Here is an 89,042-nt window from a genome sequence, read left to right on the forward strand (position 1 = left end):
GCGTTCGTCCTGAGCCAGGATCAAACTCTCCATTATAGAGTAGTGTTGATTGCTCAATACTGCTGGCGCATCGCCGTCCGAAGACGCACGATTCGCTTTGATCTGCATGATGCTGATCAGTAGTTAAGCCACGAACACTTGGGGTTGAAAAGCTTTGCTCCGATTGCCTTGCGGCAATCCTCGCAAAAGCCGTTCGCGCGCCAAAGCGCTCGTGACGTCTTTCGTTGACGTTTTGCTGTTCAGTTTTCAAGGTTCATGTTATGTCCGTCCTATAAAAGCGACTTCTCTAATTTATCATCGACGTCCAGAAGAGTCAAGCGTTTTTTGCATTTTTTATTATTGCGAAAAACTGTTTCTCTCTTAGCGACGTGTATTATCATAATACGATTCCTATCGCTGTGTCAACGATAAATGCAAAGATATTGTGATTTTATTAAAAGAGAAAGCTATTCGCGGATTCTCAAGCAGCCATTCACTCCGCTTTGACAGATAGGAGCCGGCCCTTCATGGCGAAGGCCGGCTCCTATCTGGGTTGTTCCGATTCAATTCTCTACATAATAATAGCGATGGAAGATGCCCTCGCTTTTAGTATTAACGCTTTCGACAGAAATCAAATCCTTGTCGATGAGATATTCAATGAATACCTCGAGGTTCGAAGAATAATTCCGAAGCTCTTCCTGCTCGTGAAGCTCCTGGATTGTCCAACGCTGTTTTTGTTCCATCACTTCACGGATGTGGCGCGCTCCATCCTTCGTCCGTGAATGAATGAGAAATTCGCTTGCGAGAAATAAAAGCTCCAGCCTTTTTTCCAGCGGCTCATCGCTCATCACCAATTCTTCATAAAGTTTGTAGATTGCCGGTTCCATCTGTTTTACTTGCGCCCAGACTGTCACTTCTGGCGGCAAACCGTTTTCCAGCACTGCAAGCCTTGCCAAATGATGAAGGGATTCTACTATATGATGATATGCATCCAAATAGTTTTTGCCTTCGAAAAAGACTTTCCCTTCTTGATAACGGCGGATCAGCTTCGCGAACTCCATTCCCATCTTTATCTTGCGCCCGTAAAAAGGATAGTCCTTCAGCTCGGTTTTCAGCTTTCCCATAAATTCATTGCGGTCGTAGATAATGCGCCCGTGGAAAAGCCAATCGACAATTTTCCGATTGGTTCCAAGCAACAGCCATTTTTTCAGCTGCTTTTCCGTTACGATGTGCATCGCCGCTTTTTTATCCAAATACGTATAATGCTTTGTATAAACGGACATCTCATTTTCCTTGGTGACGATGAGCAGGATCGAATCGAATGTATCGGTGATCGGACTCACCTTTTCCCGCTTTTCAACAAGCACGACGCCAAGTGTACTTTCCTGGCTGGCCCTCTCCTGATAAATCGGTCTTAGAATTTGTTCCATCTGTTTCCACTCCTTGCATATCTATCTGCTTTTTCTCTATTTCGACATATTTATTCCCTATTCCTGCAACAATGAACCATTATCACTTTTTACCTTCCATTATGATATAGTATGATTGATGCAAGGAGGAAAGAATTTATGAAACCTTATAAAAATAAAATCAACCGAATCCGGACTTTTGCCTTGGCACTTATCTTCATCGGAATCGTTATCATGTATGCCGGTATTTACTTCAAAGACTATCCAGTCGTTATGGTCATTTTCATGTTGCTCGGATTGCTCGCTATCATCGGAAGTACAGCCACCTATGCTTGGATTGGCCTACTGTCCATGAAGACCGTTCCCGTGCAATGTCCGAATTGCGGCCGCCATACGAAAATGCTTGGGCGCGTGGACATGTGCATGCATTGCCGTGAACCGCTGACAATGGATCCGGAACTTGAAGGCAAAGAATTCGACGTCGATTACAATAAAAAGAATAGCTGAATTTGATTTCAGCAAATAAAATCCGCCGCAGATAAATTCTGCGGCGGATTTTTAATTGGCTATAAATAATAAAAAATATAAAAAACGAGCATAAATTTCCTGCTCGTTTTTTATTGGGCTTGCGCGGACTTCCCGCTGCATTGCTGGCACGTCCCATAAATTTCAAGGCGATGGTAATCGACTTGGAATCCGGTAACGTGGGAAGCAAGCTGTTCCACTTCATCCAGGCCAGGATAATGGAAATCGACAATCTTTCCGCAATCATTGCAGATTACGTGATAATGGTCGTTGGTCACAAAATCAAACCGGCTGGAAGAATCGCCGTATGTCAGCTCTTTAACAAGTCCCGCGCTTTTAAAAACGCGCAAATTATTATATACAGTTGCTACACTCATATTTGGGAACGTTTTTTCAAGCGCTCGATAAATATCATCCGCTGTCGGGTGCGCCGTAGAATGAATCATAAACTCTAGGATTGCATGCCGTTGCGGAGTGATTCGGACACCTGTAGACTTCAATGTCTCTAGCGCGTCTTTTAAATGGACTTCAGACATCGCTGTGCACCTCACTTCTTAGATTCTTACATTATAATCGTTATAATTAGTGTACCTAAGCAGAAGGGCGAATGTCAAGAAATCACTATATTAGTAGGCTTTGAAGGCAATAGCTAATGTTAAGATTGGTGAAGATCCTTCTCTTTTCGGCCCAAACGCATATTGACCAGCCGGGCAGCCACAAATAGAAAATCAGACAAGCGGTTCAAATAAGCCAATACGTTCGGGGGAACTTCTTCTCCGATTGAAATCGCTGACCGCTCTGCACGCCTCGCAACCGTACGGGCTACGTGAAGGCCGGCTCCGGCGGGATGTCCACCGGGAAGGATAAAATTGGACAGCGGCGGCACTTCTTCATCAAAACGATCGATCCATCGCTCCAATTTTTCGATGTCTTCTTGGGTCAGCTTCCATTTCACTTCTTTCCCTTTAGGCGTCGCCAATTCAGCCCCTACATGAAACAAAGTCGTCTGGATTTCATGGAAAACGGCATCCAATTCGTCTTTCTCCTGAAAAAATTCCGTTGCCATGTGGCTGATAGCCAAACCGATGGCAGAATTCGCTTCGTCGCAAGATCCGTATGCTTCCACTAATGGATCATTTTTCGCTACCCGCGTCCCGTATACAAGCGAAGTTGTTCCTTTATCGCCCGTCTTTGTATAGATTTTCACCTCAATACCCCTTTTCCATGCTTACCAGATTTGTCGGTTCGTCGTCTTTTGCAAGCCACTTTTTCAAATTCGGCACAAAAACTTGGAGTGCCCGTTCCACATATTTGCCAGAATGGCTGGACGCATGTGGAGAAATGACAATATTCGGCATCCCCCAATAAGGGTGCTCCTGTGGCAGCGGCTCTTGGGCAAAGACATCAAGCACTGCCATCCCGATTTTTTTCGCTTCCAATGCCTCGATCAAAGTTTCGTCCGTGAATAAATCCCCTCGGCCGAAATTCATGAAAATGGCGTCATTTTTCATTGCCTCGAAATGCTCTTTCCTTAACATATTCCGGGTTTCCGCCGTACTTGGAAGCACAGAAATAACAATATCCGCTTTTGGCAACATGCCGAGGATTCCTTCAAATGCGACCATTTCCTCCATATAATCTGCAGCTTTGCCAGTACGGTTGCAGCCGATCGTTTGAACGCCGAATGCCTGCAGCAACCGCCCGATTTCTGAACCGATGGCCCCTGGGCCCAGAATCAGCGCAGTCGACCCACGCAATTCGGACGAACTGGTCTTACGGTTCCATTCGCCTTTATGCTGGCTGTCATAGATAAAAGGCAACGCACGCTTTAACGACAAGATATGTGCCAAGACCGACTCTGCCATCGGCGTTTTATGGATGCCTTTGACATTAGAGACGGTAATGCCGCGCGCAGCTATCGCTTCATGCGGCATTTTTTCAATGCCCGCACTGGCTACCATGATCCATTCCAGATTTCGCGCAGCTTCAATGTCTTCAGCACAGATATCTTCCCCGTATGTCACCAGTACTTGCGCATCTGGCAGATGCGTTTTGTCTTTATAAGTAAAATGGAACTGGACTTCCGGAAATTCTTCCCGCAGCTGTTGCTGCTGATGTTCTTTAGGCAAAAATGTGAATAGGACTTCCATATTCGCTCTCCCCTTTTACTGATTCGTAACCGTCTTGATGGTTTCCAGCACTTCCTGAATGTGGCCTGGCACTTTCACTTTCCGCCATTCCTTAATGACGGTTCCAGTCGGATCGATCAAGAATGTCGAGCGTTCGATTCCCATGAATTCCTTGCCATACATTTTTTTCTCCACCCATACCCCATAGGCTTCTGAAATCTTATGGTCTTCATCGACCAGCAGCGAAAACGGCAAACCATGTTTTTCAATGAATTTCGTATGCTGCTTTTCAGAGTCAGCACTGACTCCTAAAATGACTGCGTTCAATTCGGAAAAGTCTTTTTCCGCATCACGGAAATCACATGCTTGCGTTGTGCAGCCCGGCGTCATATCTTTCGGATAAAAATACAGAACCACATATTTCTTGCCCGCAAAATCCGTTAATGATACAGTTTCCCCCGCTTCGTTTTTCAACGAGAAATCCGGTGCTACCATTCCTTCTGACACTATCATTTCCATCACTCCTTTTCCTACTTCTATCGTACCGGACCAGCGATGCAGTTTCAATTTCTTTGGCGTTTAACAGCGATATTGTCTACAATAAGTAAGAGATTAAACTGGGAGGCAAACATTTATGAATCATTCTACATCCGAAGAGCTTCATGCAGAAGCACTCCAGCACATCGTCGGCGGCGTCAACAGCCCATCACGATCGTATAAAGCGGTCGGCGGCGGTTCGCCTGTCGTCATGGAACGGGCGAAAGGCGCTTACTTCTGGGACGTCGACGGCAATAAATACATCGATTATCTGGCTGCGTACGGTCCGATCATCACTGGCCATGCCCACCCGCACATTACAAAAGCGATCAGCCATGCTGCTGAGACCGGCCTTCTATACGGAACGCCTACACGCCACGAAATCAAGTTCGCCAAAATGCTGAAAGAGGCGATGCCGAAAATGGACAAAGTCCGTTTCGTCAATAGCGGCACCGAAGCGGTGATGACGACTATCCGCGTATCGCGCGCCTATACCGGACGCACGAAAGTCATGAAATTCGCTGGCTGCTACCACGGCCATTCCGATTTGGTGCTGGTTGCTGCGGGTTCAGGCCCGGCGACATTAGGGATCCCGGATTCGGCCGGCGTTCCGAAGACTATTGCTGAAGAAGTCATTACCGTTCCTTTCAACGATCCTGCTGCATTTTCTGAAGCCATGGACCAATGGGGCGATGAGCTAGCTTGTATCCTGGTAGAGCCGATTGTCGGCAACTTCGGCATTGTCGAACCACTTCCTGGATATTTGAAAGAAGTACACCGCGTTGCTGCAGAAAAAGGCGCATTGATTGTCTATGACGAAGTCATCACGGCATTCCGCTTCCATTACGGCGGTGCGCAGGACTTGTCTGGATTGACCCCTGATTTGACTGCTCTTGGAAAAATCATCGGCGGCGGACTGCCGATCGGTGCATACGGCGGCAAGAAAAAAATTATGGATACAGTCGCACCGCTCGGTCCTGCTTATCAAGCTGGCACTATGGCCGGAAACCCGGCGTCCATCCAAGCGGGCATTGCGTGCCTCGAAGTTCTCCAAAAAGACGGAGTTTACGACAAAATGGATAGACTAGGCGCACAATTGGAAAGAGGGATCTTGGCCGCGGCTGAAGAATTTGGTGTTTCAATCACAATCAACCGCTTAAAAGGCGCTTTAACCATCTATTTTACCGATCAGCGAGTCCAAAATTACGAGCAAGCTGAAGCGACGGACGGAGAAATCTTTGCCCGATTTTTTAAATTGATGCTTGAACAAGGCATTAACCTTGCTCCGTCCAAATACGAAGCTTGGTTTTTGACCACTGAGCACACACAGCAAGACGTTGAAGCTTCTATTGCAGCGGTTCGCGAAGCGTTCCGCCAGCTTTAAAGGATTGAAAAAAATACAGAGGAAAGGAGACCAAAAGCTCATGAGACTAGGTGCACGTATATTTAAAACCGGAATCGCCATTTCGTTCGCCTTATTTTTAGCGAATTTACTGGATCTCCCTTCCCCTGTCTTTGCGGGAATTGCGGCGATTTTTGCGATCCAGCCTTCCATTTATCGTTCCTACCTGACTGTTCTCGACCAAGTTTATGGGAATTTGATCGGCGCCGCCATTGCGGTGATGTTCGTTTTGACCCTCGGTTCAAATTACTTGACCATCGGGCTAGCGGCGATGCTTGCGATTGTCATCATGCTGAAGCTGAAACTCCAGACCACCGTGCCCCTGACCTTGGTGACGATCATTGCGATTATGGAATCGCATGACCCAAACTTTTTGTCTTTTGCTTCGTTGCGGTTCGGAACCATCTTGCTTGGAATTTTGGCGTCATTCAGTGTCAACCTGATTTTCCTGCCGCCAAAATACGAAACGCGGCTCTTCACTTCTATCCATGAAGTGAGTGAAGAAGTTATCCGTTGGATTCGCGTTTCCATTCGCCATGCTTCCGCACATACAACATTGAAAGAAGATATTGAAAGCCTCAGCAATAAATTGGACAAGGTGGATCAATGGTATTCATTTTACAAAGATGAGCGGAGCTACACAAAAAAACAACAGTACACGAAAGCGCGGAAACTGGTGCTTTATCGCCAAATGATTGCCACTTCCAAGAAAAGCCTGGAAGTTCTGAAGCGGCTGCATCGTTTTGAAAACGAGTTGACCGACCTGCCGGAACATTTCCACGTGATGGTGCAGGACCGCCTGGAGAGCCTGGCGAGCTACCACGAGCAGCTTTACATGAAGTATGTCGGAAAATTGCGGCCTGAACATAGTGAAACTTCCGGAATCGACGCGTCAGAAAAAAGGCAGGAAATGATGGCGGTTTTTGTGAAGGAAATCAACATCGCCCACGAACAGGAAGGCAACGAATTTTCTATTTATCATCTCATGCACGTCTTATCGGCCATCATCGACTACGAAGAACAGCTGGAGCATTTGGACTTATTGATCATTGCTTACCACAACTACCATTCGGATGAAATTGCTTCAGAAATCGAAAAATCCATATAAAAAGTGCCGGACAAAAATTGTCCGGCACTTTTTATTATGACTTCATGCGTGGATCAAGTGCGTCCCGCAGGCCATCGCCCATCAAATTGAAGCCCAGTACTGTCAGCATAATGGCAATCCCCGGGAAAATCATGGTCCATGGCGCATTTGTCAGATAAGACCGTGAATCTGCCAACATTTTGCCCCATTCAGGTGAAGGCGCCTGCGCTCCAAGTCCAAGAAATCCGAGAGCGGCCGCTTCGATGATTGCTGTTGCAATCGCCAATGTACCCTGCACAATAACAGGTGCCATAGAATTCGGCAATATGTGGGAGAATAAAATTCGATTGTCTTTCATGCCGATTGCTTTCGCCGACATGATGTATTCATCTTCCTTGATGCTCAGTACTTTCGAACGGATCAAGCGACCGAAGTTCGGTACGTTAATGATGGCAATCGCGATTAATGCATTTCGGAGCGACGGCCCAAGAACCGCAACAACTGCAATCGCCAACAAGATACTCGGGAATGCGAGCATGATATCAAAAATTCGGGAAATGATCGTATCCACCCATTTGCCGTAATAGCCAGCCAAGATGCCCAAAATACTGCCGACAACTACTGAAGCGATTACCGCTAAAAAGCCGACCCATAACGAAATTCGGGCGCCGTATACAATCCGCGATAATATATCGCGACCGAAGTCATCCGTCCCCATCCAATTAGCAGCAGAAGGGGGCAAGAGGCGCTTCGACAGGTTTTGTTCGTTGATTCCTTGCGGCGTAAAGAGCGGTCCAAAAATCGCAAGCAAGATGAAAAAAATGACGATTCCCATGCCGACTACCGCAACTTTACTTTTTCGGAAACCGCGCCATGCTTCTTTCCAGGGACCAGCGACTTTTTCCATTTTGATTTCTTTATTATCTGTAACTGCATCAGCCATTTTTTGCTTCCCCCCTTCTAATCATATTTAATACGCGGATCGACCAAGCTGTAAACCAGGTCGACGAATAAGTTGATCATGACGAAGATGAACGCCACGATCAGAATGCCGGATTGGATGACCGGATAATCACGGAAACCGATTGCTTCATAGATATAGCGGCCAATTCCTGGCCATCCGAAAATCGTTTCCGTCAAAATGGCGCCGCCTAAAAGCAAACCCATTTGAAGTCCGATAATCGTCAAAACCGGGATAATCGCATTTTTCAATGCGTGCTTGTAGACAACCCAAAACATTTTCAATCCTTTAGCGCGTGCCGTCCGGACATAATCCGACCGCATCACTTCAAGCATGCTAGACCGCGTCATGCGGGCGATAATCGCCATCGGAATTGTGGCCAGCGCAGTTCCTGGAAGCACCAAATGCTTTAATACGGTCGACAGCTGGTCAAATTGACCGGTGATGATTGTATCTATTACATAAAAATTGGTGATAACCTCGACTGGGTCCCTGACATTCTCACGCCCTGTTGTCGGCAAAATGCCCAGTTCAATCGAAAAGATCCACTGGTTCATCAAACCAAGCCAGAAAATCGGCATCGATACCCCGATCAATGCAATTATCATCGCTAAATAATCGAACCATGAATTTTGAAACCACGCGGAGATGATGCCCGCGTTGATGCCGATGATTACGGCGATGATAATAGCAAAAACAGATAACTCAATTGTCGCAGCCAAGTACGGCCAGATTTCATCTGTTACAGGCGTCCGTGTGCGAAGGGATTGCCCTAAATCACCGGTGATCAGCCCTTTCAGGTAATCAAAATACTGGATATACCACGGATTATCCAACCCTAACGTAGTCCTCAGTGCTTTAATTGCTTCTTCCGAAGCCTGTTGGCCTAAGATAACTTGAGCCGGATCCCCAGGAATTGCGCGGATGATCAAAAATACAATAAATGTCATACCCAGCAATACCGGAATTAATTGCAACAGCCTTCTTCCAATATAGTGAAGCATTTTTCTTCACCTCTCCATCTCTTGCGTTATGTATCCATTAAGGAAAAAAAAGAGGAGAAATCATGATGACCTCTCCTCTTTGAATGCCTACTCTAAATCTACAGATGCCAGTTTATCAGAGCCAGTTGGATGGGCCTTGAAGTTCACGACGTTCTTGCCGCCAGCCAACAACGGTGTAGAGTGCGCAAGTGGAACCCAAGGAGCGTCTGCATGGATGAGTTCCTGTGCCTGTTTGTAAAGGTCGTTACGAACTGTTTCGTCAACCTCAGTCTGTGCTTTGATCAATAGATCATGCAATTCCTGGTTTTTGTAGTACGTGTAGTTGTTCGAACCGATATTGTCCTGATCGAGCAACACATAAAGGAAGTTGTCGGCATCGCCGTTATCGCCTGTCCATCCTAGCAAGAAAGCATCCGCTTCCCCGTTTGCAGCTTTTTCAAGGTATGTGGCCCATTCAAATGAAACGATTTTCGCTGTAACGCCGACATCAGCCAAGTTTTTCTGTATCGCTTCAGCTACTTTTTGGCCATCTGGCATATACGGGCGTGGTACAGGCATTGCATATAGCTCCATTTCGAAGCCATCTGGAAGTCCTGCTTCAGCCAATAATTGTTTTGCTTTTTCAGGATCATATTCATATCCTTCAATATCATCGTTATAGCCGTTGATTACTGGAGGCATCGGATTTTTCGCAACTTCTCCGCGTCCTTCGAAGAAAGCATCAACGATAGCTTGCTTGTCAATCGCGTGGTTCATTGCCTGACGCACTTTTGGATCATCGAAAGGCTCACGTGTAGTCGTCAATCCAAGGTAGCCGACGTTCATTGATGGTCTTTCGAATAACTGAAGATCCGCATTGCCTTCAATTGTTTTGCCGTCAGAAGGTGTAATTCCGTCAGCCAAGTCAATTTCACCAGACAATAATGCGTTCAAACGCGCTGAGTTATCTGGAATCGAACGGAAAATGACTTGATCCAATTTCGGTTCGCCTTCTACCCAGTAATCCGCGTTCTTTTCAATAGTAATAGAATCGTTGCGTTTCCATTCAACAAATTTGAATGGTCCCGTTCCGACTGGCTCATCGCCGAATTTATCGCCCGCAGCTTCAAAAGCAGTAGGTGAAGCGATACCGAAAGAACTCATTGCCAAGTTTTTCAAGAATGGCGCCTGCGGGCGTTTCAACTTGAATTCCACTTCGTAATCGCCAGTAGCTGTTACCGACTCGATTACATGGCCTTCGTCAGCAGCAAATCCGCCGAACATTGAACCATAGTATGGGAACGTATCAGCGTCTCCGCCTGCCCAACGCTCAAAGTTTGCTACAACTGCTTCAGCGTTGAAATCCGTATCATCGTGGAATTTAACGCCTTCTTCAAGTGTGAATGTATACGTCAAACCGTCTTCAGCGGCAACCCATTTAGTAGCTAGGCCAGGATTTATTTCTGTATCCTGCTCACCGAAGTTCACCAATGTATCAAAAATGTTCTTTGTTACCTTATACGATTCCCCGTCTGTTACGGCAATCGGATCCAGCGACACTGAGTCTCCTCCGCGCCCGAAGATCAATACTTTAGGATCCCCAGAATCCCCCGAGTCTCCGCTGTCCCCTTCGTTGTTATCCGAAGTCTCATTGGAACTGCAACCAAACAACGCTGTCGACACCAATAAAAGCATCAAAAATGCCAGTGATAAGAACTTTTTCTTCCCCAAATTTACCCCTCCATTTGTGTTATTTATTATCATTGCGGCCTGCTTTGCTCATAGAGGTGGCAGGCTACAGAATGACCTTTTTCAACTTCTGCAAAAATTGGCACGGTGGTTTCGCAAATATCCATCTTAAACGGACAACGCGTATGGAAACGGCAGCCACTCGGCGGGTTGGCCGGATTCGGCACATCGCCTTTGATGATGATTTCTTCGCGGACAAAATCCGGATCCGGCACCGGTACTGCTCCAAGCAATGCCTGTGTATACGGATGCAGCGGCTTTTCGTAAAGTGCTTCGCTGTCCGCCAGTTCCGCCATTTGCCCAAGGTACATGACGCCAACCCGGTCGCTGATATGGCGAACCACGCCGAGATCGTGGGCGATGAATATATAAGTCAATTTCAATTCCTTCTGCAGATCCTGCATCAAGTTCAATACCTGCGCCTGAATCGATACATCAAGAGCCGAAACGGGCTCGTCTGCGATAATCAATTTTGGATTCGTCATCAAAGCCCGTGCAATTCCGATGCGCTGGCGCTGTCCGCCGCTGAATTGGTGCGGATAGCGTTTCGCATGGTAGCTGCTGAGGCCGACGATTTCCAAGAACTCGTGAACTTTTCTTTTGCGCTCTTTCGGATCGCCGATGTTGTGGACATTCAGCGGCTCCATGAGAATCTTTTCAATCGTATGCCTTGGATTTAAGGACGCATAAGGGTCCTGAAAAACCATTTGGATATCGCGGCGCATTTTTCGCATATCAGCGTTCGAGATGCTGGTCAATTCTTTGCCGTCAAAAAACACTTTGCCTTCTGTCGGCTCCAGCAGGCGCATTAGCATGCGGCCAGTCGTAGACTTGCCGCAGCCCGATTCGCCTACGATTCCAAGAGTCTCCCCTTCATTGACCGTGAACGATACATCATCGACAGCTTTCACATAGTTTTTTACTTGGCCGAGAATACCTGATTTGATCGGGAAATATTTCTTCAACCCTTCAACTTTTAACAACGGTTCTGTCATGCGGCTGCACCTCCTTCGGATCGTATAGGAAGCAGCGGGTCTGATGGTCTTCCGCTGTCAAATAAAGCGGCGGGCTTTCGGAAATGCACCGATCGAACGCGAATTCGCAACGGGCTGCAAATCTGCAGCCCGTTTTGATCGTTCCCGGCTTCGGCACGTTTCCTGGAATCGAGTACAGACGTTCTTTCTTAAAGCGCATATCTGGAACCGATGCCAGTAATCCGCGCGTATACGGATGCTGCGGATCTTTAAAAATCGTGTGCACCGGACCTTCTTCCACCACTTTTCCAGCGTACATGACGATGACCCGTTCACAAGTTTCCGCTACGACACCCAGGTCATGCGTGATCAACAACACAGCAGTGTCCAGCCGCTCATTCAAGTTTTTAATGAGCTTCAGGATCTGCGCCTGAATTGTTACGTCCAGCGCGGTCGTCGGCTCATCCGCTATCAGTACTTTCGGGTCGCAGAGCAAGGCCATTGCAATCATTACCCGTTGGCGCATTCCGCCAGAAAGCTGATGGGGATAATCCTTCATCAGCCCTTCTGCGCGTGGCAGTCCGACCAGCTTCATCATTTCAACCGCACGGTCGTTGATCTTTTTCTTCGACCAATCCCGCTTGTGGATTTTTACTGCTTCGCGCAATTGGTCGCCGATTGTAAACAAAGGATTCAGCGACGTCATCGGCTCTTGGAAAATCATCGCGATGTCGTTGCCGCGGATTTCACGCATCTCTTTTTCTTTTAGATGGGTCAAATCCTTATTCTGAAATAAAATTTCACCGCCAACAATTTTTCCTGGAGGGCTTGGAACCAGACCCATGATCGATAGTGAAGTGACACTTTTTCCACAACCTGACTCACCGACTATCCCTAGCACTTCGCCTTCACGGATATAGAAATCTATGTCATCAACCGCAGGCACCTCACCGTCATCAGTGAAAAAAGAGGTTTTTAAGCCATTAACTTCCAATATTTTTTTACGGTCTTCCACAATGCCACCCCTTTGCCATCTTCTTTAAACTGAAAATTCTATGTGTTTATATTATACGTAACATTAGTATTATTGCAATAGCTTATCAAATATTACACAGTTTTTCCCATAAGTGCAAAAAAGCCCCCGAAGATTTTCGGGGGCTGAACTTGCTATTAAACAAATTGTTGGACTTGAAAAAGGCTGGCGTAAACGCCTTGTTGTTTCATTAACTCATCATGCGTACCTTTTTCGGCCAGCTTGCCGTGGTCGATGACGATAATCTGATCGGCATGCGTAATCGTCGATAGCCTGTGGGCAACGATTAACGTGGTACGGTCATGTGCGAGGCGCTCCAACGAATCCTGAATCAGTGATTCGCTTTCCAGATCAAGCGCAGATGTCGCTTCATCTAAAATGAGGATTGGCGGGTTCTTCAGAAATACCCGCGCAATGGCGATGCGCTGTTTTTGCCCGCCCGATAATTTGACGCCGCGCTCGCCGACTTTTGTATCATAGCCTTCAGGCAGCAATTCGATAAAGTCATGTGCGTTCGCTGCTTTCGCCGCGGCTTCCACTTCTGCATCAGTGGCATGTGGTTTCCCCATAAGAATATTGGATTTTACTGAATCGCTGAACAAAATCGAATCTTGCAGCACAAGCCCGATTTGGTCGCGCAGCGTGTGGATAGTAACATCCCGCAAATCGTGGTCATCCATATAAATACCACCGCTCGTAACGTCATAGAACCTCGGAATCAGCGAGACAATCGTCGACTTGCCGCCGCCACTCATGCCGACGAATGCTATAGTTTCGCCCGGCTTGACCGTGAAATTCAAATCAGACAAAACTTCAGTTCCGCCATTATTGTACTGGAATGTGACATCGCGGAATTCAAGTTTGCCGTCCACCACTTTCAAGTCTTTGGCGCCTTTGCGATCCGTTACTTCATATTCTTCATCGACCAATTCAAACACGCGGTCCATAGAAGCAATAGCTTGAGTCAATGTCGTCGAAGAGTTCACCAAGCGGCGAAGCGGATTATAAAGGCGTTCGATATAAGCGATGAACGCCACCATTGTCCCAAGCGTCAAGTTTCCTTGGATAACTTGATAGCCCGCAAATCCGATTACGAGCAGCGGTGCAATATCGGTGATCGTATTGACGACAGCAAAAGCTTTTGCGTTCCATTTCGTATGGGCGATCGCTTTATCCAGGAAGTCGTCATTCGTTTCATCAAATAATTTTTGTTCATGTTTTTCCAGCGCGAAACTTTTGATAATGCTCATGCCCTGAACACGTTCGTGCAGATAGCTTTGGACATTCGCCAATGCCTGCGAACGGTCGCGCGTTAAATCGCGCAGCCGCCCGAAGAAAAATTTGACGCTGAACGCGTAGAACGGGAATGCCAGAAGTGCGACAATCGTCAGCGGTACATCCATTGTCAGCATGATTGCGATGGCAATCAGGATTGTCGCGAGATCGAGCCAGAGATTCATAAGCCCGATCATGACAAAGTTTTTTGTCTGTTCAACATCATTGATGACGCGCGAAATGATTTCGCCTGCGCGCGTATTCGCATAATAGCGCAAGCTCAGCCGTTGCATATGCCCATAAAGGTGCTGTCGGATATCATAAAGGATTTTATTGCTGACTAGTTGAGCGTAATATTGCCGGAAATATTCGATCGGCGGCCGGAAGATGAAGAACAGGATAGCTGTTCCACCGAGCCACCAGTAAAGTTGCTCGAGTTTTTCATCGCTCGATAACCCATCCGCACCGATAATGTCATCGATAACGATTTTGATCAGCAATGGAATGAACAGCGGAATCGCAAATTTAAAAATACCGATGATGATCGTCAAAACAATTTGCCAGGTATAAGGCTTCACAAATTGCATATAGCGTTTCGTACTGCTGGGTTTCGTATTGCTCAATTCTTTCACTCCATTCTCTTCAAAACGAAAAACCTGTTGGCGAGCAACAGGTTTTCCATTTAATCACTAAGACGGCACTGCCGGTAAAAGTCATACCGGTTTGTCCATACGTCGATGAAGTCCGGGGCAAATGGCCCTCTCCGCTGTTTGATCCAGCCAATTAGCTTTTCCACATTGCGGTGGAGGATCTGGTCAATTACTTCCGGATAACCCATCTGCCTTTTATGGTCTTCATATTCGTCTTCGTCCAGCAAGGTATACGACATATCAGGAAACACTTTAACATCCAAATCATAATCGATGTACTTTAACGAGCCATTATTATAAACGAATGGAGAACTCACATTGCAATAATAATACACTCCATCTTCACGCAGCATGCAAATGATATTGAACCAATGTTCTGCATGGAAATAGCAAATTGACGGTTCTCGCGTCAACCATGTTCTGCCATCCGATTCAGTGACCATCGTCCGTTCATTCGCACCGATCACTATGTTATTAGTCCCTTTCAATACTGTAGTTTCCTGCCAGACACGGTGGATTCGGCCGTTGTGTTTGTAGCTGTGGATTTGTATTGTTTCTCCCTCCACGGGAATCGCCATGTCCATCCCACCTTTTCGCCTAACCGTATATATTTTCATTGTCCTGACAATTATATCAATCAATTCTGAAAACATACAGCGAAAAGGCACAAAGGCTTAAGTATAGAAGGATTACATGACGATCGAACGGCCGCCATCGACGATAATCGTCTGCCCACGGATCATATCCGCGTGGTCGGAAATCAGGAATAGCGCGGCTTTTACCATATCATCGATCTCGACCATCCGTCCTGCAGGCGTGTTGACGCGCGCATCATTCAATAATTCTTCGCGGTTAGGGAAATGCGTCAATGCCTCAGTATCGATCGCGCCGCCGGAAACCGTATTGACTGCAATTCCTTTCGGAGCCAATTCAACGGCCAAGTAACGTGTAAGTGACTCAACAGCAGCTTTGGAAACGCCTATAGTGGTATAATTTTCCAAATAACGAATAGAACCTAATGAACTGATGCCGATGATTTTTCCGCCGCTATCCATTAGTTTTGCCGCTTCCTGCGCACCGAATAACATCGCTTTCGCATTGATGTTCATTGTCCAGTCCCAATGTGATTCTTCCAATTCCATCACCGGGCGAAGTACGCCGGATGCCGCATTCGACACAAAGACGTCCAGACGGCCGAATTCTTCTTTGATCGTTTCGAACATGCCGCGCAATTTTTCCACGTCGCCGACATTCGCACGTACGAGCAGCGCTTTTTGCCCTCTAGCTTCGATTTCCTTTACCGTATCAAGCGCCGCCGTTTTGCTGCGGGCGTAATTGACTACGATGTCATACCCTTGTTCCGCGAGGGCAATCGCCAATGCTTTGCCTAACCCTCTGCTGCTTCCTGTCACCAATGCCACTTTTTGTGCCGCCATATTCAAACATCTCCTCTTTGTCGTAAAGCTTCTTTCATCTTTCGGACCGGCCCTGCGACCGGCAGCAATTCGAGCTCCTCCGCCGTCACCCATTTCATATGGGAAGGCACTGTGAGGCCATCGCCTTGCGCAATAAATCCATCCACATTCCATGTTAAATGAGAAAAGACATGTTTGAAAGAAGTAATTTGCTCTGTATTTTCCACCGTTCCTTTGAAATTTTCGGAAAGATGTTCATCTAGGCCTTCGGGAAGAACCGCTCCTCCCATTTCTACCATTGGGAATTGCCACATATTCGCCAACAGCCCTGATTCAGGCCTTTTTTCCATCAACACCGTTTCACCGCTGCGGATGGCCAGCATTGCATAGTATAGCTCTTTGCTCTTTTTCGCTTTCGTTTTCACCGGCAGCTCATGCTGCCGCCCTTCGTGAAACGCTCCGCATTGTTCACGCACAGGACAAAGCAGGCATTTAGGCGAAGTCGGCGTACAAATCAAAGCCCCCAGCTCCATCAACCCTTGATTGAAGAAAGACGGATTTTCATGGCTGATAATTTCCATCACTGCTTCTTCGAATATCTTGCGTGTTTTCGGCTTCGCGATATCTTCCTCTACAAGCAGAATCCGAGACAGCACACGCATGACATTGCCGTCTACGGCGTGCTCAGGAATTCCATAGGCAATGCTCAGCACTGCTCCTGCTGTATACGGCCCGACACCTTTCAGCGACGAGATGTCCTTTCGGGTCGAAGGCACGATGCCATTATACTTTTCAGCTACTTCTTTTACACCAGCCTGGAGGTTGCGTGCTCGGGAATAATACCCAAGGCCTTCCCATTGCTTAAGCAAAACTTCCTCTTCGGCATTCGCCAAATCATTCAAAGTAGGGAATTTCTCGACAAAGCGTTTATAATAAGGGATAACCGTATCAACGCGCGTTTGCTGCAGCATGATTTCCGATATCCAGATCTGATATGGATCTGCAGTTCGCCGCCACGGTAAATCGCGTTTTTCTTCGGCAAACCAGCTGATTAAATCTTCTTGGAATTGCTTGCTGTCAAATTCTATTGGTATTGCCTCCATTCGATTAGATTATACGTCTTGATTCCGGGGTATAGATTTTATACGGGAATACTATCATTTTATCAAAATTAATGCCCGACAACCAAATTTCGCCGCCTAGGAAAGGGGATGAGGCAATGGATACAGGTACACATATTGTTATGGGCATCGCCCTTGGCGGACTTGCAATGGCGGATCCGGTTGTAGCCAGCCACCCGGCGACAGCAACTGCTGTCATCGCCGGCACCATCATAGGCTCCCAGATCCCGGATATCGATACCGTCCTGAAACTTCGCAGCAATGCGATTTATATACGGCATCATCGCGGCGCGACGCATTCAATTCCCGCCGTGCTGTTATGGCCCATCCTGCTGACCGCCGCTATCGGATTCGCATTTCCGTCTGCCGATATGCTGCATCTATGGATGTGGACTTTCCTCGCCGTGTTCCTGCACGTCTTCGTCGATATTTTCAATTCTTACGGCACGCAGGCGCTGCGCCCATTCTCCAACCGCTGGGTCGCATTAGGCGTCATCAATACTTTTGACCCGATTATTTTCGGAATGCATCTAGTGACGTTGATGTTCTGGGCATTCGGCTCGAATCCGGTTTGGACGATGACAATCCTTTATGTCGTGCTGTTTTTCTATTATGTCTTGCGTTTCGCTGTGCAAGGCGCTGTCAAGCATGCCGTGCGCAATACAATCCCAGGCACGACGAACATCATCGTGGCACCGACCATACGATTTCTAGAATGGCGAGTAGCAGCCGATACGGAGCAGCATCATTACGTCGGCCGGGCTTATGGCCGTTCCATCAACATCTACGACAAATTCGAGAAACTTGCGTTGCCGGAATCCAATCATTTGTTCCAGACCGCATTGAAAGACAAGAACTTATCTGCTTTCGTGTCATTTTCCCCTCTTTACCGCTGGGAAATTAACGAATACGGCAAGATCTATGAAGTGCGGCTGATTGATCTGCGCTACCGCAGCAATGATTATTATCCCTTTGTAGCGGTTGCCCATCTCGACGAAAATTACAAAGTGGTCAATTCGTACACAGGCTGGATTTTCAGTGAAGATAAGCTCAGGAAGAAACTCGATTTCAGCCACAACTGAATACAATAAAAAACGCACACAGCCGTGTGCGTTTTTTTAATTCACCGAGTCATTTATAAGATGTGCGTATTTCGGATTGGTGCCGGCGAATTCGTGAATCTTGTCGCCGTAGCTCTCGATCCATTGGCGAATGACTTTCTCCACAACAGCCGTTCCTTGATAATCAAATCCTGCTTTAGCATATGAAGCTTCAAAATCCGACACAAGAAGCTCAATCCATGTGCGGGCTTTTTCGTCCGATAGATTCGGGTTCTTCTCTAATAATTCAGCAGTCAATTCTTCGATTGTCTCATTCATCCGTTTACTTCCCTTCTTTCAGCGGGCGCAGCATCGAAATCGGCAGCGCTTCTGTGTATTTTTCTCCACCGAGGCGATAGCCCCAAGCGAAACGCCCATTTAAATAATCAATCTGGAAATAGACGTTGGGGTCGCCTTCAATGCGGTAGACCTCGCCTTTTTTAAAATCCTCCGGATCCAGCAAATACGCAGCGGCCATGACAGCTTTTCGTTCAAGCACCGCAAATTCGTTGACGATGCCAAGTTGTTCCGCTTTTCGTGCCTTTTCTTTCAAACGCCCGATTTCCGCTCGCAATTCATGTTCATTCATATCGCTGTAACGTTTCTCTTCAATCATCTTCTTGCTCCTTTTTCTCTACGTACTCGCTGATAACTTCGCCCGGGAAGCCTTTTTGATAAAGCCCTTGCTTCACTTTCGATATTAAATCACGGCCCGAGAGCTTCTTGCTGTGCTTATTCCATAATTTATCGCCTTGCTCGGTGACGCTTTCCGTCCACTGGTCTTCATCTTTCTCCAAGTCCAGGTCAGCAATTGCCTGCTTGATGAGCGTGTATGAATAGCCTTTGCGCATCAGCGAATCGTTTATTTTTTGCTTGATTTGGCTTGGCGTCTTCGCACTTTCTTTTGCGGCGATTTTTTCCGCCAGCCCTTTGGCGACTTCTAATTGCTGTTCTTCAGAATAGGAATCCAAGACGTCTTTTTGCACTTGTTTATCAATCCCTCTCTTTTGCATATCCTGCTGGATGGCCTTTGGGCCTTTTTTGCTGGATTTCACTTGCGTCCGCATAAGCGCTTCTGAAAATGCGCGGTCATCCAAAAAATTAAATGTATATAGTTTTTTGACGGCCTCGTCGATAACGGCGTCGCCAAATTCTTTTTCTTTCAGTTTCTTGCGCACTTCGCCTTCGCTGCGCATCCGGAACCCCAGGTAATAAAGGGCTTTATTATACGCTTTGCGGACTTCGTCTTCGAAATTGATTTCTTCGAGCGTCCATTGGTCGACTTCTTTGCCTTTAGTCAGCTGATACCGGATCAGCACTGCTTCATCGACACTGAAAGCAAACTTTTCCTCCAGGTAGATATTGTATCTCTCCGGATTGTTCTTGCCCCGTGTTATTTTAGAAATAATCGGCATCTGCCGGCACCTCTCTTCCTTATTCATTATACTCTTTCAAGTGCTTAAATGCATCGATTCAGGGTACTATTAGAAGAAACGGAGGCGATGAGAATGAAGATTGCAATTACTGGCGGAACAGGCTTTTTAGGCAAGGAATTGACGCGTCTTTTCCACACAAACGGCCATATCGTATATATTTTGACAAGAAGCCCGAAAGAATCGACGCCCAATACCAAATATGTCCAATGGCTGAAAGAGGGAGCCACACCAGAACGGCAGCTCGAAGGCATTGATGCCATCGTCAACTTGGCGGGTTCTTCCATTAATGATGGCCGCTGGAGCGAACAGCAGAAACGGGAAATCTACAATAGCCGCATGGAAGCGACGGAAGAAGTGCTGCGGATCATCGGCAAGCTGATCCAGAAACCGCAGACATTGATCAATGCCAGCGCAATCGGCATTTACCCTGCTTCTGAAACGGCCACTTATACGGAAACTTCACCGGAAACCGGCACGGATTTCTTAGCGCGCACGGTTGTCGACTGGGAAAAACTCGCAGATCATGCGAAAGTCCACGGCGTGCGGGTCGCCTATGGCCGCTTCGGCATCCTGCTCGGAAAAAATGCAGGGGCGCTGCCGCTTATGGCGCTGCCTTATAAATTATTTGCTGGCGGCACTGTCGGTTCCGGGCAGCAATGGGTTTCTTGGGTCCATGTCACAGATGCTGCTCGGGCGATTCAATTCGCGCTGGAAACGAAAGAGCTTGAAGGAGCTTTTAACGTTACTGCGCCGCAGCCGCAGCGAATGAAAGAGTTTGGAAAAGAAATCGGCCATGCTTTGCACCGTCCGCATTTGATTCCGGTTCCTGGCATCGCTTTAAAACTTGCGCTCGGCGACAAAAGCCGCCTCGTGTTAACTGGCCAGCGCGCCCTGCCGACAGTGCTCGAACAGCATGGCTTCCAATTCAAATTTCCGGATTTGCCGTCAGCACTGGCTCATATCTATAAATAAGACTATAATGGACGGATGCATAATATGAAGGACGTGACCGAATGAACGAAACACCTATTATCGAAGAAGGGATGAAATTCCCTTTGACGATCAAACGGCTTGGTATCAACGGAGAAGGAATCGGCTATTACAAACGAAATGTCGTGTTTGTGCCTGGCGCATTGCCGGGGGAAGAGATCACCGCACAAATAACAACAGTCAAACGCAATTTCGCGGAAGCCCGCATTTTAAAAATGCGGACAGCTTCCCCCCATCGCCAGACGCCGCCTTGCCCGATTTACGACGCGTGCGGAGGCTGCCAATTGCAGCATTTGGAATACAGCCAGCAGCTGGTCGAAAAACGCGATCTGGTCATGCAGGCTTTAGAGCGTTACCTGAAAGGCGTCAACGTGAAAGTCGAAGAAACGATTGGCATGGAAGACCCATGGCGCTACCGCAACAAGAGCCAATTTCAGACCCGCTTAAAAGGTCAGAAAGTGATTGCCGGATTATTTGCTGAAGGGTCGCATCAATTGCTGGATATCGAGCAATGCATTGTGCAGCATCCGGATACCACTGTCATTACAAATGCGGTCAAACGCATCTTGGAAGAATTGAAAATGCCGATTTATGACGGCAAAACGATGAAAGGCATCATCCGTACCATCGTTGTGCGGACCGGCGTCCAAACTGGTGAAATCCAGTTGGTTCTTGTAACGACGCGCGCAAAATTGCCGCAAAAAGAGCTCCTGTTGGAAAAACTTCAAACAATTGATACCAATCTTGTATCAATTGTCCAAAACGTCAACAAAGAAAAAACGTCTTTGATATTCGGCGACGAAACCATCACGCTATACGGCAAGGATACAATCCACGAAGAATTGGGCGAGCTGGCATTCGACTTGTCGGCACGCGCGTTCTTCCAATTGAATCCGCGCCAGACAGTAAAGTTATACGATGAAATTAAACGCGCCGCGCAATTGACCGGCAACGAATCAATCGTCGACGCCTATTGCGGCGTCGGCACAATTGGTTTGTGGCTGGCAGACGGCGCTAAAGAAATCCGCGGCATGGACGTTATCCATGAAAGTGTGGTCGATGCAAAAGCCAACGCTAAAAAACAAGGCGTGACTGCGAAATACGTCACCGGCACCGCAGAAAAATGGCTCGAACTGTGGAGCAACGAAGGCTTTGTGCCTGATGTGCTGACAGTCGACCCCCCGCGTACCGGTTTGGATGATTCGTTATTGAAAACGATTTTGAAGGTCCAGCCGAAGCGTTTCGTTTACACTTCGTGCAACCCTTCGACATTGGCAAAGGATTTGCAGCAATTGTCAAAAGTCTATGACATAAAATACATCCAGCCTGTCGATATGTTCCCGCAAACTGCGCAAGTCGAAGCGGTTACCTTGCTGGAAAGAAAAAAATAAGCAGGTTTTAATTGTTCTAACGCAAAAAGGGCATGGACGCCATTCGGCTGTCCATGCCCTTTTATTTCATTTCCAGCGTCATTCTTGCAGAGTTGCTTGTTTTGCTTGTTCCGATTGGCGTCTGCCGCGTGTCAAGATGAGTAGAAACAACAATAGCAGCATCACCGATATCAGCAGAAGGAAGCTTAAGCCGCCTGCATGTTCGATGAACAGCCCGCCAAGAAATGGCCCCGATAAACTGCCGATGCTGAACGCAATGCCGCATAGCAGATTGCCCGTCGGCAGCAATTCTTTTGGCAGCAGATCTGCCATAAAGGAAATGCCGAGTGAAAACATCGATCCGACACACATGCCAGCGGCCGCAAAAAAGGCCACTGTCAGCCAGGCTTGCGTCTCAAAAAAGCTGGCTGCACCAAACGTCACAGCGCCGCCCATCAAACCGAACAACAGCACATTTTGCCGGCCGATCCGGTCGCTCAAGGCGCCGAGCGGCAATTGAGTCGCAATCGCGCCTAACGAGAAAGCCGCAAGCATGACCGAGACCATCCCCACTTCAATTGACTGGCGCAGTGCATAAACCGGGTAAATAGCATGGATGGAAGCTTCGAGAAAGCCGTAGCCGAGCGGCGGCAAAAATGCCACCCAGGCAAGCACCAAAGCCGCTTTAAAACGGCCGAGTGTCCCTTTCTTCGCCATTGCCCCGACCGAAACTTCCGGAAAATCATTGTCCAGGAAAAAAACCAGTGACCATGCCACCAGGCACAGCAAGCCGGAAATGATGAACGGCAATGCTTCAAAAACTTCAATCAGCGGCACAAACAGCGGCCCAGATCCGAACCCGATGCTGAAAGACATGCCATAAATCGCGATATTGCGCCCAAGCCGGTGCTGAGGAGAAAAACTGGTAATCCAGGTCTGCGTCGAAAAATGCAGCGCCTGATCGCCTACGCCGATAAGAATGCGCAAGACGAACCAGAAAAAGACGCTTTTCCACAGTGGAAACAGCAGCAGCGAAACGATTACCAGCCCCCCACCGACTAATAGCAAAGGCTTATAACCGAACCGGCGCAATTGGGGTTCCATGAATGGTGCAATAACCAATGTTCCGATATAAAGGCCCGTGGCACTAAGTCCATTCAATGCTGATGACACGCCATCTTGTTCAAAAATAACTGCAATCAATGGCAGCAGCATGCCTTGTGAAAATCCTGAAATGGAAACGATCGCCACCAAAATCCAAAACCGGCCCTGCCCGCTTTTCAATAAATCCTTCATATTTCCTCCTATAGCAAGCACGTTCTTTTGATTTTAAAAAGAATTCAGCTACAATTTTAACACAAGGAGGAGATTTTAGATGAAATTTACAATGACAGAAAATGGTTTTGCGGGAGATCTGCCGTTCGGTACATTGAACGTTTCCACAAATGAGGAATTTGGATTTCGTCCGTACCAATTGATGGTCGCTTCACTGGCGATCTGCAGCGCAGGAATTGTGCGGAAGGTATTGGAGAAAAAACGGATGCCGGCAGACGACATTCAAGTGGAAGTGAAAGAAGTCGTCCGGATCGACGAAGAAGCTGGGCGCATTGCGAAAGTCCATCTCCACTTTGTAATCAAAGGCGATGTCGACGATTCCAAAATGGAACACGTCCTGCAATTGACCCGGAAAAACTGCTCCATGGTACGCTCAGTAGAAGATTGCATTGAAGTGGTTGAAACCTACGAACTTATCCAATAAATAACAAATAAGGCCCAGTCCGTGTCTGAATTTCAGATCGCGGCTGAGCCTTTACGTTTCTTCAATATTCTCTTGGTTTTTCATAGCTCTTATTTCTTCGGCTAAGCTGCCGGCGAAATGTACGAACCCCCTCCTTATTGTTCTAACACGATTGGTTTCGTCGATTTCCCTTCGGCCTCCCCTCGCTGTTATTAGTCTAAATCTAACACAGAAATATAATTAAGTAAATATTCAAAACATTAAAAGAGGATAATTCACTCTTTTTACCTATATAAGTTGATTCAAAGAAGCAGCAGAATGAAAATCGCTCCGGTCACTTTGGTCAGTGCAAAGACGATTGCTTCTGCCTCTGTCTCTGTCCCTGCAACGCTTCGCTAGCTAAGGGACATGAAAAACCGTTGCATCGCTGCGCTAGCTTCGGGACATTAAAGAGCGTTGCAGCACTTCGTGCTTCGTCGCAAAGGTATTTCCCCAATCCTTGGGTCAATACCTTTGTAGCTGTTTTGCGGAATATCGCTTATTGATATTCATTAGTTCAACTTATATAGATTATATTGAAAAAAGGCGGTTTTTCCTCTATTATTAGGGATGGAAAGAGGTGTACCAAATGGGAAAATCCATCACGAATAAAGAACAGCAAGTTGATTATATGAAACAACGCTTGAATATCTTCCTGGAAGTATTGGATACCATCGAACCGGAAAACACGGAACTTGAAGACATCGACCGCCTGATTGCTATGGTTGACGACCTTGAAGACAAAATGCAGCAATTCAAATCCCGCCCAACTGAAGACCAATAATATGTAGACCAACCGTTGCCTTTGGGCAGCGGTTTTTTATTGCTATTAGGCAGTTCAAAAGATTAAAAGTTTAGATAACTATATGATGGTATGAAGAAAAAGTACTGACCACTGAGATAAGGGGGGCCGGAGGATTGTTCTAGTTTTAAAAAGAAGGCGCAAATATAGCTTTTATTCGTACCAATAGCGAATTGATTGCTGCTTTTGCAGCGGGCATTTTGATCCTCCTGGCTTACAATTTGGAAACGCAAGAACTCTCCGCCTACTACCCCGCCGTCTATCTACTGGCATTCGGTATCGGCGGCAATGTTAAAGCGCAATATGGCAGCAAAAAACCATTGATGGGTGAAGGCGCAGATGTAGCCCTCGAAACAGCGGATATCATCTTGATGAAAAACGATTTATCGCGCATCGCTTACTCGATCCGTCTGGTAAAGAAAATGCAGCGCATTGTCAAAAAGAACATCTTTTTTTCATTGGCGTCATCATTGTACTGATCATCTCTAATTTCTTTCAGGCCATTACGCTGCTGCTCGGCGTGCTCGGCTATGAAGGCAGCACCATCCTGGTCATCTTGAATGGCTTGCGGATGTTGAACCGGAATGTCTGAACACGCAAAAAACCCGCGAACCTTTTCAGGCTTCGCGGGTTTTTCGTATGGCTGAGAATTTATCGCGTCTGCCTTGCATGACAGCATTCATTTGGCCGCCGATCAAAAGCAACATCGCAGAAATATACAGCCACAGCATCATGAGGATGATACCCCCGATGCTGCCATATGTAGCTGAAAAATTCCCAAAATTATTGATATAAGTCGAAAACCCATAGGAAATGATGAGCCAACCGACTGTGGTAAAGACGGCGCCTCCCAATACACTCCGGACATCCAGTTTGACGCTCGGCGCAATCCAATAAATGACCGAACAGACAATGAAAATGATTAGGAACGGAATAGTGTATCGGATAATTCCCCATAATACCAGAAAGCCTGCTTCCAGTCCGAGGTAGCTGAAAATGAGAAGCCCTACTTGGCGCCCGAAAATCGGCAGCACAAGTGCAACAATCAAAATGAAAATCATCAGGATGGTCAATAAAATCGACATGCCTCGCGTTACCAGCAACGAGCGTTTTTCTTCCACTCCATAGGATTTGTTTAAGGATTTAATCAATGAATCCATACCAAGGCTAGCAGACCAGATCGTGGCGATAAGACCGAATGACAACAGACCACCATTTTGGTTGGTCAGTATCTCGTTGAGCGTCTCTTCAATCAAGAGATAGATTTCATCCGGTACAACCTGGATCAGGAATTGGTACACCTGATCTTTTTTCAGGTTTAAATATGGCAATAGCGTAATCAAAAAGATGAGTAACGGAAAAATGGATAACAGGAAAAAGAACGCTAACTGCGCTCCCAATCCTACAACATCCATATCTGCTACCCGTTTTTTCAGCTCTTTCATAAACCCTTTGCCCGTCGTAACATCGTACTTAACATCAAGGTTATTCAAGCGCTCTTTGGTTTCTTTAAATTCGTTGTCCATGTTTTTAGGCTCGATTTGACTTAAGCCTTTTTTGAAGAATTTGATGATGAGTTAAAGTTGTTTGAAGAATTTCCAGATCCTGCAGTGCTTGACGAGCTGTTATCGTCTCCGAGCTTAGTTGTCGGCGATGGGTTGTCTTCTTTAAAAGCAGAAGCCACATCATCTTTCGTATCCACAATTGCGTCTTTCGTTTCAACAAAAGCTTGCTTCGTTTCAAGCGCCATTTCTTTTACTTGTGGAGTAAGGCCTTTCAGTTCATTCACTTTTTCGCCTACGTAAGATGCATCTTCCGAAATGCGTGAGTATAAGTTTTGAACTTTTTCAGCTTGCTGTTTAGCATCAGAAACAAATTCTTCACGGTTTTGGGCATAATATTTCGCGTTGCTTGAAAGGCTCTTCGATTTGTTCATGACATCATTTCTCGTTTTGCGATCGAATAACGATACGATAACTCCTAGTGCTGCTCCTACTAATAATCCTTGCAATAATTTGTTTTGGCTCATTGTAATTTCCTCCTAGTGTAATTGTAGTACTTGCGTCTACTGTGGTTTTTTCCCTAATCATCTGAAAACTAAACTTGTCTGCAATTTTATTTTTCAGAAAAGGCTTGACTCTTCGTTTAATATTTCGGAATATTAACTCTAAGGGTGGTGAGCATTCGACTGTACGCGATACGACTTAACTACATAAGGGGGAAGATTCAATGGAGCAATTAGAATTATTTTTAGGTGAAGTCAGCGGTTTTGTGTGGGGTCCCCCGCTATTGATTTTATTGGTGGGAACCGGAATTTACTTGACTATCCGCCTTGGCCTACTACAAGTGCGCTTGCTGCCTTACGCTTTAAAACTTGTCTTCACTAAAAACCAGGACAAGGAATCCGTCGGCGACATTACGCATTTCCAGGCGCTCTCCACCGCATTAGCTGCAACTGTCGGAACCGGTAATATTGTCGGTGTTGCAACAGCAGTCGTACTTGGCGGACCGGGAGCAGTTTTCTGGATGTGGTTTTCAGCATTCTTCGGGATGGCCACTAAATATGGCGAAGCGGTTTTAGCTGTAAAATACCGCATTACTGACGCCAATGGCCAAATGGCCGGCGGACCGATGTATTATTTGGAGCACGGACTGAAACAAAAATGGCTCGGCGTGCTATTCGCCATTTTCGGCGCGATTGCTGCATTCGGCATCGGCAACGGCACACAATCGAACTCTGTAGCTGCCGTGGTACGCGACACATTCAGCGTACCGACTTGGATCACTGGACTTATTTTAACGGTCTTTGCCGGCGCAGTCATTTTAGGCGGCATTAAGACAATTGGTAAAGTCACTTCTTATTTTGTACCATTCATGGCACTTTTCTATATTATTGCAGGGATGGTCATCATGGTCATGAACCTTGAATTGATCGGTCCGGCATTTGCTACGATTTTCAGTGCTGCATTCACGGGTGAAGCAGCAGTCGGCGGAGCAATCGGCGCCGCTATCCGCTACGGTGTGGCACGAGGCGTCTTCTCTAACGAAGCCGGACTCGGTTCTGCTCCTATCGCCGCTGCAGCTGCGAAAACGGACATGCCTGGACGCCAAGCATTGGTATCGATGACGCAAGTATTCATTGATACGCTGATCATCTGTTCAATCACAGGTGTTACAATCGTCATGTCTGGCCTATACACGGACGACACCCTAGAAGGTTCTTCCCTGACAACGGCAGCTTTTGAACAATTTCTCGGGCCGATTGGGCCAATCATTGTGGCCATTGGACTAATTTTTTTCGCTTCGTCAACCATTATTGGTTGGTCGTATTACGGCGAGAAATGTTTCCAGTATCTATTTAAAAACCCATCGCTTCTTATTGTGTATCGCATTGCATTTATCGCAATGGTATTTGTCGGCGCTACCGTATCGCTTGATGTCATCTGGATGTTCTCGGACATCATGAATGGGCTCATGGCACTTCCTAACTTAATCGGATTGCTTGGTTTGTCCGGAGTCATCGCTTTGGAAACAAAACGCGTTGTCGCAAAAATCAAAGAAGAAAAAGCGGCGCAGCAATCTGGCAATTGACATTTATTTTGAACAGTGAAATGATGGGTTATACCATACCGAAAGGCAGGAACCCATCATGGATCTATCAAAACAGTCAAACGAAAATGTGTCATACATGATCGAAGAAATAAAAACGAAGTTGCGCATGGTCAACGTCGATGCTATGAAGCCTGAACATTTCAATGCCTCTCAGTACGAAGACTTGAAAGAATTATATGAAATGGTCGCGAGCCGTGAAAACATTACGCCTAACGAAATGCAGGCCATCGCAAAAGAACTTGGTTCTTTGCGCAAATAAAAAATCCCTTGTTATCCAAGAACTACTTGGAAAGCAAGGGATTTTTCATTTTGAATACTGGACAATGTACCAGCCGCCTTCTTTGATGACTGTGTGGATGCCAAGAAGCTTAAGGCCAGCTTCTTCTCCCCACTCTGCAAGCTCCTCCCGTGTAGGCAAGCGGTACAGGTTATCGAAAGACGAAAAAAAGCTGTTGAAGACGTTGGCAAACGGTGGATCGTCAACGCTGCCGGCGATTGGGGTTACAACCGAGAAAATCCCGCCTTCATGAAGCCAACTTGCCAATTCATTAAATAGCGCCTCGCGTTTTTCCAGATCGATGTAATGGATGACGTTATTCAGCATCACCATATCGTATTGCCGCTCCGGAAGATAATGCCATAGGTCTGCATTGACGATTTCGATATTGGCATCCTCTTGGGTCAGCTGCTCAGCTTTCTCTGCAACTGCCGGACTGATTTCGATTCCCGTGAAATGGGTGTTAGGAAAACGTTTGGCAAGTTTCTTGATATAGCCTGCTTCTCCGCAGCCGATATCCAGCACTTGTTTAAATTGATGGTCCCGAATCTTTTTGGACATTTTCGGCATTGCCAGGACTTCCAGCAGCCTGCTTGTTTCAGCGACTGTCGGTGCATGCTTTTCTTCGTCAAAATGGCTGCGCTTTTTCTCCCGCATCATCTCTGGGTACTGGAGCAGCGTTGGAATATGCAATTCCATCATTTCTTTCAGCAGCACGCCAGACGAGTTGTCGCCTTTCGGCTTAGGCAACTTCCAGGAATTCGCGATTTTGTAGCGGCCTCTCCCCGCTTCTTTTAGATGGCCAATCGACAAGCCGATCATGATCCATTGCTCTAGCAGATCTTCGTCAAGGTCCAGCGCATCCGCTACATCGAATTTGCTCATCGGCCGCCCAAAAGCTTTGAACAAATCCAGTTCGTAGCCGACATAGGCGTGCCAGCTCGATAAGAATGGCTCATTCCGTTTCATATACATTCTGGCTGTAAACATCTTCATCACATCTATCATTTAAGTCCCTCCACTTTCCACGGAAAATCATCATTCTTGGTGTAGTATTTCAATTCTTTCATATCGGGCTTCAAATCAGTGGTTCGGACTGGCATAATTCCACCTTGGATAAAACGATCGCGGAAATTCTCTTTCCACATCCCAAGGCCGGAAACATTCAGCATTTGCTTAAAGTGGAGTACAGAATCTTCTTCCATCCGCTCAAAAGTCTTTTGACGGAAATAGCTCACCGTCTTGAACGGAAATGAATAGGCAAGCGCAGCCAAGTGGCTTAGCTGGATCACATGTTCAGCCCGCCGGTACCTAACTTTTTCATACCAAGCCAAATTACTGTCGGCAGCTTCGCCGTGTTCAATCATATCGGCCAATAGCTCTCCGAGGACATCAGCATCTTGGATTGCCATATTCATGCCTTCCCCTGCCATCGGATGGACCGCGTGGGCGGCATCTCCGATAATCACTTTATTGCCTTTTACATACGAAGGCGCGTGGTACATTACCGGTATCATCAGCTGGATCTTCTTCCAGTCTTTCAACTGCTGGACGTAACCGTCCACGGCTGGCGCCAAGTCCGTATAAAGTTTATGAAAATGACTGATTGGCTTTTTTTTAAGTTCCTGGTAATCGCCTTCAGGTATCAGGTAAACGCTGCGCACTTGCTGATCAGGCAATGGAAACAGACCGAGAAATCGGTTGTACGTGGAGATGATCTTTCCATCCCTGAAGTTTTCCGCCCTTGGAAAAGTGACTGTCAGGAAATGATGGTTATAAAGCGTCTGCTTCACTTCTATGCCCATATCTTTGCGCGTTACCGATGTGCGTCCTTCCGCGCCGATGAAATAATCGGCTTCGACTTCAAACTTGTCATCACCTTTTTGCAAAATCGCTGCATTTTCCGTAAACCCCTTGCAGGCGGTGCCGCTGAAATAATGGAAACTTTTATATGCAGAAGCGGCATCTCGCAGAACTTTTTTCAACTCTTCATGGTGGATCATATAAGCCGAATCGTATTTGCCAGGCAACACGCTGTAATCCATATATGACTGGTCCCTTACTTTCAGGGAACTTGACAATTCCAGCATATCGAGCACTTTGATTTCATTGGCGCGTGAATGGATTGCGTCGAACAGGCCAAGGCGGTCGAAAATCTGCATGCTCTTCGGCTGCAATAATTCACCTTTATATACAGGGGTCTTATTGGTCAGCCGCTCAGCTACTACGACATCCACTCCCCGTTGGACCAGCTTCAGGGCAAGTGTTAAGCCTCCCACTCCGCCGCCACTGATAAATACATCTGTTTTCATGCATTTCAGCTCCTTGTTTTTCTGTACCCGTAATGCCAGTCCCTGAAAACACAAAAACGGCGGGATAACGCAAAAAGAAGCCCTCTTTTGGAGGGCTTCCCGTAAATCGCTTCCTATAGCCTATTTAGTTCTACAGCTAATTGCGCGCCGACTTGGGCGTTGTATTTCACCAATTCAATGTTCGCGACCAAGCTTGAGCCGCCCGTCAATTCCTTCACTTTGCCAAGCAGGAACGGCGTCACTTCTTTGCCTGCTACGCCTTGCGCCTTGGCTTCCGCCATTGCTTGTTCAATGATGCCGGTAATAAAAGACTCTTCCAGTGCATGTTCTTTTGGAATCGGATTGGCAATAACTGCTCCTCCTTCAAGCCCAAGGTCCCATTGCGCTTTAAGGACATTTGCCATCGTTGCCACATCGTCTGCGCGGAACGTCAAGTCAAATCCGCTGTCGCGTGTGTAGAAAGCGGGCATTTTAAGGGTTTGGTGTCCGATGACCGGAACACCTTTCGTTTCTAAATATTCGAGTGTCAGCCCGATATCCAAGATCGATTTCGCACCTGCGCAAACAACAGCTACGCTAGTCGAAGCCAATTCTTCAAGGTCCGCTGAAATATCCATTGTCGTTTCAGCACCACGGTGGACTCCGCCAATTCCGCCAGTCGCGAATACGCGGATGCCTGCCAGTTCTGCACAAATCATTGTTGCCGCTACTGTAGTAGCACCCAATTTTTTCGTAGCAATCAATTGCCCGATGTCGCGGCGCGATACTTTTGCTACATCCGGGCTATTTCCTAAAAGCTCCAATTCATCATCAGATAAACCGATTTTGATTTTTCCGTCCATGATAGCGATTGTTGCAGGCACTGCGCCGTTATCTCGGATAATCGCTTCTACGATGCGTGCTGTCTCAACGTTTTGAGGATACGGCATGCCGTGAGAAATAATCGTCGATTCGAGTGCCACCACCGCTTGCTTATTGTCCATTGCTTGTTTTACCTCAGTTGAATAAGAAATCATGTCTACTAATTTTGTCATGTTAGTTCCTCCAGTTCTCGCTGTAATTGTTCAGCGGATAAATCGCTGCGCACAGTCAATGCGCTTTGCAGGGTTTTTGCCGCATTGGCAAGCCCTGCTTCAATGTTGCTGTCAAATGGCTGGCCAGCCAGGTAACTGTGAATGATGCCGCTGGAAAATGCATCGCCAGCTCCCGTCACTTCTACAATATCGAGTACTGGGTGTGCTGCATAATGGCGAACGGTGCCGCCTGCCCCAGCAATGACGCCATCTTTGCCGCCAGTGATCACGACATGTTCAGCTCCTAGACGCATAAGCTCTTCAGCTGCTTGCCCCCATTGCTCTTTTGTTGTAAGATCACTGCCCAAAAAGCGGCCAGCTTCTCCGCGGTTCAAAATCAGCCACGTAACGCCAATCAAATCTTTGCCCATGCGGTTCATTTTCGGTTCTGATACCGGAATAACAGCAAAAGGGATTCTCTTTGACTTTGCCAGCTTATGGATTTCCTTAAGTGTTTCAGCCGGACAATTCAAATCCGCGACAATAAAACTAGCCGATAACAGGTCTGGTTCGCTGCGACGAATGTATTGGGGCGTCATGGCATCATAAATTGCCATGTCAGCCATGGCGAAAACCATTTCACCGCCGGGCTCCAGCACTGCCGTATAGGTGCCCGTCGACAAAGTGTCGTCCAATTTCGTCAATTCGGTGTTCATAAATGATTTGGATGCTTCTTCTATCATGTTCCATTCCGGATCATTTCCTGCGATTGACATGAGCTTCACTGAATGGCCGAGGCGCCCAAGGTTCTCAGCGATATTGCGCGCTACACCGCCAATGCTGCGGCTTACGCTAGCCGGGTTGGAAGTACCCATCTGCGCCGCATGCTCCAAGCGAAATTTACGGTCTACGTTCGCGCCCCCGATGCAGATTACTGTATCTTCTTCGGGCAGAATGTACGCACGTCCGGCGATCTTCCTTTGCTTGATCAATCCGGAAATCAGATTTGCCACTGTCGGCCTCGAAACTCTCAACTGCTCCGCCATTTCCTGTTGGGATAAATATGGGTTTTTCCGGATCAATTCCAGCACTTCGATTTCCTTCCTGTTCACAATTCCACCTCCTAATTAAACATTTGTTTATAATATAAACTTTTATAATTTATTTTGCAAGTTATTTATTTCGTCCTTTTATTGCCAAAACATTGCCAGGGCAATCTGAAAATTGCTAAAATGATAAGGATGAAGGGGGAGATCTAATTGACATCATTTGAACAGAAACTGACACGTTACGCAGAACTCGCAGTAAATGTAGGGGTTAACATCCAAAAAAATCAAGAATTATACATAGTTGCAGCATTGGACGCAGCTCCATTTGTCCGCGTAGTTACAAAAAAAGCATACGAAGCTGGTGCTAAACAAGTTTATGTCGACTGGCTTGACGATGAAATCACACGGGTACGCTTTGAATTGGCGCCGGAAGATTCATTTTCTGATTACCCTGCCTGGAAAGTGCAGGAGCGTGAAATTCTTGCGGAAAGAGGCGCTGCTTTCATGAGCATCGTTTCCCAAAGCCCGGACCTATTGAAAGGCATCGATTCAAAGCGCATCGCAGCTAACCAAAAAGCGACGGGTACGGCGTTGAACAAATACCGCCAATATGTACAATCAGATAAAATCAGCTGGACCGTTGTTGCCGCCCCTTCGAAAGCATGGGCTGCCAAGGTCTTTTCCGATTTGCCAGAAGAGCAGCAAGTCGATGCTTTATGGGATGCTATCTTTAAAGCAGTGCGAGCTGACCGCGACAATCCTGTGGAAGAATGGATCAAGCACGATGAATTGCTTCACACTAAAGTGGATTACTTGAACAGTAAAAAATACGCGAAATTGCATTATACTTCACCGAAAACCGACCTTGAAGTAGCACTTCCAAAAGGCCATCTATGGTGTGGGGCCGGCTCGATCAATGAAAAAGGCGATAAGTTCATGGCTAACATGCCGACCGAAGAAGTCTTTTCCGTTCCTGAAAAAACAGGCGTTAACGGCTTTGTGTCCAGCACAAAACCATTGAGCTATGGCGGCAATATCATCGACGATTTCAAAATCACATTCAAAGACGGCCGCATCGTTGAAGTCACAGCTGCCGAAGGCGAAGAAGTTTTGAAGGAATTAGTAGCAACCGATGAAGGTTCGCATCATTTAGGCGAAGTGGCACTTGTGCCCCACCATTCACCGATTTCCGATTCGAACATTTTGTTCTACAACACATTATTCGATGAAAATGCCTCCAATCATTTTGCCATCGGCAGCGCCTACGCATTCTGCCTTGAAGGCGGCAAAACAATGTCACCGGATGAATTAACGGCGCACGGCTTGAACCAAAGCATCACGCACGTCGACTTTATGGTCGGTTCTGAGGAAATGGACATCGACGGCATTCTTGAAGACGGCACGCGCGAGCCTGTTTTCCGCGGCGGCAACTGGGCTTTTTAAGTATCGCTAATTCGACACTTAATTTTTCTCCGCTTATCATGTATACTAAATATTGATAATGACAGTTTAGAGAGGAGTTATCACTATGTTATATGGCGTTACAGTAACCCTCGGGTTTATGGTTGTAATCTTCTTGTTCTTTTTCACTTTGATGTACTTTTTGCGCAAAGAGCTTCATACTCATGATGCAGAGCACGTTGACCCACTTCCAGAAAAAAAATATTAATAAAAAACACCGCTTTCTTACTTGGAAAGCGGTGTTTTTTATTTGAGCTACTAGTTGAAATTTATAAATGGTCGATATTCCGTAAAACAGCCCCGCTTTCCTGCGGGCTTGCGCCGAACTAACTCGTGCTGACGCCCGAGTGGATTTCGCCACTTCGCTATCCCGCGGGAGTCGGATCTGTTTTACTCCATATCTGGTGATATTAAACAAAGTGCAGATACTTCTCTCTTTTATTTTACCCCATCTAAGAAATGATTAGATATTAAGATTCACCTTGAATGAAGCGGAAGACGGCGACTCCAGCGGGATAGCGAGACAGGCGAGACCCTGCAGGAGCGAAGCGACGAAGCGGCTCGGCGCTCGCCCGCGGAAAGCGTCCGTCTGAAGCGAAATGAAAAGGGCTACTTCAATTCAAGTTTGTATAAAAACAACGAATTCTTCCTAAAAAAGCGATTTTTTTTATTGTTTTGATATAATTTATTTATTACATTTCGACATCAATTACTTTACATAAGCATTACATCGTATGCCTTTATACCCTATAAAATGGCTTCTTTTCCAACATAAGACCTTTCTTATGTATCATTTTCTGTTTCGTTCTTTTTACTGGATTTTTTACATGGTAAAATGCAAAATAGTACTTGTTTATTATTAGGAGGAGTTTAGGCATGTTTTCTTCAACAGATATTGGAATTGACTTAGGAACAGCGAATATTTTAGTATACACAAAATCAAAAGGTATAATTTTAAATGAACCTTCAGTGGTTGCTTTAGATACAAAGACTGGCCGCGTTATCGCAATTGGCGAAGATGCAAAAGCCATGATCGGTAAAACACCAGGTTCGATTCGTGTAGTACGCCCGTTGAAAGATGGCGTTATTGCAGATTTCGATGTCACTACTGAATTATTGAAAATGGTTATGCAAAAAGCGGCTAAACAAATGGGCACTTCTTTCCGCAAACCGAATGTAATGGTTTGTACGCCATGCGGCGCTACTTCGGTAGAACGCCGAGCTATACATGATGCAGTTAAACAAAGCGGCGCGAAAACCGTTCACTTGATTGAAGAACCGGTAGCAGCAGCAATCGGCGCTGACCTTCCAGTCAGCGAGCCAATTGCCAGCGTCATCGTCGATATCGGCGGCGGCACAACAGAAGTCGGCATCATTTCTTTCGGTGGTGTCGTATCTGCTAATACAGTAAAAGTTGCCGGCGATCGCATGGACGAAGACATTATCCAGTATGTCCGCAAGCATTATAACGTGTTGATCGGCGAACGCACTGCTGAGAATGTCAAAAAAGAAATCGGCTATGCCCTCGTTCCCCATAAATCAGAAACCATGGAAATCCGTGGACGTGATATTATGACTGGCCTTCCGAAAGTGGTTACGCTGACTTCAACTGAAATTCAGGAAACATTGAAAGAATCGCTTCTATCAATTCTTGAATGCATCCGTGCCACCCTTGAAAACTGCCCGGCTGAATTATCCGGCGATATCGTCGACCAAGGCGTCGTTATTTCAGGCGGCGGTGCATTGCTGAAAGGCATGCAGCAATGGCTGTCACAAGAAATTTCTGTTCCTGTCCACATTGCACCACAACCGCTTGAGTCTGTTGCAATCGGCACTGGCCGTTCGCTTGTTATGCTCAGCAAACTCGAAAAAATTTCACGTTAATCTAAACGCGGCCCGGAGGCTTTCAGCTTCCGGGTTTTTTATCTATTTCGATAATTTGAAAGTTCAGCATAACTTACTGTTTCAACTGGTATATTAAATTTTTAGCCTGATTTTTTTTACTTTTCCAGCATAGTTTCAGTCGTTTTTTATTGCCGTTTGTTCTAAACTAGAGAAAAGAGCTTTAAGGAGGAATATACCATGTCGATGCTTGAAAAGATTTTGGAATACAATCAAGAGTTCGTAGAGAAGAAAGAATATGAACAATACATCACCACAAAATTTCCTGATAAGAAAATCGTCATTTTGACTTGCATGGATACCCGGCTATTTGAAATGCTGCCGAAAGCCATGAACTTAAAAAATGGCGATGTGAAAATCGTAAAAAGTGCTGGAGCTGTTATCAACCACCCTTTCGGCGGAATTATGCGCAGCCTGTTTGTAGCAGTTTATGAATTGAATGCAGACGAAATCTATATTATCGGACATTACGATTGCGGTATGTCCGCAATCGATCCACAGTCGATTTTAAGCAAGATGAAAGCGCGGGGCATTGATGAAAAGACCATTGAAATGATGAAGTATTCCGGAGTGGACCTTGAAGAATGGTTCCAGGGCTTTGACGATGTGACAGAAAGCGTTCGCCACAGTGTCCAGATGGTTACGAACCATCCGTTAATGGATAGCGCTGTCCCGGTCCACGGTCTGGTGATCGACCCAACCACCGGCAAATTGGACTTGATTGTAGACGGCAATAAAAAATAAACTGCATTAGTTTTTCAAATCAAAAAACCGCTAAGGGAAGTTCCCTTAGCGGTTTTTTGCAGCCAGTTTATTTTTTAAAATAAATATAATCAAGTGGGATCCCACTGTGGCCGAACTGGCGCAGAAAGGAAGTCACTTGCCCGCGATGGTATGAAGCGTGATTAATGACCGTGAACAGCATCTCTTCCCGGGTATTGCTGAAATCCATACCGCGCATGTTCCGGAAGTCGAGCGTCTCTTGCCATTGTTCTTCATTGAGAGATGCAAAATACAAATCCATTTCAGCGTGCAGCAGGCTGAAAGCCTCAATGGCTTTTTCCACAGTTGAGACATCAAAATTCTCGAAAGCCGGCTTCGGAATCCCCATCATTCGCTGCAGCCAAAGTTTTTCGACGCCGATGACATGCTTTGTCGTCTCTTCTATCGAAGCGAATGAATTCGCCCCTGGCCGTGCATAAAGATCTTCCTCGAATGAATGAACATGCTTCAGGCATTCGGCGGTCGCCCATTGGTGATAGGCAAAAAGTTTGTTTCGATCCATGTCGAACCCTCCCTTTCGTATTGTCTATGGCCAGAACCAGCGGGCAAGTGCATTCCGCCACTTTTTATAGGCGGCCTTGCCCTTTCAAAACTCCCTTTCGAGCAAAGCATATTGGTAATGGTCTTCCCATTCGCCATTGATATACAAAAATTCTTTAAGCAGGCCTTCGCGCTGAAAACGTGATTTTTCAAGTACTCGCACCGATCCAGCATTCCGCGGCGAGACGTACGCCTCAATACGATGAAGCCGCAACTCTTCAAAGCCGAATGTCAGCACAAGCCCGACCGCTTCAGTAGCGATGCCTTTGCCCGTTGTGGCCTCGTCAATCGAGTATCCGACGAGGGCACTCAGGAACGGCAACCGCTTAATGCCGTAGATGGAAATGTGGCCAACCATTTTATTGGTCGACAATTCAAAAATACCAAAACTGTACTCCCGGTTTTCCCGTGACTGGTAAATGGATTCCCGGATTTTCTCACGCTGCGCCATGGCTGTGAAATAGCTGTCCGGATGGCGCGGTTCGTAAATTGCCCAGTATTCACGGTTGCGCAACAGCAACTGAACAATTTCATCCGCGTCTTCTACTGCCAAGGTCCGGATATAACAAGTGCGTCCCTCGAATGTCAGCTTCATATCAATCCACAGATGAAGTCAGAGCGTTGAAATCCTCAGCGTCCTTCACGCACAGGGCAATCCCTTTTTCCCAGAATGCCGGCTGCGTAATATCCTCGCCAAGGTGTTTCAACGCCAGGTCTTCAGCGGTCATAATTGCCGTATCCCGGAGCAATGCCATATATTTCTCTTCGAAATCCGCTCCTTCATCCAGCGCTTTTGCATAAATGCTCAACGAGAACAAATAGCCGAACGTGTACGGAAAGTTATAGAACGGCACATACGTAATATAGAAATGCAGCTTCGATGCCCAGAAATGCGGATGGGTCGATTTTAATCCGCCGGCAAACCCTTCTTTTTGCGCTTCTTCCATCAAGCTATTCAATCGGCTCGCAGGAACAACGCCTTTTTTGCGTTCTTCATAAAAGCGCGTTTCAAACAAGAATCTGGAATGGATGTTCATGAAAAACGCGACACTGCGCTGGACTTTATCTTCCAGCAAAGCGATTTTTTCTTCTTTTGACTGTGCATTTTTAACAGCCGCGTCCGCGACAATCATCTCAGCAAACGTTGAAGCCGTCTCAGCGACGTTCATTGCGTAAGAACGGTTCAACGGGTGCACTGGCCGGAGCGCGTGTGTATGGAAAGCGTGTCCCAGTTCATGGGCAAGCGTAGCCACGTTTGACATCGAACCGCTGTAGGTCATGAAGATTCGAGACTCTTCAGTCATTGGCAGTCCGGTACAAAATCCGCCTGGCCGTTTGTTCGGGCGGTCTTCCGCTTCGATCCACCCCTGTTCAAACGCTTTTAAAGCGAACTTTTGCAGTTCAGGACCGAAATTTCCAAAATGCTCTAGAATGAAATCTGCGCCTTCCTGATATGTGAATTGGTGCGTACTGGCCGTTACCGGCGCATCAACGTCGTACCAGTCAAGCCCATCTTTGCCGAGCAGTTCGGCTTTTCGGTCTAAATATTCGACGAATGGCTGCTTGTGATCTGCAATCGCTCCCCACATCGCATCCAGCGTCTCTTGCTTCATGCGGTTCATATGAAGCGGCTCTTGAAGGACATTGTCCCAGCCTCTCTTTTTATAAACTTCCAGACGGAAACCGGCAATTGAATTCAATGCTTTCGCAAAAAAGTCTTCTTTTCCCGTCCATTCCTGTTCGAGTTTGTCATACGATTCTTGGCGCACAGCCGGATTTTGGTGGGAACTCAGATTATTGGCTTGGCCAACCGACAAGATTTTCTCTTGTCCATCGACTGTCATCGTAATTTTGATGTCACCCACGAGCATGTCGTATAATTGGCTCCAGCCGTGGTAGCCGTCGATGCTCAGCGCCGTGATGAGGTTCTCCTCTTTTTCGGAAAGCAGCATATTCGCTTCTTCCAGCCACTCGTTCAAGACGAAGCTGAATTCATGAAGCTCTTCTGTTTCCAGCAGCTGCGTCCAGACGCTTGCTTCCGTTTTCGTCAATTCTTTTTGAATTTTCTGCAACGCGGATTGGAACTGCGCCGACAATGCCGCAGACTCACTCTGCAGGATGGCCGCTTTTTTATCTTCAGTATTCTGTGCCATCAGACAGCCGATAAAAGCGCCCGATTGGCGGAGCTGCTGCATGAGTGATTTCACATCATCTAATAGTGCAGCAATCCGCCCTGCCTCGGCTGCTGAAGAAGGCACTTCGAATTGCTGTGCCGTAGTTTCAAATCGCTTTAATTCCGCTTCTGCTTCGTTGATATGTGATCGCAATTCCGCTGAATCGCTGCCGTCCGGAAAAAGCACATCCAAATCCCAGACTTCTGGAAATTTCACCGTCATCATTTTTCCCCCTGGTAAACTAAATTTTCTAAAAACACTTATTAGTATACCATTATTATTCAGTTGGCAAAGGATCTGTTCAAGTAGAACCCACTGGAAATTTGCGCGAAAAAGTGTCCGAAGATTTCACAAAGCACTTGTTTTATTGATTTTTTTGGAAATTCCGTTTGTTGTACGAAACGCAGGCAGTTATACTTATGTGAGAGGAGGGATCTCTTATGGTTCGAATATTGCTGATGACACTGGCATTCTTAGCTGTCGTCATACTTAATGCCTTGGCGAATATTCTGCCGCTGAATGGACAGAACACCGGAGATATTTCCAATCGGCTGCCCGTCCTGTTTACGCCTGCCGGCTATGTATTTTCCATTTGGTCCGTTATTTACATCTTGCTGGCTGCCTGGATCATCGGTTTTTGGGTGCGCTGGAAAAAGGGCGAGCTGCCTTCATATAAAGTCACATTATTTTTCACATTAAGCGCCGCCTTTAACATCATTTGGCTGCTGCTCTGGCATTATGAGTTTTTCGCGTGGACGATTGTTGTAATGATCGGCTACCTGATTTCACTCATTGCTCTGTATCTGCAGTACAGCAACGAGGACCGGTCATGGACCGGGCGCCTGCCGATATCCATCAATTTGGGCTGGATCAGCGTCGCCACCATCGCCAACGTCAGCTACGTGCTCACTTACTATAATTGGGGCGGCTGGGGCCTCAGCGACCAGCTATGGGTTGTCATCATGCTGACAGTCGGAACCGCTCTCGCGCTCCATATACGCTTCCACCATTACGACATTCCTTATGCTTCGGTTTTCATCTGGGCATTCATCGGCATCGCTGTAAAACATGGCACCGATGAACTCCTAGTGACGACGGCTTCGCTGTTTCTGAGCGGCGTCATTTTCACAGGTATCTTATTGATCAAAAAACGGCCATTAACAAGGGCTTGATAAGAACAAGCATCACAAACCCGTATGGAATTTATTCCGTGCGGGTTTTGTTTTTGTGGATTCGATAGTTATTAAAAATTCTCTGACGCCTTTTCATTTCGCTTCAGCGCACTTTCATGTCTCGAAGCTAGCGAAGCGATGCAGAGACATGCGGACGCTTTCCGCGGGCACTACCTCAGCCGCTTTACTCACAGCGTTCGCTCCAGGGTCTTCGGCACGTGCTGAATCCGCAGGAAAGATATGACCGAAGGTAGTTCGGTCATATCTTTCCGACGAAGCTAGCGAAGCGATGCAGGAGCAGTATGTTTACCCTCGCCGCCTTCCGCTTCATTCAAAGGTATTTCTTAATAGAGAATCATTTCTTTTATCAAAAAACATGAAAGATATGCTCGCTGAAGTTTCCAGCAAATCTCAAGATATGGAGCAAAACACCTCCGACTCCCGCGGGGCTGTATTGCGGAATATCTTTCTTAGATTTATTTGAAACCCAGGATTTTTTACTTTTTAATCATAGAAAAACGCACCGGGATAAAATCCGGTGCGTTTTTGACTTTCAGTCTAATTTAGTGAGCAAAATCGGCTCGCCTTTTGTCACCAGTACAGTGTGTTCAATCTGCGCCACCAACGACTGGTCAGGCGTGATGAAAGTCCAGCCATCCCCTGATTCGATAATGTGTTCGGCTTTCTGTGAAATGAACGGCTCCACTGCCAGGATCATACCTTCTTTCAGGATGGTTTTTTCCCACGCGTCGTAATAATTCAAGATATGCTGAGGAGCCTCATGAAGCGATTTTCCTATGCCGTGCCCTGTCAGGTTCTTGATGACGAATAGGCCCTGCTGCTTCGCTTCGCGCTCGACCGCTTTGCCGATCTGGTTCAGCTTCGCGCCGGCCTTGACTTTCGTCATCGCAAAATCAAATGCGGACGCAGCCACTTCGCAGAGTTTCTCTTTTTCAGCGTGGCCTTCGCCCACCACAAAAGAGATGCCCGTGTCGGAAAAATAACCTTCTAAAGAACCCGATACGTCGATGTTGACCATATCGCCTTCTTTGATGACGCGGCTGCCAGGAATGCCGTGGGCAACTTCCTCGTTGACGCTGATACACGTGAACCCCGGGAAATCATATTCCGATTTCGGGCCGGACACGCCGCCTAGTTCGTCGAACAGGCGGCCGCCCAGTTCGTCGATTTCTTTCGTCGTCACTCCTGGTTTTGTCGCCGCCTTCATCGCCTCGCGTATTTCGGCTACCATACGGCCGGCTTTTTTCAGCATTTCTATATCTTGTTCAGTAGTAGCAATCATTGAATAACCCTTCTTTCAAATTGTCTATGAAAAATTATACCATAAGAAAAGAGGACTATCACAACAATAGTCCCCCCTTTTATTATTGATTTGCGTGTACCAGTTTCGGAGCGGCAGCGAACAGTGCCGAACAGACAAATGCTGCCAACAGGAATACTGGAATCATATAAGTCGCGTTATAGACTGCTGAATAGACAAGCACATTGCCTTCCGCAAACATGCCGAAGAACAAGATGCCTGTCACCACATGCATGGCATATCGCAATAACGAGCCGAGCAGCACTCCGGCTATGATAGCTGACACCATCTGTCCAGTGCGTTTTTTTTCAGCCGCTCTCAAATATCTTCCGCGCATAATTCCTGCCAAGCCAACGACGCCATAAGCCGCCAGGTAATCCAGGATGACCTGCAGCACGACATAGCCGAAAGACAGCGGCGTCACGGAGACCGTACCCGTCACTATTTGCAGCAGCCCGACCAGCACGCCCGTCAATACGCCAGCAAGGACGCCTCTGCGGAAAGCCATCAGGACGATTGGGATCATCACCAGGCTGACAGAGCCCCCTTGCGGCATTTTGAACGCGATAAAGTCGAGCACAAAGCCCAACGCACCGAAAATCGCGATTTCCATCATTAAAATCACTCGTAAATTTCTCATAGCTTCCTCCTTATGTGTTGTGCACATCACCAGAAGGGCCGCGAATCAAAACCATATAAAAGCGGCGCCAGGATAGATCCTGGCGCCGCGTAAGGGCAGGTTTCCATCCACATCCCTGCGCAAGTGTTAACTTACAGGTTCAAAGGGTAAGAACAGAACGTTCACTCTCAGCAAATAGCTCCCCTTGTGGTGTATACAATTATTATCTTACACTTGTATTGTACACAAGCGCATTCTTGAATGCAAACCTGTTTCAAGCAGCGTCAGCAGGGTAACAGGTATATAGCGAGAAATTCAAGAAAGGTGGTGGAGGCAGCAGGAACAACTGCTGCTGAAAATATTATGATCGAGCTTTTGAAAGAACTGATTAAGATCCAAAGCGATACGAAAGAAGGGGCAAATGAAGCGCTCGAATATTGTGCGGGATGGCTCGAGAAGAATGGCCAGGACGTAAAGGTCCACGATAACAACGGCTATAAGATGTTGACAGCCATCAAAGGCCAAGGCACGGAAACCCTCATCTGGAATGGCCACGTCGATGTTGTGCCGGGGCATCCGGAACAATATGTGCCTATTGAAAAAGCCGGACGCATTTACGGACGTGGGTCTGCGGACATGAAAGCGGGAGCCGCCGCCATGATGCAGGCATTCGTCGAATTGGACGCCTCTAAATTGAACCGGATCGTGCAGCTTCATATTGTTACAGATGAAGAAATCGGTGGGCGCAACACGTCGAAATGGCTCGTTGAACAAGGCTATACCGGAGACTTTGTCATTTGCGGCGAACCTACTGGATTGAAAATCGGGCTGCAGTCAAAAGGGATTCTGCGCATGGATCTGACGTTCAAAGGCAAACCAGCGCATGGCAGCCGTCCTTGGGAAGGCATCAATGCCATTGAATCCGCGATGAAATTCCATGCAGGAATGGCCGACCTGCCGTTCCGCAAAGAGGCGACGGAATATTACGAGCAGCCGTCAGTAAATCTCCCGATTATCAAAGCTGGCGACCGTTATAACGTTGTACCGGAAATCTGTGAAATGTCCTACGATATCCGTTTCATGCCGGGCCAGGACAAAGAGGAAATCGTCCGCCAAATGAAAGAATTGGCAGAGCGGCTCAATCTAGACATGGAATATAAAGCTAGTGGCTCGACGCCGGCATTGACGACCACAAAAGAAAACCGCTCCATCCAGTCCCTGGAAAAAGCGATTTCAGATACAACAGGCGAGACCCCTGTGTTGTTTGGGCAGCACGGCGCAGCTGACACCCGCTATTATGCGGAGGTCAATGGCGGCGAAGGGGCAATCGAGTTCGGTCCGACCGGAGATGACTGGCATGGCAACGCGGAATATGTAGAAGTCCAAAGCGTCCATCAGTACAAAGACATCTTGTTGGCCCTCGCCCTATCACCTGCCTATGTTTAAAGCAGACACCTTTTGGGAATACTAAACTAACTTACTCATGACAGGAGAGATTTAAATGGCATTAGGACGTTTATTGAAAACTGCGATAAAATTTGCACCCATCGCTTACCCGATTATCCGCAAAGCTATGAACAAAAAAAAAGCCAGCAACGCGGGCCAATATAAAACACCACAATCAAAACGATAAGATAAAAAGAGCTGCAGCGATTCTCGCTGCAGCTCTTTTTCCTCTTTAACTATAAGGGATGGCTTCTTTTAGCGCCAATAGTCCGGCGGCATTGTGCCGGGACGGATTCACGGCCGCTGAGCTTCCTTCCAATTCACCAGAAGACTCTTCATCTTGCTGAGCCTGGATTTCTTCAAAAGAAACCGGAGCCGCGGCAGGCACTTCCCAGTCTTCCACTGTCCACCCTTTTTGGTAGACATCGAAAAAGGCATTTGCCATTGTCTGGTAGCCGCTTAAATTCGGGTGTACATCCGCTGCGTTTGGAACTTGGTCGACTCCATCTTTGCCGAATCCATCAGCCACAGGGACAAACAGCGCTCCATTTTTTTGCGCGGTTGTTTCCAGGATTTCATTAAGCCGGTCGAGCTGCAAAGCAGTCCCCGCTTTCTGGGAGTCCCGGGCATGCGGATAGGCAAAATAATAGCCCATTACATAGACGTCCGCATCCGGAGCGCGCTGTTCGAGCTCTGCAAGGATTTTTTCCAAATTCGCTCGTGCGCCATTCAACGCAAAGTCCACTTGGATCTGCCCGAACGATAATGACCCTTCCGCAGGGTCAGCCGACACCAGCCTGAGCAGGTCATTTGCGCCTGCTGATACCGTAATGATGTTAGCATTCTTTAATACATCTTGGGCTTCTTCGGAAGTTACCCGGTCAAGAACATCATGAGTCGTAAAACCTGGAAAAGCTAATTCTTTCGTATAAAAAGCGACGGGTTGCTGCCGCGCCAATTCTTGTGCAATCATGTCTGAATAGCCTGCATCAATTGCAGAATTCGGAGTTTGGCCTGCTGCTAAGGAGTCGCCAATTGCTATATATTTTGCAGGGGTACGGACTGCCGCGTGTGAAGTTGCGGCGCCGCTCACCCATAGCATAAATACCAGCATTATCATCAAGCTCTTCTTCACATTTTCCACCTCTTAAAATGCCCAGTTTCCATTGCGGAAAACCGGTTCGCTCGTACCATCTTCAAAGAGTCCGTCAATATCCATATCAGCGCTGCCGATCATAAAGTCCTCATGGACGATTGACGTGTTCAACCCGATCGATTGGAGTTGGGTCCTTTCTAAGTCACGCGCCCCTTCGAAACATGTCGGGTAGGAATCGCCGATCGCCAAATGGTTCGAAGCATTTTCATCAAACAATGTATTAAAAAACAAGATGCCTGAATCAGAAATCGGTGAATGATGCGGCACCAAAGCCACTTCGCCAAGATATGCCGATCCCTCGTCCGAACGGATCATTTCGTCCAATAATTCCTGTCCTTGCTCCGCTGTCGCTTTGACAATTTTCCCTTTGGCGAATTCAAGCGTGAAACCGTCGATGATATTTCCTTGGTAAACCAGGGGTTTTGTATTCGTAACCACACCTTCGACTCCGTATTTCAACGGCACAGTATAAACTTCCTCCGTCGGCATATTGGCGATGAACGGATTGCCCTGCGGTGTTTTTGCAGCGCCCGTCATCCATATATGTTTGTCCGGCAACGCAATCGTCAAATCTGTGCCAGGTGCCCGGTAATGCAGCTTGCTGAACTTTTTGCTGTTCAATTGCGAAGCGCGCTCTTCAAGCAAACCGATATGCTGTTTCCATTGGTCCACAGCATCGCTTTCGCCAATCCGCACTGTTTTGAAAATCGCTTCCCATAAAGCCTCTTGTTGTCTTTCCTCATCAAGTTCCGGAAAAACTTTCTTCGCCCACCCTTTGGACGGGATGGCAACGATCGACCAGGCAATCTTATCCGTCCCCACCGCTTGGCGGTAGCGCTCTAATGCTTTGCCTGCGGATTTCTGTGAATCGGATAGCCGCTTGGCCGGAATGCCTGTCAGCAAATCCGGGTCTTCGGCATCTATCCACAAGAACGATCCCCCAGTATCGATAATTTCATCGCGCTGCATGACGGACCAGTGCGGATATTCATTGAATGCTTCGTCTGGAGCCATTTCGAAATGGATTCTTGTCTGAAGCGGATCTGTGTAATTAACATGGACGCGCTTCGCACCCGCTTCATATGCTTTCGCCACTACTAGCCGCGTGAATTCGACCGTATCAATCGTCGTATTGATCATGACGAGCTGGCCTTTTTGAACATTCAAGCCGACTTGGACAGTCAGTTCAGCATACTGCTCCAGATTTTGTTGGAAAGTCATCTTTTACTCCCCTTTTCAGAAATTGTTTTGCTGCTTCCTTCTATCAGACGGCCTCCGTGAAGGATCTTCTGGACCGGTTTTGACGGAAGCTCTTTGGTAAATTTTTTATAATGGCGTTCATCTGCATAAGCAAGCAGCGTGAGGACTTCCCCATCGGCTCCGGCGCGGCCGGTTCTGCCGGAACGGTGTTGGTATTGCTGGATCGTCTGCGGTACGTCAACGTGAATGACATGTGTCACTTGATCGATATCAAGGCCGCGTGCGGCCACCTCTGTTGCAATCAACACAGATACTTCACCCTTGCGGAACTGGTCAAGCGCATTTTTACGCTCATCTTTTTTCATTTCCGAATGCAGCGCCACGATTTTCGCATCGCGGTATTTCAATTTGTTTTCTTTCATAAGCAATTGGTCCAAGTTATTGACGAACGCCAACGCTTTGACGTTTTCAAGATTAGAAATCTTGCGCAGCATTTCGGTTTTTTCCCGTTCGTCCACTTTGATGAACGAATGCGTCACTTTGCCTTGCATCGGCATATCTTCGGCTTTCACCTTGAGGCGTGTCGGATGCTGCATCATACGGTCAGCTACGAGCTCCACTTCTTCAGTGATCGTTGCTGATACCAATACGAGCTGGCGGCCATGCTGTGTTTTTTCAATCAAGTCTTTCATGATATTGCGGTGTTCACGCGCCATCAGCTGATCGCCTTCATCAAGCACGAGCATGCGGATTTCATGCATTTTCAATTTCTTGTTTTTGACCAATTCGTTCAAACGCCCTGGCGTACCGACAACTATCGATGGCTTTTTCTTCAGTTTTTCCAGCTGGCGCTGCATATTTGCTCCGCCAATCAATTGAGTAACTGTAATATCCGTGCCTTCAGTCCATTCGCGCACCACATTGACGATTTGCATCGACAACTCCTGTGACGGGGCGATAATCATGGCTTGGATTGAGGGCTTTTCCGAGTTAATGCGTTGCAGGATCGGCAATAAATAAGCCAATGTTTTTCCTGTGCCTGTTGGAGATTCCGCGACGATGTCATTTCCTGCGAGCATTTCCGGAATCATCTGTTCCTGGATCGGCATCGCCGTTTCATATCCTGCTTTTTTCCATTTTTCTTGCCAAATCGGGCTTAACTGTTCTATAAAATTCATGTCCTATTCCACCTTCTCTTCGATGCCTCTAGTGTAACATATCCGGCGCCGCTACGCCTTTTTCAAACGAAAAAGCTGCCTCCAAAAAAAGAAGGCAGCCCAGGTATTTCATTGTGATTCCGCAACTTCTGTGCGCTTGTAAACTTCTTCTTTTTCCGCTTCTTCGACTGGGCGGACCGGTTTTTTGATAAACAGCGCCAATAATAATGCGGCTATTGCGATGAACGTCGATATTTCAAATGCGTAGTTGATCCCTTCAAGAAGCGCTGAATTCATAATGCCCTCAGGCGCTGCCCCGCTAGCCGCCAATTCCTGCGCCACCGATTCGGTCCGCATATTCATCAACGTGATAAGGAACGCGGATCCAATGGCACCTGATACCTGCTGCAATGTATTATTGATGGCAGTGCCGTGCGGATAGGACTTGATCGGCAGTGTATTGAGCCCGTTCGTCATAACGGGCATCATGACCATTGAAATTCCGAACATGCGAAACGTATAAATTGCCATGATTTGCAGAAAGCTTGTTTCCATCGATAATTGACTGAAAAGGAACGTTGTGATGACGACAATCGCCAGCCCAGGAACCGCTAATACTTTCGCGCCGAAGCGGTCGAATAGCCGTCCGGTGATCGGCGACATGATGCCCATCAGCAAAGCCCCTGGCAGCATCAGCAGGCCGGACTCAATTGGTGATATCCCTTTGATGGTCTGGACATAGATCGGCATCAAAATCATGCCGGAAAACATCGACATCGCCAGTGCAATTGATATAACGGAAGACAACGCGAACATTGGATATTTATAGATGCGGACTTGCAGCAAAGGTTTGTCCAGTTTCAGCTGGCGCCAGATAAAGATTGCCAGTGCCAACAGCCCTACTGAAATTGTTCCATAGACTGCCGGGGTTTGCCATCCCATCGAGCCGGCCGAACTGAAGCCGTATAAAACGCCGCCGAATCCGATGCTGGATAAAATCACAGATGCTTTATCCAGCGTGATTTCGCGGTCTTGGAATGTCAGGTTTTTCAGTTTCACTGTGCCGAGCGCTAGAGAAATCAAAGCAATCGGCAAGACGATCCAAAAAAGTACACGCCACGAATAATGTTCCACGATAAAGCCGGAAAGCGTCGGACCGATTGCCGGTGCCACAACCATGACCAATCCGAAGAATCCCATCGCTGACCCTCTTTTTTCAACTGGAAAAGCAGCTAGCATTACATTCATTAAAAGCGGCATCATTAAAGCCGATCCCGACGCCTGGATCATCCGGCCAGTAAGCAAAACGCCGAATGTTGGCGACAATGCCGCAATCAATGTTCCTATAGAAAACAAAGACATCGCTACGATGAATATAGCGCGGTTTGAATAGCGCTGGATGAAATATGCGCTAGCAGGTATCAAGATGCCGTTCACTAGCATATAACCGGTGACCAGCCATTGTACTGTAGATGCATCTTCAATATTCAAATCCACCATAATGGAAGGCAGGGCGACATTCAATAAGGTTTGGGTGAAGATAGCCACAAATGCTCCGGTAAAAAGGATGGCTATTATGCCATAAGGCGGTTTTTTCTGTTCTGTCATTCTACTAATTCCTCCGTAAATTTCAGCTTTATTTTAATTTTCCATTGCTTCATTCAACTATTTTATACCGATAGTCTAATTTTATCAACTAAAATAGACTAGCAGTCTAAAATATTGATTTGGAAAGGTTTTCAAGCTATGATAAAGCTGAAGTTAAGTTGAAGTAGTAGTTTATAATCTTCGATATTCCGCAAAACAGCTGCGAAGGTATTGATCCAAGAATTGGGAAAATACCTTTGCGACGAAGTGCGTAGCACTGCAATGCACTTTAATGTCTCGAAGCTAGCGCAGCGATGAAGAAGCAGAAAGTTCTTAGCAATGAGACGAGTGGTCTGCTCGGCTAATGGCGAGAGCCAAGGAGGTGCCAGTAACTTTCGGCAACTCCTTTGCGACGAGCTTGCACAGGAGCAATCTTCTTTGTTCTGCACAAAGCGGCCGAAGCGGTACATAAAAATTTACTTTTTTAGTTCAACTTATAGATAAAGAAAGTACAAAGGTGAATAAAAAATGAATCCAAAAAAACAGAACATCATCAACGCCGCTTACATCCTTTTTATCAATAAAGGCTATAACGCTTCGTCGATCCAGGATATCCTCGACGAAGCTGGCGTCTCAAAAGGCACATTTTATAATTACTTCACTTCCAAAACACAATGCCTCATCGCCATCATGGAATCAATCGGCAGCGAACTGAGCCAATTGCGGATGGCTGCGGCTGCCGGCCGGCCTGCAAACGATCCACAGGTCCTTGCTGATCAATTGAGCATCCGCATCAAATTGAATCAGGAAAAAAATCTCTTTTCACTCTATGAAAGCATTTTTTACTCACAGGATCAGGAACTAAAGGAATTTTCCAAGCTCACTTATTTGAAGGAGCTTGATTGGATTGCTTCCCGGATTGTCGACGTCTTCGGCAAGAGAGCGAAACCGTATGCACTTGACAATGCGGCAGCACTCCACGGTTCGATCCAGCAGCTTTTCCATCTATGGAAAGTGACATCGCACGAGGTGCTGCCGACTGATGAACTCGCTTCATTCGTCGTGCGGCGTTTAGAAGTAACCATGGCCCATCAAATCGCTTCAGGCGACCGCTTTATCCGGGAAACCGGGCTGTATCCGAAAAAACATGCTGAAAACCTGTCGCCAAATGAACTCGGAGCCCAGCTCGAAAGCTATAGCAAGTCAGCGGCTGATGATGATAATACGGCGCAGCTCGTGGCTTTCCTGGGCAGCGAATTGCAGTCGGACAAGCCACGCAAAGTGTTGATTGAAAGCGTTCTTGGCACTGTCGCCAACAAAAGCGGACATGAAGCTGAATTGCTGGCTATGCTTGAACAGGTATGGAAACAGCTCGCAAAGCTATAAACACAAAAAAGGACAGAACAAGAGCCATGAATTCGGCTTTTGCTCTGTCCTTTTCATTTATGGTTTTCTGCGCCCCTGAACGGCTTGCTCAAACGCATAGGCGTATTCGATCAGCTCAGGTTCGCTAAAAGCTTTGCCTGTAAATGTAATATTGAACGGTTCGTTTTCACGGCTGTAGCTGAACGGTACGGTAATGGACGGAAATCCTGCCGCAGCCCCGATGTTGCAGCCATAGTCTTTCGGCAAAACGAGGGCATCTGCTCCTGTTTTTTTTAACGTGGCGCTGATGCCTTGCTTGCCAGCCAAAAACCGGTTCCGCTCTAAGGTTTCCAAGTATTCACGCTCTGTTAATTTGCCGCTCGTGCCGGCGGCTTGTTCAAAAAGGTTTTGCCCGAATTTCAATGTTTCCGCTGCATGCGCGAGATTGAATGCGATGGCATCATCCAACGAACGGATTGGATTTTCACGGTCGGTCTTCGCTAAATAATGGTTGATGCCCGCTTTGAATTCATGCAGCAGCACCGCAAATCCGAGATCTTCCTGCGTGACCCCTAAATCGACATCGTCGATGATTTGTGCCCCGCATTGCCGCAGCCTATCAAGTGATGCATTGAACAACTCCAACTCTTCAGAGGACAGCTTGTCTAGAAAAAGATTTCTCGGCACACCCAGTTTGGTTCCCGCCAACCCATCTTTATTGAAATGCTTCTTCCAATCGTAAGATTCGAATGGTTCAGCGAATGCCGTTACGGCATCTTCAGGATCACGCCCGATCAATTGGGCGAAGACCGTAACTGCGTCCTCGACGGTGCGTGCAAGAGGTCCAGCAGTGTCCTGTGTCAATGATATCGGAATGATGCCGCTTCTGCTGATCATTCCGACCGTCGGTTTGATGCCAACCAAGCTATTCCGGGCAGCCGGATCAATAATGGACCCTGACGTTTCTGTGCCAATTGCTGCAGCGGCTAAATTGGCTGCGACCGCTGCCGCAGAACCAGAACTGGAACCGCCAACATCGAAAGCGCCATAAGGATTTTTCACTTGCCCACCGCGCGAACTAAAGCCGTTCTCCATTTTATCCGTCATGAAGTTCGCCCATTCCGTCATGTTCGTCTTGCCGATGATTATGGCGCCTGCACTGCGCAGCTTTTCGACAACTTTGGCATCGCACAGTGCGTAATGGTCTTTCAATGCCAGCGAACCTGCGCTTGTATGCATCATGTCGTCCGTGCCCATATTGTCCTTCAGCAAAACCGGGATGCCGTGCAGCGGTGAACGTACGCCTTTATGCAGGCGTTCAAAATCCAGCGCCTGCGCAATCTGCACAGCTTCGGGATTGAGTTCCAGCACGGCATTGATGCTTTCACCCGACAGTGAAATATTCTCTTTGTACATTAAAACAAGTTCTTCTGAAGTCAGCTTCCCTTCAGCCATTTCCTGCTGAAGGGAAGCAATCGTTTTGTCATCCAGTTGTTCCAGCCGGTATTGTTCCAATTTTTTGTGATGCATCAGGTTCCCTCCCACATACGGATGTACAGCTGATTCCATTCTCCAAATTCCCGTCATTGAAAAAAGCCGGGTTGGCCCGGCTTATATTTCCTCAGTATAGCTTTTCATCAATTCATACAGAGACAATTCGTATAGCTGTCTTCCCTCTATTTTAAATACATTCTGTTCAACTAAATGATCGATGATGATCGAACGTTTATCTTCGAATTTCGATTCTGGTATGTGTTCCATAATGGCCGTTCTCTCCTTAGCAATTTATTCTCTTTTCTTTACCTCGAACACACGGTCTTAAAACCTTTCGACTGCAGAAATAAACAAAAGTTTTCAGTCCGCCTTATTTGCTAGCCCTTGCCTTAAGAGGCCGATCGGAAAAGTCGCAAAATCGGTCGATCATGTCTTCAATTTTTGCCTGCCGCGTATTGCGGGACCAGTTGATGACGCCTGTCGCATAGACGTCAGCACCTTTCGATTCGCAGATTTTCTTCATCTGTCCAATGGAGCGGCTGCCCCCCATAAATGGAAACGGGAAAGATTGGGTAACGAAGAGAGCCACCATTTTGTCACCCAGATCAGGAAGCTGTTCCAAATACAGGCGCATCGTGGGGGATACCGCCATGCCGTAGACCGGTGCCCCGAATACGACTAGCTCGTAAGGCTCGACCGGCGGAATTTCCTTCAGCTGCCCGTTTTTTGCATTTTTCGGCTGTTCTTCCACCGGCACCACCTTTATCAATTCCACCGTATGCCCTTTGTCCATCAGCTTTTGGCTCAGTTCCTCCGCTACATTAAATGTATGTCCGGTCATGGAATGGATGATAATGCCGATTTTCATCATGCCCCGCCCCTTCCGCTTTTATTTCCTGTCTGTAAAGCCACGCTCAGGGTTCCATTCACAGGTTCCCCCAACTTCGTACATGCAATTGCAGCAATCATCTCCGTCCGCTAACGTCTTTTTGCGTGAAAAGCCGTTTTCCATAATATTGGCTGCCAGAAAGTCGATGCGGCATACGGCCGGAAACATGCCGAGCGCATCAAAGTCCTTGCTGAGTTTCATCATTGCGCATTCCGTTATATCAATCTCGAAATGGTCGTCATCCTGATCGGTGAAAACGATTTTCCAGTCATATGGGTGCAGCTTCCCTACCTTGCCCCGCTGCTCATGCAATGCAGCATCATCGCGGAATCCCGCCATATATCCTTTCATCGGCATCTTAAGCAACCGCTTCGGAATCAGCTCCAACAGGTCCTCCGACATTACCCACAGTTCTTCACCCGCTTCTTCACTTGAAAAGCCCATTGTCATCAATGATTTGTACCAGGCAATATAGGCTGGGCACATATCGTAGCTCGTTCGGAACACACTGTTGCCAATGTCTGGCACTCTCGGCAGAATTTCTTGCATCCAGCCATCGGCGTTCGCTTTGAATTCCTCCCAAAATCCATTCCCGAAGTCATTCAGCATCCGCTCTTTCGCACGCCGCATGCCTAAGCGGTATAGAAGTTTCGCCCTGTCCATCTTCTGTTCCTCCGTTCCCTTCAGAAACCTGGCAATGTTTTTAAAGCCTCACGCTAAATATATTGAAAATTCTAACATTTGTCCATCTTTTTAATGCTCTCGTTTTCCCTGCCTATATATAGCCAATAAAAAAATGCCGGGCTCACCGCCCGGCATCATCGTTCTTTATTTAACTAATCGTTCATTCAGCCAATTCGAGCCAAGCCACTGCTTCGCAATGGGTCGTCTGCGGGAACATATCGACTGGCTGCACTTCTTTCGTACGGTAGCCGCCGTCTTCAAGGATCCGCAAATCGCGCGCCAGCGTCGCCGGATTGCAAGATACATAGACGACGCGTCCTGGCCGCTGCTGCAGAATAGTCCGCAGCAATTGCTCGTCGCACCCTTTGCGCGGCGGGTCGACCACCAGCACATCCGCCTTCTTGCCTTCTTTATACCAGCGCGGAATCACTTGCTCCGCAGGTCCTGCTTCGAAAAGCGTATTCGTCAAGCCGTTGAGTTCGGCGTTGCGTTTCGCATCTTCAATCGCTTGCGGCACGATTTCCACACCCATGACGAATTTCGCTTGCTGCGCCAAGAACAGCGAGATCGTGCCGATGCCGCAATAAGCATCAATGACCGTTTCGCTGCCTGTCAATCCTGCATATTCAAGCGCCTGCCCGTAAAGCGTTTCAGTTTGAATCGGATTGATCTGGTAAAAAGAACGCGCGGAAATCTCGAATCGCACATCACCGATGCGGTCTTCGATGACTTCCTTGCCCCATAGCGCCGTTGTGTCATTGCCGAAAATGACGTTGGTCTTTTCTGGATTGACGTTTTGGACGATAGATACGGTGTCCGGCACAAGAGAGCGGATCAAAGCGATCGCCTGCTCTGCCTGAGGGAATTTCTTTTTCTTCGTCACGAGCACCACCATGATTTCGCCGGTCGCACGTGCTTTGCGGACAACTACATGCCGCAGCTGGCCGCGATGCGTTTGTTCTTCATACGGCTCGATGCCCATTTCGATCAAGCTCTTTTTCAAGCCAACCATGATGGCATCCGCTTCCAAGGTCTGGATCAGGCAGACGTCCGTATCCGCGATGTTATGCGAGCGGCTTTCATAAAATCCCGCTACCGTGCGGCCATTTTCAACGCCGAACGGAATCTGCGATTTGTTACGGTAGCGCCACGGATCTTCCATGCCTTTCACGGCATGCACCGGTACGTTCGGCAATTTCCCGATGCGGGTGATTGCATCGCGCACCATTTTCTGTTTGAACTCTTTCTGGCCTTCGTAAGATAGGTGCTGAATCTGGCAGCCGCCGCACGTATCGAATACCGGGCATGGTGCGTCCACCCGATTTGGTGAGGCTGTCTCTATTTCAAGCAATTTTGCAAAGCCGTAGGATTTCAAGGTTTTCATAACGTGCACGCGTACATCCTCACCCGGCAGCGCGCCTTGGATGAACAGCGGGTAGCCGTCCACTTTCGCAACGCCTGCGCCGTCGTGTGTCAAATCTTCCACATGGACAAGCAGCCTGTCATTTTTCTGTACTGGTTTCAAAGGGTTCACTCCATTTCACATTCCGTCATTATAACATAGGGCTAAGGCAATATTCACTAATGAATCCATATTTCCTGGTACCGCAGCCAAAGAAAAAACGCGGCAGGCGAAACGCCCGCACGCGCTTGTTACTTTTTATCGTTGGTGACAATCCCGTCTTTCAGGGAAATCCAGAAAGCGCCGATAATGGCACCGACCAGAACGATGAATGGCGCGTAGAATATTAGAAAATCCTGCATCTCTGCTTCCTCCTTTATGCGTGGTAATCTGATTTCCCTTTGACGTAATCTTTATCGAACAAGAACAATCGGAACAGCAGATACAGCGACGGCAGCAATAAGCCAAGCCCTGCAATGAATGCGATGATCAATGAAATTGCCATGGCTTCATTGGTGAAACTGTCGTAGATCGTCAGATACGGATAAAGCAGATACGGGTAATGGGAAACGCCGTAAGCGAAAAAGGCAGTGAAGAACTGGCCGACCAGCAAGATGAAAGCCCAACCGTAGTTGCGGCGTTTCCAAAGCAGGTAGACCGTTCCGAGAAACAGCAGGAACGACAAACCAAAAATCCACCAAAGATCGAGCAGCCGTGTGTAATGTTCTGTATTGTGGCTGCGCAGTTCAAAAATGATCCCAGTTGCGGTGATGATCGTCGGCCCGGCCCAAAGCAATGCGTATTTGCGCATTAAATGCGTCGCTTTCGCGTCGCCTGCTTTGCTGGCGTACCAAGTCAGGAAAACCGCCGAGATGTAAAGCACTGCCGCCAAGCTCAGTACAACGATGCTCCATGTCAATGGGCTGGTGAAGAGCGCCAGATAATCGAGGTACGGAGAATCGCCGTCCATTTTTATAAAGCCGCCTTCTGACATTGCCAGCACCGGCGATAGCGATGCTGGGAGCAATAGCCCGGACAAGCCGTACATATAAATATAGCCGCGGTGGTTGATCTTTGCGCCATAGGTCGCGAAGGCGTAATAAGAGCCACGGATTGCCAACAGGATTAACGCAATGCTAGCCGGCACAAGCAAGGTGGTGCCGTAATAAAATGCCGTCTGCGGGAAGAAACCGATGACGCCGACGAAGAAGAAGACGAAAAAGACATTCGTCACTTCCCACACCGGCGACAAGTAACGTTGGATGATGCCGGTCAGGATATGCTGTTTATTGGTGAAGGCGCTGTAAGCATTGAAAAAGCCTGCGCCGAAATCGATAGATGCGACGATGACATAAAGGAACAAGAACAGCCATAACACCGATATTCCGATAATCTCTAACGTCATTCTTGTCCACCGCCTTTTTTCGCTTCCCGGTCAGCCAGTTCCTTTTCAACCGGATTGCGTTTATACATGCGGGTCAGGACGACAATTGTCCCAATCCCGAGAATGATATACAAGCCCGCGAACAGGATAATCATCAGATCAACCTGGCCGCTCGTGGTTGCGGCATCTGCAGTCTTCATATACCCACGGAGAATCCAAGGCTGTCTGCCCACTTCCGTGAACCACCAACCCGCTTCAATAGCCACCAACGCGAGCGGACCCGTTGCCAACAGCAGCCAGCGGAACCATTTCGCACGGACAATCGCCCAGCCGCGCCAAGCGCCGACAACGTAGACCATCGAGAAGAACGCCAGCCACATGCCGATGCCGACCATGGTATCGAATAGGTAATGGATCCACAGCGGTGGCCGTTCATCTTCCGGGAATTCGTTGAGTCCTATCACTTCCGCACCTGGCGTACCGTGTGCCAAAATACTTAAGGCATACGGAATCTTGATGGCGTATTTCGGCTCTTCGCCATCAAGCACACCGAACATGATTAACCCGGCGTCACCTTCTGTTTCAAAATGCCATTCAGCAGCAGCCAATTTTTCAGGCTGGTATTCCGCCAGGTATTTTCCGGAGAAATCGCCGATAATAGCTGTTGAAATCGAGAAAATCAACCCAATTTTCATCGTCAAGAACAATGCTTTTTTATGGTAGACATGATCTGATCCGCCAATCATCCGCATCGCCGCTATCGAAGCCAGTACGAAAGCCGAGGTCATGAATGCCGTGGACATGACGTGCGCGACTTTCGTCGGCACTGCCGGATTGAAGATGGCGAGCAGCGGCTGCACATTGACGAACTCGCCGTTAAGGATTTCAAACCCTTGTGGCTGGTTCATGAAGGCATTGACAATGGTAATGAATAATGACGATGCCGCCGCACCAAGTGCAACGGGAATGAGTATTAATAAATGCTTGCGCTGATCTTCAAAACGGTCCCACGTGTACAAGTAGATGCCGAGGAAAATCGCTTCAAAGAAAAATGCGAATACTTCCATGAACAACGGCAGTGCGATGACGTTTCCTGCGAGCTGCATGAACTCAGGCCATAGCAGCGATAACTGAAGGCCAATTGCCGTCCCGGTCACAACTCCGACCGCTACGGTAATAACAAAGCCGCGTGCCCACCGGCGCGCCAACAGAATATAATGTTCATCATTTTTCTTGATCCCTACCCATTGCGCAATCATGATCATCAATGGAATCCCGACACCGACTGTCGCATAGAGAATATGGAAAGAAAGCGTCATTAACGTTAAAATCCGGCTTAATAAGGCCGTGTCTTCAAAACCCATCTCGTATTACCCCTCTCAAAATCCGAAAGATTGCCGTGCTTTTGCTATAACCCCATTGTACCTTATCTCTCCCTGCCGCTCGATTTCTAAACACCCTTGCAGCAGGATATTTTCACCAGCTTTGAATAACTTGTGACAAACAAAAAAATGAAATGATTGAAAAATTTCTAAATATTTAGTATTCTAATAACACAACAAATTAAAGGATGATTCAACATGAGAACAAAACGGAAAGTATTTGCCTACATTACACGAGGACCGCAAGAGAACAAAGAATTATTGGTTTTCACCCATAAAGGAGAACCGGAAGCAGGTCTGCAAGTTCCCGGCGGAACCATTGAAGAAGGGGAAATGCTCATTGACGCCCTGTACCGCGAAGTCCAGGAAGAAACAGGACTGCCCCGCGTAGTGCTGGAATTCGAAGGGAAAATCCATAAATACACGTATTATCCTGAACATCAGGACAAAGCTTACGAGCGGAATATCTTCCATTTCGAATATACCGGCGAACCGACTGAATCCTGGGAACATACAATTGTCAGTGACGGCCAGGACAACGGCCGCACTTTCCAGTTCCATTGGGAGCCGATCGACAACCTGCCAAAACTTGCGGCCGAACAGGATGCCGCAATCGAACTATTGTAAACACATAGAAAAAGCTGCACCAAAAGGTCATTTATAATGACGTTTTGGTGCAGCTTTTTTCGTATTGGCTCAAGAACCGAATAGACGCAGTTGCGCTTAGTTCTTATTTCCGGTCTTTTTCATTGATGGAATCGATCGGCACCATCACCTCAATGTGGCGGCCCAAGTTTTCGAATGTCGCCGGCAGTAAGCCGCCGTATTCGCCATCAAGGTTCAACAAGACCCGTTCATCGGATGATACCGAGATTTTGCTGGCTTTCGCGTAAATGACATGCGGGTCTGACAAATGATCTCCGCGCAAAGCCAGTGAAGCCACGCGAATAAATTCAGCCATATTCAATTCTTTCAAAATCAATAAGGTGAATTTGCCATCGTTAATGCTGGCATCAGGTGCCAATTTCTCAAAGCCGCCAACTGAATTCGTCAAGCCGATCAAGAACATCATCGCATGATCATCAAACACATGGCCGTCGTATTCAATGCGGACTTTCGAAGAACGGATGGAAGGCAGCATTTCAATGCCTTTCAAATAATACGCCATTTGCCCAAGCACGGTTTTCAGCTTGCTCGGCACTTCGTACGTCAATTCAGTTAACCTGCCGCCTCCAGCAATGTTGATGAAATGGCGATCGTTCATAAGCCCGACATCCACCGGGATGGAGTTGCCTTCAATAATGATATCGACCGCTTTATTGATATCCCGCGGGATATGGACAGCACGCGCAAAATCGTTAGTCGTCCCCATCGGGATTAATCCGATTTTCGGCCGCTCTTCAAACCCTGATACGCCTGATACCACTTCGTTCAAGGTTCCGTCGCCACCCACCGCGACAATCAAATCAAAATTCCGTTTTACTGCATCAGCAGCAGCGACTGTAGCATCGCCTTCCGCGGTTGTTGCGTGGCAAGACGTTTCATATCCCGCCTTTTCCATTTTCTCAAGCACTTCCGGCAAATGTTTGCGAAAAAGTTCCCGCCCGGAAGTTGGATTGTAAATGATTCGTGCACGTTTCATACCAGATTCAGCCTTTCTTAACGTTCTTTATACTCTATAGGATTCATTGCGTCCAAAAAAGTTCCAGCCAAGAAAAAAACCGACATTGAGCCGGCCTTCCCTTACTTCAAACTTTCCATGAACGCTTTCCGTAAATCATCATACACCATTTGCCAAAAATCGCTATTCCACGTAAAGCCATCCGAAATTTCCCCATAAATCGTTTTCGTGTGGATTTCGTATTGGGGATCGGTTTTTTCCGGGAGCTTCGCTTTTTGCTCATCCACGAAATCCTGGACTAGCGGTGCTCTTGGGCCCCACGTCCCCAGCACCTCGCCATCCGGCGATAGAATCAGGTATATCGGAATCGAGCGGCCGCCATTCGTCAAATAGCGATCCATCAATTCCAGGTTCTCATCTCTTGCGATGCAGCGGACCTTAATGCCGGAAGCTTCTGCCATTTTCCGCAGAATCGCGTTGTTCATCATCGCGTCGCCGCACCAGTCTTCTGTAATCACCAAAATATGCGGCTGCTTTTCTTTCAGCAAAGCCGTCAATTCCGGGTCTTCAGGCAAATTGAATTTCTCATAAATCGAATAGGACTTTTCTTGGTTGGATTCCATTTGGGCCATATAGCTTTCAATCGGAATGCCATTCTCGAAATACTGCTGCTCCGTTGTCATAAGCAAATCACTTCTCCTTCATCGCTTGAATCGATTATCAGATTCCCCGCGCATCTGCAGGCAGAACCCTTCTGTCTGTTTTGCGTGAAGTCCTTGTAAGCTATTCTTTACCCTTTTTTGAAGGTCAGCAAAACTAAGCGGCATACCTGCTTTGCAGTCAGGATTTGCCATCCCTCTTAGTTTACTGCCAGAATGCCAAAGCATCAACCCATATTGTTCTAACTTTTTTTGGGAATAAGAAATGGCCCGGCAAGTAAATCATTTAGATTGTTAATAAGGTTCTGTATTCCAAATTTATTTAGCAATTAATTAACCGATATTCCGCAAAACAGCTGCGAAGGCATGGACCCAAGAATTGGGGCGATGCCTTTGCGACGAAGCGCATAGCGCTGCAGGAGCAACGGTTTTCGCAGCGAGGGAAGCGGCTGAAGCCAGGCCCGCGGAACGCGTCCGCCTGGGAGCGCAATGAAAAAATACCAAGAAGTATAAAAAAAAATGGCCCGCTTGGCGGGCCATTTAGTTTACCTTTTCGCAATTTCCTCGAGAAGGATTTTATTGAGCATTGGCGGATTCGCCTGCCCTTTTGTCGCTTTCATGATTTGGCCGACTAAAAAGCCGATTGCGCGGTCCTTGCCGTTTTTGAAATCTTCGATCGATTGGGGATTGTTGTCCAGCGAGTTTGTGACCAGTCCGCGCAATGTTGCGTCGTCGGAAATCTGGACAAGCCCTTTGGCTTTGACGATATCGTTAGCGTCTCCGCCTTTTTCAAAGAGTTCGGTCAAGACTTTTTTGGCAATTTTCGTTGAAATCGTACCGTCGGAAATCAGTTTGATCATGCCTGCCAAACCTTCCGGCGTCAATGCCGTATCCGCCAATTCTTTCTGTTGGGCGTTCAGGTAAGCTGAAATTTCGCCCATCAGCCAGTTGGCAGTTAATTTTGCATCAGCTCCGGCTGCAACCGTCGCTTCAAAGAAATCGGAAATCGGTTTTGCGAGCGTTAAGATCATCGCATCGTATTCCGACAAGCCCATTTCTGCTACATAACGCACTTTCCGAGCGTCAGGCAACTCCGGGATTTCTGCGCGGACGCGCTCTAGCCAAGCATCGTCAATGACAATGTCGACAAGATCCGGTTCCGGGAAGTAACGGTAATCGTCTGAGCCTTCTTTGATGCGCATAAGCAATGTTTTGCCTGTTGATTCGTCGTAGCGGCGCGTTTCCTGCTGGATAATGCCGCCTGACAGCAATACTTCCTCTTGGCGGATTTGCTCGTGCTCGATCCCTTTGCGCACAAAGTTGAACGAGTTCAAGTTTTTCAATTCTGTTTTTGTACCGAATTGTTCCTGGCCATATGGACGCAATGAAATATTGGCGTCGCAGCGAAGTGAGCCTTCTTCCATCCGCACATCAGAAACACCTGTGTATTGGATGATTGCTTTGATTTTTTCCAAATAAGCATAGGCTTCTTCCGGCGTCCGGATATCCGGTTCAGAAACGATTTCAATCAACGGCGTGCCTTGGCGGTTCAAGTCGACCAATGAATGGCCGTTCCCTGTATGCGTCAGCTTCCCAGCGTCTTCTTCCATATGAAGGCGCGTGATGCCAATGCGTTTTTTCTCGCCTTTTACTTCGATTTCGATCCAGCCGTGTTCACCGATCGGCTCATCGAATTGTGAAATCTGATAAGCTTTCGGGTTGTCCGGATAAAAATAGTTTTTTCGGTCGAATTTCGTGTGGCGGTTGATTTCGCAGTTTAATGCTAATGCAGCTTTCATTGCCCAATCTACTGCGCGCTTATTGACTACTGGCAAGACGCCCGGATAGCCCAAGTCGATGACATTGGTATTTGTATTCGGTTCTGCACCGAAATGGGCAGGTGCAGGCGAAAACATTTTGGATTCTGTTTTCAGCTCGACGTGTACTTCGAGGCCGATAATCGTTTCAAAATTCATTTGGCTGCTCCCTCCCATACTTGAGGAGTTTTTTTATGGAAATCGGTTGCCTGTTCGAAAACATCCGCAACGCGGTAAACTGTTTCTTCGTCGAAATATTTTCCAATGATTTGCAAGCCGAGCGGCAAGCCATTGTCGAAACCGCACGGAATCGAAATGGCCGGAACTCCCGCAAGGTTGACTGGAATCGTCAAGATATCATTGGCATACATTGTTAACGGATCATCAATTTTTTCGCCGATTTTAAAAGCAGGCGTCGGAGTTGTTGGCCCAATGATAACATCGTACTTTTCAAACGCTTTGTCGAAATCCTGTTTGATAAGTGTGCGCACTTTTTGCGCTTTTTTATAGTAAGCGTCGTAATAGCCTGAACTCAACGCATAAGTTCCGAGCATGATGCGGCGCTTCACTTCATCGCCGAATCCTTCAGAACGGGTATTCATATAGAAATCAAGCAAATTGCCCGCTTTCTCTGTGCGGTAGCCATAGCGAATACCGTCAAAACGCGACAAATTCGATGAAGCTTCCGAAGAAGCGATCAAGTAATACGTAGCAAGTGCATATTTAGAATGCGGCAGAGAAATTTCTTCCCATGTCGCGCCTTTTTCTTCAAGAACTTTCAATGCATCGCGTACCGCTTGTTTTACGGCTTCTCCGACACCTTCTGCAAAATATTCTTTTGGCACGCCGATGCGCAGCCCGTTAATGTCGCCCGTTAAAGCAGCAGCAAAGTCCGGCACTTCAACGTTTGCGGAAGTCGAGTCTTTTTCGTCATGCCCCGAGATAACATTCAATAATAATGCATTGTCTTTAACAGTGCGCGTAATCGGACCGATTTGATCCAATGACGAAGCATAAGCGATTAAACCGAATCGTGAAACCCTTCCGTATGTTGGCTTCATGCCTACTACGCCGCAGAAAGCAGCCGGCTGGCGAATCGACCCGCCAGTGTCAGACCCTAATGTAAAAGGCACTTCTCCTGCAGCAACTGCCGCAGCTGATCCACCTGAAGAACCGCCTGGAACAGTTTCCAAGTTCCATGGGTTTTTCGTGTTTTTGTAATACGAGTTTTCGTTGGAAGAACCCATTGCAAATTCATCCATGTTTAATTTGCCGACAATGACCATGCCAGCCGCGTTCAATTTTTCGACGACAGATGCATTGTAGATCGGGTTGAAGCCCTCTAAAATGCGGCTTGATGCTGTCGTTTCAATGCCTTCAGTAACAATATTGTCTTTTACGCCGATCGGCAAACCGAATAATGGTCCTCGCTCGCTCATTGGCACTCCATCCAATTGCGCGGCTCTTTTCAAAGCGCCTTCTTTATCAAGCGCTAAAAAAGCGTCGACATCTGAATCCAATTCAGCAATGCGCCCAAATGCATTTTCAGCCATTTCAGCAATCGTCGTTTCTTTTGTATGTATCATTTCCTGCAGCTCCGCTGCGGTTTTATTTGCTAAGCCCATGTTTTTTCCCTCCTCACAATCAATCTAGTATAGTTGGAACTTTAATTTGACCGGCTTCGTGTTCTTTTACGTTTTTCAAAACCAGTTCGCGGTCTAATCCAGCTTCTGCTTTATCTTCACGCAATACGTTAACCATCGACAATACATGCGTTGTCGGCTCCACGTTATCCGTGTCTAATTCGTTGAGCAATTCCATCGCATTCGTGATGGCTTCCAATTGGTCAGCAAAATGTACCGCTTCATCATCAGTGATGGCCAAGCGCGCCAAATGCGCTACTTCGATCACTTCTTCTTTTGTTATTTTCGCCATTTCTCTACACCTCCGGATTCAGTAAACATACGCTATATCATACCATTTTTCTAAGAAAAGCGAAAGCGACCATCTAGGTTCGACGGGCATAAGATAGATCACTCTTTGCTACACAGCTGGGTTGGCTTATGACTCCAGGGAATTGTGCGCTTGTGTCTGGACAAAACATTGAATAGGGACAGCCGCATGGCTGTCCCTATTCCGGTGCAAATTAATCATAAATGTGGACAATCGGTTCGGTTTGTCCTGCTTTTCTAAGGACAAGCGCTTCCGGCCCGTTTGTTGACGTGACACTGACTTCCACTTCAATGTTCTCTGGGAAATGCTCCAGTACCAGCCCCGTTAAATATTGCGTGAAGCCGATCAGCTCAGCAGAGCCATAGAATTGTACAGGTATATCCACTTTCAGCCTGCGTAATTGGTCTTCCTGATAAAAGCCCGTTCCAATGACACTTGTGAAATTCGAGAAGTATTCTTCTACATCCATCTTGAAGTTCCGGAACGAAGTATCGACATCACGGTATTTGTCTTCTGAACCGGATGTCGGGAAAATAACATATTCCTCTTTGACCGGCGTCCAGTTTGCAACGTCGTTTTCGCCTCCCGGCGCGACACCGTATGCAAAATAAGTTCCCGGTGCAATTGCGCCACGGCTGCTTTGCTTGAATAGGCCCACCGTGATTGGAATGTCTTTCATGCCTTCTTTTTCACGCAGGCGCTTGATGATTTCTGCTGCCATGCGCTTGCCTTCTTTGTTCAGTTGGGCTTGCGAAATCGATTCTTCATAGGAAACTTCATCGACGGAATTATAATAGATCGAATTCAAAGCCAACCCGATTGAAACGCCGCCTAGCCGGATGGTTTCTTTATCGGTCTTTACCAAATAATTCTGTTCGACGATATGCGCCAGAATTTCAGCGGCTGGACGGTCGCCTGCTTTTTTCTGTTTAGCATCGCGCGAGTCGGCTGCATTCAGTCCAAGAGCGTTTTCCTTGCTCTTGCGGCTTAGCCAGGCACTGGCGTCTTCACGGGTGATTTTTTGGCCTTCCTGGAAATAATAATCGTCAGGCGAAAACTGGCGCTGTGACAAACGCAGCAAACCGTCTTCCGCTTCTTCAATATCATAGCGGGAATTCAGCCGGTTGATGATTGTTCCGCGCGTGGCACTTTGTTTATATGGCAGCAATGTCCGGTAATACCGGTCATCGAGCTGAATGCTCGGAATGATTGCTGTCTCTGCTTCTTCTTCTGTACTCAGCACTTCCGCTTCTTCTGATGCGGAAGGCACACAGCCTGCCAGCAATAGCATGCTGACCGGTATCCACCAAATGCGTTTCATTTTATAAATCTCCTCATTTACTCAATTCTTCCAAGAGGCGTACTTCGTCCCAGACATCCACTTTCAGCTCAAGCGCTTTTTCCAGCTTCGAACCGGCTTCTTCGCCTGCAATGACCAAATCGGTCTTTTTACTGACGCTGCCAGACACTTTGCCGCCAAGCGCTTCGATACGTTCTTGTGCTTCGCCGCGCGTCAATTGCTCGAGTTTGCCAGTCAGAACGATCTTCTTGCCGGCGAAAGCATTCGCTCCCGCTTCAACAATTACGCGAGTCCCGGTATACGTTAAATTGACGTTCGCTTCCGCTAAACGTTCCATTAATTGCTGAACTTCTTCTGCATCAAAATAAGCGACAATAGAATCGGCCATTTTCTCACCGATTTCATGGATTTCAACCAATTCTTCTTTTGTGGCTTCCATCAATTTTTGCATCGAACCAAAATGCTCGGACAAAATGCGTGCGCCCCGTTCCCCAACGTGTCGGATGCCAAGGCCGAACAGCAATCGTTCCATGGAATTTCTGCGGGAAGCATCAATGGCGGCGATCAGGTTCGCCGCTGACTTCTCGCCCATACGGTCCAGGTCTATAACTTGTTCTTTCGTCAATTTATAGAGGTCGGAAAAATCAGCGATCAAGCCTTCCCGATATAATTGTTCAATTACTTTTTCGCCCAGTCCTTCTATGTTCATGGCATTGCGCGACACGAAATGGATCAGCCCTTCCGTTATTTGCGCAGGGCATTGCGGGTTGACGCACCGCAGCGCCACTTCGCCTTCAATGCGCACCAGATCGCTGTCGCATGCCGGGCAATTGGTGGGCATTTCAAACGGCTCTTCCGTTCCTGTCCGTTGGTCCACAATTGCGGACACCACTTCCGGGATGATGTCGCCCGCTTTGCGGATGATCACTTTATCGCCGATGCGGATGTCTTTTTCTTTGATCAAATCTTCGTTATGCAGCGAAGCCCGCTGTACTGTGGTTCCTGCCACTGATACCGGATCGAGGATAGCAGTTGGAGTGACGACGCCCGTACGGCCGACACTAAGCTCAATATCCCTGACAGTAGTCATCACTTCTTCGGCCGGGAATTTGTAAGCAGTCGCCCATTTCGGGCTCTTCGCAGTAAAGCCTAAATCCTGTTGATGCAAGTAACGGTTCACTTTAATGACGATGCCGTCTATTTCATATGGCAACTCCGAGCGCTGCTCCTGCCAGTGTTCGATGAACGCCAGCACTTCTTCGACACTTTTGCAGACCCGGCGCTCATTATTCGTCTTAAAGCCGACCTTTTCAACGTATTTCAGCGATTCTTCATGTTCACTTAAACCGTACGATTCGCCTTCGCTGCCGATGCCATAAATGAATACGTCTAAATTGCGGCTTGCCGCAATCTTCGGATCCAGCTGGCGCAGCGATCCGGCTGCCGCGTTGCGCGGATTAGCGAACAATTCTTCACCGCGCTCGCCGCGTTCAGCATTCAAGCCATGAAACGATTTCTTCGGCATGAAGACTTCCCCGCGAACTTCAATCTCTACGGAATCATTCAGTTTCAATGGAATAGTCCTGACGGTCCGAAGGTTAACCGTGATGTCTTCGCCTATGCGTCCATCTCCCCGGGTCGCCCCGCGGACAAATTGGCCGTTTTCGTAATGAAGCGCCACTGCAAGGCCATCGATTTTCAGCTCGCAGACATATTCAATGTTGTCTCCGGCGCCGCTGCGCACGCGTTTATCAAATTCACGGATATCTTCTTCATTGAATACGTTCGATAAGCTGAGCATCGGACTTGAATGGTTCACTTTTTCGAAATTCGAAATCGGAGTGCCCCCGACGCGCTGTGTAGGAGAATCCGGGAAAATCAAATCGGGATACAAGTTTTCAAGTTCGATCAATTCGTTCAGCAATTGGTCATATACTGCATCAGGCACTTCCGGCTTGTCCAGCACATAATAGGCATGGCCGTAAGCCCTTAGCGTTTCGTTCAACTCAATCACTCGTTGTTCTGCTTGTATTCGGTCCATTGGACATCCTCCTGCTTATTCTTTTTCAATCGGTGCAAACTTCGCCAATAGCCGCTTGATGCCGACCGGGCTTGGGAAGGCGATATCGAGCTCGACCTGTTCGCCTTCACCTTTGACGTTGACAACAGTGCCAGTGCCCCATTTTTTATGCGTCGCACGGTCGCCCGCTTTCCAGCCGAGCTTGTCTCCGCCAGATTGTTTATAGGCAGGGCGTGTGACCGCTGCGCGCTTCGGCGACTGCCTGTAACTCGTAGCCGCGCCGGCACGGTGGTTCGCGAATGTCGGCTCAATCAATTCTTCTGAAATTTCGCTGATGAAACGCGAAGGCATATTGTAATTGCTTTTACCGAACAGCGTACGCGAAGTTGCGTGCGTCAAATACAGCCGTTTCTCTGCGCGGGTGATGCCCACATAAGCCAGGCGGCGCTCTTCTTCCAGCTCATCGTCGTCATTATTCGAACGCGAGTGCGGAAAAACGTTTTCTTCAAGCCCGATGATGAAGACGACTGGGAACTCCAGCCCTTTTGCAGCATGCATCGTCATCAAGATGATTGGTCCGTCTGCATCTTCATCGTCATCGAGTGAGTCGATATCGGAGATCAATGCGAGATCCGTCAAGAACGCAACCAGCGATTTGTCATCGCTTTGTTTTTCGAATGCCTGTGTAACGGACAGGAATTCGTTCAAGTTTTCCAACCGGCTTTCGCCTTCGATTGTTTTATCGTTTTGCAGCATTTGGCGGTAGCCTGATTTTTTCAGCACTTCCTCGACCAGCTCTGTGACCGACAAGTATTCCTGCATTTGTGTGAAGCCGTTGACCATTGTGTGGAATTCAAGTGCGGTCTGCGCAGTCTTCGGCGTCAGCCCCATGAAATCAACTTCCTGCAGCGAATCCATGATGGTGCGGTCTTGGTCAATCGCGAAACGGGCCATCTTCTCGAACGATGTCGCACCGATTCCCCGTTTTGGTTCATTGATGATGCGCGCTAGCGACAAGTCGTCGTCATTGTTTGCAATCAGCCGCAGATACGCCAGCAGATCCTTGATTTCTTTGCGGTCATAGAACTTCGTTCCGCCGACGATTGTATAGGACATATTCGACTTGACGAACATTTCTTCCAGTATCCGTGACTGTGCGTTTGTGCGGTAAAGGATTGCGAAATCGGACGTTTTATAGCCTTCTTCGTGCATGAGCTTTTGGATTTCCTGCACAACGTATTGCGCTTCCTGCCGCTCGTCCCCTGCTTTATGCAAGGTAATCGCCGGGCCATCTGCATTGTCTGTGCGCAGCTCTTTCGGGTAGCGGCTTGTATTTTTCTTGATGACATCATTCGCTGCCTGCAAGATCCGCTTTGTCGAACGGTAATTTTGTTCAAGCATGATGACTTTCGCGTTCGGATAATCTTTTTCAAAAGACAGGATATTCGTGATATCCGCCCCGCGCCAACGGTAAATAGACTGGTCAGAGTCGCCAACAACGCAAATATTCTTGAACTTGCTCGCCAGTTTCTGCACCAATTGGTATTGGGCATTGTTCGTATCCTGGTATTCATCGACGTGGATATAATGGAATTTATTCTGGTAATATTCCAGCACTTCCGGCACCTTGTTGAATAAAGTCAAAGTCGTCATGATCAAATCATCGAAATCGAGCGACTGGTTTTTCTGCAGCCGCTTCGCGTATGCCGCATAAACTTCCGACACGGTTTTTTCGTACGGATTATGGGCATTCATATTAGCCGCAAACTCTTCAGCTGTAATGCATTCATTTTTCGCAGAGGAAATCGCGTTCAGCATCGTCCGGGGCTCGAATTTCTTCGGATCGAGGTTCAGCTGTTTTAAAACATTTTTAATAACTGTCAATTGGTCGGTCGTATCCAAAATTGAAAAGTTTTTCGAAAAGCCGATGCGGTCGATATCGCGGCGCAAAATACGTACACACATCGAGTGAAACGTAGACGCCCACATGCGTTGGCCCGTACCATGGCCAAGCAATCCGTCAATCCGGTTGCGCATTTCACGCGCCGCTTTATTGGTAAAAGTGATCGCGAGGATATTGGACGGGTAAACTTGCTTTTCCAATACCAAATAAGCGATACGGTGTGTTAGCACACGCGTCTTGCCTGACCCTGCACCCGCCATTATCAATAATGGCCCTTCGGTTGCTTGTACGGCTTCTGCCTGTTCGGGATTCATCCCGTTCAATAAACTATTTGTAATCATTTCCACTGTGCACCACCTCGAACGTCTGTTCTTTTTATTATAGCGACTGCTTGTCCATTTCCGCAACCGCCTGAACGGTCGCAATCGCGTTTTCTATATTTTCATAAATGATATTTCCGACAACAATCGTATGCGCCGCACCGGCCATCTCAATCGCTTTTTCAGCGCCATCGATGCCGCCGCCGTAAAATAGCCGCGTTTTGGACAGGACTTCTTTCACTTCAGCCACCAATTTCGGATCGCCGTAAACTCCGCTGTATTCCAGATAAAAAATCGGCAGCCGGAAAAAATGTTCCGCCATCCTCGCGTAGGCAATAACATCTTCCGTCGTGAGCTCCGTGTCGGCCTGCGTCAGATTTGCAGCCTTGCAAGCGGGGTTCAAAATGCAATAGCCTTCGGGAATCAATTCATCCCAATCCATGATTTCCCCATATTCCCGTATTGCTTCATGATGCAGCCCTTTGACCCAACGCGGATCTTCGCTGTTCAGTACGGTCGGGATGAAATAATAATCGAATCCGGGCGCCACCGAATCGATCGTCGAAACTTCGAGCACAGCCGGTACATTATACCGGTGGACGCGCACCATTAAATCCAAGACATTGTCGAGTGTGACATTATCGCTTCCGCCAATCAAGATGGCATCAGTCCCAGATTCGCAAATTCGTTCCAACTGTCCATCCGAAATCGGCTTAGCCGGATCCAGTTTGAAGACATGCCGCCATGTATGGAAGTCCACATTCATCCACCTAACTATAAATCGTATTTCATCTCTCCATTATAACAAAAAAAAGGGGGCTATCCCATAAGTCTGATATTCGACTTATGGGATAGCCCCCTTTTCAAACGCTGCGCCTAGCAAGACGGCTGCACGATGCGGTCAGTCTGTTGGCAGCTGGAATGGTTTTTCTTCCGGATAAAGCCGGCCAAGCATCTCGTCGTACCCGTCGTTGCCGTAATTCAGGCAGCGGCGCACACGTGAAATCGTCGCCGTACTTGCACCGGTTTCGTTTTTTATTTTTTCGTAAGTTTTTTTCAAGCGCAGCATACGGGCGACTTCCAAACGCTGGGACAGCGATTGGATTTCACTGATGGTGCATAAATCATCGAAAAAACGATACGCTTCTTCTTTATCTTTTAACGCAAGGACTGCTTCTATTAATTGGTCTGTCTGATTTCCACGGATCTTATCAACCTGCATGCGGCATAACCATCCTTTCATTTCTGCCCTTTTTGTCAAGGGGTGTAGCGGACTGATTGTTCCATTCCGGGATCGGTGGGCACGATATGGATCCACGTCTTCCCCGGAACGAGTTCGACCGTCTCGTTGTTTGCGGCCGGAATGAGCATGCCGCCTTGTGAAATCCACTCTATTTCACGGACACCGCCGCTTTGGAAAAGCAACGCTTTCCCTCCGCTTTCAAGGTCGATCGACTGCCGCCCTTTAGCGTCAATCGTCTCGTGGTCCGCCTCGAACACCAGGACATTTGCAACTTCTGTCTGCTGCAGCGTCTCTTTATCGACCGTCGGAATCCCTCCCGAAGACCGCTTATAGCGCTGAACTGTTTCATCGTACGTAAAGGCGCTTGTAAAATTAGGGTCTTGCCCATACCTTACTTCAAGCGTTGATGCCTGTTCCGATATTTTACCATTTCCGGAGCCCTTAAAGAAAGCATAAGGCGCTTTAGTGCTGTAATCGGGTGAAGCGTCCGTCATTTCCATTCCGATTTTGATATTCTCATATGTGATATAGGAATTATGCGGCGCAATCCGGTCGGTCGAGCGCTGGAATAGCGACCCGTCGTAATCGATGCCGTTGATATGATCAACCATCCCCGACTCCAGCATTGTGTATGCTTCCGGACTATAGCCATGGGCAACGAAAAAAGCGTCATATGCAGCCGCCAGTCCAACAAAATATTCGCGGGCGCTGCGAATCGGCCCCATTTCTTCAGGGAATGTACTTTGGTATAAAGCCGATAAACGCGTGATGTTGTATTCCGCGATAAATTCAAAGACGATATCCGCTTCATTCAAGCCTGTATGCGGTCGCGCATCCGGATGGTTATTGATGACTGTCATCACCGGACGGCTCGTGAACGGACCGCCTTCCACTCTTCCCGTGAACGGCGCAAAGGCCTGCGCGCCCGGCTCTTCGCCAGGTTCCGCAGGCTCCTCCTGTCCATTTTCAGGTTCTTGTTCTTGATCTTGATCTTTTTGCATCATCCAGTAAACGCTGCCTGCCCCGATTGCCAGCAACAAAACAATGATTGCGATTGTCCACTTTTTCATGGCTACTGCCTCATGAATGCGGGAAACAGGATTTTTTTATTCATGACGTCATAAATACCTCTTTGCGTTATCCGCACATACGGCAAATGTGTAGCCTGCAAGAACAGCAGCGTGTAGATTGCGTCGCCGTGTTTATAGCCACGCTCTCTTAACGCCTGTTTCAATTCCTGTTCTTTCGGTATCAATTGTTCCATCGGCAAGTCGGACAGCGTCCCGCCGATTGGCAGTGGCAGCGAGCAGACCATTTCACCATCTTCCATGAGAACGATTCCACCCTTCATGCGCTTCACTTCTTCGAAAGCGGCCTTCATATCTTCCCGGTTTTTGCCGATCAAGATAATGTCACCTGTATTCGAGTAAGAAGATGCGAATCCGCTGACGCCAGAGGCAAAGCCTTTGATTAGCGTATTGACCCGCCATTTCCCGTGCTTGTCCAAAAGCATGAGAAAACTTTCCTCATGCTTTTTTGACAACTGGCCATCGTGTGTATCGACGCTCACCGAATAAGGCTTCGTGATGACATCGTTGACCATTTCAATACCGAATGGCATCGAAAACTGGAAATCGTCTTCTGTCAGGTCGAAATTCAAGTTTAAATCAGGCAGCACTGACCAATCCACTGCGGGAAGCGAATACACTTTCACGCCCTCCCTCTTCAGCCAAACGCCTTTTGAAATGACGCCCGATGGCACAGGATTGCTAGGAGTATCCAGGATATTGATGTTGGCATATCTGCCGGTCGCTATCAAGCCGTGCAGGCTCGTGACATTGTAATACCGCGCTACATTATAAGAAGCCATCATATATGCGTCGATTTCCGGTACTCCTGCCTCTAAAGCAATTTTAATGCACAGGTCCATTACGCCGTCCAAATGGAAAGCCGGCGTCGAGCCATCAGTCGTCATCATCAATTTGTCAAAAACGTTCAAGTCGCGTTCCACGATTTCCTTCAGCAATAGAGGCAGATCTGGACGAATTGAAGAATGGCGCAAGGTTACGCCGTAGCCATGCAATAAACGAGCTTCGACTTCATCAGCTGTCATCGATTCGTGGTCTCCGTCAGCTCCTAGCAATTTCATCTTCGCAAGCGTCTTCTCCGAAGCTCCTGGAAAATGCCCTTCTATCTTCTTCAGCCCTATTTTCGCTTTCTGAATCCAATACAGCATCTGATCGTCGCCAGCCATCAATTTTGGCCAGCCCGTCAATTCGCCGCCCAACAAAACATCCGGACGGTCGAGCCATTCCCCCACGGATTTGGAAGTGAACAATTTATCTTCATCGAGCAATTCCGTCTGTGAATCAAAACGCGTCCACCAATAGAATGTAAACGGCAGTTCCGCAATTTTATCCAGTAATGAAAACGCTTTCTCATTTTCCAATGACAAAAACAATGTCAGGTTGTCAGATAAGAACGACGTCGTCCCGCCTTGCGCCGCGTAATCGGCAAATGTCTGAGGGTTGTATAGCTGGAATGGGTGGACATGGGGTTCAATATAACCCGGCACGAGCCATTTCCCTGCCATGTCTTGGACTTCTGTGGAATTGCCGATCAAGGGCATGTCTTTGCCTGCATAAACGATGCGATCGCCTTTTATCCATATATTACCAGTAACCCATTTCTTGAAAATACCATGCAAATATGTAGCGTTTTTCAGCACAAGATCCGGCGAGGCCTCTTTTGTAATTATTTTAAGTTGTTCCCTGATTTCTCTATTTCTCCATAACGGATTCACCATTGCCGGCACCTTCTTTCAATCTATTTCCATACATAATATCGTAGCATAACAATGCATTAAAATACAGGCAAGACTGTATAATATTAGAACATTCAGATTAGATTTTGACACAAAAAATCCATTATATTCTATTTTAGAATGGAATATTTCTTTATACCGCTTCGGACGCCTTGGGTATGGCTCTGCCAAGAAATTTCTTGATAAGGAGCAAAACAGCGGAGACGCCTGCGGGGCAGCGTAGCTGTTTTGCTCCTTATCAGCAGTGAAATATTAATAGTTCAACTTATATAACTAATGCTTAAGAAGCGGACAAAAATAAAACCTGCGCAGAATGGATTCTGCGCAGGTTGGTATTAAAATGCTGATTAGTTTGAGATTGGCTTGTTGAACGGGTCGAGGACGTTGTCTTTTTCCTCTTCTTCGAACGTCAGGACCTTCGATACCGGCTCATATGATTCGCCGTAGAAATGAGTATCTTTATACGTGTGGATTTCACCATACATTCTCTTCATTGCTTCGAAAATTTCTTCTTCTGTTTCGTTGTTCGGAGCCCAGTACAGGATCTCCATCGAGTTTTGTTCGCCTGTCGCGAGTGAACGGCGGCAATAGCCGATCGAAGCGGCGTGCTCGAAACCTTCACGCGCATAGAAGCGAAGGCGCTTTTCACTGTCTGTATCTTCATAGTCTACAGGTTCGACTTCAAGGATGATCGGCTTTTTCTTATCTTTCAGGAATTGCAAAGCTTTTTTCCCAAGCCCGCTGCCGCGTGATTCTTTTGAGACAAATAAATAATCGACAAACGAGAACGTCGGAAACTCTGCAAACATCAAGACATGATGAGGACCCTCGTCTTTAAAATAAACACTGCCTTTTTCTTTTAAAAGCGAGTCCATATGTTCTTTCGATTTCATTTCTTCTACCGGGAAATACTGATTTAATTTTTCGTACCAATTCATAAATGTTGCTCCTTCCGAAATTTGATGCCCTGCTGATTTTACACGGAGTCTGGTTTGACTAAGTCAATCTGAAGTGTGGTTTAGAGGTAAAAGTGGGCTGTTGAAAATCCTCAACTATTATTCAATATCCCAAGGGCGGGATAATGAAAAAAATGACACATTTTCCTAAGAATTTGTGTCACGTAATATTATACCATATGGAGTTTTACATTGCACGCCAGCCGATATCTGAACGGAAGAAGAAGTCTTTCCAATCAAGCTTGCCGAGCTCCTCGTAGACCTTGTGCTGGGCTTGTTGGAGGTCTTCTCCAGCAGCAGAGACGAAAAGCACTCGGCCGCCGTTGCCGGCAAAACCGCTGCCGGTTTTTTTCGTGCCGGCATGAGTGACTTCGACGCCTTCCAGTTTCGCTATGTCAGGAAGCAGCGCACCTTTTTGAACAGAATCCGGGTAGCCTTCGGCCGCTACAACGACGCCTAATACAGAGCGGTCATCCCATTCCAGCTCAAAAGGCCGGCTGTCTAGGATGGCGTCCATGAACAAACCGAAATCCGATGCCATGCGCGGCAGTACGACTTGCGTTTCCGGGTCGCCGAAACGCGCATTGAATTCGATTACTTTCGGCCCTTCCGGTGTCAGGATGATGCCGGCATAAAGAATGCCATTGAAGGGAGTCTCTTCTGCTGCCATCGCTTTAACCGCGGGCTGCACAATTTTAGCGTACGTTTCTTGCACCACCGATTCAGGGATTTGCGGCACTGGCGAATATGCACCCATGCCCCCTGTGTTTGGGCCGCGGTCACCATCAAATGCCCGCTTATGGTCCTGTGAAATTGGCATCGGGTAAATTTTTTCCCCGTAAACGAATGACATGAACGAGAATTCTTCGCCGTCCAGGAATTCCTCGATAACAACACGCGAACCTGACTCACCGAATTTCTCGCCTTCTAGCATATCATTGACCGCCGCAATCGCTTCCTGTTCGGACATGGCGACAACGACGCCTTTTCCTGCTGCCAATCCATCCGCTTTGATGACGATCGGCGCACCGTGTCGGCGGATAAACTCAATCGCTGCTCCGGTTTCCGTAAACGTCTCATAAGCAGCTGTCGGGATATTCGCTCTATCCATCAACTCTTTGGCAAAAGCTTTGCTGCCTTCAATCTGCGCTGCAATTTTTGTAGGGCCGAAAATGCGCAACTGGCGTTTTGTAAACCAGTCCACAATGCCTTCTGCAAGCGGCTGTTCGGGGCCAACAAATGTAAAGTCGATTTCATGTTCTACAGCAAAATCGCTTAATGCCGCAAAATCCATTTCATCTATTCCGATCAGTTCCGCATCGCCTTGCATGCCGTCATTACCGGGAGCGGCATAAACGCGGCTGATCGAGGCGGACCTTGAAAACTGGCGGGCAATCGCGTGTTCCCGGCCGCCCTTGCCTATTACCAAAACCTTCATCATTTACACCCCGCTTAATGTTTGAAATGGCGTACGCCTGTAAAGACCATCGCTATGCCGTATTCATCAGCCTTGTCGATCGACTCCTGGTCCTTTTTCGAACCACCTGGTTGGATGATTGCTTTGATGCCTGCTTTTGCTGCCGCTTCGACTGTATCCGCCATCGGGAAAAATGCATCCGATGCCATTACAGCGCCGCGAGCCTGCTCGCCCGCTTGCTCAAGCGCAATCTTCGCCGCTCCGACACGGTTCATCTGGCCAGCGCCTATGCCAAGCGTCATATTCGAATCACATACTACAATAGCGTTCGATTTCACATGTTTCACTACGTTCCAGCCAAGTTTCAGCGCTTCCAGTTCTGCTTCGTTCGGCTGGCGCTTCGTCGCCACACGGATGTCGGCGTCTTCATAGCCGTAAGTGTCTGGCTGTTGCACGAGTAAGCCGCCTTCTACGGCCGTAATGTTCCATTTGTCCTGACGAGCATGGCCAAATGGAATTGTCAGCAGACGGATGTTTTTCTTCTGCATCAAGATTTCAAGCGCTCCATCCGAGAAAGATGGCGCGATGACGATTTCAAGGAAAATCGTGCTCAAAGTCTGTGCCGTTTCAGCGTCCACTTCGCGGTTTAGCGCCACGATGCCGCCGAAAATCGATGTCGAATCGGCTTCGTACGCTTTCGCGAACGCTTCCGCAATCGTGCTGCCGGTGCCGACGCCGCATGGATTCATATGCTTGACCGCTGCCGCTGCTGGCATGCTGAATTCCTTGATGATCTGCAGCGAGGCATTGGCGTCTTGGATATTATTATAAGAAAGCTCTTTGCCGTGCAATTGAGTGGCGTTGGCAATCGAGAAATCCGAGCCCAATGCATTGCGGTAAAATGCCGCTTTCTGGTGCGGATTTTCACCATAGCGGAGAGGCTGCGCCAATTCGTATGTAAGCGTCAGCGATTCCGGATATTCTTCTCCGCTCAATTCCGTCAAATAATTCGAGATGTAGGAATCATATGCCGCTGTATGGCGGAATACTTTAGCTGCCAGGCGGCGCCGTGTTTCCGGCGTCGTCGCCTGCTGGCCATTCAATTCTTCAAGAACTGCTGCATAGTCGGATGCATCCACGATCACTGTAACGTACGCGTGGTTTTTTGCTGCGGACCGGAGCATCGTCGGTCCGCCGATATCGATGTTTTCAATCGCATCATCCACCGAGACATCCGGTTTCGAAATGGTTTCGCGGAACGGATAAAGATTGACGCATACGATATCAATTGGATTAATTCCATTTTCTTTCATTTGAACTTGGTGGCTTTCATCATCCGGTTTTGCCAGCAAGCCGCCGTGGATTAACGGGTGAAGCGTCTTGACGCGCCCTTCGAGGATTTCAGGGAATTTCGTAATTTCGTCCACTGCCGTGATCGCCACGCCATTGTCTTCTAAAAAGCGCTTCGTGCCGCCTGTCGACAAGATTTCATAGCCCATTGCCGATAACTGCTGTGCAAACTCCAATATTCCAGATTTATCCGATACACTCAATAACGCCCTTTTCTTCACTGTCAGTCCTCCTAAAAATAAAACCGGTGAAATCACCGGCTGAATAATTGCTGTAAAGTTGCAGGATATAACCGGTGTTCAATTGCGTGGATTTGATTTTCAACTTCTGCTCGGCCGCGCCCCGCTACAGGAAAAGTTTCCTGTGCAATGATCGAACCGGTGTCCATGCCTGCGTCGACGACATGCACCGTCACGCCCGCCTGCTCTGCACCAGCAGCAAGCGTCTGCCCGATTGCGTCTTTGCCGGGGAAAGCCGGCAATGCCGAAGGGTGGATATTGACGATGCGGTTTTCAAACGCGGAAAGCAGCATCGGGCCAATCAGCCGCATAAATCCGGCCAGCACAATCCATTCCACTCCGAGATCCAACAACTTGCCTTTCAGCATTTCTTCGTACATGGCTTTCGAGCCGTATTCTGCTGGATTGAAAGCGAACGGCTCAATGCCCATTTTCTGCGCCCGTTCAACGACAAAAGCCTGTGGCTTGTCGGTCACCACAAGCATCAATTCGGCATGGAGTTCGCCGTTTTGTATTGCGTCTGCAATCGCTTGGAAGTTCGAGCCGTTTCCAGAAGCGAAAACAGCGATTTTCGGTTTATTCGCCATCGAGGGTGCCGTCCTGTTCCCCCGTAAATTGAACGCCGGTTTGCGCGGATACGGTGCCGATGCGATACGCCTGTTCGCCGCTCGCCAGCGCCGCTGCCATCACTTGCTCTGCTTGTTCCGGCGCAACCGCCAGCACAAAGCCGATGCCCATATTGAAAACGGAATACAAATCGCGGTCAGCTAACCCGCCTTTTTCCTGCAGCATGTCAAAAATGCGCAGCACTGGCCAAGAGCCCAGCTCGATTTCAGCGCCCAAGCCTTCAGGCATCATGCGCGGCAAGTTTTCGATAAAGCCGCCGCCAGTGACATGCGCCATTCCTCGTACTTCTGCAGCGCCCATGATGGCTGCCACAGTTTTCGCATAGATTTTGGTCGGGTTCAGCAATTCATTGCCGATCGGTCCTAAATCTTCGAAGCCTTCAATAATTTGGTCCAGCTGGAAACGGTTTTGTTCAAAAACGATGTGGCGCACCAATGAATAGCCATTGGAATGGATGCCGCTTGAAGCCAGTCCGATCAGCACGTCTCCAGCCCGTATTTTCTCGCCGGTCACGATATTCGACTTTTCTGCAGCTCCAACGGCAAAACCGGCAATGTCGTATTCATTTTCATCGTAAAGACCCGGCATCTCAGCCGTTTCCCCGCCGATTAATGCGGCGCCGGATTGCACGCAGCCATCCGCAACGCCTTTGACAATCTGCTCGATTTTTTCAGGAACCGCTTTTCCGACTGCAATATAGTCCAGGAAAAACAACGGTTCGGCTCCTTGCGCAACGATATCGTTGACACACATCGCTACGCAGTCGATGCCGATCGTGTCGTGCTTATCAGCCATGAAAGCGAGCTTCAGTTTCGTGCCGACTCCGTCCGTACCGGACACAAGGACAGGTTCTTTCAGCTTCAGTTCAGATAAATCGAACATGCCGCCGAAACCGCCGAATGTCCCCATCAAACCTTTTCGAGCTGTACGCTCGACATGGGATTTCATGCGATTGACCGCTTCATAGCCTGCCTCGATATTGACGCCTGCTTTTTCATATGCTTTTGACACACCGGTTCCCCCTTATTTCACTTTTTCTTTTTCATGCGGCAAGACAGTATCCGGATAGATACTCGTCGGATAATCCCCAGTAAAACACCCTAGACAATGCCCGCATTTCGAACCTGGATCTGTACGTCCAATGTTTTGGACCATGCCCTCTATTGATAAAAACGTCAGTGAATCCGCACCGATAATTTCACGCATTTCTTCTATTGTATTGTTCGCTGCGATCAATTCACCGGAAGTTGAAATATCGATGCCGTAAAAACACGGGCTCTTAATCGGCGGTGAAGAGATGACCACATGCACTTCCGTTGCTCCCGCCTCTTTCAATAACTTGACGATGCGGCGGGAAGTCGTGCCGCGCACGATCGAGTCATCGACCATGATAACGCGTTTCCCTTTCACCACTTGGCGAACCGGAGACAACTTCATCTTGACGCCTTGTTCGCGTAAATCCTGCGATGGTTGAATGAAAGTCCGGCCAACATAGCGGTTCTTGATCAATCCGAGTTCGTACGGAATGCCGCTCTCCTCTGAGTAGCCGATTGCCGCTGAAATGCTTGAATCCGGCACACCGGTCACGACGTCCGCATCTATATGGATTTCTTTTGCTAATTGTTTACCTAGGCGTTTGCGGGCAGAGTGGACATTGATGCCATCAATATCAGAATCCGGACGCGAGAAATAGACATATTCCATCGTACAGATTGCTCGCTCTTCCGGATATGCGAAGCGTTCAGCGCGCAAGCCGTCGTCCGTAACAACAAGGAATTCCCCAGGTTCGACTGAACGGACAAATTCCGCTCCAACAATGTCGAACGCGCATGTTTCAGAAGCTACAACCCATGCATCTCCCAATTTCCCAAGAGACAAGGGGCGCAAGCCGTTCGGGTCAAGCGCGACGTACATCGCTTCTTCAGTCAAGATGACACAAGCAAAAGCACCTTTTAAAAGCGATAGCGCATTCTTTGCTTTTTCTTCAAAAGACTCGTAGCCGCTGCGCTTGATCAGATGCGCCAGCACTTCAGTGTCGGACGTTGTCTGGAAAATGCTTCCTTGCCGTTCCAAATGGCTTTTCAAGTGGTTGGCGTTGACTAAATTTCCGTTATGGGAAATTGCCAAGCTGCCAGTTGTCGAATTGAACAACAGCGGCTGGACATTTTCAATGCCGCTGCCGCCGGCTGTTGCGTATCGAACGTGTCCGATAGCACCGGTTCCAGCTATTTTTTCTATTTTTTCCGGAGAAAAAACTTCACTGACCATGCCTTCGCCTTTTAACGCAGATAAAGTGCTTTTGTCCGTCGAGACAATTCCTGCACCCTCTTGGCCTCGATGCTGCAAGGCATGCAGTCCATAATACGTAAGCTGAGTTGCATTAGCATGGCCCCAAATTCCAAAAACGCCGCATTCTTCGTTTAAGCTTCTGATTTCAGCAAGCATGGGATAGCTCCTTTCCAGGCTGAGCGAAGCGTATCGACCGAATCGTTGATCCACGCCGTTCCATCTTCGCTATTGATCACTAGTGTATTGTTGTTTGTGACCGTTCCGATTTTCTTGGCGTCAGTTACGATGTCTTCGAATTGTTCCGCGTTAGCTGGAGAAACAGTAAGGATAAAACGGGATTGCGATTCACTGAACAACGCTGTTGTCGCAGAGCCGGAAAGCGTTGTTTCAATTCCAAGTCCGCTGCCGAAAGTTTTTTCAGCCAATGCCACTGCAACGCCGCCTTCTGAGACGTCATGTGCCGAAGCGACCAGCCCTTGCTGAATTGCCGATAAGATCTGCTTTTGGCGTTTCGCTTCCACTGTCAAATCAATCGCTGGCGCTTTGCCGAAAATGCGTCCTTCGATCATTTTCTGCAGTTCACTACCGCCGAATTCCGTGAAGCTTTCACCAATCAAATACACCAAGTCGCCGGCTTTTTTGGCGTCTTGCGTCGTTACATGCTTAAGGTCTTCCACTAAGCCGACCAAACCGATTGTCGGCGTCGGGTAAATCGCTGTACCGTTTGTTTCATTATATAAAGAGACGTTGCCGCCGATTACAGGTGCATCGAGGATTATACAAGCTTCAGACATGCCGTCTGCCGCTTTTTCCAGCTGCCAGAAAATTTCAGGCTTTTCGGGATTCCCGAAATTCAGGCAATCCGTGATCGCCAGCGGTTTCGCGCCTGACACGACGACATTGCGCGCTGCTTCGGCAACGGCGATTTTGCCGCCCGTTTCCGGATCCAAATAGATATAGCGTGAATTGCAATCCGTCGTCATCGCCAAGCCTTTATTCGTGCCGCGCACGCGGATAACTGCTGCGTCCGAGCCTGGGCTAACCACTGTGCTCGTGCGCACTTGATGGTCGTATTGGTCATAAACCCATTCTTTCGACGCAATCGTCGGCTGCTGCAATAAATTCAATAACGCTTCGCTGTAGTTGCCGACTTTCGGTTCCACGTTTTCCAACTGCTGGTATGCGGTGAAATAAGCAGGGACGCTCGATGGCTTGTGGTAGACAGGGGCGTCTTCAGCAAGAGCATCAACCGGCACTTCCGCGACCACTTCCCCTTTATGCAATAAACGCAAAGTTGAATCATCAGTAACGGTACCGACTGTCACTGCGTCCAAACCGTATTTCTCGAAAAGCTCAACAATTTCCGGTTCGCGGCCTTTTTTCACGACGATCAACATGCGCTCTTGGGATTCCGACAACATCATTTCATACGCTGTCATGCCTTTTTCGCGCTGTGGTACGTGGTCAAGGTCCATTTCAATGCCAGATCCTGCTTTTGAAGCCATTTCTGCTGAAGATGATGTGAGTCCAGCTGCTCCCATGTCTTGGATGCCGACTAGGGCATCGGATTTCACCAATTCCAGGCAAGCTTCAAGCAGCAGCTTCTCCATGAACGGATCCCCTACTTGCACAGCCGGGCGTTTTTCTTCAGATGCATCTGTCAATTCCTCGGAAGCGAAAGTCGCTCCGTGGATGCCGTCGCGCCCTGTTTTGGCACCGACGTACATGACCGGATTGCCGACGCCGGAAGCGACGCCTTTTTGGATGTCTTTGTGATCGATCAAGCCGACGCACATTGCGTTGACCAGTGGATTGCCTTCGTAGCAAGCGTCAAATTGGATTTCTCCGCCGACGGTCGGGATGCCGATGCAATTGCCGTAGCCGGCGATGCCCGCTACCACTTCTTCAAACAGATACTTCACACGCGGTGTCGTCAATTCACCGAAACGCAGCGAGTTGAGCATTGCGATCGGGCGTGCGCCCATCGAGAAGACATCGCGGATAATGCCGCCGACGCCAGTTGCCGCGCCTTGGTACGGCTCGATGGCTGACGGATGGTTGTGCGATTCCATTTTGAAGACGACTGCCTGGCCATCGCCAATGTCTACGATGCCGGCGCCTTCGCCCGGCCCTTGCAGCACGCGCGGCGCTTTTGTCGGGAACTTCGCCAAGACAGGCTTTGAATTTTTATACGAACAATGCTCTGACCACATAACAGAAAACAATCCGGTTTCCGTGTAATTCGGCGTTCTGCCGAGAATCGATTCCACCATGGCGAATTCTGCATCGGACAAGCCCATCTGCTGATAAATTTTCTGTTCTTTGATTTGTTCAGTATTTGGTTCAAGCATGAGTGACATGTGATTCCCTCCACTGTTTTACGATTGATCTAAATAATCCCAATCCGTCGCTGCCGCCGATCAAATCGGAAACTGCCCGCTCCGGATGCGGCATCATGCCCAGCACGTTGCCTTGCTCGTTGATGATTCCCGCAATATTGTTGCGGCTTCCGTTAAAATCATCTTCGTAAGTGAAGACGATTTGATCATTCGCTTTCAATTTTTCATACGTCTCATCGTCGCAGTAATAATTTCCTTCGCCATGGGCGATTGGAATTCTGATTTCCTGGCCTTGTGTATATTGGTTCGTGAACATCGTATTGGCGTTCTCCACCTTCAAACCGACCGTGTGGCACATGAACTTCAAGTTTTTATTGCGCAGAAGCACTCCAGGCAAAAGCCCCGCTTCTGTCAAAATCTGAAAGCCGTTGCAAATGCCAAGAACCGGTTTCCCGGCCTCAGCCGCCTTCTTCACTTCGCCCATGATCGCCGAAGTTTGTGCAATCGCTCCGCATCGCAAGTAATCACCGTAAGAAAATCCGCCCGGCAATAAAATCCCGTCGTATTTGCTCAAATCGGTCGAATCATGCCAAACGTATTCTGCTTCTTCACCAAGTTCATCCTTGACCGCGTGGTACATATCCAAATCACAATTGGAACCAGGAAATACTATTACCGCGAATTTCATTGTGAGACAGCCTCCTCGATTTCGAAACGGTAATCCTCGATTACCGTATTCGTCAATAACCTATGGCACATTTCGTTGACCAATGCGTCGACATCTTTTTCGCCATCCGCAATCATCAGCTCCAAGTACTTGCCGATTCGAACATCTTCCACTTGGCCGTAGCCCATTTTATGAAGTGATCCCATTACTGCCGAGCCTTGTGGATCCAAAACACTTTCACGCAAAGTGACGTAAATTTTTACTTTTTTCATGAATGTTGTCCTCCCAGTTTGGATAAAATGAGTTCATACGCATCTGTCAAGTTGCCAAGGTCCCTGCGAAATACATCTTTATCGAGTTTCTGTTTAGTTTCCATGTCCCATAAGCGGCACGTATCCGGAGAAATTTCATCCGCCAGCAAAATAGCACCGTTGTCGTCCCGTCCGAATTCGATTTTGAAATCGATCAGCTGCACACCGACTTCTTTGAAAAACTGAATCAGTACTTCATTGACTTTCAATGCTTTTTCCCGAAGCTCCAGTACTTCCTGCGGCGTTGAGAGCCCAAGGAGCTGAATATGGTCTTCGGTGATCAAGGGATCGCCCAGTGCATCATCTTTATAATAGAATTCAACAACCGGCTGGTTGAGGACAGTGCCTTCTTCCAGCCCAAGGCGTTTTGCCATGCTGCCAGCCACTACGTTCCGCGCCACCACTTCAATAGGAATGATGGACACTTGGCGTACCAGCTGTTCGTGGTCAGACAATTGCTTGACGAAGTGAGAAGCGATTCCCGCCGTCTGCAATTTTTCAAAAAGCAGTGATGTGATTTTATTGTTCAGCGTGCCTTTGCCGGCGATTTCCGCTTTCTTTTCGCCGTTGAATGCTGTTGCTGAGTCTTTGTATTCCACCCATAAAATGCCTTGTTCGTCTGTTGCGTATAAGCGTTTTGCTTTGCCTTCGTACAATAGCTGACCCTTTTCCATGTTCAAAGCCCCCGTTTAGTTTAATCCAAGTCGGTTGAAAATCATGTCCACTTGCTGCAAGTGATGGTTGTAATCGAAGCAATCATCCAGTTCTTCTTTAGACAACTGGGACGTGATCGTGCTGTTCGCTTCCACGATTGTGCGGAAATGCGTCTGGTTTTCCCAAGCTTCCATCGCACAAGGCTGTACTGTATCGTAAGCCGCTTCGCGCGCCATGCCTTTGTCGATCAACGCCAGCAGCACACGTTGCGAATAAATCAAACCAAGTGTCGAATCCATATTGCGCTTCATGTTGTCAGGGAACACCGTCAAATTCTTCACGATGTTCGAAAAGCGGTTCAGCATATAATTCAATGCAATTGTCGCATCCGGCAAAATCACACGCTCTGCAGATGAATGCGAAATGTCGCGTTCGTGCCATAGCGAGACGTTTTCGTAAGCTGTAATCATATAGCCGCGGATCAAGCGGGCAAGGCCCGTCATATTTTCAGAACCGATCGGATTGCGTTTATGCGGCATTGCCGAAGAACCTTTTTGCCCTTTCGCGAAAAATTCTTCCACTTCGCGCGTTTCCGATTTTTGCAGGCCGCGGATTTCCGTCGCGAATTTCTCGATTGAAGAACCGATCAATGCCAGCGTACTCATGTACTGTGCATGGCGATCACGCTGCAGCGTCTGAGTTGAAATCGGAGAAGCTGCTAAGCCAAGCTGCTTGCAGACATATTCTTCAACAAAAGGATCGATGTTCGCATACGTGCCGACAGCGCCGGACATTTTACCAGTCTCGATCGATGCCGCAGCTGCTTCAAAACGTTCCAGGTTGCGTTTCATTTCTTCGTGCCATAAAGCCAATTTCAAGCCGAATGTCGTCGGCTCCGCGTGCACACCATGCGTCCGGCCCATCATGACCGTCATTTTATGCTCTTTTGCTTTATTCGCCAGGATTACAATGAAGTTCTCCAAGTCTTTGCGGATGATTACATTCGCTTGTTTGATCAAGTAAGATAGCGCCGTATCCACGACGTCCGTCGAAGTCAGGCCGTAATGCACCCATTTACGCTCTTCGCCAAGCGTTTCTGAAACCGCTCGAGTGAATGCCACAACATCGTGGCGCGTCTCTTCTTCGATTTCCAAAATCCGGTCTACTGAAAACGAAGCGTTCTGACGGATTTTTGCAACATCCTCTTTCGGGATATCCCCGATTTCTGCCCAAGCTTCACAAGCCAAAATTTCAACTTCCAGCCAAGCATTATAGCGGTTTTCTTCTGTCCAAATCGCGCCCATTTCAGGTCGTGTATAACGTGCTATCATAATCCATTTCCTCCAATTATTCCGACCAGATGCCGGATTCGTCAATTTCTTTCAATGTTGTTTCTAAGTTATCGGTCAAAATGGTCACATGCCCCATTTTCCGTTTATGCTTCGCTTCGTCTTTGCCGTATAGATGAATCGACCAATTCGGGTAGCGCGCTATTTTCGTTGTCAGCGGCGCAACATGCTCACCAAGGACATTGACCATCACCGTATCCGTCCACAGCTTCGGATCTCTCAGCGGCCAACCGCAGATGGCCCGAATGTGTTGATGAAACTGTGAGATATTGGTACCTTCTATTGAATAATGCCCCGAGTTATGCGGGCGCGGCGCCAATTCATTGACCATAATCTCACCATTTTCAAGCACGAACATTTCAACAGCCAAAGTTCCGACCATATTAAGGTGGCCTGCAATTTTCTCTGCTGCTTCCTGCGCCTTGCTGATGGTAGCATCAGCCACTCTTGCTGGCACAATCGTTTCGTGCAGAATGTGGTGCTTGTGAATATTCTCTCCAATCGGCAAAATTGCTGTGGCTCCGTGCACGTTGCGCTGGATGATCACCGAAATCTCTTTTGTGAAAGCGATGAATGCTTCCGCTACACAGGCTCCGTTCGCAAACAGCGGCTCCGCCAGTTGCAGCTCGGCAGCAGATGCAATAGTCTGCTGGCCTTTGCCGTCGTATCCGCCAGTTGCTGTTTTCACAACAAACGGATAAGCCATTTGCCCGCTTTTCTCGACCAGCTCCGCGTAATTGTCAGCCGAGATGTAATCGGCGATTGGAACACCAGCAGCCTGGATTGCCTGCTTTTCAAATATCCGGTTTTGCGTAATCCGAATCAATTCAGCGCCTTGAGGTATATAAGCAAGCTCCATCAATTTTTCCAATGCGCTAGCATCGATGTTTTCGAATTCATAGGTAATGACATCACTTGCTTCCGCCAATTCCTCTAATGCTTGAAAGTCGTTAAAAGGTGCGATGATTTCGATATCCGCAACTTGCCCGGTTGGTGAATCCATCCCCGGGTCAAGCACTGCGATTTTAAAACCGGCTTCCTTGGCAGCCAAAGCCATCATGCGCCCTAATTGTCCGCCGCCAATGATGCCGATTGTCTGTCCTGGCAAGATCGTTTTCGTCATAGGAGATCACCTGTGCTTTTCAAGACTTCATCATGCGTTCGATTTCTCCGGTCTTGAAGCGCTTTCGCTGCTTCAGGATCAACCGTGCCCAAAATCTGCGCCGCCAGCAATCCGGCATTTATCGCTCCTGCTTTTCCGATTGCTACAGTAGCAACCGGAACGCCGCCTGGCATTTGGACAATGGACAGCAGCGAATCCAGCCCGTTCAAAGCTTTTGACTGGACCGGCACGCCAATTACCGGTAATGTCGTTTTCGCAGCGACCATTCCTGGAAGATGTGCGGCTCCGCCTGCCCCTGCAATAATCACATGCAACCCGCGAGCTCTTGCTTCTTCCGCATAGGAAAACATCAAATCCGGTGTCCGATGAGCGGAAATCACCTTTTTCTCGTAACTGATACGCAATTCATCCAATACATCGCATGCATGTTTCATTGTTTCCCAATCGCTTGAACTTCCCATAATGACGCCGATTCGCGGATTCATATAAATACCTCTCCTTTAAACAGATAAAAGCCCTCAAATAAACTGCTCACATGACGTGAAAAGCAGTTTACTTAAGGGCTTGTTGATTATGAACGAATTTAAAAATGATGGCATAAAAGCGCACATCCTTCGCCAAGTCTCCGTAAGTTGCTTTCCCGCATAGTCCAGACATTCCGGTGTCCTGGTAGAAACGCAGAGGCCAATTCCTCTGCATATATGGGGTATCCTTAATAATCATAACAAGATAACTGAAATGAGTCAATCCTAAAGTCGAACGATTACTTGGTGTAATTTTAAATTGTTCGGTTTTTTCCATTGTATTTTGCTATTCTGTTATCCATGATCCTTTAAACTTAACAATTTGCCTAATCGGCACTGGTTTGCCATTGATTTCCTCGAAAAGGGGTTCTTCTTTGCGCCCAACTGCAGCGTATCCTTGATCTTTCATCCGTTCGAGGCAATCCGTGATTGTTTCGCCCTCGCGAAGTTCGAACCATACAGTCTTTTTTGTCATTTAAACAGTTTTCCTTTCCGTACCGACTTGACCCAGAAACCGCCGTGGATATTTTTCGGTTCATACGACATCATGAACGCTTTAGGATCGATTTCCTTGATGGTGTCGTAAAGTTTTGTCTCCATCTTCCGCGGCGTGAGGATTTGCATCGTTTGGCGGCCGCCATCTCTGCCGGTGGCCTCCCAGTTGGTTACCCCATATCCTTTTTCACGTAAGATATTGGACAGGAAATTGCTTTCTTGCATTGTCGTGACATTGACCATAATATAGCCCAACGCCATTTTCTCTTCGATCTTCGAACCGACGATTACGCCTGAGCCGTAGCCAAGCGCATATGCGACAAGGTTTTGGAGTTGATCGAGGTTATCCAGCACCAATCCCAAACCGACGATGTAAATGACAGTTTCAAACATGCTTATGAATGCTGCAAAATACCGATGGCCTTTTAAAGTAAGGATTATGCGGATTGTCGAAATTGAAACGTATATGACATTTATCATAAAGATGATAAAGATCATCAGCCAAGGGTTGAAATCCAATTGCCCCATCCTTTCTAAATACTTATTAAAGATTTATGTTTCATACTATTAGAATTTATTCGCGAATGCAAGACAGAAGTTCAGTTTCCCCCTTTTTCAGAAAAGACTTAATGTTTTTGTAATAAAGGAAATCTAAAAAGTGCTTGTTGCAGCTACTAGCTTTTCCCCAGCATTTGGCTTTTTAGGATGAAAAGACAATAATATAGAAGGTTTTCGTTTTGCCATTCTCCGTATCATTTAGCGCTTAGTGACCCGGATGATGTCCGGACGCACAAAAAAACCGCTGCCGGTTAAGGCAACGGTTTTCTTTCTCTAGACCAGCGACGTCCTACTCTCACAGGGGGAAACCCCCAACTACCATCGGCGCAAAAGAGCTTAACTGCCGTGTTCGGGATGGGAACGGGTGTGGCCTCTTTGCCATCATCACTGGACTATTTT

Annotated in this window: 86 protein-coding genes, 1 rRNA gene, 1 pseudogene and 2 riboswitches; of the genes and pseudogenes, 19 read left to right on the top strand and 69 right to left on the bottom strand. The window is 47.7% G+C overall.

Annotated elements, in window-relative coordinates:
- Positions 1 to 542: 542 nt before the first annotated feature.
- Entirely contained in the window at positions 543 to 1,409 is an 867-nt protein-coding gene (locus AC4EHB_RS15860) for a nucleotidyltransferase-like protein (protein WP_490976644.1), read from the bottom strand.
- A 138-nt stretch (positions 1,410 to 1,547) separates the two neighbouring features.
- Here AC4EHB_RS15860 and AC4EHB_RS15865 point away from each other — a divergent pair, with 138 nt between their 5' ends.
- A complete protein-coding gene (locus AC4EHB_RS15865; RefSeq protein ID WP_135505114.1) occupies positions 1,548 to 1,895 on the top strand; it encodes a YgzB family protein in 348 nt (115 codons plus the stop codon).
- A gap of 110 nt (positions 1,896 to 2,005) precedes the next feature.
- Here AC4EHB_RS15865 and perR read toward each other — a convergent pair whose 3' ends face one another.
- From perR to bcp, 4 genes are all read right to left on the bottom strand, one after another.
- A complete protein-coding gene (perR, locus tag AC4EHB_RS15870) occupies positions 2,006 to 2,449 on the bottom strand; it encodes a peroxide-responsive transcriptional repressor PerR (protein ID WP_135505116.1) in 444 nt (147 codons plus the stop codon).
- Between the two features lie 119 nt (positions 2,450 to 2,568).
- Positions 2,569 to 3,120: a cob(I)yrinic acid a,c-diamide adenosyltransferase gene (locus AC4EHB_RS15875; protein ID WP_490976643.1), complete on the bottom strand. Its 552-nt coding sequence runs from the start codon at positions 3,118 to 3,120 to the stop codon at positions 2,569 to 2,571.
- Between the two features lies 1 nt (position 3,121).
- On the bottom strand, positions 3,122 to 4,063 hold the full coding sequence (locus AC4EHB_RS15880; protein ID WP_490982031.1) for a D-2-hydroxyacid dehydrogenase: 942 nt from the start codon (positions 4,061 to 4,063) through the stop codon (positions 3,122 to 3,124).
- 15 nt (positions 4,064 to 4,078) lie between these two features.
- Positions 4,079 to 4,555, bottom strand: a complete 477-nt coding sequence (bcp, locus tag AC4EHB_RS15885) for a thioredoxin-dependent thiol peroxidase (protein ID WP_490982032.1) — start codon at positions 4,553 to 4,555, stop codon at positions 4,079 to 4,081.
- 121 nt (positions 4,556 to 4,676) lie between these two features.
- Between bcp and AC4EHB_RS15890 the strand changes: the two genes are divergently transcribed.
- Positions 4,677 to 5,963 carry a glutamate-1-semialdehyde 2,1-aminomutase gene (locus AC4EHB_RS15890; protein WP_490982033.1) on the top strand — a complete coding sequence of 429 codons (1,287 nt, stop codon included), beginning with the start codon at positions 4,677 to 4,679 and terminating at the stop codon, positions 5,961 to 5,963.
- A 40-nt stretch (positions 5,964 to 6,003) separates the two neighbouring features.
- Entirely contained in the window at positions 6,004 to 7,089 is a 1,086-nt protein-coding gene (locus AC4EHB_RS15895) for an FUSC family protein (protein WP_490982034.1), read from the top strand.
- Positions 7,090 to 7,123: 34 nt separating this feature from the next.
- On the opposite strand, the gene nikC is transcribed toward AC4EHB_RS15895, so the two are convergent.
- From nikC to mutY, 9 genes are all read right to left on the bottom strand, one after another.
- A complete protein-coding gene (gene nikC, locus AC4EHB_RS15900; protein ID WP_490982035.1) occupies positions 7,124 to 8,011 on the bottom strand; it encodes a nickel transporter permease in 888 nt (295 codons plus the stop codon).
- Between the two features lie 17 nt (positions 8,012 to 8,028).
- Positions 8,029 to 9,033 (bottom strand): ABC transporter permease, encoded by a 1,005-nt coding sequence (locus AC4EHB_RS15905; RefSeq protein ID WP_490982036.1) that lies wholly within the window; start codon positions 9,031 to 9,033, stop codon positions 8,029 to 8,031.
- An 87-nt stretch (positions 9,034 to 9,120) separates the two neighbouring features.
- Complete coding sequence (locus AC4EHB_RS15910) at positions 9,121 to 10,743, bottom strand: ABC transporter substrate-binding protein (protein ID WP_490982037.1); 1,623 nt, start codon at positions 10,741 to 10,743, stop codon at positions 9,121 to 9,123.
- Between the two features lie 29 nt (positions 10,744 to 10,772).
- A complete protein-coding gene (locus AC4EHB_RS15915) occupies positions 10,773 to 11,756 on the bottom strand; it encodes an ABC transporter ATP-binding protein (protein ID WP_490976635.1) in 984 nt (327 codons plus the stop codon).
- Positions 11,731 to 12,750: an ABC transporter ATP-binding protein gene (locus tag AC4EHB_RS15920; protein ID WP_490982038.1), complete on the bottom strand. Its 1,020-nt coding sequence runs from the start codon at positions 12,748 to 12,750 to the stop codon at positions 11,731 to 11,733. Before AC4EHB_RS15920 ends, AC4EHB_RS15915 begins: the two co-directional genes overlap by 26 nt.
- 155 nt (positions 12,751 to 12,905) lie before the next feature.
- On the bottom strand, positions 12,906 to 14,630 hold the full coding sequence (locus tag AC4EHB_RS15925; RefSeq protein WP_490976649.1) for an ABC transporter ATP-binding protein: 1,725 nt from the start codon (positions 14,628 to 14,630) through the stop codon (positions 12,906 to 12,908).
- A gap of 95 nt (positions 14,631 to 14,725) precedes the next feature.
- Positions 14,726 to 15,271, bottom strand: a complete 546-nt coding sequence (gene ntdP, locus AC4EHB_RS15930) for a nucleoside tri-diphosphate phosphatase (RefSeq protein WP_183736527.1) — start codon at positions 15,269 to 15,271, stop codon at positions 14,726 to 14,728.
- Between the two features lie 111 nt (positions 15,272 to 15,382).
- A complete protein-coding gene (gene fabL / locus AC4EHB_RS15935) occupies positions 15,383 to 16,129 on the bottom strand; it encodes an enoyl-[acyl-carrier-protein] reductase FabL (protein ID WP_490976633.1) in 747 nt (248 codons plus the stop codon).
- A 2-nt stretch (positions 16,130 to 16,131) separates the two neighbouring features.
- Positions 16,132 to 17,211, bottom strand: coding sequence for an A/G-specific adenine glycosylase (gene mutY, locus AC4EHB_RS15940; RefSeq protein WP_490976632.1), 1,080 nt, complete (start codon positions 17,209 to 17,211; stop codon positions 16,132 to 16,134).
- Positions 17,212 to 17,327: 116 nt separating this feature from the next.
- Between mutY and AC4EHB_RS15945 the strand changes: the two genes are divergently transcribed.
- Complete coding sequence (locus tag AC4EHB_RS15945) at positions 17,328 to 18,311, top strand: metal-dependent hydrolase (protein WP_490976631.1); 984 nt, start codon at positions 17,328 to 17,330, stop codon at positions 18,309 to 18,311.
- Between the two features lie 36 nt (positions 18,312 to 18,347).
- On the opposite strand, the gene AC4EHB_RS15950 is transcribed toward AC4EHB_RS15945, so the two are convergent.
- The 3 genes from AC4EHB_RS15950 to recX are packed head-to-tail and all read right to left on the bottom strand — an operon-like array spanning position 18,348 to position 19,744.
- Complete coding sequence (locus AC4EHB_RS15950; protein WP_490976630.1) at positions 18,348 to 18,608, bottom strand: YfhJ family protein; 261 nt, start codon at positions 18,606 to 18,608, stop codon at positions 18,348 to 18,350.
- 4 nt (positions 18,609 to 18,612) lie between these two features.
- On the bottom strand, positions 18,613 to 18,945 hold the full coding sequence (locus AC4EHB_RS15955; protein ID WP_490982039.1) for a YfhH family protein: 333 nt from the start codon (positions 18,943 to 18,945) through the stop codon (positions 18,613 to 18,615).
- On the bottom strand, positions 18,938 to 19,744 hold the full coding sequence (gene recX, locus AC4EHB_RS15960; protein WP_490976628.1) for a recombination regulator RecX: 807 nt from the start codon (positions 19,742 to 19,744) through the stop codon (positions 18,938 to 18,940). The genes AC4EHB_RS15955 and recX overlap by 8 nt, the downstream gene beginning before the upstream one ends.
- Positions 19,745 to 19,837: 93 nt before the next feature.
- Here recX and AC4EHB_RS15965 point away from each other — a divergent pair, with 93 nt between their 5' ends.
- The gene (locus AC4EHB_RS15965) at positions 19,838 to 20,737 is read left to right on the top strand and encodes a TIGR01777 family oxidoreductase (protein ID WP_490982040.1); all 900 of its coding nucleotides are present in this window, start codon (positions 19,838 to 19,840) and stop codon (positions 20,735 to 20,737) included.
- 41 nt (positions 20,738 to 20,778) lie between these two features.
- Positions 20,779 to 22,146, top strand: a complete 1,368-nt coding sequence (gene rlmD, locus AC4EHB_RS15970; protein ID WP_490976626.1) for a 23S rRNA (uracil(1939)-C(5))-methyltransferase RlmD — start codon at positions 20,779 to 20,781, stop codon at positions 22,144 to 22,146.
- 78 nt (positions 22,147 to 22,224) lie between these two features.
- Here the strand turns inward: rlmD (AC4EHB_RS15970) and AC4EHB_RS15975 are convergent, their stop codons facing one another.
- Complete coding sequence (locus tag AC4EHB_RS15975) at positions 22,225 to 23,421, bottom strand: MFS transporter (protein WP_490982041.1); 1,197 nt, start codon at positions 23,419 to 23,421, stop codon at positions 22,225 to 22,227.
- A 79-nt stretch (positions 23,422 to 23,500) separates the two neighbouring features.
- Between AC4EHB_RS15975 and AC4EHB_RS15980 the strand changes: the two genes are divergently transcribed.
- The 3 genes and pseudogenes from AC4EHB_RS15980 to AC4EHB_RS15990 form a co-directional block, all read left to right on the top strand.
- Positions 23,501 to 23,884 carry an OsmC family protein gene (locus AC4EHB_RS15980; RefSeq protein ID WP_490976624.1) on the top strand — a complete coding sequence of 128 codons (384 nt, stop codon included), beginning with the start codon at positions 23,501 to 23,503 and terminating at the stop codon, positions 23,882 to 23,884.
- 607 nt (positions 23,885 to 24,491) lie between these two features.
- Positions 24,492 to 24,686, top strand: a complete 195-nt coding sequence (locus AC4EHB_RS15985; RefSeq protein ID WP_490976623.1) for an SE1561 family protein — start codon at positions 24,492 to 24,494, stop codon at positions 24,684 to 24,686.
- 341 nt (positions 24,687 to 25,027) lie between these two features.
- Positions 25,028 to 25,296, top strand: a pseudogene (locus AC4EHB_RS15990) (heavy metal translocating P-type ATPase); the annotation flags it as partial.
- Positions 25,297 to 25,321: 25 nt separating this feature from the next.
- Here AC4EHB_RS15990 and AC4EHB_RS15995 read toward each other — a convergent pair.
- Complete coding sequence (locus tag AC4EHB_RS15995) at positions 25,322 to 26,230, bottom strand: YihY/virulence factor BrkB family protein (RefSeq protein WP_490976622.1); 909 nt, start codon at positions 26,228 to 26,230, stop codon at positions 25,322 to 25,324.
- A gap of 20 nt (positions 26,231 to 26,250) precedes the next feature.
- Positions 26,251 to 26,733: a YtxH domain-containing protein gene (locus tag AC4EHB_RS16000; RefSeq protein WP_490976621.1), complete on the bottom strand. Its 483-nt coding sequence runs from the start codon at positions 26,731 to 26,733 to the stop codon at positions 26,251 to 26,253.
- Between the two features lie 200 nt (positions 26,734 to 26,933).
- Here AC4EHB_RS16000 and AC4EHB_RS16005 point away from each other — a divergent pair, with 200 nt between their 5' ends.
- Both AC4EHB_RS16005 and AC4EHB_RS16010 read left to right on the top strand, forming a co-directional pair.
- A complete protein-coding gene (locus tag AC4EHB_RS16005) occupies positions 26,934 to 28,295 on the top strand; it encodes an alanine/glycine:cation symporter family protein (protein WP_490976620.1) in 1,362 nt (453 codons plus the stop codon).
- Positions 28,296 to 28,353: 58 nt separating this feature from the next.
- A complete protein-coding gene (locus AC4EHB_RS16010; RefSeq protein WP_135505169.1) occupies positions 28,354 to 28,575 on the top strand; it encodes a DUF1128 domain-containing protein in 222 nt (73 codons plus the stop codon).
- Between the two features lie 45 nt (positions 28,576 to 28,620).
- Here the strand turns inward: AC4EHB_RS16010 and AC4EHB_RS16015 are convergent, their stop codons facing one another.
- From AC4EHB_RS16015 to AC4EHB_RS16030, 4 genes are all read right to left on the bottom strand, one after another.
- Positions 28,621 to 29,601 (bottom strand): class I SAM-dependent methyltransferase, encoded by a 981-nt coding sequence (locus AC4EHB_RS16015; RefSeq protein ID WP_490982042.1) that lies wholly within the window; start codon positions 29,599 to 29,601, stop codon positions 28,621 to 28,623.
- Positions 29,598 to 30,905 (bottom strand): FAD-dependent oxidoreductase, encoded by a 1,308-nt coding sequence (locus AC4EHB_RS16020; RefSeq protein ID WP_490976618.1) that lies wholly within the window; start codon positions 30,903 to 30,905, stop codon positions 29,598 to 29,600. Before AC4EHB_RS16020 ends, AC4EHB_RS16015 begins: the two co-directional genes overlap by 4 nt.
- A 113-nt stretch (positions 30,906 to 31,018) precedes the next feature.
- Positions 31,019 to 31,939 (bottom strand): pseudouridine-5'-phosphate glycosidase, encoded by a 921-nt coding sequence (locus AC4EHB_RS16025; RefSeq protein ID WP_490982043.1) that lies wholly within the window; start codon positions 31,937 to 31,939, stop codon positions 31,019 to 31,021.
- Entirely contained in the window at positions 31,936 to 33,030 is a 1,095-nt protein-coding gene (locus AC4EHB_RS16030; protein ID WP_490982044.1) for a carbohydrate kinase, read from the bottom strand. The genes AC4EHB_RS16025 and AC4EHB_RS16030 overlap by 4 nt, the downstream gene beginning before the upstream one ends.
- A gap of 147 nt (positions 33,031 to 33,177) precedes the next feature.
- Between AC4EHB_RS16030 and AC4EHB_RS16035 the strand changes: the two genes are divergently transcribed.
- From AC4EHB_RS16035 to AC4EHB_RS16045, 3 genes are all read left to right on the top strand, one after another.
- Positions 33,178 to 34,410 carry an aminopeptidase gene (locus AC4EHB_RS16035; RefSeq protein ID WP_490976615.1) on the top strand — a complete coding sequence of 411 codons (1,233 nt, stop codon included), beginning with the start codon at positions 33,178 to 33,180 and terminating at the stop codon, positions 34,408 to 34,410.
- A gap of 894 nt (positions 34,411 to 35,304) precedes the next feature.
- A complete protein-coding gene (gene mreBH / locus AC4EHB_RS16040; protein ID WP_490976614.1) occupies positions 35,305 to 36,312 on the top strand; it encodes a rod-share determining protein MreBH in 1,008 nt (335 codons plus the stop codon).
- Between the two features lie 198 nt (positions 36,313 to 36,510).
- Positions 36,511 to 37,074, top strand: coding sequence for a beta-class carbonic anhydrase (locus tag AC4EHB_RS16045; RefSeq protein ID WP_490976613.1), 564 nt, complete (start codon positions 36,511 to 36,513; stop codon positions 37,072 to 37,074).
- A gap of 67 nt (positions 37,075 to 37,141) precedes the next feature.
- Here the strand turns inward: AC4EHB_RS16045 and AC4EHB_RS16050 are convergent, their stop codons facing one another.
- The 3 genes from AC4EHB_RS16050 to AC4EHB_RS16060 form a co-directional block, all read right to left on the bottom strand.
- Positions 37,142 to 37,615 (bottom strand): DinB family protein, encoded by a 474-nt coding sequence (locus AC4EHB_RS16050; protein ID WP_490976612.1) that lies wholly within the window; start codon positions 37,613 to 37,615, stop codon positions 37,142 to 37,144.
- An 84-nt stretch (positions 37,616 to 37,699) separates the two neighbouring features.
- Complete coding sequence (locus AC4EHB_RS16055; RefSeq protein ID WP_490976611.1) at positions 37,700 to 38,248, bottom strand: GNAT family N-acetyltransferase; 549 nt, start codon at positions 38,246 to 38,248, stop codon at positions 37,700 to 37,702.
- Between the two features lies 1 nt (position 38,249).
- The gene (locus AC4EHB_RS16060) at positions 38,250 to 40,052 is read right to left on the bottom strand and encodes a M3 family oligoendopeptidase (protein ID WP_490982045.1); all 1,803 of its coding nucleotides are present in this window, start codon (positions 40,050 to 40,052) and stop codon (positions 38,250 to 38,252) included.
- A gap of 215 nt (positions 40,053 to 40,267) precedes the next feature.
- Here AC4EHB_RS16060 and AC4EHB_RS16065 point away from each other — a divergent pair, with 215 nt between their 5' ends.
- Entirely contained in the window at positions 40,268 to 40,999 is a 732-nt protein-coding gene (locus AC4EHB_RS16065; RefSeq protein ID WP_490976609.1) for a TspO/MBR family protein, read from the top strand.
- A gap of 553 nt (positions 41,000 to 41,552) precedes the next feature.
- Here AC4EHB_RS16065 and map read toward each other — a convergent pair.
- Both map and thiT read right to left on the bottom strand, forming a co-directional pair.
- Positions 41,553 to 42,302 carry a type I methionyl aminopeptidase gene (gene map / locus AC4EHB_RS16070; protein ID WP_490982046.1) on the bottom strand — a complete coding sequence of 250 codons (750 nt, stop codon included), beginning with the start codon at positions 42,300 to 42,302 and terminating at the stop codon, positions 41,553 to 41,555.
- Between the two features lie 82 nt (positions 42,303 to 42,384).
- Positions 42,385 to 42,960, bottom strand: coding sequence for an energy-coupled thiamine transporter ThiT (gene thiT / locus AC4EHB_RS16075; RefSeq protein ID WP_490976607.1), 576 nt, complete (start codon positions 42,958 to 42,960; stop codon positions 42,385 to 42,387).
- Between the two features lie 95 nt (positions 42,961 to 43,055).
- Positions 43,056 to 43,155: riboswitch (TPP riboswitch) on the bottom strand.
- Between the two features lie 147 nt (positions 43,156 to 43,302).
- Here thiT and AC4EHB_RS16080 point away from each other — a divergent pair.
- Both AC4EHB_RS16080 and AC4EHB_RS16085 read left to right on the top strand, forming a co-directional pair.
- Complete coding sequence (locus tag AC4EHB_RS16080; protein ID WP_490982063.1) at positions 43,303 to 44,385, top strand: M20 family metallopeptidase; 1,083 nt, start codon at positions 43,303 to 43,305, stop codon at positions 44,383 to 44,385.
- Between the two features lie 55 nt (positions 44,386 to 44,440).
- Positions 44,441 to 44,572: a hypothetical protein gene (locus AC4EHB_RS16085; RefSeq protein ID WP_490976606.1), complete on the top strand. Its 132-nt coding sequence runs from the start codon at positions 44,441 to 44,443 to the stop codon at positions 44,570 to 44,572.
- Between the two features lie 45 nt (positions 44,573 to 44,617).
- Here AC4EHB_RS16085 and AC4EHB_RS16090 read toward each other — a convergent pair whose 3' ends face one another.
- From AC4EHB_RS16090 to AC4EHB_RS16105, 4 genes are all read right to left on the bottom strand, one after another.
- Positions 44,618 to 45,520, bottom strand: a complete 903-nt coding sequence (locus AC4EHB_RS16090) for an SGNH/GDSL hydrolase family protein (RefSeq protein ID WP_490982047.1) — start codon at positions 45,518 to 45,520, stop codon at positions 44,618 to 44,620.
- A gap of 12 nt (positions 45,521 to 45,532) precedes the next feature.
- The gene (locus tag AC4EHB_RS16095) at positions 45,533 to 46,762 is read right to left on the bottom strand and encodes an aminopeptidase (protein WP_490982048.1); all 1,230 of its coding nucleotides are present in this window, start codon (positions 46,760 to 46,762) and stop codon (positions 45,533 to 45,535) included.
- Entirely contained in the window at positions 46,759 to 47,919 is a 1,161-nt protein-coding gene (locus tag AC4EHB_RS16100) for a DEAD/DEAH box helicase (protein ID WP_490982049.1), read from the bottom strand. The genes AC4EHB_RS16095 and AC4EHB_RS16100 overlap by 4 nt, the downstream gene beginning before the upstream one ends.
- Before the next feature lie 108 nt (positions 47,920 to 48,027).
- Positions 48,028 to 49,506 (bottom strand): MDR family MFS transporter, encoded by a 1,479-nt coding sequence (locus tag AC4EHB_RS16105; protein WP_490982050.1) that lies wholly within the window; start codon positions 49,504 to 49,506, stop codon positions 48,028 to 48,030.
- Between the two features lie 507 nt (positions 49,507 to 50,013).
- Between AC4EHB_RS16105 and AC4EHB_RS16110 the strand changes: the two genes are divergently transcribed.
- Positions 50,014 to 50,871, top strand: coding sequence for a TetR/AcrR family transcriptional regulator (locus AC4EHB_RS16110; protein WP_490982051.1), 858 nt, complete (start codon positions 50,014 to 50,016; stop codon positions 50,869 to 50,871).
- A gap of 57 nt (positions 50,872 to 50,928) precedes the next feature.
- On the opposite strand, the gene AC4EHB_RS16115 is transcribed toward AC4EHB_RS16110, so the two are convergent.
- The 8 genes from AC4EHB_RS16115 to AC4EHB_RS16150 all read right to left on the bottom strand — a co-directional run bounded on the left by AC4EHB_RS16115 (position 50,929) and on the right by AC4EHB_RS16150 (position 58,067).
- Positions 50,929 to 52,380: an amidase family protein gene (locus AC4EHB_RS16115; RefSeq protein WP_490982052.1), complete on the bottom strand. Its 1,452-nt coding sequence runs from the start codon at positions 52,378 to 52,380 to the stop codon at positions 50,929 to 50,931.
- Positions 52,381 to 52,461: 81 nt separating this feature from the next.
- Positions 52,462 to 52,611, bottom strand: coding sequence for a Fur-regulated basic protein FbpA (locus tag AC4EHB_RS16120; protein ID WP_490976599.1), 150 nt, complete (start codon positions 52,609 to 52,611; stop codon positions 52,462 to 52,464).
- Between the two features lie 103 nt (positions 52,612 to 52,714).
- Positions 52,715 to 53,212, bottom strand: coding sequence for a flavodoxin family protein (locus tag AC4EHB_RS16125; RefSeq protein WP_490982053.1), 498 nt, complete (start codon positions 53,210 to 53,212; stop codon positions 52,715 to 52,717).
- A 21-nt stretch (positions 53,213 to 53,233) separates the two neighbouring features.
- On the bottom strand, positions 53,234 to 53,896 hold the full coding sequence (locus AC4EHB_RS16130; RefSeq protein WP_490982054.1) for an L-2-amino-thiazoline-4-carboxylic acid hydrolase: 663 nt from the start codon (positions 53,894 to 53,896) through the stop codon (positions 53,234 to 53,236).
- A gap of 181 nt (positions 53,897 to 54,077) precedes the next feature.
- Positions 54,078 to 55,442: a 23S rRNA (uracil(1939)-C(5))-methyltransferase RlmD gene (rlmD, locus tag AC4EHB_RS16135; RefSeq protein ID WP_490982055.1), complete on the bottom strand. Its 1,365-nt coding sequence runs from the start codon at positions 55,440 to 55,442 to the stop codon at positions 54,078 to 54,080.
- A 128-nt stretch (positions 55,443 to 55,570) separates the two neighbouring features.
- The gene (gene cydS, locus AC4EHB_RS16140) at positions 55,571 to 55,681 is read right to left on the bottom strand and encodes a cytochrome bd oxidase small subunit CydS family protein (protein WP_490976595.1); all 111 of its coding nucleotides are present in this window, start codon (positions 55,679 to 55,681) and stop codon (positions 55,571 to 55,573) included.
- Positions 55,682 to 55,695: 14 nt separating this feature from the next.
- A complete protein-coding gene (locus tag AC4EHB_RS16145) occupies positions 55,696 to 56,724 on the bottom strand; it encodes a cytochrome d ubiquinol oxidase subunit II (RefSeq protein WP_490976594.1) in 1,029 nt (342 codons plus the stop codon).
- Positions 56,721 to 58,067, bottom strand: coding sequence for a cytochrome ubiquinol oxidase subunit I (locus AC4EHB_RS16150; protein ID WP_490976593.1), 1,347 nt, complete (start codon positions 58,065 to 58,067; stop codon positions 56,721 to 56,723). The genes AC4EHB_RS16145 and AC4EHB_RS16150 overlap by 4 nt, the downstream gene beginning before the upstream one ends.
- 216 nt (positions 58,068 to 58,283) lie before the next feature.
- Here AC4EHB_RS16150 and AC4EHB_RS16155 point away from each other — a divergent pair, with 216 nt between their 5' ends.
- Positions 58,284 to 58,712: an NUDIX hydrolase gene (locus AC4EHB_RS16155; protein ID WP_490976592.1), complete on the top strand. Its 429-nt coding sequence runs from the start codon at positions 58,284 to 58,286 to the stop codon at positions 58,710 to 58,712.
- A 103-nt stretch (positions 58,713 to 58,815) separates the two neighbouring features.
- On the opposite strand, the gene AC4EHB_RS16160 is transcribed toward AC4EHB_RS16155, so the two are convergent.
- From AC4EHB_RS16160 to rrf, 28 genes are all read right to left on the bottom strand, one after another.
- Positions 58,816 to 59,727, bottom strand: a complete 912-nt coding sequence (locus AC4EHB_RS16160; RefSeq protein ID WP_490976591.1) for a diacylglycerol kinase — start codon at positions 59,725 to 59,727, stop codon at positions 58,816 to 58,818.
- Between the two features lie 101 nt (positions 59,728 to 59,828).
- A complete protein-coding gene (locus AC4EHB_RS16165) occupies positions 59,829 to 60,389 on the bottom strand; it encodes a thioredoxin family protein (protein WP_490982064.1) in 561 nt (186 codons plus the stop codon).
- Between the two features lie 521 nt (positions 60,390 to 60,910).
- Entirely contained in the window at positions 60,911 to 62,341 is a 1,431-nt protein-coding gene (gene gatB, locus AC4EHB_RS16170; RefSeq protein WP_490976590.1) for an Asp-tRNA(Asn)/Glu-tRNA(Gln) amidotransferase subunit GatB, read from the bottom strand.
- Positions 62,338 to 63,807 carry an Asp-tRNA(Asn)/Glu-tRNA(Gln) amidotransferase subunit GatA gene (gene gatA, locus AC4EHB_RS16175; RefSeq protein ID WP_490976589.1) on the bottom strand — a complete coding sequence of 490 codons (1,470 nt, stop codon included), beginning with the start codon at positions 63,805 to 63,807 and terminating at the stop codon, positions 62,338 to 62,340. Before gatA ends, gatB begins: the two co-directional genes overlap by 4 nt.
- Positions 63,808 to 63,826: 19 nt before the next feature.
- On the bottom strand, positions 63,827 to 64,117 hold the full coding sequence (gatC, locus tag AC4EHB_RS16180) for an Asp-tRNA(Asn)/Glu-tRNA(Gln) amidotransferase subunit GatC (RefSeq protein ID WP_490976588.1): 291 nt from the start codon (positions 64,115 to 64,117) through the stop codon (positions 63,827 to 63,829).
- Positions 64,118 to 64,328: 211 nt separating this feature from the next.
- Positions 64,329 to 65,456, bottom strand: a complete 1,128-nt coding sequence (locus AC4EHB_RS16185) for a CamS family sex pheromone protein (RefSeq protein WP_490976587.1) — start codon at positions 65,454 to 65,456, stop codon at positions 64,329 to 64,331.
- Positions 65,457 to 65,469: 13 nt separating this feature from the next.
- The gene (ligA, locus tag AC4EHB_RS16190; RefSeq protein ID WP_490976586.1) at positions 65,470 to 67,476 is read right to left on the bottom strand and encodes an NAD-dependent DNA ligase LigA; all 2,007 of its coding nucleotides are present in this window, start codon (positions 67,474 to 67,476) and stop codon (positions 65,470 to 65,472) included.
- Positions 67,477 to 67,491: 15 nt separating this feature from the next.
- Positions 67,492 to 69,699 carry a DNA helicase PcrA gene (gene pcrA / locus AC4EHB_RS16195; RefSeq protein ID WP_490982065.1) on the bottom strand — a complete coding sequence of 736 codons (2,208 nt, stop codon included), beginning with the start codon at positions 69,697 to 69,699 and terminating at the stop codon, positions 67,492 to 67,494.
- A gap of 37 nt (positions 69,700 to 69,736) precedes the next feature.
- Complete coding sequence (gene pcrB / locus AC4EHB_RS16200; RefSeq protein WP_490976585.1) at positions 69,737 to 70,438, bottom strand: heptaprenylglyceryl phosphate synthase; 702 nt, start codon at positions 70,436 to 70,438, stop codon at positions 69,737 to 69,739.
- A 141-nt stretch (positions 70,439 to 70,579) separates the two neighbouring features.
- Positions 70,580 to 70,900: a YerC/YecD family TrpR-related protein gene (locus tag AC4EHB_RS16205; protein WP_135505830.1), complete on the bottom strand. Its 321-nt coding sequence runs from the start codon at positions 70,898 to 70,900 to the stop codon at positions 70,580 to 70,582.
- A 35-nt stretch (positions 70,901 to 70,935) separates the two neighbouring features.
- On the bottom strand, positions 70,936 to 71,991 hold the full coding sequence (locus AC4EHB_RS16210; RefSeq protein WP_490982056.1) for a DUF3048 domain-containing protein: 1,056 nt from the start codon (positions 71,989 to 71,991) through the stop codon (positions 70,936 to 70,938).
- A 2-nt stretch (positions 71,992 to 71,993) separates the two neighbouring features.
- Positions 71,994 to 73,727 carry an adenine deaminase C-terminal domain-containing protein gene (locus AC4EHB_RS16215; RefSeq protein WP_490976583.1) on the bottom strand — a complete coding sequence of 578 codons (1,734 nt, stop codon included), beginning with the start codon at positions 73,725 to 73,727 and terminating at the stop codon, positions 71,994 to 71,996.
- A 365-nt stretch (positions 73,728 to 74,092) separates the two neighbouring features.
- Complete coding sequence (locus AC4EHB_RS16220) at positions 74,093 to 74,683, bottom strand: N-acetyltransferase (protein ID WP_490976582.1); 591 nt, start codon at positions 74,681 to 74,683, stop codon at positions 74,093 to 74,095.
- 205 nt (positions 74,684 to 74,888) lie between these two features.
- On the bottom strand, positions 74,889 to 76,139 hold the full coding sequence (purD, locus tag AC4EHB_RS16225) for a phosphoribosylamine--glycine ligase (RefSeq protein WP_490982066.1): 1,251 nt from the start codon (positions 76,137 to 76,139) through the stop codon (positions 74,889 to 74,891).
- A 14-nt stretch (positions 76,140 to 76,153) separates the two neighbouring features.
- Positions 76,154 to 77,689, bottom strand: a complete 1,536-nt coding sequence (gene purH / locus AC4EHB_RS16230; protein WP_490982057.1) for a bifunctional phosphoribosylaminoimidazolecarboxamide formyltransferase/IMP cyclohydrolase — start codon at positions 77,687 to 77,689, stop codon at positions 76,154 to 76,156.
- 32 nt (positions 77,690 to 77,721) lie between these two features.
- Entirely contained in the window at positions 77,722 to 78,294 is a 573-nt protein-coding gene (gene purN / locus AC4EHB_RS16235; protein ID WP_490982058.1) for a phosphoribosylglycinamide formyltransferase, read from the bottom strand.
- Positions 78,284 to 79,345: a phosphoribosylformylglycinamidine cyclo-ligase gene (gene purM, locus AC4EHB_RS16240; protein WP_490976579.1), complete on the bottom strand. Its 1,062-nt coding sequence runs from the start codon at positions 79,343 to 79,345 to the stop codon at positions 78,284 to 78,286. Before purM ends, purN begins: the two co-directional genes overlap by 11 nt.
- 12 nt (positions 79,346 to 79,357) lie before the next feature.
- The gene (gene purF, locus AC4EHB_RS16245; RefSeq protein ID WP_490976578.1) at positions 79,358 to 80,779 is read right to left on the bottom strand and encodes an amidophosphoribosyltransferase; all 1,422 of its coding nucleotides are present in this window, start codon (positions 80,777 to 80,779) and stop codon (positions 79,358 to 79,360) included.
- Complete coding sequence (gene purL / locus AC4EHB_RS16250) at positions 80,755 to 82,983, bottom strand: phosphoribosylformylglycinamidine synthase subunit PurL (RefSeq protein WP_490982059.1); 2,229 nt, start codon at positions 82,981 to 82,983, stop codon at positions 80,755 to 80,757. Before purL ends, purF begins: the two co-directional genes overlap by 25 nt.
- Positions 82,967 to 83,650: a phosphoribosylformylglycinamidine synthase subunit PurQ gene (purQ, locus tag AC4EHB_RS16255; RefSeq protein WP_290213257.1), complete on the bottom strand. Its 684-nt coding sequence runs from the start codon at positions 83,648 to 83,650 to the stop codon at positions 82,967 to 82,969. Before purQ ends, purL begins: the two co-directional genes overlap by 17 nt.
- Positions 83,647 to 83,901, bottom strand: a complete 255-nt coding sequence (gene purS, locus AC4EHB_RS16260) for a phosphoribosylformylglycinamidine synthase subunit PurS (RefSeq protein ID WP_290213258.1) — start codon at positions 83,899 to 83,901, stop codon at positions 83,647 to 83,649. Before purS ends, purQ begins: the two co-directional genes overlap by 4 nt.
- Positions 83,898 to 84,614, bottom strand: coding sequence for a phosphoribosylaminoimidazolesuccinocarboxamide synthase (gene purC, locus AC4EHB_RS16265; RefSeq protein WP_490982060.1), 717 nt, complete (start codon positions 84,612 to 84,614; stop codon positions 83,898 to 83,900). The genes purS and purC overlap by 4 nt, the downstream gene beginning before the upstream one ends.
- 15 nt (positions 84,615 to 84,629) lie before the next feature.
- Positions 84,630 to 85,925, bottom strand: coding sequence for an adenylosuccinate lyase (gene purB / locus AC4EHB_RS16270; RefSeq protein WP_490976575.1), 1,296 nt, complete (start codon positions 85,923 to 85,925; stop codon positions 84,630 to 84,632).
- A 16-nt stretch (positions 85,926 to 85,941) separates the two neighbouring features.
- A complete protein-coding gene (purK, locus tag AC4EHB_RS16275) occupies positions 85,942 to 87,066 on the bottom strand; it encodes a 5-(carboxyamino)imidazole ribonucleotide synthase (protein ID WP_490982061.1) in 1,125 nt (374 codons plus the stop codon).
- Positions 87,063 to 87,551 (bottom strand): 5-(carboxyamino)imidazole ribonucleotide mutase, encoded by a 489-nt coding sequence (gene purE, locus AC4EHB_RS16280; RefSeq protein ID WP_490976573.1) that lies wholly within the window; start codon positions 87,549 to 87,551, stop codon positions 87,063 to 87,065. Before purE ends, purK begins: the two co-directional genes overlap by 4 nt.
- Before the next feature lie 140 nt (positions 87,552 to 87,691).
- Positions 87,692 to 87,791: riboswitch (purine riboswitch) on the bottom strand.
- A gap of 85 nt (positions 87,792 to 87,876) precedes the next feature.
- Positions 87,877 to 88,065 carry an NETI motif-containing protein gene (locus tag AC4EHB_RS16285; protein WP_490976572.1) on the bottom strand — a complete coding sequence of 63 codons (189 nt, stop codon included), beginning with the start codon at positions 88,063 to 88,065 and terminating at the stop codon, positions 87,877 to 87,879.
- Positions 88,062 to 88,604 carry a DUF2179 domain-containing protein gene (locus AC4EHB_RS16290; protein ID WP_490982062.1) on the bottom strand — a complete coding sequence of 181 codons (543 nt, stop codon included), beginning with the start codon at positions 88,602 to 88,604 and terminating at the stop codon, positions 88,062 to 88,064. Before AC4EHB_RS16290 ends, AC4EHB_RS16285 begins: the two co-directional genes overlap by 4 nt.
- A 315-nt stretch (positions 88,605 to 88,919) precedes the next feature.
- Positions 88,920 to 89,035 (bottom strand): 5S ribosomal RNA (gene rrf, locus AC4EHB_RS16295).
- Positions 89,036 to 89,042 lie beyond the last annotated feature (7 nt).

It is taken from the genome of Planococcus sp. TJ-302, assembly GCF_058268455.1.

What these genes read in the sequence shown, in the direction of transcription:
- AC4EHB_RS15860 (WP_490976644.1), bottom strand. Translation starts at nt 1,409, where the DNA reads ATGGAACAAATTCTAAGACCGATTTATCAGGAGAGGGCCAGCCAGGAA.
- AC4EHB_RS15865 (WP_135505114.1), top strand. Translation starts at nt 1,548, where the DNA reads ATGAAACCTTATAAAAATAAAATCAACCGAATCCGGACTTTTGCCTTG.
- perR (WP_135505116.1), bottom strand. Translation starts at nt 2,449, where the DNA reads ATGTCTGAAGTCCATTTAAAAGACGCGCTAGAGACATTGAAGTCTACA.
- AC4EHB_RS15880 (WP_490982031.1), bottom strand. Translation starts at nt 4,063, where the DNA reads ATGGAAGTCCTATTCACATTTTTGCCTAAAGAACATCAGCAGCAACAG.
- bcp (WP_490982032.1), bottom strand. Translation starts at nt 4,555, where the DNA reads ATGATAGTGTCAGAAGGAATGGTAGCACCGGATTTCTCGTTGAAAAAC.
- AC4EHB_RS15890 (WP_490982033.1), top strand. Translation starts at nt 4,677, where the DNA reads ATGAATCATTCTACATCCGAAGAGCTTCATGCAGAAGCACTCCAGCAC.
- AC4EHB_RS15895 (WP_490982034.1), top strand. Translation starts at nt 6,004, where the DNA reads ATGAGACTAGGTGCACGTATATTTAAAACCGGAATCGCCATTTCGTTC.
- nikC (WP_490982035.1), bottom strand. Translation starts at nt 8,011, where the DNA reads ATGGCTGATGCAGTTACAGATAATAAAGAAATCAAAATGGAAAAAGTC.
- AC4EHB_RS15905 (WP_490982036.1), bottom strand. Translation starts at nt 9,033, where the DNA reads ATGCTTCACTATATTGGAAGAAGGCTGTTGCAATTAATTCCGGTATTG.
- AC4EHB_RS15915 (WP_490976635.1), bottom strand. Translation starts at nt 11,756, where the DNA reads ATGACAGAACCGTTGTTAAAAGTTGAAGGGTTGAAGAAATATTTCCCG.
- AC4EHB_RS15925 (WP_490976649.1), bottom strand. Translation starts at nt 14,630, where the DNA reads ATGCAATTTGTGAAGCCTTATACCTGGCAAATTGTTTTGACGATCATC.
- ntdP (WP_183736527.1), bottom strand. Translation starts at nt 15,271, where the DNA reads ATGGCGATTCCCGTGGAGGGAGAAACAATACAAATCCACAGCTACAAA.
- fabL (WP_490976633.1), bottom strand. Translation starts at nt 16,129, where the DNA reads ATGGCGGCACAAAAAGTGGCATTGGTGACAGGAAGCAGCAGAGGGTTA.
- mutY (WP_490976632.1), bottom strand. Translation starts at nt 17,211, where the DNA reads ATGGAGGCAATACCAATAGAATTTGACAGCAAGCAATTCCAAGAAGAT.
- AC4EHB_RS15945 (WP_490976631.1), top strand. Translation starts at nt 17,328, where the DNA reads ATGGATACAGGTACACATATTGTTATGGGCATCGCCCTTGGCGGACTT.
- AC4EHB_RS15950 (WP_490976630.1), bottom strand. Translation starts at nt 18,608, where the DNA reads ATGAATGAGACAATCGAAGAATTGACTGCTGAATTATTAGAGAAGAAC.
- AC4EHB_RS15955 (WP_490982039.1), bottom strand. Translation starts at nt 18,945, where the DNA reads ATGATTGAAGAGAAACGTTACAGCGATATGAATGAACATGAATTGCGA.
- recX (WP_490976628.1), bottom strand. Translation starts at nt 19,744, where the DNA reads ATGCCGATTATTTCTAAAATAACACGGGGCAAGAACAATCCGGAGAGA.
- AC4EHB_RS15965 (WP_490982040.1), top strand. Translation starts at nt 19,838, where the DNA reads ATGAAGATTGCAATTACTGGCGGAACAGGCTTTTTAGGCAAGGAATTG.
- rlmD (WP_490976626.1), top strand. Translation starts at nt 20,779, where the DNA reads ATGAACGAAACACCTATTATCGAAGAAGGGATGAAATTCCCTTTGACG.
- AC4EHB_RS15975 (WP_490982041.1), bottom strand. Translation starts at nt 23,421, where the DNA reads ATGAAGGATTTATTGAAAAGCGGGCAGGGCCGGTTTTGGATTTTGGTG.
- AC4EHB_RS15980 (WP_490976624.1), top strand. Translation starts at nt 23,501, where the DNA reads ATGAAATTTACAATGACAGAAAATGGTTTTGCGGGAGATCTGCCGTTC.
- AC4EHB_RS15985 (WP_490976623.1), top strand. Translation starts at nt 24,492, where the DNA reads ATGGGAAAATCCATCACGAATAAAGAACAGCAAGTTGATTATATGAAA.
- AC4EHB_RS15995 (WP_490976622.1), bottom strand. Translation starts at nt 26,230, where the DNA reads ATGGACAACGAATTTAAAGAAACCAAAGAGCGCTTGAATAACCTTGAT.
- AC4EHB_RS16000 (WP_490976621.1), bottom strand. Translation starts at nt 26,733, where the DNA reads ATGAGCCAAAACAAATTATTGCAAGGATTATTAGTAGGAGCAGCACTA.
- AC4EHB_RS16005 (WP_490976620.1), top strand. Translation starts at nt 26,934, where the DNA reads ATGGAGCAATTAGAATTATTTTTAGGTGAAGTCAGCGGTTTTGTGTGG.
- AC4EHB_RS16010 (WP_135505169.1), top strand. Translation starts at nt 28,354, where the DNA reads ATGGATCTATCAAAACAGTCAAACGAAAATGTGTCATACATGATCGAA.
- AC4EHB_RS16015 (WP_490982042.1), bottom strand. Translation starts at nt 29,601, where the DNA reads ATGATAGATGTGATGAAGATGTTTACAGCCAGAATGTATATGAAACGG.
- AC4EHB_RS16020 (WP_490976618.1), bottom strand. Translation starts at nt 30,905, where the DNA reads ATGAAAACAGATGTATTTATCAGTGGCGGCGGAGTGGGAGGCTTAACA.
- AC4EHB_RS16025 (WP_490982043.1), bottom strand. Translation starts at nt 31,939, where the DNA reads ATGACAAAATTAGTAGACATGATTTCTTATTCAACTGAGGTAAAACAA.
- mreBH (WP_490976614.1), top strand. Translation starts at nt 35,305, where the DNA reads ATGTTTTCTTCAACAGATATTGGAATTGACTTAGGAACAGCGAATATT.
- AC4EHB_RS16045 (WP_490976613.1), top strand. Translation starts at nt 36,511, where the DNA reads ATGTCGATGCTTGAAAAGATTTTGGAATACAATCAAGAGTTCGTAGAG.
- AC4EHB_RS16050 (WP_490976612.1), bottom strand. Translation starts at nt 37,615, where the DNA reads ATGGATCGAAACAAACTTTTTGCCTATCACCAATGGGCGACCGCCGAA.
- AC4EHB_RS16055 (WP_490976611.1), bottom strand. Translation starts at nt 38,248, where the DNA reads ATGAAGCTGACATTCGAGGGACGCACTTGTTATATCCGGACCTTGGCA.
- AC4EHB_RS16060 (WP_490982045.1), bottom strand. Translation starts at nt 40,052, where the DNA reads ATGATGACGGTGAAATTTCCAGAAGTCTGGGATTTGGATGTGCTTTTT.
- AC4EHB_RS16065 (WP_490976609.1), top strand. Translation starts at nt 40,268, where the DNA reads ATGGTTCGAATATTGCTGATGACACTGGCATTCTTAGCTGTCGTCATA.
- map (WP_490982046.1), bottom strand. Translation starts at nt 42,302, where the DNA reads ATGATTGCTACTACTGAACAAGATATAGAAATGCTGAAAAAAGCCGGC.
- thiT (WP_490976607.1), bottom strand. Translation starts at nt 42,960, where the DNA reads ATGAGAAATTTACGAGTGATTTTAATGATGGAAATCGCGATTTTCGGT.
- AC4EHB_RS16080 (WP_490982063.1), top strand. Translation starts at nt 43,303, where the DNA reads ATGATCGAGCTTTTGAAAGAACTGATTAAGATCCAAAGCGATACGAAA.
- AC4EHB_RS16085 (WP_490976606.1), top strand. Translation starts at nt 44,441, where the DNA reads ATGGCATTAGGACGTTTATTGAAAACTGCGATAAAATTTGCACCCATC.
- AC4EHB_RS16095 (WP_490982048.1), bottom strand. Translation starts at nt 46,762, where the DNA reads ATGACTTTCCAACAAAATCTGGAGCAGTATGCTGAACTGACTGTCCAA.
- AC4EHB_RS16100 (WP_490982049.1), bottom strand. Translation starts at nt 47,919, where the DNA reads ATGAATTTTATAGAACAGTTAAGCCCGATTTGGCAAGAAAAATGGAAA.
- AC4EHB_RS16105 (WP_490982050.1), bottom strand. Translation starts at nt 49,506, where the DNA reads ATGACAGAACAGAAAAAACCGCCTTATGGCATAATAGCCATCCTTTTT.
- AC4EHB_RS16110 (WP_490982051.1), top strand. Translation starts at nt 50,014, where the DNA reads ATGAATCCAAAAAAACAGAACATCATCAACGCCGCTTACATCCTTTTT.
- AC4EHB_RS16115 (WP_490982052.1), bottom strand. Translation starts at nt 52,380, where the DNA reads ATGCATCACAAAAAATTGGAACAATACCGGCTGGAACAACTGGATGAC.
- AC4EHB_RS16120 (WP_490976599.1), bottom strand. Translation starts at nt 52,611, where the DNA reads ATGGAACACATACCAGAATCGAAATTCGAAGATAAACGTTCGATCATC.
- AC4EHB_RS16125 (WP_490982053.1), bottom strand. Translation starts at nt 53,212, where the DNA reads ATGAAAATCGGCATTATCATCCATTCCATGACCGGACATACATTTAAT.
- AC4EHB_RS16130 (WP_490982054.1), bottom strand. Translation starts at nt 53,896, where the DNA reads ATGGACAGGGCGAAACTTCTATACCGCTTAGGCATGCGGCGTGCGAAA.
- cydS (WP_490976595.1), bottom strand. Translation starts at nt 55,681, where the DNA reads ATGCAGGATTTTCTAATATTCTACGCGCCATTCATCGTTCTGGTCGGT.
- AC4EHB_RS16145 (WP_490976594.1), bottom strand. Translation starts at nt 56,724, where the DNA reads ATGACGTTAGAGATTATCGGAATATCGGTGTTATGGCTGTTCTTGTTC.
- AC4EHB_RS16150 (WP_490976593.1), bottom strand. Translation starts at nt 58,067, where the DNA reads ATGGGTTTTGAAGACACGGCCTTATTAAGCCGGATTTTAACGTTAATG.
- AC4EHB_RS16155 (WP_490976592.1), top strand. Translation starts at nt 58,284, where the DNA reads ATGAGAACAAAACGGAAAGTATTTGCCTACATTACACGAGGACCGCAA.
- AC4EHB_RS16160 (WP_490976591.1), bottom strand. Translation starts at nt 59,727, where the DNA reads ATGAAACGTGCACGAATCATTTACAATCCAACTTCCGGGCGGGAACTT.
- AC4EHB_RS16165 (WP_490982064.1), bottom strand. Translation starts at nt 60,389, where the DNA reads ATGACAACGGAGCAGCAGTATTTCGAGAATGGCATTCCGATTGAAAGC.
- gatB (WP_490976590.1), bottom strand. Translation starts at nt 62,341, where the DNA reads ATGAATTTTGAAACGATTATCGGCCTCGAAGTACACGTCGAGCTGAAA.
- gatA (WP_490976589.1), bottom strand. Translation starts at nt 63,807, where the DNA reads ATGGGCTTAGCAAATAAAACCGCAGCGGAGCTGCAGGAAATGATACAT.
- gatC (WP_490976588.1), bottom strand. Translation starts at nt 64,117, where the DNA reads ATGGCGAAAATAACAAAAGAAGAAGTGATCGAAGTAGCGCATTTGGCG.
- AC4EHB_RS16185 (WP_490976587.1), bottom strand. Translation starts at nt 65,456, where the DNA reads ATGAAACGCATTTGGTGGATACCGGTCAGCATGCTATTGCTGGCAGGC.
- ligA (WP_490976586.1), bottom strand. Translation starts at nt 67,476, where the DNA reads ATGGACCGAATACAAGCAGAACAACGAGTGATTGAGTTGAACGAAACG.
- pcrA (WP_490982065.1), bottom strand. Translation starts at nt 69,699, where the DNA reads ATGATTACAAATAGTTTATTGAACGGGATGAATCCCGAACAGGCAGAA.
- AC4EHB_RS16205 (WP_135505830.1), bottom strand. Translation starts at nt 70,900, where the DNA reads ATGCAGGTTGATAAGATCCGTGGAAATCAGACAGACCAATTAATAGAA.
- AC4EHB_RS16210 (WP_490982056.1), bottom strand. Translation starts at nt 71,991, where the DNA reads ATGAAAAAGTGGACAATCGCAATCATTGTTTTGTTGCTGGCAATCGGG.
- AC4EHB_RS16215 (WP_490976583.1), bottom strand. Translation starts at nt 73,727, where the DNA reads ATGGTGAATCCGTTATGGAGAAATAGAGAAATCAGGGAACAACTTAAA.
- AC4EHB_RS16220 (WP_490976582.1), bottom strand. Translation starts at nt 74,683, where the DNA reads ATGAATTGGTACGAAAAATTAAATCAGTATTTCCCGGTAGAAGAAATG.
- purD (WP_490982066.1), bottom strand. Translation starts at nt 76,139, where the DNA reads ATGAAGGTTTTGGTAATAGGCAAGGGCGGCCGGGAACACGCGATTGCC.
- purN (WP_490982058.1), bottom strand. Translation starts at nt 78,294, where the DNA reads ATGGCGAATAAACCGAAAATCGCTGTTTTCGCTTCTGGAAACGGCTCG.
- purF (WP_490976578.1), bottom strand. Translation starts at nt 80,779, where the DNA reads ATGCTTGCTGAAATCAGAAGCTTAAACGAAGAATGCGGCGTTTTTGGA.
- purL (WP_490982059.1), bottom strand. Translation starts at nt 82,983, where the DNA reads ATGTCACTCATGCTTGAACCAAATACTGAACAAATCAAAGAACAGAAA.
- purQ (WP_290213257.1), bottom strand. Translation starts at nt 83,650, where the DNA reads ATGAAATTCGCGGTAATAGTATTTCCTGGTTCCAATTGTGATTTGGAT.
- purS (WP_290213258.1), bottom strand. Translation starts at nt 83,901, where the DNA reads ATGAAAAAAGTAAAAATTTACGTCACTTTGCGTGAAAGTGTTTTGGAT.
- purC (WP_490982060.1), bottom strand. Translation starts at nt 84,614, where the DNA reads ATGGAAAAGGGTCAGCTATTGTACGAAGGCAAAGCAAAACGCTTATAC.
- purB (WP_490976575.1), bottom strand. Translation starts at nt 85,925, where the DNA reads ATGATAGCACGTTATACACGACCTGAAATGGGCGCGATTTGGACAGAA.
- purK (WP_490982061.1), bottom strand. Translation starts at nt 87,066, where the DNA reads ATGACGAAAACGATCTTGCCAGGACAGACAATCGGCATCATTGGCGGC.
- purE (WP_490976573.1), bottom strand. Translation starts at nt 87,551, where the DNA reads ATGAATCCGCGAATCGGCGTCATTATGGGAAGTTCAAGCGATTGGGAA.
- AC4EHB_RS16285 (WP_490976572.1), bottom strand. Translation starts at nt 88,065, where the DNA reads ATGACAAAAAAGACTGTATGGTTCGAACTTCGCGAGGGCGAAACAATC.